Here is a 115343-nt window from a genome sequence, read left to right as displayed (position 1 = left end):
TTCACTGCGCTGAACTCACACAGCGTCAGCGTCTGCTCTGCACGCGTCATACCTACGTAGTACAACCGGCGCTCATCGTTAAGCCCCTCAGCCTGCACACTCCAGCCGCCATCAAGCACAACGACATGCCTGAATTCGAGGCCTTTCGCTGAATGAACCGTGCCTAGATACAGGCCACTCTTGGCCTGCTGCCGCATCTCTCGTGCGTAGTCATAGAGCCAGTCCACGATTGCAGCACTGTTGAGCTGGCACTCACCCAGCTCGACCTGTAATTGGGTAAAAGCCTCCTGGAAAAAGCTACGCCAGCTCTCACTCACCCCAGCAGACACCTGCTGCCACGCCATAGCAGCCGAAAGCGCCTCGTTGATTTCTCGAAGCCGATCAACAACAGCCACGAAATCACGCTGCCGAGTGATGGGCAGCGCACTGTCTTTATCCGAGGCCAGAAAGTACGGAACGCCGGCAAGCTCGCAAAGCGCCTGGACTGGCCACAGATACTGATGAGTGCGTGCAAGAATGGCGCATCCACTCCAGCTACCCTCTTCCAGCGCCAGCAGTCGCTTGAGTTCACCTATAGCAGCCTGCGCCTGAAGGTTGCCGACAGCTCTATCGCTGGGATCAATTGCCAATCGTGCAACCCGTCCAGAGCGACCTGGATCAAGCGCCTGCCACTGCCCCCCGAGAGGATCTGACTGGCGCTCCCGGTTGATTCGGATGGGATAGGACGCTTTCAGGCGCCCAGGGTTGTTGCCAACCAGGTGATTGGCCGCAGCAATGATGCGCTGAGTCGATCGATAGTTCTCAACGAGGTAGCTGGTAGCAGCGGAGTAATCCTCGCGAAAGCGCTCAATGTAGCGGTTGTTGGTATCGCGCCAGGCGTAGATGTTCTGATCATCATCACCTACCGCCAGAATGCACAAACGCCCTTCCTCACTGGATTGTCTACCGGCAAGCGCACTCACCAAACGGTATTGCAGGGCATCGATGTCTTGGTATTCATCAACCAGGATGTAGCGGTAGCCACGCAACAACTGCTCTCGCAGGTCGTCCTCTCCATCGGCTGTTCCCTTGCCCTCCAAAAGCTCAACAGCGTCCTCCAGAACCTGTTTAAGAGCCCCCTCGTCGACAACATCCCTACGCTCAAAACGAGTGCCGGTCAGTCGCATGGCCATGCTGTGGTAGGTCATGACGCTGACGCCGTAGGCATCAGCTCCGACAAGGCTCAAAAGTCGCCGCCGTATTTCATTGGCCGCATGCCGATTGAAGGTCAACGCCACAATTGCATTGGCAGGAACCCGTCGAACACGCAGCAGGTACGCAATACGGTGAACGATTACGCGAGTTTTGCCAGACCCTGGCCCTGCCAACACCAAGCGATTAACGTCGTCGTCATCGACCACAATGAGTCGCTGTTGAGTGCTCAGATCCTCAACGATGGATCTCCAGGACTCTTCACTGGTGGCATGCTTAAGCACCTCTTCGCGGCCAGAGAAATAGCGCTGCAAGAAGGCATCTTTTGAGTCCGTGAAATAGTGCAGCACCAGCTCCAGCGCACTCGCCATAGCGCCGAGCGCGACCTCGGCATATTCACGCATCACATGGACCTGGATACGCTTTTCGCTGTAATGCTCATCGAGACGCAGGTAATCGTCTTTGAGGTAGCTGCCCTTCTTGTCTGCGTTTACCTCAATGGTCATTGCTCGACGCATCACAGTCATCCCGTGGTTGAGCGTCAGCACCTCCTGCTTGTGCAGGTACAACAGCACATGCTCAATTGCTCGCTGACGCTGGTTGGGGGGGATGACCTGTGAGAGCTCCAGATCCGACTCGATCACACCCACTAGCTCACCGAAGGTGGACTGCACCATCAGATCTTTGCCCTTGGAGGCCGGAGCCAGCTTTCCGATCAAGAATTGAAGCAGCTTGCTGGCAATGACTCGGCGCTTTTCACCAAAACGTTCAATCTGCGACCAGCTGTACTTACCTTGAACTTTCAGCTTGATGTAGTCGTGATTGACCTGCTTTAGCTCAAAACTGCTGCGTGGCTGGCTGTTGCTTTCACGATCTTGAGAGAGGCTGCGGAGCAGGCGAAGCACTTGCAACGGGATGACATCGTCGTGCTCTAGTCTGGCTTTGAGCCCCGCCGTCAGTGCCGCGAGATTGAGATCCTGCCAACTACCATCCTCAGCATCTGGCGCCAGCTCGCTGAGTACCTCGAATAGCGTTCCCTCTAATGCCAGGGTCTGCTCCAGGCGCTGAATGGAGGCGTCCACCACGCCGTGACGTAGCAATACGGTCAGTTGGGTGTCGTTGACGAGTAGGCCCAGCTCCTCCATCTGCTTGAGGGTGCTAACAACTTCCTCAGAAGTCAGGCTGGTGAGCGACATCAGATTGTCCGTATTCACCCGCTCATCGGCGTCGGCCTGGTAGAGGTATTTTAGAATTGCGCCGAACTCTTCACGGCGCCGCTCCGACAGATTGGCCTTGAGCAAACGCTGCTCGGCGTCCGCTTCGCTCAGACTCAGGCGCGCCGGAAAAATCTGTGTACTGTTTTCCTCTCGCTTGAGGTATTGCCCCCGCTCCAGCCAGGCAACCGCGGTTACCACTTTGGTTTCAGCATCACTGTCGTCAGCGTCGAACGAGGTCTCGACGGTCTCATCCATGAGAATCTCGCCGGCGGTGATAACCAGCTCACCGCCCTTACGTCTGGCATACTCGAAACGCAGCTTGCGGAGAATTTGTTGGATGTCACGGAGGCTGAGCTTGGAGCGCTCGCACAATCCAAATTGGGTCTCAATATCCTGCGAGTCATAAAGCAGCACACAGCGTGCTGCATCCTGGTCACGCCCTGCCCTGCCTGCCTCTTGAAGGTAGTTCTCCAGCGAACCAGGAATGTCTGCGTGAACTACCAGGCGGATATCGGACTTGTCGACGCCCATGCCAAAGGCATTGGTGGCAACGATGATGCGGAGCCGCCCAGCCTTGAAGTCGTCCTGGATATCCTTCTTGTCATTGGGTTCAATCCCGGCGTGGAAATGGCGGCACGGCCATCCCTGCCCGACTAGAAACTCTGAAAGCTCTTCAGCGCCCTTGCGACTTGCAACGAAAACGACCGCACCACCGTCCTGGCCGCCGAGGTGATCCTCAAGCAATTGATGGGTTCTGGGCCATTTCTCGCCACGACTGCAGGGCAGCACTTCAAAGCTAAGATTCGTCCGCTCATGAGTCCCCAGGAACTGATCAAACTCAATTCCGAGGCCTTCCTTGAAATGATCACGGATATCAGCCAACACATCCGGCTTAGCCGTTGCAGTGAAGCAGCCAATTGGCGCTAGGGGTTGATCGCCTGTGTGCTCGCGAATGAAGCGCGAGGCGTACATGTAATCTGGACGGAAATCGTTGCCCCACTTCGACAAGCAGTGGGCCTCATCGAAAATCCAAGCGCCGATCTGGCGCTGGCGTATCGCACGCCGGAAAGCCTTGTTGCGGAACTGCTCAGGAGATACCAGCAGAATGCCGACATCGCCCATCTGGACCTTCTCCAGCACATCAGCACGCTCAGGCATGGTCAGCAGGCCATTGAGCGTCGCAGCACACTGCACATTTCGCTCAAGAAGCCCGTCAACCTGATCCTTCATCAGCGACTGCAGAGGCGAAATGATGATGGTCAGGCTGCCGTTGCGATGAAAACGATTCAGCGCCGGCAGTTGGTAACACAGCGATTTACCACCACCGGTTGCCAGGATAGCGAGCACATGTCTGCCCTGCATGCCTGCGAGAACCACATCGTGTTGCAGGCTTTGGCCGGGGCGTTCGTAGCGGAAATCAGCAAAGCCGAAGTAGCGCTTCAGCTCATGGCGCGGATCGTGGGTCGTGCAGCAGTAGCGGCAGTCTGAACGGCCGCAGGGAACATCCCGGAGCTCAGTAATCAATCGCCCAACAGCAGAGAACTGATGCCGCACCCAAGGCGCAAGAACAGAGTTGCCCCCCGACACCCTCAACCACGCAAGGGCATAAGCCAAGGGCAGATGCAAATCCGTCTGCTCAAGGTCCTCAGCCAGGAGAGCTTCCAGTCGAGCTCTACATACCTTGAGATCACGATCCAATGATGGATCGGTTTCCGCCAACAGACTGGGAATGAGCCGCTGCAGATCCGAAATCGGAACTGCAGTCTGCCCCGTTAGCGAAGCGAAAAAAGATCCCAGATCACTCTTTATGCTTGGAGCAAGCAATGCCTGGTAGCAGAGTAGCTCAGCACGATTGGTCTCATTCAACTGCGCAAATGCATCTCGCTGATCTCTGAACAAAACCAGCGTCGAACGACAGTCTGCAAGCGGCGAGTTGAGGCTGTCTCGGATGAGTTTGTAATCCTTGACCAGCCGGTGATAGGGGTTCTGCGGAAACGCCAGAGGGGAGAGTCTTAAGGTGTCGATGACTGGCAGAGAATGCAGAGCGAGCGCAGGTGCCTGCTGCTTGAGGATGGGCAAGTCATGTTCGATGACGTTATGCCCCAGAAGAAAGCCAGCACCATCGGACAGCGCATCGACTTCAGCAAGAATCTCGGGGAGATTTTTCGAGACCTTACGATCAAGCTCGACACCGAGATCAGGCCGCGCTGCCCCGATCTTAAAGATACGATCTGGATGCCCCTCCTTTCCGGGAGCGACCTCCAGATCGATGACCAAGCTCTTGGGTTGGGGAACTGATGACATCCCTGACGCGATCCCTGCTACTGCAAATGCCTGGTTGCACTCTACAACAAAAGCATGGCACGGCGTTCACAAAGCGCGGCAGTCACTGACAGCATAGAGCGGAGCATCAACACCACTACAAATTCCTGCCCAGATCAGCCAAGCCACCCAAGTACCTTGGCTTATTCTCAAAGCTGTACTCATCAAGAACAGACCTAACTAGCCCCTCAATACTCCTCACGCGAGATGGGTCTTCAGTAATAAATCCAAACGGAATTGGTACAGGGTAACGGTCAGGCACCACAAGATGATACATAACAACTGCAAAGCAGCCGCTCAGCATAAAAACCTCTAGAGGCGCCAAGATTTCAGACTCGACAAAGCCGTGCAAATACTCTTTCGCCTCTGCGCAATCATTATTTGCAGCCTTTTTCGACTGCCAATCCTTGCTAGACGACAAGGGAATCAGAATCTCTGCCTCAAAAGCATGCCGGTCGTTTCGTTTGTTTTTCAAACCCGCATACTCAACGAACTTACTTAATGCTTGACCATGGCGAGAGCTTTTACCCCACAATCCATGGGAGCACGGAGCGAGCCAGGTAAGTCTGGTAGCAACTTCACGCTCAGAATCAGAAATTTTCTCATGGTGCTTTTTCAATAACGAACACACCTGATCCCAATTTCTATTCAGCTGTAGGGATCCATAAATTCTTACGTCACCACGGCGATCATCTAAGCCAAACGACAAAGCACGTTGAGCAACTCCTCTGAAATCCATCACTCCGCTCGAAAGAGCATCAATCGTTTCTGGATCGCCTAACCTATCTGCCAGTCGAACAACATCATCGAAATTTTCGCGTCCATTTAGGCTATGCAGCATAGATGCACGACGACCAATATATTCCTCCTCCTCGGCTATTCCCTTTTTCACCTCGAAACTCAAATCGAGACTATCAACATCAAGGCACAACGCCTCCTCAACAAGAAAGCACACGTCTGAGCTTTTCCTCACGTCGCTTATTTTGTACAACTCCGGAACAGAGTCTTGCTGATCCTTCCCTGTCAAATCCCCACGACGAAATATCTCATGCAAATTATTCTGAAATGCACCGACCGCCCTTTGCTGTGAAACAGCCCTAACTTCAACACCGGCATCTAGAAGAACTGCTCGCCTTGTACTTGCCGATGGAATCTTCCCCCCAAGATAGGAGAACGTTAGCAAGTCAAAAGTGAATGATCGCCGATAGTCCTGTCTAGACCTGACACTGGGAGAGTCTTCATTTCCTGAGAAGAGTCGAAGTCCTTTTTCTGAAAGACTAATCCGCCCATCTGGCTGGACAGAAACCTCTCCCTTCTGGAAAAAGGGTGTCAGTGCCGCACTCAACTCTTTCGAAGTGAAACCGAAGTATCTAGCTATATCAGCCGACATCAAAGGGGAGACTTTCAACAAACGCAGCAAGAACTCAGAAACGAATGGAAGCCCCCCCTTCTCAATCAGAGAATACTCAATTCTGAACTGCTGCGCTGGCACACAGATATCAACTTCAAACAAAACCAAAGCTTCACCAGCCATCATGCAGCTCCTTTTGCATTTACTACCGACGTAATCCTGTAGCGCTCACCATCCTGACGCTCTTGAATATAAGTGGCAACTTTACCCAACGGCAGATCCGCGTTCCGCCCTGCCCACATACTCATGTCACCGACAATAACCAAACGATCCATGGCTCGGGACATTGCCACATTTATTCGATTCGGCAACCGCAAGAAGCCTGGAGAAAGGTCTGCAGAGGATCGCGTCAGAGAAACAATGACAATGCGGTTTTCTTTTCCTTGGTAACTATCAACAGTGTCAATCTTGACCAATTTCTTGAAATCTTCCGCCCATGTTTTCTCGGCAAACTTTTTACGAACCAACTTCTTCTGCTCAGAATACATGCAGATGATCCCAATAGGAGGCTCCATGGTTTCCGTCATTTCCTCAACTAATGCCGAGCTGAATTCCATGTCACTTTCAATATCTTTGAGCATCTTAATAATGGAGTTTGCCTCAGCATGGTTTACCAAGCTGGTACTACCTTGCTGCTCCGAGTGATTAGCTTGTTTCCCGAGAACGCCCGTATCCAACCAAGTTACAATTGAACCGATAACATCTGGAGCATTCGAAAAGCATTCCGGCACAGGCCGCGCACCAGTCATTAGTTCACCACCGTAGAAAACCTCCGAAACCAGATCTCCGATCGGTGGTTGCATACGGTACTGAACCTTAAGTGTGGCACTGACACCTCGGCCATAAGCAGACTCAAAAGCGCGCTCGAAATCGCTCCGCATGATCCGCCGAAACTCGTCTGACTGACTATGCAGTCCCAAATCACGGGCGATGGCCTTGAGATGCTCGTCTGCATAGGTTGGAGGAAGCTGCCGATGATCCCCTACCAACAGAATTCGGCTTCCCACCTGCATGGCAATCGCCAGCTCGCTAGGTGAAGAACGTGCAGCCTCATCGATAATGACCCAGTCAAACCGGTTTTCAGCAAGTTTCAAATGCGGTAGACCGACGCCTACACAGGTACCGCAGACCAGTGTTCTGGCGCGCATCAGAAACTCATCGTAATTAGCGCCATCAGTGGCAATACGTTGCAGCAACTCCTCAGACAGCTTGATCAGATCCATGCAACGCTTAAATTCATGCGGCCTGACACCGTGACTGGCGGTAACACTGGCATAGGCCTGCTCAAGCATATTCCGAGCAGTAGACTCTGGGGCTGCAGAGATACCATAGTCATTGGCAAGCGCCTCAAGCAGATCCTCTTGCATTCGACTCAGGCTTGCGGTCAATTGCTTAGACTCGAGAGTGCCCTCACCAGCATCTTGCAGATCCTTATCCAGGCGCTCAATGCTTTTGACCAGTCCATGAATCCTCGACTCAAGCTCAACCAGGCTCGCGATAAACCCGGCGCTAACCCCAAGCGAGGGAGCCATCAGAGACAAACGCCTTTTTAGTTCAGCGCTAAAGCTCGATTGTTGCTGGGTGACAATCGACTTGGAATAGACATCCTGCAACTCATCTGAGACTACCTGTTCGCGGTTGCTGAAACGCACAACATCGAGATCGGTATTCAATCTGCGGCAGTGGGCACGAATGCGCTCTGCCGCAGTATTTACAGCCTCATGCGACTGGCTAACAAGAAGGATATTCCTAGCACCCTCTTCACTTATCAGGTAGTGGCAGAATGCGGCAATAAACTCAGTCTTACCGGTACCGGGTGGCCCCTGCAAAAAACCCACTGGCCCATTTGTTATCAACTTTGAAAAAGCATCCTTCTGTGCATCGTTGAGGCCAATAGTCTGCCCGCTTGAAGTTTCTCGCTGGTAGACTGCGAAACCTTCCTCAGTTGGCGGCACAGAAAATCGCTCAGGAACTATACTGCAGCCTTCGTCAAAATAGTCAACCAGCCCTGTTACAACTGATTGACGACCTAATATACGCTCTATCGCGCGCTTTCGACGGGTCAACGAGGACCTGTTCTTATTGCTTTGAAGATAGAGCACATCATCAGCTTTAATAACAGCTCTGGTTTTTCCTGAGTACACCAAACACAGAGCAGACTTTGTACTCTTACGAAGATCTATCTCACCAAGATTGATTTGCTTTTCACCATCCTTCTTGATGAGATTAATTTTATCATCAGTCTCGAACGACTCTAAAACCTCACCACTGGCTGTATATGGAATCATGAGCCCAGTTTTTTCTTTATTAAAGACAGGCTCACCCGACACCTCTAGCGTTGGCAGCCCCTCGACTTCTGTATCCATTATAGCCTTCCAGACTTTACTTGTCTGAATAGACCTCGTTTTTATCTCCGGGACATGCTCTTCATTGATATCATTGTCAGCAGCCAAATCGGTGGAGTTATGCGCACCTCCGGCCTCCTGGTTTACTGAGGAAGCACAGGCAGCATCCATAATACTGGCAACAAGCTCGTCGAACGCCAGATTATTCCCCATAAAGTCTGACAGCTCTTTGAGGTTACTAATATTTGCAACAACAACATTAATTTCGACATCAATTTCAAAATCTGCATTACGCTCAACCCAGTGCGGAACAGCCTCCTGCTGACTAGGCTTGAATCCCCTCACAAAGGCTTTCGAGGACTTCTCATATGCAGCTGAAAAGCTTCCGCCCACACCGCTGAACGTAACGACAGCCTGATGGGCATCCTTTACATCTGGCTTGATGCTGACAAAAAGGCGTCCATTGTCAGGATAAATTGCGAAATCTAGAGAGTCATTTCCGCGCACGGTGACTGTAATAACTGTTCTAGCTTGCTTCGGACGAAATTCACGATTAAGAGCATCACTAAATCGGTCTAGCGCAACGAAGCCTGAATCGCTCTGTAATTCCTCATTAATTGCCTTACGCAGCTCAGGCAGATCATGTTCATCTGGCTGATCCCAGTCCATTCCGAGCAACTCTACAGCCATACGCATGACAGCAAAGTTATCACGCTCGAAAGGTGTGCAGCTTTCGGCTAGAGGGCTATATCGATTATTGAAAGGTTCGCTTCCTGAAACTGTAAGATCCGGAAGGTCTAGCAGGTAAAGCTGTGCGGACTGCCCGTCATCAACTGGCACTACGACTTTGATATTTCCAGGATGGAGATCTCCGTGAGTCAACTGCTGCTCATGCAGACACTCAACTGCAGAAATAAAATTACGAATCAGCTCTTCGGCTCGTCGCGAGCTCAGCTGTGATAATTCGCTCCAGTGTTGGCCATCGATAAATTGTTGAACTAAAAAAGGAGTACCGCTCTTGTCATACCCAAACTGATCAATCCTAGGCAAAAATTCATAGCCACTTTTATTCAGCAATTCTATTTTTTCAAAAAAGCTGAGCAACAACGGACCTTGCCCTGCCTGCGGAGCATCTGCATGGATCGTAGGCCATAGTTTTACAATGCAATCACCCGACCGATAGACCTCTTTCTCAGGGGTATCAATGATTTCCTCATCCACCGGGTAAATTTTGTAAATTCTAGCGCTTGAAGCGGAAAAACGTTCAAGTTGTGACTGATCGAAAGCAAACTGCGCTGTATCTTCTGGCGATACCTGGTTCAACTCGTCCAGCAACTCACCGGCGTTGGCGTAGCGAGAGCTTGGATTGTGCTCCACCGCCTTGGCGAGAACGCCTGAGTACCATGTATCCGAATCCAAGATGTCATCCCGAACGCTATCGATGTAATCGGCATTCAGCTTGAGAGGTAAAGACTTGGCTTGAGCCAAGTGCCAGCAAAGGAGTCCAAGCGCGAAAACGTCGCGGTGGAAAGGCGTACCGCCGTGCCCTTCATCAGTACGATCTTCTGGAAGAGCAATAGAGCCAATACTCAGTTGATCACGACGTGGGCCAACCGTACCTGCTGGCTGATGATAGGCTGCAATGAAGTTGGACAAAGCAATGGCGCTGGATGGCGAGAACCATACGCTATGGTCGCCCAAATCACGGTGAGCGACCTTAAATCCGTGCATGGTAGCGAACTGCGCGACCAAGATCTTGGCCAACTTTACCCGCTCACTCTCCTCATAGTTCTGCGCATATCGATTGATGAATTCGTTGAGCCGGTAGTGACTTGCCGGAAGCTCGCACAGCTCAGAAAATTCTTGAGTAACGGACTGCACGGAGGGGTTTCTGATAGGACGCAGACAACGTTTTGCCAACTCATGATCCCGCTGTCCCAGATAAACCAGAACATCCCGCTCCCTGGAAAGAATCTTGAAGCGCCCCTCTGGGGTTTTGGCATCTACATCATCGAGCTTATTGAAGTCCCACAAACGTAAAAGAGCACGATCGGCCTTGTTATTCTCGTTTGCAGCCTCATACTCAACATAAACCTCGCCGGGATGCTTGAAAATCGGCTCCCCCTGCGCTCGGAACCCATCAACCATGAGTTCCTTCGGTTTGACACTTCCCTGATTGAGCAGCTGATCAAACACATCAAAATACTGATTCAGACCTGCCGCCTCGGGATGCGGGCGAAACCTATTATTAAATTGACGCTCGTTGGCCAGCTTCAAGAAGTCATCGAGATGCATTACATGCTCGCGCTCATTGTCGGGTAGCTGATCAAACGTACACTTACCGCTCAAGACCACGCAAAATTTGATATTTGGCACAATGCCCTTCGGGAATTGCTGCCTAACTGCATTGAGCTTTTTCTTTAGTAGAAAGACTTTATTCTGAGTAACCGATATTGGTGAGCGATCACGCTCATCACCATTCTGGTACCACTTGCCACCATGACTGGTGATAACACCATTCCAATGCTTCAGCTCGACTATGATGACGTTCTTATGGGTTACAATGACAAGATCGAACTCGCCTTCTTTACCGCGCGAGTCTGCAAAACGGAACCCTGCATACCCCTTCCAAGGCCACATACCAGAAGGTTGATCTGCCCCCTTGCCTTTCAGAGACAGATTACTGAGCTGCTGAGCTAGAGACTTACCAGCCGTTGGCGAGGCTGCATCTGATTTTTCAGGTTGAGACACATCCTTGAAGGCCTTACGCATGCTCTCGATAGCTTCGACCTCATGCCGCAGCAGGCCTCCTTCCCAGTAACGTACTTCCATTTCTAATCTCCATAACTGCCCCACCGCAGCTCTTCTAGGCGGAGCAAAACTTCTATGTCGAGTGCAGCTCACGTTTATCAAAAGACGAGGCTCAGCTCAGGTAATAAAATCTATTGCAGGATCAGCGACTGACTGAAAGAAAACAGCGGAATGTAGCAGACCTCGCCGACATCAAGTTATCGGCGAAAGTTAAGATCTCGCGCTTCAATCCTGCCCTTAATCCACTCCTGGACCTCGCTCTCAAGCCAACCTACGCTCCGCCCTACTAATGGGACCGGCTTTGGAAAGTCGCCCGATCCAACAAATTTGTAAATTGTGGATCTAGCGAGCCCAGTCGACTCAATAACCGCGCTTAACCGCAGTATTTTCATGATTTACCCCTGCCCCACCTTAGCCACAGTAACGAATAAAAGCGCAACTTCCTTGTTGCGCTTAGCTCATCACTTAACTAATTCCATCAGTTTCCCAAAACTGTTCACCACGTCGTACTTGACGTTTTCAGGGGCGTACTTCCGGTTGATTTCATCAAAGAACTTGCGGGCGCATTCGATCTTAGTTTCCTCGATCTTCGTCAGTTGCATCGTTGACATAGACCCTTTGGTCTCCGCAACGAAATAGATATGCTTGACCGCGCCTTCTTTGAATGAAATTGCCCAGTCCGGGTTGTAGTCACCTACCGGCGTCGGGATAAGGAAGCCGCGAGGCAACTTGGCGTACACAACTACCTCAGTGCAAGTATCCAGCTCTTTCACAAACTCTCGTTCAATGCCGGAATCCGTGATCACGTAGTCGTAGATGTGCCGCTTGAGCTTGTCACCGGCCTTGCTGAAGTCCTGCTTGGTCTGACCTGCGGTGAAGATGTCGATATCGAACTTGTCCTCGACAGGGTCGTAGGCCAAGTGTTCGATGATCATCGTTGCCTTCTGCTCGTTGATCAGTCGCACGGCTTCGGCGATGAAGCTCTCAGGATTGGTGCGGAACTGTGCAAACACCGCGACGCTAATTCCTTTCAGGATGTCTGCCGTAGTGCGTCGCGTCAGTTGCGTGCCTTCAGCGATCTTGCCGATGAGGTCGTACTTCACTGCAGAATGAACTGACTGCTTGTTGTACTCGATCGTTGTTTTATCAACCTTGAAGCCGTCTCCACTTTTCAGTGCATCAGCCGTTACTTGCTCCACTTGTTCACCGGTTTGAATCGTGTACTGCAACGGCGTCACGCGAAGACTCTTGTCCAGTTCGGCAACGGCCTTCTTCACCAACTCCACTGAATCAAAGTCAACGCTGTAAGCCGCCTTGCGATTGATCCGGTTCCACAGCTCCTTGAACTCCTGTTTGTCGAAGTTGCTGTTGAGCGGATTCTTCTTCGGGCGACGGTCGTCGCTGATCTCAAACATCTGGCTGTCGCTGAAGACGCTGTCGATCAGTTGGTACACCTGTTCAGCATGAGCCTGCAGTTCCGGGGGCAGCGCTGCCAGGGTGCCTTCCTTCTTGGCCTCGTGGTAAGTGCCCGTGATCCGGTCGGTATCGTCGCTGTAGTCGTTCTTGAGCAGGTACTTGTAGATCTGCTTGGCCAATTGCGGCGTGACTTCGACATTGCCGGTGGGCGTCTTGAGCACCTTGCCGGTGAAGTAGGCCTCGTTGGCCACCTTGGGGCGGGCAGACAAGGAGTCGCTGATATCTTTCTGCAGCGCAGTGACGAACTCCTTGAAGCTTTCGCTTGCCACCACGGTCAGCACGTTGACGTCATGGACGATGGCCGGATGATCCACCCGGTCGCCGAGCTGATTGACCGACAAGCGCAGGCCACGACCGACCTCTTGTCGGCGCGTGACCTCGTTGTTGTAGTCGGGATGTTTCAGGAAGCAGATCACGAAGACGTTGGGGTTGTCCCAGCCTTCGCGCAGGGCAGAGTGCGAGAAGATGAAACGTACCGGCTCTTCGAATTTGAGGAGTTGCTCCTTCTTTCGCAGAATCAGGTCATAGGCATCCACATCGTCGGACAGGCCTTTGTTTTCACCTGTCTTCGCAATGCTCGGATCGACGTCACGCTTGGTCTTCTTGTCGATGGAAAAATACCCGCTGTGCGTCTTTTCCGCCGCAATGCCCTTCAGGTGCTTGATGTACGGCGTTTCATCCAGGTCCAATACCTCGTTCAGGTACTGGCTGTATTCCTCTTCAAAGATGCGCGCGTATTCGCCTTTCTCGTCCGCCGCCGAGTAGTCGCGGTACTTGACCACTTCATCGATGAAGAACAAGGTCAAGACCTTGATGCCTTGCTGGAACAGCGCCTGCTCCTTGTCGAAGTGCGCCTTGATCGCCTCCCGAATCTGAATGCGGCGTAACGCTGCTTCATTCACATCGCCATATGCGTCGCCAGCCTTCAACTCCACACCGTTGGTGAAGCTCAAGGTGTCGGTGTTGGCGTTGATGTCCGCGACCACATAGCCACGGTACTGATCCAGCTCGTTTGAAAAACCTTCGGAGAAGAGGTTGTCTCCTTTGGAGAGCTTGCGCACCACGCGCTTGATCTCGCCGCTTTTCAGCTTCTGCTCGAACTCAACACGGGCCACAGGTGCCTTGCTCGAAATCTCGATGGACTGCAGGTACAGATAGGCATTGGTTCCCGCCAGCCCCTTCACTGAGATGCCGCGCACGGCGATCTTTTTCACCAGCTTTTGGTTATAAGCATCCAGCGCGTCCAGCCGGTGGATCTTGTTGTGCGTGGTTTTGTGAGTGGCCGAGTAGCGCAGCACCATCAGTGCCTTGAATTCCTCCAAGGACTTCAGCGTGGCGGTGCCTTCCATCTTTTGCGGCTCGTCCAGGATCAGGATCGGGCGGTTGGCGCTGATGATGTCGATCGGCTTACGAGATTGGAAATCATCCAGTCCGACCATTTCTGTCTGGCCTTTAGCATTAACGCGTGGAGTGCCGTAGATACGGCGTGCATCCGCGCCCTTGGCATTAAATGCCTGCACGTTGATCACCATCACGTTGATGCCAGCATCCGACGAGAAGCTCTCCAGATGATGCAACTGCTTGGAGTTGTAGATGAAGAAGCGCGCCTTCTTGTGGTACGTCTCCAGAAAGTGCTCGGCGGTGATCTCCAGCGACTTGGCTACGCCTTCACGGATGGCAATGCTGGGCACCACAATGATGAACTTGCTCCAGCCGTACTGCTTGTTCAGCTCGAAGATGGTCTTGATGTAGCAATAGGTCTTGCCCGTGCCGGTTTCCATCTCGATATCGAGATTGACCCTGCTGACCTTGGTCTTCACCAGTTCGGACGACTGGGGTAAGTTCTGTTGATGCTGAACCTGGGTGATGTTCTCCAACAGCGCAATATCGGTCAGCTTCAGGTCGGCGTTCTTGAACCCGCTGTCGGCAAACAGATCTTCGACCCCTTTTTTGGCCTTGCCCGGATCGATGCGATAGCTGATGGCTTCCGCCGTTGCGGGCGGTTGCCCTTTGAAGCAGTCGACCACGGCTTGCACCGCCGCAGTCTGATAAGCCTGCGTTTTGAATTTGAGTTTCATCGCGCGCACCTCAGATGCATTTCACTTCGGTGGCGGGCGACAAGAGCTTGAAAATCTGCTCGACGTTGATCTTGACCGCGCTGTTCTTATAGCCCGCATCGCGGAACACCACGCGCAGCGGCTGATGCTTGGCCAGTTCCTTCACGAAGGCTTCGTCGATACTGCCGCTGGCGTCGAAGCAGGCGGCCAGCGCATTGCCATCGACAAAGAATACGTCCTTGCCTTGAATCGATTGCTTGGTAATGGGTAGGGCCAGATCAAGACCCCAATCCAGCATTACCTGGAACATCAGGTCTTCCGGCGTGCGGTCAGGCTTGATGTTGTCGACGAACAGATCGAACTTAGCCCTGTCGAGCGCATCGGGCGCGTAGTAAACGTCGGCCATGTTTGACGTATCAACCTGCATGGCACGAAAACCAACATCCTGGCGCCAGCCCTCTTTGCATGTTCCTTCTAGTACCTGCTTTCCTGCACGCCTCAATCTCTCTTTACTGATGTCTGAGATCTTGGAAAATTCCTCTTGATCACATTTTTCTGGCAACTGAATAAGAATGAAGCGGCGATTGCTGCCGTCTTCAGCGTTCTGCTGCATCACCGCATGTGCCGTGCTCCCACTCCCCGCAAAGAAATCGAGGATCAGATCATCGCCTGCGGTCGTAAGCGCAATAATTCGCTGGAGAAGTCTTATTGGCTTCTTGCCGTTAGGAAACTCAATATCACCTTCTTTTGTGAGATTATTGTATTCGATATCATCCCACAATGAACTTACTTTATCTAGATAGTAGTAAGAGCCATCAATTCTTTGTACAGCATCAGAGAGGAACATCATCATGCGCCTCTGCTCCCCCTTGTAGAGAACTTCGATTACTGAACCTTCATTTTTTCCTTTAATAGGCTTATATTCGCAACCGACCATTGGCACATCAATGTTAGCCGTTTCTCTCATGGCAGTTAGTCTGACGCTACTCTGCGCATTGGTTGTTTGAAATATTTTGTCCGCGAACTGATCGTAGACTGCATCCTCCGTGAGATTATTTTCTCTAGCGAAGGCTTGGATCGACATCGTTTCAAGAGTTTTGTAGCCGAAGAATCGCACGCCCCGAGCCACATCCTCTTTGATTAGGAATTTGTCGGCCAGCTTGGTAATGATGGAGGTGTACTTCCAACTTTTTCCGCCTTGCTCGTAGGCACGAATCCGATCCGATAGCTTCGTTTTTATATAGACAGGATTCAGCTGTAAATTTTCTTTATTCTTAGCGAATGCCCAGATAAACTCAGTGGTGTCTTTAAGACTTTTCCCCTCTGAACTTCCGGAAACTCCGCCAACCTTAGTCTTGACCGTAATAATATTTATAAAATTATCCTCACCGAACACTTCAGCGCACAACTTTCCGAGCGAATCCACTTCGTTGTCGTCAATATGTACGAACACAATGCCGTCGTCGCGCAATAATCTTGATGCCAGCTTAAGTCGCGGATACATCATTGAAAGCCAATCTGAATGAAATCGCCCATTGGACATGGTGTTGGCCACAAGACGGTTTCCTGATTCGTCCTTTTGATTGGATCGCTTTAGAAACTCATCGGCCGTCACCGAGAAGTCATCCTCGTAAATAAAATCATTTCCCGTGTTGTATGGCGGATCGATGTAGATCATCTTGACCTTGCCGAGATAGGTCTCCTGCAGCAACTTCAGTGCATCGAGGTTATCGCCCTCAATGAACAAGTTCTTCGTGGTATCGAAGTCCACGCTTTCGTCGCGGCATGGGCGCAGTGTCTTGGCAATCGGCGCATTAGCGGTGAGCAAGGCTTCGCGCTTACCCGGCCAGTTCAGCTGGTAACGTTCCTGCGGCCCCTCCACAATCGACTCGGCAAGCTCTTGCCGCAACTGGTCGAAATCAACCGCCAGCTTCACAGTGCCGTCCTCGCCCTTGGCTTCGGTGACGCAACCCGGAAACAGATCACGAATACGGGCGATGTTGTCCTGAGTGAGATTGGGTGAATGCATTTTTAGTTTTTCCATGTTCTTTTCCTCTGGACGCCAGTGGTTAGCGGCTCACAATTCAAGTTCGTATTGGTATGGTCAGTCGCCTTGTTGCCAGTCCTGGCAAAAGTGCGTGCGCAGACTTTCGATGGCGGATGGCAAGGTGCCCTGGCAGGTCACACCCAAGTAGGTGGCTGCGCGGGTGGTGCCGACGTATAGGTATTTATCGAACAGCGCCGGGTGTAACGTGGCGAGCTGGTCAATGCCGACAAAGAACACCGCCTCAAATTCCAGGCCTTTGATGTGTTGGATGTCGAATACGCGCACGTTGCTTTCCTGCCCCACAGCCTGGCCCTCGCGGCAGGCGATGACCTGGATGTTGTGCTCCGCCAGGGCGGCGTTCAGCGCGTCGGCCACCGGAGCAACGTCGTCCTCGGTGTTCACAAAAATGGCAGTGGATGGCAACTGGCCGACAAAGCGCTCAATCTCGCGAATGCGATCCGCCAGCCAACCGACAATGGCTTCTGAGTTGGTAGCGTGTTCCAGCAAGGCTGGCGCAACGCCCACACTGTCCATATGCGCAGGCAAGCTGGCGTCTTGCTCGGTACCACCGACGGCGCGGATCATGGCGCGGGCCAGATCGTTCAGCTGCTTGCTCTGCCGGTAGGAGACGGTGATCTCCTTGATATCGAAATCGGCGAAGACCCACTTCAAGTCGTCGGCGGAGCGTGCGCCCCAGGTGGTCAGGCGCTGATTGAAATCGCCACAGGCGAAGAATGAGCGCAGTCGCGGATGCGCCAGCGCCGCCATGCTCGCAAGCTGGATGGGCGAGAAGTCCGTCGCCTCATCCACCAGGATCTGGTTGCGGTAATGCCCGAGGATGGGCTGGAGCGATGACCACGCGGGACTATCGATGTCGCGCTGAACATTGGGCCGACTGATCAGGTCGCCTGCAGCGCGCAAGATCGCGAGCAAGACAATGTCCAACTCCAGCGGGTGGATGTCGCGCGCCTCAAAGCCTTCGTGGCGATACCAGGTGTTTGCCGGTTGGCGTTCGCGCCTGAATGCACGGTAGCGCTTCGGGATGCCGTCGAGGTAGCGCTTTACCGGATTGACGAAGCGGCGGGCGCTGGCCTGCACCAGAAGGCTTGCACCCACCTCGACGCGATCCGCTTCTGTCAGACCACGATCCCCCAACCACTCGATGATCTTGCCGTTGCGGGAGGCTTTGCTGACTGCGCGCTTGGATGCTGCCGCCCGGGCTTGGGCACGCACGGCTTGCATATAGGCATTGAGCGCGGCGGCACGGCCTGTGCGGGGTGCCGTGGCGTCTTCCTCCTCATCAGCGTCGGGGTCGTCCTGGTCGTCCGCATCAGTCGTTTGCGCTTGTTGCAGGCTGTCTATCACGCGGGCCAACTCATCCAGAAAGGCTCGGTTGCGGTTGAGCTGCAGGTTGAGCGCGGCCTTGATCTTGGCGTCGGAGCCTTCCTTCAGGCTGCTGACGAGTGCCTGTACTTTGGCAATCTCGACCGCCAGCGAGCCAAACATCGCAGCCAGTGCGCCATCGGCCGCCCGCGACAAGATGTCTTGCAGGCGTGCGCCGAGACTCAGGACTTCGGGAGTTTTGGCTTCGTGGAGCTGGGTCGCGGCATCGTGCAGCTCCTGCACATAGGCCTTGCGCTGCCATGTGTCGAAATCGTCAAACCACTGGATGGGACGCTCAAGTGCTGTCTCGCTCAGGCTGGCCAATCCGTCTTTCAGGACAAAGGTACCGCCGCCAGAAGCCGTTCTGAGGACGCCGAATGCGTTTCGGGCCAGCTCGCGTCGATAGTCTTGCCACGTTCTGATGCGCAGATCCGAGGCGGGAACACCTTCACGCGCAAATGCCTCCTTGAGGTACTGCTTGAGCAGTTCCGTGGGTGTGAACATCAGCCAGCTGTTGGCGTGCGCGATGCCTTGGACTGAGGCGACTGTTTCAACCAGACGCTGTTCGCCTTCTTCCAGGAAGGCGGTGTCGAGTTTTTGGCCGAGGCGGCGGATCAGGGTGGTTGTCTTGCCTGTACCAGGCGGGCCCAGGATCAACAGGCGCTTGTCGAGAGGGAGACGGAAAATCTCATCCTGGTATTGATCGAGGATGGGCTGATCCCGCAGTCCCATCTTGGTGATGACGCTGCGGCGAACGCCGTCGATGATGTTGGCCTTGACGGTCTCCTCGGCCAGCAATTGGCCAAGAATGTCTTCGGTGGCTTCTTCCCCCGCAACCTCGGTCAGCAGCGCACGCAACGACTCGATGGTGAACGGCCCAAAATGCTCGGCTTCAACAACGGTGTCGCGAGAGTCCCACCCATCGGCAAGCGCATTGGGCCGAAGCTGGGCTCGCTCAAGAACCTCAACGACAGTTCCATTGGGAAGCGTGAACTCTGCGCCAATTGCCAACGAGGCCAAGCGCCCAACTGGCGCGCGGTAGCTGGCTAAATTAGGAAAGCCCGATACCGGCGTCGTGCGGCAGATGTAGTAGGTTTTTTCTTCTCCCTCTTCATCGACCACCACAACGCGGGCGATGGCAGGCTCTGTCACCAGCACCTGATAGCTTTCGCGGTTCGCCTGACTGATCTGATCCAGCCTTTGGATGGCTGAACTGGACGTCATTGTGTTGATGCTTGCCAGCGCATCCGAGCCCAGTGTCCGCCCATCGTGCAGCTTGCTCTTGGCCGTTTCGGCGATGCTTTCGAGTTGCGCCAACGCTTCGCCAGCGACCTGCTCGATGTGTTTCCTCGATTCGTCATTCAGGCTCTGCGTCATGCACTCCCCCTCCCGGTCAATTCTTCAAGTTCGTTTTTAAGCTGCCGCAAGTGCGCGTTGATCTCTACCTTGCGGTTGAATTGCTTTTCTTTGGCAAGTCGGCTGGCGGCTTTCTCGACCTCACGCTGCTTGGCCGCAACCTGTTCAACGCGGGAGACCAAGTCAGCGAGGCTTTCTTGTGGGCGCGCGGGCGTGGGGATCAGGCGGTGAAGCGCCTGCTCATACAAGCCGCCCAAGTCGAGTGCCAAGGGCATGGCGGCGCGCTCACAGTCACTTGGCAACCAGGCCGTTGCAAAGTAGTCGCTCAAGACCCAACGGCTGGCGTCTGACTCGTTCGGGCGCTTGTACGCGGCAATCACCTGTGTTCGGCCATCAAAGCTCAGCTCGAAGATGATGGGAAACTGCACCGCGCCATCGATGCAACGCAAAACGTCCAGATTCAGCTCCGACGTCTTGAGCTGGATTGAGAAAATCTGAAGCTCTGGGACTCCCGGCTTGGCGGGCAGGCTGATCGTTTCCGGTGCCAACTTGTATTGCCAGACGATCTGCTCCACTTGCTCGACGAACAAGTCCTTCAGCCTCGTATTGGCACCGCTGTGTTCGTAGATCTTGTTCTTTGGCAGGGTGCGGCCAAAAGCGGCTTGCTTCGGGTAGTTGATGAACGCGGCATTCGACTCGAATCGGGTAGGCAGACTCATACGGTCTCCTGAATCACGAGGAAGGTGATCAGTTCGAAGTCGTCCAACCCGGCGATGGTATTGACCAGTGCGGTGGTCTTGCCGCCGCTGAACAGGCTGTCCAGATCCTTCTCTTCCTTCACCTCAATCATTGAGCGGATGGTCTTGCCAAGCAGGTCCGAATACACCTGCATCTTGCGGCCATCGGCCGTTTCCTTGTTGAACAGGCGGCAGGCATCCGGAATAGGCTGCGCTTGCCCCTTGCAGCAACTACGCACCAGATCCAGCAAACGCTTGACCTCGGTGTGGTCGTGAATGACTTCACCCTCGCGGTTGATGTAGACGAGGTAGTAAGGGTGCAGCCGGTTGTGCTGGCTGACATTGACGCTCGGATTGCGGTTGCGCAGCGTGAAGATCACGCCCGGGCGCAGGCCCATCTCCGGCTTGGCAGGCACTACGGCATGCATGCCGCTTGGCACGTTGCTCAATTCGCCATTGGCTTTCACATAGTTGAGCAGGTCCATGCGGAAGTCATTGAGCCCGAGGTCAGTGATCGACACGCCAGTCTTCAGGTCTTCCAGCTCGATCACTTCCTCTTGCAGACGACGCAGTTGTTCCTTGCGATAAGACACGTCGTTGGCTTGGGCGCTCAGCACGTTGTCGTCACCGGTGGCCGTGACGTCAGCAATCATCATCCGACTCTCAACTCGCTCCTTGAGGTTGATGTACTCATCAAGCGAGATGTCTGGCCAGTAGTTAACCAGCTGGATACTGCTGTTAGGCGAGCCGATGCGATCCACACGGCCAAAGCGCTGGATGATGCGCACGGGGTTCCAGTGGATGTCGTAGTTGATGAGGTAGTCGCAGTCCTGCAGGTTCTGGCCTTCAGAGATGCAATCAGTGCCGATCAGCAAATCAATCTCTGCCGGTTCGTTCGGCAGCACGATGGCTTTCTCCTTCGAACGCGGCGAGAAGAGGGTGAGCAGTTCCTGGAAGTCGTAGCTCTTCCTGAGCGTGCCGTCTCTCAAGGTCGATTGCGGCGCACCTTTGCCGGTGACTTTCGCGCTGTGCAGGGTCTGTGTGGCCAGCAACTCCGGAGCCAAATTGGCATACAGATAGTCAGCGGTGTCGGCGAAGGCGGTGAAGATCAGCACCTTCTTGTTGCCGGGATTCAGCGGTGCTGCGATCTTCTCCAGAACCAGTGCCTTCAGGTGCTGCAGCTTGGCGTCATCGGCAGGCGTGATCTTGCTCATCGACGCCAGCAAGGCATCAATGATTTCCAGATCGACCTTTAGCTCGTGCTCCCAAGAAGGCAAGTCCATATCGGCGAGGCTGATCTTAACCTTGCCGCCGATCTCGCTGCCCCCAATGGTGGGCAGGTCGTCGTCCTCCGCGTCGAGGTTTTCCAACTGGTCGGTCAGGTCATCAACGCTGGCGACGTTGCCGGTCTGATTGAACGTGCTGATCTTGGCCAGCGTATTCGTGTGGTTCGCACGCAGAGACTGGAGGGTCAATCGGAAGGACTCAATCGAGCTTTCTAGGCGCTTGAGCAGGTTGGTGGTCATCAACGCCTGCAGGCTCTTTTCGCGGTCGACTTGCTTGAGTTTGCCTTTGCCAGCGACCTGGGTGTCGTACATCTCCTCGTACTTCTTGAGCCTACTCGGCAGGATGTAGCTGATCGGGGCGTACACAGCGAGCTTAAGCAGGGAGAGTTGCTCGAAGATCTCGTTGAAGCTCATCACGTCCGTTCGCTGCGTGAGCGGGCTGTGGAACGACAAGGGTTTGCGGCGCTCTGGGAATTGGCCGATGTCCTTGGTGTCGTAGAAGGTCTGGATGTGCTTGCGCGAGCGTGCGATGGTGACGCTGTCGAGCAATTCAAAGAAGTCGAAGTCCAACGAGTCCAGGATGGCCCGCGCTGTGCGCTCTTCCGGTGGAAGCTTTGCCCATGCATTGAAGCTGGCCTGCGCACCTCGGAAAATGTCCTCTACCGACTTGCCGGTGCGCAGCTTCTTGCTGAGGTTCTCGGAGTCGCCCTCGTAGGCCAGTGCCAGTTGGTTGCGCAGGTCATTGAAGCGGTTGTTCACCGGGGTAGCTGAAAGCATCAGCACCTTGGTTTTCACGCCCTCCTTGATGACCTTGTTCATCAGCTTCTGGTAGCGGGTTTCCTTGTCCTTGTAGGCGTCGTTATTGCGGAAGTTGTGCGACTCGTCGATGACGACGAGGTCGTAATTGCCCCAGTTGATGCGGTTCAGCGGTGTGCCAAACGACTCGCCGCTGGTGCGGCTGAGGTCGGTATGACAAAGCACGTCGTAGTTGAACCGGTCGCGGGCAAAGATGTTGGTCTTGAGGTTGCGGTTGTAGTTCAGCCAGTTGTCCGCCAGCTTCTTGGGGCATAGCACCAGGACTGACTTGTTACGCAGCTCGTAGTACTTGACGACCGCCAGGGCCGTGAAGGTCTTGCCCAAGCCAACGCTGTCGGCCAGGATGCAGCCGCTGTAGGTTTCCAGCTTATTAATGATCCCAGTGGCCGCATCTTTCTGGTAGTTGAAGAGCTTGTTCCAGATGAGCGTGTCTTGGTAGCCCGTGCGGTCGTTCGGCAGGACATCCTCATTGATGTCGTCCAGGAACTCATTGAAGATGTTGTAGAGCATCAGGAAGTAGATGCTCTCGGGCGAGTTTTCCTGGTACACGGACGCAATATGGTCGCAGATCTGCGCCGTCACATCCTCCAGCTTCTCGGGGTCCTGCCAGATCTGGTTAAACAGACTGAGGTAGGTCGCCGTAAAGGTCGGCTCGTCCATCTTGTTAACGAGGTTGGAGACAGCGTTGCCCTGCTGGTAGCCGAGATCGACGGCGGTAAAGCCGTGCAATGGCATGTAGGCAGTTTCTGCGGCGGCAGCCTGAACACAGGCGAACTGCTGCATCGGTGCCTTGCTGCGATTGGACTTGAACGTTGCCTTACGCCGCATCCAGTCCGCGCACTCTTTTGCAATTGCGCGCTGGGTCAGTTTGTTGCGGAGCTGAATCTCGAACTCACTCCCGTACAGACTCCGTTCGCGGTCAGCCTTCGGGATGTGGAATTCTTTGCGTTCCTTGCGAATCTTGTCGGTGACCTCGTTGGCGGTGAACGTCGGCGAGGTAAAGATGAATTGGAGCTCGTCGATTTTTTCCAGCTCTGCTTTGAGCGCTTCAAACGCGTACATTGAAAAGCAGGAGGCCGCGATCTTCAGGCGAGCACCGGGTTTGAGCGTCTGCTTGAGGTCGTCGCCGAGCAGGCGGTTGATGTTGTCGATTAGTTCCATGATGCCGTCGCCCCTAATAAGCTAGTCAGAGCCGACATCCGCCCTCCCCCTAGGCTCGCGAATACCACTCCGTTGTCAGGGTTGATCCTAATCTCCCCAGGACTGAGAAGCCAATCTCAATTGGCAACCAATTGGCAACCAGAAAGCCATTATCTAGAAAGCGCCGAAAAATCTGCAGGCATAAAAAAATCCAGTCACCGCTAAGTGACTGGATTTTCTAGGGTTTTTTGGTCGGGACGGAGTGATTCGAACACTCGACCCCTTGCACCCCATGCAAGTGCGCTACCAGGCTGCGCTACGCCCCGACATTGCTACCAAATCACCTTGGAAGCGGATCGCACTATACCCCAAGCGGCACTGCTGGAGAAGTACTTTTTTCATTTTTTTCAGTTACTTGCGCAGGACGTGTAGAACATCCTCCAATTCGACGATCATCTGCCGAATCAGTTGCTTGTACTGAGTAGCGTCTTCGCGCGCCTCTTCACCCGTCAGGCGCTGACGGGCACCACCGATGGTGAAGCCCTGATCGTAGAGCAAGGCTCGAATCTGGCGAATCATGAGCACATCCTGGCGCTGGTAATAGCGTCGATTGCCCCTTCGCTTGACAGGGTTGAGTTGCGGAAATTCCTGTTCCCAATACCGCAGCACATGCGGTTTCACCGCGCAAAGATCACTCACTTCGCCAATGGTGAAGTAGCGTTTGCCCGGAATGGGGGGCAGCTCGTCGTTATGACTTGGTTCCAGCATAAGCCTCAACCCTGGCCTTCAGTTTCTGCCCTGGACGAAAGGTGACGACGCGCCGGGCTGTAATCGGGATTTCCTCTCCCGTTTTCGGGTTGCGTCCGGGACGCTGGCGCTTGTCACGTAGATCGAAGTTGCCGAAACCCGACAACTTCACCTGCTCGTTATGCTCCAGCGCCTGGCGGATCTCCTCAAAGAAGAGCTCCACCAGTTCCTTGGCTTCCCGCTTATTCAGGCCCAGCTCTTCGTACAGACGTTCAGCAATTTCAGCTTTCGTCAGAGCCCCCATACGCTACTTCCTTAACGTGGCGTTGAACCTTTGTTCCAGCGAGGCGACGATATTCTGCGTAGTCGCGTTCACCTCGTCATCGTTAAGAGTGCGTGATGGATGCTGCCAGGTCAAGCCAACGGCCAAGCTTTTTCTAAGCGGATCAATGCCTTTACCGTGGTAGACGTCAAAGAGCCTGAGATCTGTCAGCCATTCGCCCGCCGCTTCACGGATATTGGCCAGCACGAACTCGGCCGGAGTATCCAGATCAACGATCAGTGCCAGATCACGGCGCACTTCGGGGTAGCGCGACAGTTCGCTGAATTTCGGCAGGCGGCCCTTGGCTACTTCTGCCAGCACCAGCTCAAAGACAAAGACCGGACGATCCAGATCCAAAGCTCTGGCCAGTTCTGGATGCAAGGCCCCCAAGTAGCCGACCAATACACCATCGCGTTCGATCCTGGCGGTCTGCCCCGGGTGCAGCGCTGGGTGTTCCGCCGGAGAGAAGGTGAAAGCATCGATAGCACCGGCGTTACCCAGCAGCGCTTCGACGTCAGCTTTCACATCGAAGAAGTCGACACTTTCGCGACCGTTAGCCCAGCCTTCCGGCTGACGGGCACCGCAGACGACACCGGCGAGCATGTTTTCCTGCACCAGCCCTTCCAACTGCCCGACGAAGCGCAGGCCGCTTTCGAACAGACGCACACGAGTCTGCTGGCGGTTGAGGTTGTGCTGCAGGGACTTGACCAGGCCCGGCCAGAGCGAGGCGCGCATTGCGGCCATATCGGCGGAGATCGGGTTGGCAAGCATCAGCGGCTCGACGCCCGGGTGGAAAAGCTGGAACAGCTTGGGATCGATGAAGCTGTAGGTGATGGCTTCCTGGTAGTCACGGGCGACCAGCAGTCGACGCAGCGCAGGCAGTTCCGCTTGAGACTCGGATTTGGTGTTTGGAGCCAAGCGAGCCTGCGGATAACGGACCGGCAAACGGTTGTAGCCGTAAAGGCGTCCCAGCTCTTCTATCAGGTCGACTTCGATGGAAACATCAAAGCGGTGGCTCGGCACACCCACAGTCCAAGAGTCGACACCAGCCTTCTGGACATCGAACTCCAAGGCGGCTAGTAGGCGTTCAATCTCGGCGCTTTCCAAGGTCAGCCCCAGCATCTGGGTGATACGCTCAGCACGCAGAGTAACCGGAGCGACCTTCGGCAGGTCGGCCTCGCTGACTCGCTCCACGATCGGACCAGCCTCACCGCCGACAATCTGCAACAGCAGCTCGGTGGCACGCTCCATCGCGCGACGCGCCAACTGCGAGTCCACACCGCGTTCGAAGCGGTGCGAGGCATCGGTGTGCAGGCCATAGGACCGAGCCTTGCCAGCAACGGCGATGTTGTCGAAGAAGGCGCTTTCGAGGAACAAGTCCCGAGTCTTGGCGCTGACACCACTATGCTCGCCGCCCATCACACCCGCGATGGCCAGAGCGCGTTCGTGGTCGGCGATCACCAGAGTATCGCTACGCAGAGTAACTTCCTGGCCATCGAGCAGAACGAGCTTCTCGCCCTCCTCCGCCATGCGCACGCGCACGCCGCCCTTGATCTCGTCGAGGTCGAAGGCATGCATCGGCTGGCCCAGCTCGATCATCACGTAGTTGGTGATGTCGACTGCAGCATCAATGCTCCGGATGTCAGAACGACGCAGGCGCTCGACCATCCACAGTGGAGTCGGCTTGCTCAGGTCTACATTGCGAATGACTCGGCCGAGATAGCGCGGGCAGGCCTTGGGTGCCAGCAGTTCAATGCTGCGCACGTCATCGATCTGCGGGGCAACGGCGTTGATCACTACCGGCTTGACTTCGGCGCCGTACAGCGCACCGACCTCACGAGCAAGACCGGTCAGCGACAGGCAGTCGCCGCGGTTCGGGGTCAGACCAATCTCGATGGAGGCGTCATCCAGCTCAAGGTAATCACGGATGCTGGCCCCCACCGGCGCATCCGCGGCGAGCTCCATCAGGCCTGCGTTGTCTTCGCTGATTTCCAGCTCTTTGGCCGAACAGAGCATGCCGTTGGATTCGACACCACGCAACTTGGCCTGCTTGATCTTGAAGTCACCCGGCAGTTCGGCACCGATCATGGCGAAGGGAATCTTCAGGCCCGGACGCACATTGGGCGCACCGCAGACAACCTGGAAGGTCTCCGAACCATTGCTGACCTGGCAGACACGCAGTTTGTCGGCGTCCGGGTGTTGTTCGGTCGAAAGCACTTCACCCACAACCACGCCACTGAACTGGCCGGCAACGGGAATTACAGCATCGACCTCAAGACCCGCCATAGACAGACGAGCCACTAGCTCATCACGGGATACCTGCGGATTTACCCAGCTCCGCAGCCACTGTTCACTGAATTTCATCCTGTTCTCCTAAATGCGTTGACAGTCGTGCGGGCTAGCGGAACTGGCCGAGGAACCGCAGATCGTTGTCGAAGAACAGGCGCAAGTCGTTCACACCATAGCGCAGCATGGCGAGACGCTCGATGCCCATGCCGAAGGCGAAGCCCTGATACTTCTCGGGGTCAATGCCGGACATGCGCAGCACTTCGGGGTGGACCATGCCGCAACCCATGACTTCCAGCCAGCCGGTCTGCTTGCAGACACGGCAACCTTTGCCGCTGCAGAGCACGCACTGGATATCGACTTCCGCCGAAGGTTCGGTGAAAGGGAAGAAAGACGGACGGAAGCGGACGGAGAACTCCTTCTCGAAGAAGGCTCGGAGGAATTCTTCGATAGTACCCTTGAGGTCGGCGAAGCTGACGTCTTCATCGACCAGCAGACCTTCGACCTGGTGGAACATGGGCGAGTGGGTCAGATCAGAGTCGCAACGGTAGACGCGGCCCGGACATACAATGCGAATCGGCGGCTTCTGGCTCTCCATAGTGCGAACCTGTACCGGCGAGGTATGGGTTCGCAGAAGCATGTTCGCATTGAAGTAGAAAGTGTCGTGCATGGCACGAGCCGGGTGGTGACCCGGAATGTTGAGCGCTTCGAAGTTATGGTAGTCGTCTTCGACTTCCGGCCCTTCGGCTACTTCATAGCCGATACGGGTGAAGCATTGTTCAATGCGCTCCTTGGTACGAGTGACTGGATGCAGGCCACCAGAGGACTGGCCACGCCCCGGCAGCGTCACGTCGATGCGCTCGGAAGCCAGCTTGGTGGCGAGGGCGGCACCCTCAAGCTCGGCCTTGCGGGCATTCAGGGCATCCTGAACCTTTTCCTTGGCGACGTTGATCAGCGCACCGACCTTGGGGCGCTCTTCGGCCGGCAGATCGCCCAGGGTCTTCATGACCTGAGTGAGCTCGCCTTTCTTGCCGAGGTAGTGAACCCGGATCTGCTCCAGGGCGTTGACGTCTTCGGTGTTTCGCACGGCATCCAGGGCCTGCGAAACCAGCGCGTCCAGGTTTTCCATGTACCAACTCCAGATACAAAATAGGGGAAGAGCGGTAAGGCTCTTCCCCTATCGGTGACGTTACGTCCGGATCGAGATCCGGTAACTGTCGTGGGGCTTAAGCCAGGCTGGCCTTCGCTTTCTCGACAATTGCGGTAAACGCCGCTTTTTCGTTCACAGCCAGATCGGCCAGTACCTTACGGTCGATCTCGATGGCCGCCTTCTTCAGGCCAGCAATCAGACGGCTGTAGGACAGACCATTCTGACGGGCGCCAGCGTTGATACGGGCGATCCACAGGGCGCGGAACTGACGCTTGCGCTGACGACGGTCACGGTAGGCATACTGGCCAGCCTTGATTACCGCCTGCTTGGCAACGCGGAACACGCGCGAACGCGCGCCGTAGTAGCCTTTTGCGAGCTTCAGAATCTTCTTGTGACGACGACGGGCAATCACGCCACGCTTAACACGAGCCATTTATTTATCCTCTACCAGAAATCAACGCAGACGCAGGGAGCGTTCTACACGGCGAACGTCGGAAGCAGCGAGCAGCGAAGTGCCGCGCAGCTGACGCTTACGCTTGGTGGTCATTTTGGTCAGGATGTGGCTCTTGAAAGCGTGCTTGTGCTTGATGCCACCAGCAGTCACTTTGAAGCGCTTCTTGGCGCCACTTTTGGTTTTCATCTTTGGCATGTTTAGTACTCCGCATTCGTTAACAACTGATAACCATCAGGCCTGCCAGTGCCCGGGAGGTTATTTACGCTTCTTGGGAGCGATGACCATCATCAGCTGGCGTCCTTCCAGCTTGGGATGCTGTTCCACAGTGCCATATTCGGCGAGATCGGTTTCGACCCGCTTCAACAGCTCCATACCCAGCTCCTGGTGGGCCATCTCACGACCGCGGAATCGAAGCGATACCTTGGCCTTGTCCCCTTCATTAAGGAAACGTACCAGGTTGCGTAGTTTTACCTGGTAATCCCCTTCTTCCGTCCCTGGACGAAACTTGATTTCTTTGATCTGTTGCTGGTGCTGGTTTTTCTTCGCAGCAGCGGCTTGCTTCTTCTTCTCGAAGAGGTGCTTGCCGTAGTCCATGATGCGGCAGACAGGGGGCACCGCATCAGCAGAAATTTCCACCAGGTCCAGCTTGGCCTCGTCGGCTTGACGGAGGGCCTCGTCGATGGAGACCACACCAATCTGCTGACCGTCAGCACCAATCAGACGAACCTCACGGGCAGTGATGTTCTCGTTGATCGGCGGTTTCGGGAGAGCCCGCTTATCCTGTCTCATTTCACGCTTAATAATGATTACTCCGAGTCTTGGCGACCACGCCGGGAAACCGCCTGAGCCAGCAGCTCAGCAAACTGGGAAATCGGCATAGAGCCGAGATCTTCCCCTTCGCGCGTACGTACGGCGACGGCCTGCGATTCAACTTCCCGATCCCCAATAACCAGGAGATAGGGAACCTTGAGCAAAGTATGCTCGCGGATTTTAAAGCCGATTTTCTCGTTTCTCAAGTCGGACTTGGCACGGAATCCGCTTTGCTCGAGCTGGCGCACCACTTCCTCCGCCCATTCAGCCTGTTTGTCGGTGATATTCATCACCACAGCCTGGGTCGGTGCGAGCCAGGCCGGGAACAGGCCGGCGTAGTGCTCGATCAACATGCCGATGAAGCGCTCGAAGGATCCCAGGATCGCCCGATGCAGCATAACCGGCCGGATACGGCTGTTATCTTCAGCGATATAGCTGGCATCCAGACGCTCCGGGAGATTCGGGTCGTACTGCAGGGTGCCACACTGCCAGTTACGACCAAGGCAGTCCTTGAGAGTGAATTCGATTTTCGGGCCGTAGAACGCCCCTTCACCCGGCTGATACTCCCATTCCAGCCCGGATTCGTTCAGCGCATCGGCCAACGCACCCTCAGCACGGTCCCACAACTCCTCGGAGCCGACGCGCTTGGCCGGACGAGTGGACAGCTTCATGGAGATATCGCTGAAGCCGAAGTCCGAGTAGACCTGCAAGGTCAACTTGATAAAGTCGGCCGCTTCCTTCTTCACCTGTTCCTCGGTGCAGAAGATGTGAGCATCGTCCTGAGTGAAGCCACGCACACGCATGATGCCGTGCAGCGCACCGGACGGCTCGTTGCGGTGGCAAGCACCGAACTCTGCCAGACGCAATGGCAGATCGCGGTAGGACTTCAGCCCCTGGTTGAAGATCTGAACATGGCACGGGCAGTTCATCGGCTTGACTGCGAAATCACGACTTTCCGAGGAAGTCGTGAACATGTTCTCTGCGTAGTTCGACCAGTGGCCGGAACGTTCCCAGAGAATACGGTCAACGACCTGCGGGGTGCGCACCTCCACGTAACCGTGATCGCGCTGCACCTTGCGCATGTACTGTTCGAGCACCTGATAGACGGTCCAGCCATTCGGATGCCAGAAGACCATGCCCGGCGCCTCTTCCTGAAGATGGAAAAGATCGAGCTGCTTGCCGATGCGACGGTGGTCGCGCTTTTCGGCCTCTTCGATGCGCTGGATGTAGGCGGCCAATTGCTTCTTGTCCGCCCAGGCAGTGCCATAGACACGCTGGAGCTGCTCGTTCTTCGAGTCGCCGCGCCAGTAGGCACCGGAAATCTTGGTGAGCTTGAAGGCCTTCAGGAAGCGAGTGTTCGGCACATGCGGACCACGGCACATGTCCACGTACTCTTCATGAAAGTACAGGCCCATAGCCTTCTCGTCAGGCATGTCGTCGATGAGACGCAGCTTGTACTCCTCACCACGAGCCTTGAAGATCTCGATGACCTCCGCGCGCGGCGTCATCTTCTTGATGACGTCGTAGTCCTTGTCGATCAGCTCGGCCATGCGCTTTTCGATGGCAGCCATATCGTCAGGCGTGAAGGAGCGCTCGAAGGCGATATCGTAATAGAAGCCTTCGTCAATCACCGGGCCGATGACCATCTTGGCAGTCGGGTACAGTTGCTTGACTGCATGGCCCACGAGGTGAGCACAGGAGTGACGGATAATTTCCAGCCCATCCTCGTCCTTCGGGGTAATGATCTGCAGGGTTGCGTCGCTATCGATGACGTCACTTGCGTCGACCAGACGACCATTGACCTTGCCAGCCAAGGTCGCCTTGGCCAGGCCCGCACCAATGGATTGAGCAACCTCGGCCACACTGACCGGATGATCGAACGAACGCTGACTACCGTCGGGAAGAGTAATGATGGGCATGGCGCCTCCTCTCCTAGTGGTGACCCCTACGAAAGGCCACATGGGTTGGGATGTGCCAGTAAGCGTCGCCCGCCGGGCATGCCTGCCTCACAGTGGCAGGCGCCTTGTCGGCACCCTGCGCTTGCGCGCGCGGACGGTGATCACTGGAAGAAAACGAAACTGCGTGACCCCGAATGACATGCGGGGCAAGGCGGAGAATGTTACTGCAACTTTCGATCACTGACGAGCCAGCCAAATCAGCGAAACTCAGTACTGATCGACGAATTCCAGAACTGCACGATTGAAGGAAGCCGGACGAACCACATTCATACCGTGAGATGCCCCCGCAATAATCGAGGTTCGCGCATCCACCAGAACCGACTGCAGCGCCCGAACGATACGCGGGAATGGCTCCGGACTTGCCGCGCCGCCGATCAGCAACACAGGCAAATGCAGATTTGCAAGCGATGCTTCCTGCAACGGAGCAGGATGATCCGCCACCTGCCCAACCAGCGTCATCGCATTGTCAGACGCCATTTCACGGAACTGTCGCGAAGAGCGCTTCCACACACCTGCCCCACTTACCGTATCGACAAACAGCTCCAACCCCTCACCAATACATCCCTGCCGAATCATCGACAGAGCCTGCTCGCGAAACCGGTTACGCTCGACCGGAGAAACAGGCGGGTCAATTGCCGCGGCGCGAAAGACATCCGCAGAGAAATCTCCGCCTGGATCGGCCAGCGTCAAAGTACGCAGCTTCTCTGGCGCGGCCAGGGCCACCCGCAAGCACAGATTTCCACCCCGCGAATGCCCCACCAGATGGACAGGGCCCGGTAACAGATCAAGCAACGCAAGCAGATCATCGACATGCTGCCGAGTGGAGAATCCACCGCCCTCACCATTCCACTGCTCCGGATAATAATGTCGAAGACTGGGAACGAAGACGCGATATGCAGCCGAGAGCGCCACGAGCTGACTCTGCCAATAACGATAATCACAGAGCGAGCCGTGTACCAATACCACTGGCACGCCCGAGCCCCGAACCAGGCACACCAGTTCATAACCGTTGACCCGATAACGCTCTATCCCACTACCCATCCAGCACTCACATCAGACCGAAACAAACGCACCCAAATGAAACTCACAATGTTCAGAGGGATAATCCCCGACGAACAGCCCTCACCTTCAGCGTCGGATTATCCCGCATTAACCAGGCAAGCCCAAAGCCTAAAACATGCAGCCCCGGATATAAGATGCATCTTCCAGACCATAATAATTCGCCACCGGAGTTGACGCCGGTTACTATAAAACCAGAAAATCCGAACACAACTCACCCCGCCGACGGGAGCATACGATGTCCAAACTTGCGGAATTCCGCGAAGCCGAGCGCCAGCTCAAAGAGCAACTTGCCCTGCTTGAAAAACTCAAGAATGACAGCAGCCTTAAAAAGGAACTGGAGTTCAAGGATCAACTGCAAGTACTGATGGACCAGTACGGCATGAACCTGCGCAACGTCATTGAGATTCTTGACCCGCAGGGGCCCAGCGAACCTGCGCCCGCAGCTCAGCGCCGCAGCCGCCAGCTGAAGGTCTACAAGAACCCGCACAATGGTGAAACCATCGAAACCAAGGGCGGCAACCACAAGACCCTGAAAGCCTGGAAGCAGCAATACGGCGCCGCCACCGTCGAATCCTGGCTGCAGAAATAATACCGATATCTCGCGGGGCGCTCCCGCCCCGTGGGAATTCCTACTGAACTCGCAAGAATTCTGACCAGCGGCCAGAGCCAGACTGGCCATTACCGACAGATATCCGTACAATAGCAAACGCGAGTACCAAACCGACGGTCGCCCCTCCCAGCGCCATCCCATCCATACAGGGATCGAAGCTAGGTATCACAGGGCTACGGCCAGCGCATCCTCCGCATCGTTTCCAGAGCACGTCAGCCGCGCCAGGAAGTTTGCCCGAGCGATCAGCGCCCTCGTCAGTTCCACTGCTGCCACCCAACACAGCAAACTGACCCGAACCCAACGTTTCCAATCGCTGCCATATTCCGGTCACACGATTTCGGCATTCTCAAGTCGCACCCGGAGCTTTTTACGATTCAAGCGGTCATAAGGCCGTTACCTAATTGGAAATATCAAGACAATGAAAACCTCCATTCAAATCCAGGAGGCGATTCGCACCCTTACGGCGGCATTCGCCCCCCTCAATTGCGTCATCCAGGCCAAGCGCAAGCATGGCTTCAGCTTCACTCTGGTGAACGAGCACGGCATTGCCAGGCACACGGAACGCCTTTACCCGCAGCAATACCAGGGCTCCGAACCCCTGAATGCGGTAATCGAACGAGTCCAGGCCACTCTCGCCGCCTGAGCTAAAAAATAAAAAGCCCCGCAATGGCGGGGCTTTTGCATTTCAGCGAGTCAATTCAGACGCAATCCCGCCTTCACCGACTCGATCTCTTTCTTCAATTCGGGATATCGCTCCGCCGGCGCCGCATAGGTGAGCGAGTACGCCACACCCTCCCCAATCGCAACCTGCAAGGACTGCTTCAGCACCTCAGCGCCGTTCTGGCTGATGCCGCAGCGCACTTCCAGCCCATCCAGCCCACCCAGCATGGCAGCCTTTGGCTTGCTGCAGGCCGCCTCGAATCCCTGCCGTAGAAAGTCCTTCTGCAGCGCCTTGCGCATCTCCAGAATGACGCGCTCGACATTAATGGAAGCATCCACCGCCAGACGACTGCGCGTCACCTCCATGACCACAGCCTGCCCACCGCTCTCATCAAGACGTACGCCACGCTGCCGAACGATCGCCGCCCCCTCGGGCGAGCGAGTGACAGCCCAGCCCTCGGGCCAGTGCACCTCCATTTCCGCCAGCACAGGCCACGACACGAAGAGCACAGCAAGCAATAACCAGGACCGCGAACCGCTCATCGCCACCTCCAGGCACAACCAACGCACACCATAGCAGGCGCCCATCCATTAAAGTTCCATAGAAAAAGCCCGGCACACAGGCCGGGCTCCTTCGACGCAACTGTCGTTCGACGAATTGCGACAGCGCAACCCGTCCGCTACCCCCTAGCGGGCAGCTCGCGATAGATCCGCTGGATCAGCGCCTCGCCATACCGCCTCTCCAGTTTCCGCACGGCAAAATGACCGCGCGCCATATCCTGGAAGTGATCGATGAAGGCCAGGTTGATCAGCGCACCACCGGCAGCACCAATCGCCGGGACCAGTTGCGCCATAGCTTTCTCACCGACCTGCACACCGAATCGCTCTGCAATGACGACAACCAACTTCACCAGCGAACCATCCGACATTGCCTTGGACAGCGCCGCCCGAACGGCGTAATAGCCGGCATCTGAACCATCATCGCTCTCCGAAGGACCGCCCAGAGCGAAAACAGCCAGACAGGCCGCCTTGGCCTCGTCGGAATCGATCCTCTCCCCATGAGACCTGGCGATATCCGCGATCGAGCGCAGCATGATGGAAGTCGAAATCGGCAATTCCACCCCCAGCCCCGCGAAGCCGAAAAAGCCACCAACACCACCCGTCACAGCAACGCCAGCCTTGTGCCAGAGACTGGAGGACTCCTCCCCCGGCGCATCCTTCATCGTGAAGACAGCAGCATCCAGCGCCTTTTCCAGCGCAGACTGGGTGACGCTGCCAATACTACTGGCAACGCTCTCCGGCAAATGCTCCAGCGCATACTCGATCGGAGCACCGACCACATTGGTCAACTTGGCCGCGAAGCCGGGATTCTCAAGCAGACTCTTCGCAGTCTGCAACTCGCCCAAATCGCTTTCGGAGATAGTCATCGAACCCTCTCATCAGTGGGAGCAAGGGCTGACCGGCATACGAGCCGCCTCCCCCAACATCCTTGTATTGACCGAGACGTCAACGTGCCATCCATCCCCCACAAAGACAAGTCCGATGCAATCAGGCCGGCAATAGATAAATAAGGCATCTCGACCGGACCAGAAAGGAGAGAAAGGAGAGAAAACGACGAGCCACATTCATCTATACGAAGCAGCAAGCAGATAACGGCCAAAGCTACGCGCAGCGACCGACGACGCCCCAAAGCAGGGGCAATGGATGCAAAAATCAGCCAAAACAAAAAGGGCGACCCTTCCGGATCACCCTTTCTGAAATCGCAGAAGCGATTATGTTTGGTAGGCACAATTGGACTCGAACCAACGACCCCCACCATGTCAAGGTGGTGCTCTAACCAACTGAGCTATGTGCCTGTCGATGAGGGCGTATTCTACGCGATGAATTTCGAGCGTCAAGTACTTTTTTCAGCTAAGCCACTGAAAAAGTGAAATTTTTTATGTTCGACCATCCGTAAAATATTTTGCACGGGCACTAGCCGACCGATTTCGACTCGGGTAGCATCCACCTATCTCGTAAAAAATAACAAACACAGGTGCATTATGCCGCACACTCCCTACCCCTCCTCCTATTACGCAGCGTCGGCCAACCCGGTGCCGGCCCGCCCAGAACTGCAAGGCGAGGTGGAAACCGATGTTTGCGTGATCGGCGCTGGCTACACCGGCCTGTCCACCGCACTGTTCCTGCTGGAAAACGGTTTCAAGGTCACCGTACTGGAAGCCGCCAAGGTCGGCTTCGGCGCGTCGGGCCGTAACGGTGGCCAGATCGTCAACAGCTATAGCCGCGACATCGACGTCATCGAGCGCAGTGTTGGCGCCAAGCAGGCTCAACTGCTGGGCCAGATGGCCTTCGAAGGCGGCCGCATCATTCGCGACCGTATCGCCAAGTACAACATCCAGTGCGACCTGAAGGATGGCGGCGTATTCGCTGCCCTCAGCGCCAAGCAGATGGGCCACCTGGAGTCCCAGAAGAAACTCTGGGAGCGCTTCGGCCATACCCAACTGGAACTGATGGACGCCAAGCGCATCCGCGAAGTCGTCGATACCGATAGCTACGTAGGTGGCATGCTCGACATGAGCGGCGGCCACATCCATCCGCTGAACCTCGCCCTGGGCGAAGCCGCAGCCGTGGAGTCCCTCGGCGGCGTGATCCATGAGCAGTCCCCTGCCGTGCGTATCGACCGTGGCGCCAACCCGGTAGTGCACACGCCGCAAGGCCGCGTGAAAGCCAAGTTCATTGTGGTTGCCGGTAACGCTTACCTGGGCGGCCTGGTGCCGGAACTGGCTTCCAAGTCCATGCCGTGCGGCACTCAGGTGATCACCACCGAGCCGCTGAGCGCCGAGCTGGCCAAGTCCCTGCTGCCGCAGGACTACTGCGTCGAGGACTGCAACTACCTGCTCGACTACTACCGCCTGACCAGCGACAACCGACTGATCTTCGGCGGCGGCGTGGTCTACGGCGCGCGCGACCCGTCGAACATCGAGGCGATCATCCGTCCGAAAATGCTCAAGGTCTTCCCGCAACTCAAGAACGTGAAGATCGACTTCGCCTGGACCGGCAACTTCCTGCTGACCCTCTCGCGCCTGCCGCAGGTTGGCCGCATCGGCGACAATATCTACTATTCCCAGGGCTGCTCCGGTCACGGCGTCACGTACACCCACCTGGCAGGCAAGGTGCTGGCTGAGGCACTGCGCGGCCAGGCCGAGCGTTTCGACGCTTTCGCCACCCTGCCGCACTACCCCTTCCCGGGCGGTCGCCTGTTCCAGGTTCCGTTCTCCGCGATCGGCGCCTGGTACTACACCATGCGTGACAAACTGGGCATCTGACGCCCAGCTTCATACCGCAGGAAAAGGAAAACGGCGCCTCAGGGCGCCGTTTCTCCCTTGGAAGATCTTTCCGGGGCAGAGGTATCGCTACGCACCTGGGCATGGCTCATCAAGGCGAAGATCAGGCTTCCACCGACTATGTTGCCCGCCAGCGTCGGCAGCGCGAAGTCAATGACGAACGCTGCAGGGCCCACTTCGCCGGCAAACATCAGATAGCCCACTTCGCAGGTTCCCACCACGATATGGCTGAAGCTGCCCAACGCCATCAGGTAGGTGACCAGGAAGATGATCCAGACTTTGGCATGTTCCGCCGCCGGCACCAGCCAGACCATCGTGGCAATCATCCAGCCGGATACAATGCCCTTGGAAAACATTTGCCAGTGGTCGTTCTCCATCACCTCTCGACCGATATCGAGAAACGCCTGGCCGGCCTTCGCGTCGAAGATCGGCAGGTGCAGCATGCCATAGGCAAACAGCAGCGCACCGACCACATTACCCAGCAGCACTACCGACCACAGCCGCAGCAGTTGACCGAACTTCTCCAAGGTCGGCTCGCTCATGACCGGCAACACCGCTGTCAGCGTGTTTTCGGTGAACAATTGCTGACGAGCCAGGATGATCGCCAGGAATCCCACCGGATAGCCGAGGCTGGTGGTGATCACCGCCATGTCGTGATCCGGCAGGCGAGCGCGAAACAGCCCCATCGCCATCAGCGACAGGCCGATGGTCAGGCCAGCAGCCAGCGCCGACCACCATAGGGCCGCCAGGGTACGGTCCAATTCGTGATTGCCCTGCAGACGGATGACCTCGTGCAGTACCAGGGGACGAGGCGGCTGGCTCTTCTCGACCTTGCGGCGCTCCTCCGCAGACAGGTCGGCCGCCGTGTCGCCAGAAACCTTCGAGTCCCGTTCCTGCTTACGCGAAGCCGTCCTGGCACGCTCGCCCTTTTGCGCGCCACCGCGCGTCGATGGTTTATCCGTGGTCATGCCGGGCACCTTGCGGGAGCAATGCAGCGTTAGGCCGCCCCCATCGCGCGCGGGTTCAATAAAATTCCGTGAGAGTCAGGACAGCGGTTCGAACCGCAACTGGCGCCAGTCGGTGTCGAGGTGGCCGAGATAGATACAGGCCAGCTTACGAGGAAAGAGGATGTGCTCCGGGCCGATGCCGGGCGCTTCGAGGCGCAGCAGGCGTCCCCAGGGGTGATGACTGATGCGTCCGCGCACATCCTCCACCGTGCCGCCACGCCACCAGTGGATGGCATTCTCGGCATCCTCGATACCATCGGGCTGCTCGATGCGCACTGGCTCCGCTCGCCAGCCGATCACCCGCTGCGGGTCGAAGCCGCCCTGTCGCGCCAGCGGCAGCGGAGCGATCCAGATGGCCCCGTCACGTTTCTCCACGGACACGGCAAGCTCACACCAGAGCGGCTGCTCCAGCGCCCAGAGCAGGTCGCCGTCGATTTCCAGGGACGGCTCGGGCTGCGCCTGGATGCGGAAGCCGGCGCAAACCATCACTCCATCGCGCAGGACGATGCGAATCTCGCTCATGGCAGTTCCAGCCGCAGGAAGGGTCCGACCTTGCGCTCGAGCAGACACACCAGCTCAGGCTGGAGGTACTCGTAGTCGTCGGGGATATCCAGGCACACCAGGCGCTTGCCACGCATCGTCGCCGGGAAGCGGCGCATCAGTAACTGCCGTTGCCGTCGCTCCATGACGAAGACCAGATCGGCCCACTCCAGTTGTTCGGTGCTCAGCGGCACTTCAGCATCGGGCGCCAGCCCGGCGGAGTCAGTCTCGACCTCCGGCCAGTCGGCGAAGACGGTTTCGGCAGTGGGGCTGCGCAAGCGGTTGCGACTGCAGATGAACAAAGCGCGGCGCACTTCATCCTCCCTACGGCTGGCGCGCGAACGTCAGCGGCGATTCTAGGGAAGATGATGCCTTACGGCGACTTCTGTTTCGCTTTCTGCCGCTCGAGGAAGTCCACCTTCCACTGCTCGACGCCAAGATGTTCGGAATCCAGGTTCTCCTCGACGCCATACTTCGCCTTGAGCGCGGCAACCTCCCTGGCATTCTCGGCGAGGAAGCGGTCGAAGCGCTCGATCAGCTCGCCATGCTTGATTGTGGAGAGGTGGAACGCGCCCCGCGTGTGCGGCAGCGACGGGTCGAATACCAGCGCGCCGGGGCGAGCACGGATGTTGTCGAGGTAATAGGTAGCCACCACCACGTTAAAGTAGGCGCCGTCGGCCTGCTTCTTCAGCGCCGTGTGAATCATCTGCCGCAGATCCGAACTGGGCGCGACACTGACCTGCCCGCCCTGCAGCAGCCGCTCGTAACCCCGCGGAGTCCAGCCCTCCACCAGCGCCAGCCGCTTCAGGGAACCAGTACCCTGCCCCAGACGATCCGGCGCCACCAGCACACCGTCCACGTATTGGGTCACCGGCTGGCTGTAGCGCAGGGACTTGCCGGCCTTCCGCTCCGGCGACCAGCCCGGGTCATCCGGGTACTTGAGATCGACCTGGCCGGAAAGCAGCGCCGGCAGCAGCGCGTCCACCGACAGCGGGCGGTACTCCAGGGTTATGCCGCTGCTAGCGGCGAACAGGTCCAGCACGTCGCGGGCAAACCCCTGGTAATTGCCCTGCGCATCGACGCTGTAGTGCGGCGCGAAAGGAAGATTCTCGACACCGACCACATAAGTCTGCGCCAGGGCGCCGGTGGAAAGAATGCTGGCGAGCGCGCAGCAGAATGCCTTGAGCTTCAAAGTACCCTCCTGGTGACGTTGTTGTTGTTCTTGGCGACCGGGCGGCCACCGTGGCGGACTCAGCCGCCAGTCATGCTCATGAACCGCAGCACCTGCACCTGCTGATCGGCCTCGAAGTGGTGACGCTGGGGCTTCAACTGCAACGCCTCAGTCAGCGCGGCCCGCAGGCGTGCGGCATCGCCCGGATGCTCGCGTACCAGTTGGCGCAGATCCAGCGCGCCTTCGTGGCCAAGGCAGAGCACCAGCTTGCCCTCGGCGGTCACCCGGACACGATTGCAGTCGCCACAGAAGTTGTGGCTGTGCGGGGAAATGAAACCGATCCGGCTCTCATAGCCGTCGATGCGGTAGTAGCGCGACGGCCCGCCGCTGCGCTCGGGGGTCGGCAGCAACCGCCAATGCTCGGCGAGCTGCGCCCGCACCTCGTCGCTGCTGCACAGGGTCAGCTTGCGCTCGTGGCTGCTGATACTGCCCAGCGGCATCTCCTCGATGAAGCTGATATCCAGCCCCTTGCCGAGGGCGAACGCCACCAACTCGCAGACTTCATCGTCGTTACGCCCCTTCTGCACCACTGTATTGAGCTTGATGCGCGAAAAACCCGCCTCGCGAGCGGCATCGATGCCATCGAGCACCTGCTCCAGCCGGTCGGCGCGGGTGAAGGCGGCGAAACGCTCATGGCGCAATGAGTCGAGGCTGATATTCAGGCGATCCACCCCCGCCGCCCGCAGCTCGGCGGCGCGCTCGCGAAGTTGCGAACCGTTGGTGGTGATCGACAGGTCTTCCAGTTCCGGGCGGGCGCCGAGTCTTGCCAACAGGCCGGTCAAGCCCTTGCGCACCAGCGGCTCGCCACCGGTGATGCGGATACGCCGCACCCCCAGGCCGATAAAGGCATCGGCGACGGACTCCAGCTCCTCCAGACTCAACACCTGGTCGCGCGGCAGGAACTGCATGTCTTCACTCATGCAGTAGGTGCAGCGGAAGTCGCAGCGATCGGTGACCGACAGGCGCAGGTAAGTGATACGCCGACCGAAGGGGTCGACCAGTTGGGTATCAGGCATGGGCAGTCAATGTCCGGTTCTGGCGGGTGCCGGATTCAAGTTCGCTAGGAATACCGCAGTTGCACGGCGATGTACACAGTATTTAGACCCGAAAGTCAGGAAATTGCATGCAGGCCACTGCCTTGAGGGCTTTGCGAGGCCGGTGCTACCATGCTCGGCTACGTTGGGCAACAACAGCAGCACAAGAAGACCAGCAACCATGACCAGCATTCGCGAGCGTAACCGGCGCCAGATCCTGCGCGCAGCCAGCGAGGAGTTCGCCGAAAAGGGTTTCGCGGCGACCAAGACCAGCGACATCGCCGCTCGCGCCGGCCTGCCGAAACCCAACGTCTACTACTACTTCCAGACCAAGGAAAACCTCTACCGCTGCGTGCTGGAAAGCGTGGTTGAGCCGCTGCTGCAGGCATCCGCTCCGTTCCGCGAGGACGACGAGCCGGGCGAGGCGCTCAAGGCCTACATCCGCTCCAAGGTGAAAATCTCCCAGGAACTGCCGCATGCCTCCAAGGTATTCGCCAGCGAACTGATGCACGGTGCGCCGCACCTGCCGAAAGAGTACCTGGACGAACTGAACACCCAGGCCCAGCGCAACATCGCCTGCCTGCAAAGCTGGATCGACCGCGGCCTGCTGGCACCGGTGGATCCGCACCACCTGCTGTTCACCATCTGGGCGGCGACACAGACCTACGCCGATTTCGATTGGCAGATCTCGATGGTCACCGGCAAGACCAGCCTCAGCGACGCCGACTTCGAAGCGGCCACCGAAACCATCACCCGTCTGGTACTTCGCGGCACCGCGCCGGACAATGGGAGCGAACACAAGCCCCAGGGGCGCCTGCGGCCGCTGTCGATCTGACGTCTTCCACTACATACAGTATGGGTGTCGCCGCGCTCCACCCATCCTGCAATTGCCCCGGCAATGTGTAGGAAAAGCAAGGCGCGAGGCTGGTGCGCGCCCTCCCCGATCAGCCCGCGTCAGCTACCAGGCCCAGCGCCTGCACGCCACGAATCGCGCACTGCTCATCGATATCCGAAGCATCGCCACTGATGCCGATGGCGCCTATCACCTCATTGGCCGAATTACGGATCAACACCCCACCCGGCGCGGGTACCACGTTGCCTTGCGCCAGGGTATTCACCGCCGCGATGAACGACGGGCGCTGCTGAGCGTCCACCGCCAGAACCCGCGACGATTTGCCAAGCGCCACCGCACCCCAGGCCTTGCCGATGGCGATCTGCGGGCGAAGCATGCTCGCGCCATCTTCCCGCTGCAGGGTGATCAGGTGCCCACCGGCATCCAGCACGGCGATGGTCAGCGGCGCCGTCGACAGCTCGCGGCTGACGGCCAGGGCCTGGCGAGTGATGTCCAGCGCGGTTTCCAGACTGATAGTGCTCATGGAGCGTTCCTCTTCAAGGTTGATAAGCCGGAAGTCACGGGCAGCGCTTGCGCACACCCGCATCAATAATCTGTACGCAATCTAGTAGCCGAACGTCCCGACCAAAGCAACATAAAAGGACAATGAGCACCTATTTTTGTATACATTTTTTCAAACGACAGTTTGACCTGCGGATCAGAAACAAACTCAAACCATTGTTATTAAAGGCATTTAAAGAAAAATGACCGACTAGTCCAGCGTATACAACCCGTCTTGACCTTCTCGTCGGAGCTTGCATAGAATCGCCTCAACTTTTGTACACAATCAGTATAAGAACCGAGGAACAAAATATGGCCAGAATGAGAGCAATCGAGGCTGCCGTACTGGTGATGCGCCGCGAAGGTGTCGATACCGCCTTCGGCGTACCAGGCGCCGCCATCAACCCCATGTATGCGGCCATGAAGAAACTCGGTGGCATCGATCACGTCCTGGCCCGCCACGTCGAAGGCGCGTCGCACATGGCCGAGGGTTACACCCGCACCAACGCCGGCAACATCGGCGTGTGCATCGGCACCTCCGGTCCCGCCGGCACCGACATGGTTACCGGCCTGTACTCCGCTTCCGCAGACTCCATCCCGATCCTCTGCATCACCGGCCAGGCTCCCCGTGCGCGCATGCACAAGGAAGACTTCCAGGCCGTGGACATCACCAGCATCGTCAAGCCGGTGACCAAGTGGGCAACCACCGTTCTGGAGCCGGGCCAGGTGCCCTACGCCTTCCAGAAGGCGTTCTATGAAATGCGCAGCGGCCGCCCCGGCCCGGTACTGATCGACCTGCCGTTCGACGTACAGATGGCCGAGATCGAGTTCGATATCGACGCCTACGAACCGTTGCCGGTACAGAAGCCGAAAGCCACTCGCGCCCAGGCCGAAAAAGCCCTGGCCCTGCTGAATGACGCTGAACGCCCGCTGATCTGCGCCGGTGGCGGCATCATCAACGCCGACGCTTCCGCCAAACTGGTCGAGTTCGCCGAGCTGACCGGCGTTCCAGTGGTCCCGACCCTGATGGGCTGGGGCACCATCCCCGACGATCACCCGCTGATGGCCGGCATGTGCGGTCTGCAGACCTCGCACCGCTACGGCAACGCCACCGTCCTGGAATCGGACATGGTGTTCGGCATCGGCAACCGCTGGGCCAACCGTCACACCGGTTCGGTCGACGTCTATACCGCTGGCCGCAAGTTCGTCCACGTGGACATCGAGCCGACCCAGATCGGCCGCGTCTTCACCCCGGACCTGGGCATCGTTTCCGACGCCGGTTCCGCCCTGGATGCCTTCCTGGAAGTGGCCCGCGAGTGGAAAGCCGCCGGCAAGCTGAAGGACCGCAGCGCCTGGGTCGAATCCTGCCGCGAGCGCAAGCGCACCATGCAGCGCAAGACTCACTTCGACAACGTACCGGTCAAGCCGCAGCGTGTGTACGAAGAAATGAACGAGTTCTTCGGCAAGGACACCTGCTACGTCAGCACCATCGGCCTGTCGCAGATCGCTGGCGCACAGTTCCTGCACGTGTACAAGCCACGCCACTGGATCAACTGCGGCCAGGCAGGCCCGCTGGGCTGGACCATTCCGGCAGCGCTGGGCGTGGTCAAGGCCGACCCGAGCCGCCAGGTCGTCGCGCTGTCGGGCGACTATGACTTCCAGTTCATGATCGAAGAACTGGCCGCCGGTGCGCAGTTCAACCTGCCCTACATCCACGTACTGGTGAACAACTCCTACCTGGGCCTGATCCGCCAGGCGCAGCGTGGCTTCGACATCGACTACTGCGTGCAGCTCGCGTTCGACAACGTCAACGCGCCGGAACTCAACGGCTACGGCGTGGACCACGTCGCAGTGGTCGAGGGCCTGGGCTGCAAGGCGATCCGCGTGTTCGACCCGAACCAGATCGGCGCGGCGTTCGCCCAGGCTCGCGAGCTGATGCAACAGCACCGCGTACCGGTGGTGGTCGAGGTCATCCTGGAACGCGTCACCAACATCTCCATGGGTACCGAGATCAACGCAGTCAACGAGTTCGAAGAGCTGGCGCTCAAGGGCGTCGATGCCCCGACCGCCATCTCGCTGCTGGATTAAGACGTTCGCCGGCCCCGCCTCGCGCGGGGCCTCGCGGACCAAGCAAGAAGCCCACTAGGAGGCCCCGACATGCCCCGTTTCTGCGCCAACCTGTCCATGCTGTTCACCGAGGTGGACTTCCTCGACCGTTTCGAAGCCGCCGCGCGCGCCGGCTTCAGCGGTGTCGAGTATCTCTTCCCCTATGACGTCGAGGCCGAAGTGATCAAGGCCCGCCTGGACGCCAACAAGCTCGAACAGGTGCTGTTCAACCTGCCCGCCGGCGACTGGGCCAAGGGTGAGCGCGGCATCGCCTGCCACCCGGACCGCGTCGAGGAATTCCGCGCCGGCGTCGACAAGGCCATCGCCTACGCCAAGGTGCTGGGCAACAAGCAGGTCAACTGCCTGGCCGGCATCCGCCCGCAGGGCTACGACTGCGCGACTATCGAGAACACCTTCCTGAACAATCTGGAGTACGCGGCGGACAAGCTCGAAGCCGCGGGCATCAAGCTGGTCATGGAAATGATCAACACCATCGACATTCCCGGCTTCTACCTGCAGACCACGAAGCAGGCCCAGGACATCCGCGAAAAGGTCGGCAGCGCCAACCTGTTCCTGCAGTACGACATCTACCACATGCAGATCATGGAAGGTGACCTGGCGCGGACTCTTGAGAAGAACCTTGCCTCGATCAACCACGTGCAGTTGGCCGACAACCCCGGCCGCCACGAACCGGGCACGGGCGAGATCAACTACCGCTTCCTGTTCGACCATCTGGACCGCATCGGCTACCGCGGCTGGGTCGGCTGCGAATACAAGCCCAAGACCACCACCGAAGCCGGTCTCGGCTGGCTGAAGAGCCACAACGTCGTGTGACCCGGCTCACTTCGCAGGATGGCGCGGAGCCAAGCGATATCCATCCTGCGGCCTGCTCATCGACTCCCCGGGTACGCGGGGAGCCGGAAGCCCAACAAGAACAACCAGGAGAATTCCTCATGGCCAAAATCGGATTCATCGGCACCGGCATCATGGGCCTGCCCATGGCTCAGAACCTGCAGAAGGCAGGTCACCAGATCTTCGTTTCCACCCACCACGACGCCGCTCCGGCAGCCTTGGTGGAAGCCGGCGCCGTCGCGCTGGCCAACCCCAAGGAAGTGGCCCAGGAAGCCGAGTTCATCATCGTCATGGTGCCGGACACCCCGCAGGTAGAAGACGTACTGTTCCGCAAGGACGGCATCGCCGAGGGCGTAGGCCCGAACAAGGTCGTGATCGACATGAGCTCGATCTCCCCCACCGCCACCAAGACCTTCGCCGAGAAAATCAAGGCCACTGGTGCGCAGTACCTCGACGCCCCGGTTTCCGGCGGTGAAGTCGGCGCCAAGGCGGCGACCCTGAGCATCATGGTCGGCGGCTGCCCGAACACCTTCGAGCGCGCCCTGCCGCTGTTCCAGGCGATGGGCAAGAACATCACCCGTGTCGGCGGCAATGGCGATGGCCAGACCGCCAAGGTAGCCAACCAGATCATCGTCGCGCTGAACATCCAGGCCGTCGCCGAAGCCCTGCTGTTCGCCGCCAAGAACGGCGCCGACCCGGCCAAGGTGCGTGAAGCGCTGATGGGCGGCTTCGCCTCCTCGCGCATCCTCGAAGTGCACGGCGAGCGCATGGTCAAGGGTACCTTCGACCCGGGCTTCCGTATCAGCCTGCACCAGAAGGACCTCAACCTGGCCCTGGCCGGCGCGCGCGAACTGGGCCTGAACCTGCCCAACACCGCCAACGCCCAGCAAGTGTTCAGCACCTGTGCGGCCATCGGCGGCAGCAACTGGGACCACTCCGGCCTGATCAAGGGGCTGGAGCACATGGCCAACTTCTCGATCCGCAAGGATTGAGAATCGGCGGATGAAGCGTTCCGCCTCATGCGCCCTACGCGGGACTCCAACGTAGGGCGCATAACGCCAACGGCGTTATCCGCCAAAGAGCAAGGTGACGGGCCAGGTTATGGGAGTGGCCTTGCCCGCCACGCTGCAAAGCGATTCGAACACCCGGCCGCAGGGAGTCACGGCCTCACCGGCCGGGGCGTTCGAACCCATCGCTGAGTCTCCTGTCCGCAGGAGCCTGAGCAATGGGAAACCACTACAAGAATCACCGGAGCCTGTCATGAGCCTGGACCCACGCGCCTTCCTGCGCGAGCTGTTCGATACCGCCATCGCCGCCGCACATCCGGCCCAGGTGCTGGCCAAGCACCTGCCCACCGACAAGGGCGGGCGCACCATCGTCATCGGCGCAGGCAAAGCGGCGGGCGCGATGGCGGAAGTTGCCGAGAAGCACTGGGACGGCCAGGTCCAGGGCCTGGTAGTGGCGCCCTACGGCTATGGCGCCGACTGCCGCAGCATCGAAGTGGTGGAAGCCTCGCACCCGGTGCCGGACGATGCCGGCGAGCGCGTCGCTCGCCGCGTGCTGGAACTGATCGGCGGCCTGACCGAGAACGACCGGGTGATCTTCCTGCTCTCCGGCGGCGGTTCCGCCCTGCTCGCCCTGCCAGCCGAAGGTATCAGCCTCGACGACAAGCGCAGTGTGAACAAGGCGCTGCTGAAATCCGGCGCAGCCATCGGCGAAATGAACTGCGTGCGCAAGCACCTGTCCGCCATCAAGGGCGGCCGCCTGGCCCGCGCCTGCTGGCCGGCCAGCGTCTACACCTACGCGATTTCCGACGTGCCAGGCGACGAAGCCACGGTGATTGCGTCCGGCCCGACCGTGGGCGACCCGACCACCTCCGCCGACGCCCTGGCGATCCTCAAGCGCTACGGCATCGACGTCCCGGCGAATGTCCGCGCCTGGCTGGAAGACCCGCGCTCGGAAACCGTCAAGCCTGGAGACGAATGCCTGTCGCGCAGCCACTTCACGCTGATCGCCACTCCCCAGCATGCCCTCGACGCAGCGGCCGCCAAGGCCGAAGCGGCGGGCATCCCGACGCTGATCCTGGGCGACCTGGAGGGCGAGTCCCGAGAAGTGGCCAAAGTCCACGCCGGCATCGCCCGGCAGATCCGCAAGCATGGCCAGCCGCTGAAGGCGCCGTGCCTGATCCTCTCCGGTGGCGAGACCACCGTGACCGTACGCGGCAATGGCCGCGGCGGACGCAACGCCGAATTTCTCCTCAGCCTCACCGCCGACCTGAAAGGTGAACCGAACATCTGGGCCCTGGCGGGGGACACCGACGGCATCGACGGAATGGAAAGCAACGCCGGTGCCCTGATGAGCCCATGCAGCTATGGCCGCGCCATCGAGGCCGGCCTGAACCCGCTGCACGAGCTCGATAACAACAACGGCTACGGCTTCTTCGCCGAACTGGGCGATCTGGTGATCACCAGGCCGACCCGCACCAACGTCAACGACTTCCGCGCCATCCTGGTCCTCGAGAATGCAGGCTCGAGAAGGGAACGCCATTAGCTGCATTCCGCGCATAGCCTGGCGAACGCGGACCCAGCAACGCGGCCACGAAATCACCTGACTCGAGCCTGATCATGACTCCTGATAAGAAAGTAAAAATTCTCGCCACCCTGGGCCCGGCGATCAAAAGCCGTGATGACATCCGCGCCCTGGTGGAAGCCGGCGCCAACCTGTTCCGCCTGAACTTCAGCCACGGCGAATACAGCGACCACGCCCAGCGTTTCGCCTGGGTGCGCGAAGTGGAAGCCGAGCTGAACTACCCCATCGGCATCCTCATGGACCTGCAGGGGCCGAAGCTGCGCGTCGGTCGTTTCGCCGAGGGCGCGGTGCAGTTGCAGAAGGGCCAGACCTTCACCCTCGACCTGAACGATGCACCGGGCGACGACAAGCGCGTCACCCTGCCCCACCCGGAGATCATCCAGGCGCTGGAGCCGGGCATGAGCCTGCTGCTGGACGACGGCAAGATCCGCCTGCAAGTGGTGGGTGCCCACGCCGACTCCATCGAGACCCTCGTGATGAACAGCGGCGAGCTGTCCGACCGCAAGGGCGTCAACGTCCCGGAAGCCGTGCTCAAGCTCAGCCCGCTGACCGCCAAGGACCGCCGTGACCTGGAGTTCGGCCTGGAACTGGGCGTGGACTGGGTAGCGCTGTCCTTCGTGCAGCGCCCCGAAGACATCGAGGAAGCCCGCGCCCTGATCGGCGACAAGGCATTCCTCATGGCCAAGATCGAGAAACCCTCGGCGGTGCAGTCCATCGAAGCCATCGCCCGCCTGTCCGACGCCATCATGGTCGCCCGTGGCGATCTCGGCGTGGAAATGCCGGCGGAAAGCGTGCCGGGCATCCAGAAGCGCATCATCCAGGTCTGCCGCCAGCTCGGCCGTCCGGTGGTGGTGGCGACCCAGATGCTCGAATCCATGCGTTTCTCCCCCGCACCGACCCGCGCCGAAGTGACCGACGTGGCCAACGCTGTGAGCGAAGGCGCCGACTGCGTGATGCTCAGCGCCGAGAGCGCCTCCGGCCAGTACCCACGTGAAGCGGTGGAGATGATGGCAAAGATCATCCGCCAGGTCGAAGCCGAGCCGGATTACCAGGCACAGCTCGAAATCAATCGCCCGGAACCCGACGCCACCGTCTCCGACGCCATCAGCTGCGCGATCCGCCGGATCAGCCGCATCCTGCCGGTGGCGGTGCTGGTGAACTACACCGAGTCCGGCGCCTCGACCCTGCGCGCCTCCCGCGAGCGGCCCAAGGCACCGATCCTCAGCCTGACGCCGCAGCTCAAGTCCGCCCGCCGCCTGACCGTGGCCTGGGGCGTGCACTCGGTGGTCAATGCGCAACTGGCCCACGTCGACGAGATCTGCTCCACCGCGCTCGACATCGCCCTCGCCCAGCGCATGGCGCGCCGTGGCGACACCGTGGTGATCACCGCCGGCGTGCCCTTCGGCCAGCCGGGCAGCACCAACATGCTGCGCATCGAAACCGTGGCACCGGCGCTGGAGGCCTGAGCCGAGTAGAAGTGCTGCGCGGCGAATGAACCCCGCGCAGCGAAGAACCGCCACATCGCCACCGGGAGAGCCGGCGGCGATGGCGGGAAGAGGAGCAACACCGAGTTCAGGGGCTGCGCCAGCGCGCAGCTCCGCACCGAGTCACTCCCGGACGGACGGGGCCGGGAATACGGGGCCGCGTCCCCGTCCGTCCGGGTTTGACCTTGATCGACCGAATGCTTGTCGGTCCATAGCCCCCCACGAGCGACTCCCAAGCTGGCTATGGAATTTGGGGCTGCTGGCGGTGATCCCGCCGGCAGCCTCTTTTCTTTTTCCAACCACGTAGCGCGGCCCCGTATGCCGGCGTCACAGAATGCTCACGCTGCGCCCACCGAGGGAGCCTCGACGCTCCCCGCATGCCGAGGCCCAGCGGAGTCCCCCTGAACCTGCCCTGTAGTGACATGTCTCCCATCCAGTTCCTTCGTACCCGGCTGATCGGATTCGGTCAGATATACCTGCAGGCCGACGCCCGTTTCGGCCTGATCCTGCTGCTGGCCATCGTCTGGTCCGCGCCCCAGTTGCTGCCCGGCGCTCTCCTAGGGGCGCTGCTCGGCCCGCTCACCGCGCGTTTCGTGCGCGAGCCACAGGCCGACATCGACGCCGGACTGCATGACTACAACCCGATCCTCATCGGCCTGCTGCTGCCCTTCCAGTTCCAGTGGTCGCTGGGCCTGGCGATGCTTTGCATCGCCACCATTCTGACCAGCGTCGCGGTACAGGCCGTACTGCTGCGTCAGTCGCGCCGGCGCTTCGGCCTGCCGGCCTACACCCTGGCGTTCGTACTGCTGGGCTGGGTCTCGGTGACGCTGGGCACGGCCGTCGGACTCGCACCGGCCACGGCCCTGGGCTGCCTGTCCTGCGGCATCGCCAACCCTTACCTGGACTCCGCCGCGCTAGGCTTCGGCGAAGTGATCTTCCTCGGCGAGCCCCTGGCCGGCCTGACCATCGCCCTCGGCCTGCTGCTGGTGGATCGCCGCGCCGCCTTCTGGGCGCTGGCCGGTACGGCGGGCGCGCTGGCCGTCGCACCGCTGCTGGGCCTGCCGGCCGCGTCGGCGCAAGCCGGCCTGCTCGGCCTCAACGGCGCGCTGGCGGGCATCGCGCTGTCGCTGCGCTTCAGCCATCCGCTGGCGCCGCTGTGCGGCATCCTGCTCGCCGTGCTGCTGCACCCGGCTTTCGCGCTGGTCGGTCTGCCGGCGTTCACCGCGCCCTTCATCCTCGCCTGCTGGCTGGTGATCCTCGGCCAACGCCTGCTGCACACACTCGTACGTCCTCTTCGCAGGGCAGGTGGCAATCCCCGCGCATAGCGGGAGGTACGAGCATTCCGTCGATGCGCCGGGGGCGCATCGAATTCTCTCAGGCGCGCCGACGAACGCACTCGTCCTCGGCCCCTATGCCGTCGTGGATCAATACGCCCGCCGGCCCTGCCATGCAGACTGCCGACACGGCTCCGCCTGCACGGCAAATACCCGCCGAATCGACGAGCAACCGCGCAAATCCCCGCCGCAGACGGCATAATCCGCCCCCTTCCGCCCCCGGCGACGGGTGCGTCCCCATTCTCTTGCAGCGAAAGACGTCATGACTCTTCCAGCTCCCACCGTCCTGCAGCGACTCAAGCGCACCAGCCTGGTCATGCGGATCTTCATCGGTATGCTCCTGGGCATCGCCCTGGCTCTGGTATGGCCCGAGGCAGCACGTGCGGTCAGCCTGCTCGGCAATCTGTTCATTTCCGCACTGAAGGCCGTCGCGCCGGTGCTCGTGCTGGTGCTGGTGATGTCCTCCATCGCCAACCACAAGCAGGGCCAGCGCACCCATATCCGGCCGATCCTGGTGCTGTACCTGCTGGGCACTTTCGCCGCCGCGCTGGTCGCGGTAGCCGCGAGTTTCGCCTTCCCGTCCACCCTGGTGCTCAAGGCCGCGGCCGCTGCCGATAGCGCACCGCCCGGCGGCATCGGCGAAGTGCTGCACACCCTGCTCTTCAGCATCGCCACCAATCCGGTGAAAGCCCTGCTGGAAGCCAACTTCATCGGCATCCTCGCCTGGGCGGTCGGCCTGGGCATCGCCCTGCGCTATGCGCGCCAGGCCACCCGTGACATGGTCGACGACCTGGCCAACGGCGTTACGCTGATCGTCCGCGTGGTCATCGCCTTCGCCCCGGTCGGGATCTTCGGTCTGGTCGCCAGCACCCTGGCCGAGTCCGGCTTCGATGCGCTGCTGGGCTACCTGCGCCTGCTCGCCGTGCTGCTCGGCTGCATGCTGTTCGTGGCGTTGGTGGTGAACCCGCTGATCGTCTTCGTCAAGCTGCGCCGCAACCCGTACCCGCTGGTGCTCACCTGCTTGCGCGAAAGCGGCGTCACCGCGTTCTTCACCCGCAGCTCGGCGGCCAACATCCCGGTCAACCTGCAACTCTGCCAGCGCCTGGGCCTGCACGAAGACACCTACTCGGTCTCCATTCCGCTAGGCGCCACCATCAACATGGCCGGCGCGGCCATCACCATCAGCGTACTGAGCCTGGCCGCCGCGAATACCCTGGGCATCGCCGTCGACCTGCCCAGCGCCCTGCTGCTGTGCGTGGTCGCCTCGCTCTGTGCCTGCGGCGCCTCCGGCGTGGCTGGCGGCTCGCTACTGCTGATTCCCCTGGCCTGCGGACTGTTCGGCATCTCCAGCGAAATCGCCATGCAGGTGGTGGCGGTCGGCTTCGTCATCAGCATCCTGCAGGACTCGGCGGAAACGGCCCTGAACTCCTCCACCGACGTCCTGTTCACCGCCGCGGCCTGCCTGGCCGAAGACGACGCGGGCAACCCCGGGGCCGGCGAGCGCGCCTGACCCCACCCGCAATCGCGCGCGGGGCGGCACCGGCCGCCCCGCGGCATCTCGGCTAAGGTGTGTGAATCCTTTCTGCGGATTCTCCCATGAGCGCACCCGAGAGCTGGCGCCAGCGCCTCTACGTCATCATCTTCCAATCCGACACCATCGCTGGCCGACGCTTCGACAGTGCCCTCCTGGTCGTCATCCTGGCGAGCCTGCTGGCAGCCTTCCTCGACAGCGTCGAGCACATTCACCAGCAGTTCGGCACACTGCTCAGCGTCGTGGAATGGATCATCAGCGGCCTGTTCCTGATCGAATACATCCTGCGCCTGTATTGCTCGCCCAAACCCCTGCGCTACGCCGTGAGTTTCTATGGCCTGATCGACCTGCTGGCGGTGCTGCCGGGAGTGATCGCGCTGTTCTACCCCGACGCCCAGTACCTGCTGGTAGTGCGCGTGGTGCGGCTGCTGCGTATTTTCCGCATCCTCAAGCTGCGCCAGTACCTGCGCCAGGCCGACTTCCTGCTCACCGCGCTGCGCGGCAGCCGGCAGAAAATCACGGTGTTCTTCGTCTCGGTGATGAGCCTGGTCACCGTGTTCGGTTCGCTGATGTACGTTGTCGAGGGGCCGGCGCACGGATTCACCAGCATCCCGCGCAGCATCTATTGGGCCATCGTCACGCTCACCACCGTGGGCTTTGGCGACATCACGCCGAAGACGCCTCTCGGCCAAGCCATCGCCAGCCTGGTGATGCTGACCGGCTATTCGATCATCGCCGTTCCCACTGGCATTTTCAGCGCCGAATTGAATAACGCCATGCGCCAAGGCCGCGCTCAGGGAGCACTGGCAAAGCCTTGCCCGGCCTGCGCAAAGGGCCACCACGAAGCCGACGCGGCATTCTGTTCGCGCTGTGGCAACCCACTGTTCCCCCGCGCGCCCACCCGCTGAGCCAGCCAAACGCATGTATCTTCCGGCAATCGCCCAGCCAGGCCTAAACCCGTTTGCTCCGGCACCTTCGTCACAGGCATCAGGGACCGGCGCCATGCAGGCGCCCCGATTCATTTACCCCTCCATGCCTGAGGATGACTCCATGCACCATCGACCACTGCTGCTCGCCCTGGCGGCCACCAGCCTGCTCGGCAGCCCGCTCCTTCTCGCCGCCCCACGCGCTGTCGACAGCCGCATCAGCGCCGTCACGGTGTACACCGACCGCGCCATCGTCACCCGCACCGCACGCCTGGAGCTGCCCGCAGGCCAGCATGAAATCGCCCTGGAGCGCCTCCCCGAGCGGATCGACGAGGCCAGCCTGCAGGCATCGATCAGTGCCAATGCCGCCGCCACGCTGCTCGACGTCAGCAGCGCCGCACAGATAGCCGAACGCTCCGACGATGACCGCCTGCAGCGACTCGATGACCAATTGCGGGAGATTGCCCGCCAGCAGCGGGAGGTCAGCGACCGCAACAGCGTGCTGGAAAACCAGAAGCAGTACCTCGCCGACATCCAGGCCGGCACCAGCAAGCCACGCCAGGACCAGCCCATGCCGGGTATCGAAGAACTCAAGAGCCTGCTGCAACTGAGCGAAACCGGCCTGGAACGTATCCTCGCCGAGCAGCGCAAGCTGGAGGAGCAAACCCAGGCACTCGAGCGGCGCAAGGAAGCGCTGGAAAACCAGCGCGGCAGCCTCGCCGACGATGGCACCCACTACAAGCGCGCCGTGTTGCGCATTGCCACCGAGCAGCCGGCGCAGGTCCGGGTTCAACTGAGCTACACGCTCTACGACGCCTCCTGGCGGCCCGCCTACGACGCCCGCCTGCGCGACGGCGAGGAGCAGGTGGAGATGACCTACCAGGGCATCGTTCGGCAGAACAGCGGGGAGGACTGGAGCGATGTCGACCTGACACTTTCCACCGCGCGGCCGAGCCTGGGCAGCGCGGTGCCGGCGCTGACGCCGTGGTTCGTCGACACCGCCATCGAGCGCGTCGCATCGCTTGCCAGCCGCCCCGCTCCGGCACCAGCGGCGCCCAGGGCCACGGCGATGCTCGACATGGCGGCGCAAAGCAAGGTGCTCGCCGAACTTGCGGAGATGCCGCCGCCCGAAGCGGAAGTCAGCGCTGCCACCACCAGCGCCTCCTTCCATATCCCCGCTCGCGCCACGCTCAACAGCGGTGGCGGCGCACAGAAGGTCGCCATCGCCCGCTTCAAGCTGCCGGCGACCCTGCGCTACCTCGCCGCCCCGGCGCTGCGCGAAACCGCTTATCTCCAGGCCGTGACGCGCAACACCAGCGACTTCCCGCTGCTGCCGGGCACGCTCAACACCTTTCTCGGCAACACCTTCGTCGCCAGCGGCGAGATGCGCGCGGTGATGCCCGGCGAGCCCTTCGAACTGGCCCTTGGCGGCGACGACGCGATGTCGATCAAGCGCAAGCTGGTCAAGCGCTACACCGACTACACCGGTCTCACCGGCGGTCGCAAGCGGGTGACCTACGAATTCCGCATCGACGTGCAGAACAACCACGGCAGCGCCCAGCGCCTGCTGTTCAAGGACCAGTTGCCGGTATCGCGCAACGAGCAGATCCAGGTCACGCTACTGGAGCCAGCGGGCCAGGGCTTCAGCCGCGAAGACGACGGCCGGCTGCAGTGGGACTGGAACCTCGCGCCGGGGGAAAAACGCAGCGTGAAGCTGGCCTTCAGCGTCGAATACCCGAAAGACCTGCAGGTATCCGGGCTCGACTAGCGGCGGGCGCGCGGTTGGTTCTAAGCAAAGTCGAATTGGATATTGTTCCTTTATATAACCGGTCGTTATAGTCGCGCGACTGGAATTCTTCTCCGATAAGGACCTGCCATGAAACGTCTGTTCAGCGCCTCGCTGCTGGCCGCCGGCCTCGCCCTGGCCTCCGCCGCCCAGGCTGCCCAGCCCCTGCTCAACGTCTCCTACGACGTGATGCGCGACTTCTACAAGGACTACAACGCTGCCTTCCAGAAGCACTGGCAGGAAGAGAAAGGCGAGAAGATCACCATCCAGATGTCCCACGGCGGCTCCAGCAAGCAGGCGCGCGCGGTCATCGACGGTCTGCCCGCCGACGTCATCACCATGAACCAGGCCACCGACATCGACGCCCTGGCCGACAACGGTGGCCTGGTACCCAAGGACTGGGCCGCGCGACTGCCCAACAACAGCGCGCCGTTCACCTCCGCCACCGTGTTCATCGTGCGCAAGGGCAACCCGAAGGGCCTGAAGGACTGGGACGACCTGGTGAAGCCGGGCGTGCAGGTCGTGGTGCCCAACCCGAAGACCTCGGGCAACGGCCGCTACACCTACCTCTCCGCCTGGGGCTACGCGCAGAAGCACGGCGCCGATGAAGCCAAGGCCAAGGAATTCGTCGGCCAACTGTTCAAGAACGTCCCGGTGCTGGATACCGGCGGCCGCGCGGCGACCACTACCTTCATGCAGAACCAGATCGGTGACGTGCTGGTGACCTTCGAGAACGAAGCCGAGATGATCGCCCGCGAGTTCGGCCGTGGCGGCTTCGAGGTGGTCTACCCCAGCGTATCCGCCGAAGCCGAACCGCCAGTAACAGTGGTCGACAAAGTGGTCGACAAGAAAGGCACCCGCGAACAGGCCGAAGCCTACCTGAAGTACTTGTGGTCCGACGAAGGCCAGACTATCGCGGCCAACAACTACCTGCGCCCGCGCAACCCGGAAATCCTCGCCAAGTTCTCGGACCGTTTCCCGAAAGTGGACTTCTTCTCCGTGGAGAAGACCTTCGGCGACTGGCGTACCGTACAGAAGACCCACTTCATCGACGGCGGCGTCTTCGACCAGATCTACACCCCGAACTGATCCGGGCTCCCGCGCACAACCGCGCAACGCCCGCCAGCGACATAAAAAGCCGGAGACGCCCAGCGTCTCCGGCTTTTTCATTGCGTGTCCGAACTGCTCGCTCGCGGGCTGGTGGGACACCCGCCTGGCGCGCCCGGCCACTATCGCCGGAGGACTGCGGTTCTAGACTGAGGCTGTCGCATCCAACAATCACAAGAGCACAGCCTGATGAACGCACGCGCCAGCTTCACCCACATGGAAGACGGCACCGCCGAGGACTGGGCGATCATTGCCAAGGACTTCGGCCAGTACGCCGCCCAACTGCCCGACCGTATCCTCAGCCACCTGCGCCTGCTCGATGGCGACTTCGGTGGTTTCCCGGTGGACCGCCTGACCCACTCGCTGCAAACCGCCACCCTGGCCCATCGCGATGGCCGCGACGAGGAGTACGTGGTCTGCGCCCTGCTCCACGACATCGGCGACACGCTCGGCTCCTTCAACCACGCCGACATCGCCGCCGCCATCCTCAAGCCCTTCGTCAGCGAAGAGAACCTCTGGATGATCGAGAAACACGCGATCTTCCAGGGCTACTACTTCTTCCATCACCTGGGCCTGGACCGGCACCTGCGCGAGCAGTTCAAGGACCACCCGCAGTACGCCCGCACCATCGAGTTCTGCGCCCGCTACGACGCCGCCGCGTTCGATCCGGAGGGCGAAGTCCTGCCACTGGAGTTCTTCGAGCCGATGCTGCGCCGGGTTTTCGCCCAGCCGCGCCGATCGATCTACCAGAAACCGGACGGCAGCATGGCATAGGAACGGGGTGAACGACGGTGCGCGGCGAGTCGTCGCGTACCGCCGCTGGCCCAGCAGGTAGCGCATGGAATAAGATCCCGCAACCGCAATCGCGCGGCAGGCGCCTATCTGGATCGCGCCGACACTCACTAGGGATACTTCCTGCGCATGAAGCCTCACGTCACCGAGCGGTCGATCAGCCCGCTCACCGCCGCCCCCCTGCGCGAATACCATTCCCGCGTGCTGGCCTACATCGCCATCGCCGCAACCATCACCGCCGGCATCTTCGGCAAGTACTTCGGCTACGACATCCTCTGGATGGTGCCGTACGCCCTGCTCTACCCGCATCTCGCGCAGCAGTTGAGCCGGCGCTACAAGCATGACAACCCGCAGCGCACCCGCCTGGTCCTGCTGTTCATCGACGCGCTGCACGCCGGTGTCGCCACCTCGCTGATGGGTTTCTCGGAAGTGCCCAGCCTCATGCTGGTACTGGTGATGGCGTTCTCCGCACTGATCATCGGCGGCCTGCGCACCCTCGGCCTGGGGCTTCTGGTGATGCTCAGCGCCTCGGTGTTCGCCGCCGCGCTGGTCTCCCCGTCCTACAAGGGCGGCACGCCAACCCTGGTGGCGCTGGTCAGCGTACTGTTCTCCACCTTCTATATCTGTGTCACCGCCTTCTTCGTCCACCAGCAAGGCCTGCGCCTGGCCCAGGCCCGCGCGGAGATCACCGGCGAGCAGGAAAAGGCCGCGCGACTGGCCAGCAACCTCGCCAAGTACCTATCGCCGCAGGTCTGGGAATCGATCTTCAGCGGCAAGCGCAGCGTGCGCCTGGAAACCCAGCGCAAGAAACTCACCGTGTTCTTCTCCGATATAAAAGGCTTCACCGAGCTGTCCGAGGAACTGGAAGCCGAAGCGCTCACCGACATGCTCAACAACTACCTCAACGAGATGTCGAAGATCGCCCTCAAGTACGGCGGCACCATCGACAAGTTCGTCGGCGACTGCGTGATGGTGTTCTTCGGCGATCCCGCCACCCAGGGCGCCAAGAAGGATGCCGTGGCAGCGGTATCGATGGCCGTGGCCATGCGCAAGCACATGAAGGTCATGCGCCAGCAGTGGCGCGCCCAGGGCATCACCAAGCCGCTGGAAGTGCGCATGGGCCTGAACACCGGCTACTGCACGGTGGGCAACTTCGGCGCAGACACGCGCATGGACTACACCATCATCGGCCGCGAAGTGAACCTCGCCAGCCGCCTGGAAAGCGCCGCCGAAGCTGGTGAAATCCTCATCAGCCACGAGACCTACTCGCTGGTGAAGGATGTGCTGATGTGCCGCGACAAGGGCCAGATCGCCGTGAAGGGCTTCAGCAAGCCGGTGCAGATCTACCAGGTGGTCGACTTCCGCCGCGACCTGGGCTCCAACCCCAGCTTCATCGAACACGAAGTGCCGGGCTTCTCCATGTACCTGGACACCAACAACGTACAGAACTACGACAAGGAACGGGTCATCCAGGCGCTCCAGCAAGCCGCCGAGAAGCTCAAGGACAAGATCATCCTCTGATCCTTGCCGACGCCAGGCCACTCGCCTGGCGCCTCTCTCCTCCCCCCGGGATCGCGGACAAGGCGCTCCTGCGAATATGCCGCCTGCCGCAATCGCAGATAGCAGCTTGCGATACCCATCAACGCAGCTACTCAATCATCGATGGGTATCGCTTCGCTCCACCCATCCTACGAACCTGCCTGGAAAGTGGACCCGATGGAGCGGGCTTGGGCCAATCTCTACGCAGGATAGGGGGAGCTTGCGATACCCATCAACGCGGCCACGCAATCATCGATGGGTATCGCTTCGCTCCACCCATCCTACGAACCTGCCTGGAAAGTGGACCCGATGGAGCGGGCTTGCGCCGATCTCTACGCAGGATGGGTGGAGCATGCGATACCCATCAACGCAGCCACGCAATCATCGATGGGTATCGCCAACCGTTCGCCCATAAAAAAGCCCGCTCATGGGAGCGGGCTGGAAAGGCTCCGGTGCTTCACGTTCACCGGGCCGAATCTTTCATCGAATACTCAATGGGACGGCTGGACTTCCGCCGAGCCGCTCGGGCCTGCGGCCAGTTCGCTCGCCAGGGTCTTCTCGTCCAGTTGCTTGCACCATTTGGCGACCACGATGGTGGCCACGCCGTTGCCCACCAGGTTGGTCAGGGCGCGGGCTTCGGACATGAAGCGGTCGATACCCAGGATCAGCGCAAGGCCAGCAACCGGCAGGTGGCCGACGGCGGACAGAGTGGCAGCCAGCACGATGAAGCCCGAACCGGTAACGCCAGCGGCGCCCTTGGATGCGATCAGCAGCACCACCAGCAGGGTGAGTTGGTGGGTGATGTCCATCGGCGTGTCGGTGGCCTGGGCGATGAACACGGCGGCCATCGTCAGGTAGATCGAGGTACCGTCGAGGTTGAACGAGTAGCCGGTCGGAATGACCAGGCCCACCACGCTCTTCTCGGCACCCAGCTTCTCCATCTTGGCGATCATGCGCGGCAGGGCAGACTCGGAAGACGAGGTACCCAGCACGATCAGCAGCTCCTCACGAATGTAGGAGATGAAACGCAGGATGCTGAAGCCGTGGGCACGGGCGATACCGCCCAGGACGATCAGCACGAAGAGGATGCAGGTGATGTAGAAGCACAGCATCAACTGGCCGAGCTGCACCAGCGAACCCAGGCCGTAGGCACCGATGGTGAATGCCATCGCGCCGAAGGCACCGATGGGCGCAACCTTCATGATCACGTTGATGATGTTGAACATCACGTGGGTGATGCGATCGATGAACTGGAACACCGGCTGGCCGTAGTCGCCCATGCGGTGCAGCGCGTAGCCGAACAGCACGGAGAAGAACAGCACCTGCAGGATGTCGCCATTGGCGAACGCACCGACCACGGTGTTGGGGATCACGTTCATGAAGAAGTCGATGGTGCTCTGCTTCGCACCGGAAGCGATGTAGCCGGTGAGCGCCGCGTTCTTGTTCATCTCTGCGGTCAGCGTGGCGACGTCGGCGTGCATACCGGCGCCAGGCTGGACGACGTTGACCACGACCAGGCCGATGATCAGCGCGATGGTGGAAACGATTTCAAAGTACAGCAGCGCCATGCCGCCAGTCTTGCCCACCGCCTTCATGTTCTGCATGCCGGCGATGCCGGTGACCACGGTGCAGAAGATGATCGGCGCGATGGCCATCTTGATCAGTTTGACGAAGCCATCGCCCAGCGGCTTCATCAGCTTGGCGGTATCCGGGTAGAAGTGGCCCAGAGCGATACCGATGGCGATGGCGATCAGCACCTGTACGTACAGGCTCTTGTAGAAGGGTTGCTTGGTCATGGCAGCTTTGTCCTCACGGCATGCGCTCCCGAGGGGCGCATGACCGAACGCGTTATCTCCCTGCAATGGGAGAATTTGTTTTCAGGGCTTGCCCACGGGCAGGCCTTGAACGCTTATGGCAAGTGCTGTGCCAGACCTTTATAAAATCAATTAATCCTTTATTTTCAAATAGTTGCACGCAAATGAGCGGCACGGAACGGATAGAAAATGGCGGAAACCCGCCTTCGAGCTGGCGGATTTCCCGCCCTCTGGCGGGTATCCGCCACGCCTTTCGTACCGTAGATTGTAGACCCCGCTACCTCCGCTCCAGCGGCGGCCGGAGACACCGCGCGCACGAATGACGCACGGGCAGAACAACAAGGATTTCCCATGCGAGAACGCACCATTGCCAGTCATTTCGTCCGCGCCGCCGTGCAGGGTGCACGGCGCCAGGGGCTGGACGTGACGGCCCTGCTGCGCGATGCCGGAATCGCCCCGGCGGTCCTCGACGAGCCCCGCGCACGCATCGACCCCGACCAGTTCAGCCGGCTGATACAGCGCCTGTGGGAAGCGCTGGACGACGAGTACATGGGCTTTGGCGCGATGCCGAGCAAACGCGGAACCTTCGCCATGATGTGCAACGCGATCATTCACTGCCGCACGCTGGAAAAGGCCCTGGGCCGGGGCACGCTGTTCTATAACCTGTTCCCCTCTGCGCCGCGGATTCACCTGCAGCGCGAAGGCGAACTGGCGCGCCTGACGCTCGACGACCAGCACTTGCGCGACCCCGACCACTTTCTCGTGGAAAGCCTGCTGCTGATCTGGCATCGCCTGGCCAGTTGGCTGATCGGCCAGCGCATCCGCCTGGAACAGGCGACCTTCACCTACCCCGCGCCGGAGCACCAGGCCGAGTACGACCTGCTGTTCCCCTGCCCGCGCCGCTTCGCCGCCGACGCCACCAGCCTGCTGCTGCCGGCGCGCTACCTGGACATGCCGCTGCTGCAGGACGAACGCACGCTCAAGCACTTCCTCAAGGACTCTCCCGCCGACCTGCTAGCCCGCCCGGACGGTGGTGACAGCCTGACCAGCCAGATCCGCCGCCTGCTCGGCCGCGACTGTCGCAACTGGCCGGACCTAGAGCAGGTCGCCGCGCAACTGCACATCAGCCCGCAGACACTGCGCCGCCACCTGCGCGAGGAAGGCGCCAACTTTCAGGACCTCAAGGACCAACTGCGCCGCGACCTGGCAATCTACTACCTGGGCCGCGACGAGCTATCGATACAGGACATCGCCGACCAGCTCGGCTTCTCCGAACCCTCGGCCTTCCATCGCGCGTTCAAGAAGTGGACGGGGCTGACACCGGGGGCTTATCGCAACGGCGAACGACAATGACCAACTCGCAGGTGAAACCCTCCTCGCTGCAACGGGCGGCCCAACGCCTGGGTGTGGCAACGCAAACGATAGCGTTGAAGCCCGGAGCCGAACCTCGCACATGGCGCCTGCCCAGCGGTGAAGCGGTGCGGGTGGAGCGTGCGGCGATGGCGGCGTTCGAAGCCGAAGGCTGGCGCGGCTATGCCGGCGAGGGCGGCCTGCTGCTCAACCTGATCAAGGCGCTGTCCTTCGCATCGCTCGCTCCACGGCACGCTTCCATTTACGTAGAAGCCCTCTACGCCGGGAATGTCGCCTTCGACGAAGACCGCTTTCCCGTCGACGAACTGGTCGATCAGATCAGCCGGACCACGCCCGAGCAGCTTGGGGCCAACCTGGCACACTGGTTCGAGCGAAACCCGGCCAGCGGCCTCTACCAGCCACGCAGCGACGCCCTGATCCACAGCTATTTTCCCGGCTTGCAGCGCTGGATGTTCGTCGAGCTCTACCAGGTGCTGGGTGCGCAGCTCCTGACGGCCATCGCCCGCCGCTTCGGTGACGATCCGTACCAGTTCCGCCGCGGCTGGCCGGACCTCACGCTATGGAAGGAGGGAGAAGTGCGCTTCGTTGAGGTCAAGGCACCCGGCGACCGCCTGCAGGCCAGCCAGAAGACCATCATCGAACACTTCTTCCAGCCCCTGGGCCTGGACCTCACCCTGCTGGAAATCCTTCCGGCGGCAGATGGCGCGTAACCGGCGCTAACCCGGCAGGCGAACCCGGAAACACGCCCCGCCCAGCTCGGAGTCATCCAGCTCCAGCTCGCCGTCGTAGCTGTCGATGATGTCCTTCACCACCGCCGTGCCGATACCCTGGCCGGGGTGCTGGGTGTCCAGGCGCTCGCCGCGCTTGAGGATGCGTTCGCGCTGGCTGACCGGCACACCGGGGCCGTCGTCCTCGATGCACAGCTCGAACCATCGGCCACTCTTCCGCGCGCTGACCTTCACCGTGGTCAGACACAGGCGGTAGGCGTTCTCCAGCAGGTTGCCGAGCATCTCCAGCAGCGCGCCCTTCTCCAGCGGCAGAACGAAGCCCGGAGGAATGTCCCGCTGCAATTGCACGCGCTTGTCGCGGTAGACCTTGTCCAGCGCCCCGCTGATGGTATCGAGCAGCGGATCGAGCTGCGCACGATGGCGGACCAGGCCACTCTTGCGCAGGCTGGCACGCTGCAACTGGTAGCCGATCTGCTGGCTCATGCGCTCGATCTGGGTTTGCAGAACATGCACCTGCTCGCGGTTCTGCGGCTGCGCGGCGAGCTTCTCGCTGACGCCCTGCAACACCGCCAGCGGCGTCTTCAGACTGTGCGCGAGGTCGCCCAAGGAATTGCGGTAGCGCTCGCGCTGGGTACGTTCGCTGTCGAGCAGACGGTTCAGCGAGCCGGTCAGGCGCAGCATTTCGTCTGGGTGCTCGTCGCTCAGGCGTTCACGGTCGCCGGCCTCGATCTGGTCCAGCTCGGCCCGCAGCCCGCGCATCGAGCGAAAGCCCCAGCCCAGCCCGAGCCAGAGCATCCCCAACAGCAGTAGCAGGGCCCCGCCGAGCCAGAGATAGAGCTGGTCGCGGAAGCCGCTGACCAATTCACGGAACTCGCTTTCCGGCTGCATGGTGACAATGCTGTAGGCCGCCTGCTTGCCGCCGAGCAGGTCGATTTCAACGTCGTAGACGAAGAACTCCTGGCCGGAAGCGTCGCGGATGCGGGTGAACTCATCCATCATGCCGTCGTACTTGGGCGAGTATTCGACAGTCTCGTCCTGAGCCGAGGTGGAACGCCAGACAAGCTGGCCCGACTGATCGTAGATGAAGCCCAGCAGCTTGGATTCGGGAAGGTTGAAGTCTTCCACCGGCAGATGCTCGGGCATGCTCAGCCGATCACCCTCTATGCGCGCGGCCGACACCAGCGTCGCCACGTCCGCCGCCAGGCGCTGCTGGATGGCGTTCTCCAGGGCGATGCTGAACGCCCGCTGCAACGCCGGCAGGAGTGCCGCCATGAACAGGACGGCAAGGGTCGCCGCACCGATCATCAGACGAACGCGCAGCGAACGGATCACTTGCACAACTCGTTGAAGATGTAGCCCTGGCCGCGCACCGTATCGATGGGTTTGAAACCTTCGGCAGCCTCAAGCTTGCGGCGCAGGCGGCCGACCAGCACCTCGATCACGTTCGGGTCGCGCTCCTCGTCGTCCGGGTAGAGCTGCTCGATCAACCGCTCCTTGGCCACCACCTGCTGGTGATGTCGCATGAGGTATTCGAGGATGCGGTATTCGAACGCGGTCAGTTGCAGCGACTCGCCGTTGACCAGCGCCTGCTTGCGATTGGTGTCGAGCAGCAACGGCCCGGCTTCGATGGTCGACTGGGAGAAGCCGCTGGAGCGGCGCAGCAGCGCATTCAGGCGCGCTTCCAGCTCCTCGAACTGGAACGGTTTCACCACGTAGTCGTCGGCGCCGGCGGCCAGGCCCTCGACCTTGTCCTGCCAGTTACCGCGAGCGGTGAGGATGAGGATCGGGAAGGTCTTGCCCTGGCTGCGGAACTCGCGGATCAGGTCCAGGCCGCTCATGCCCGGCAGGCCGAGATCGATCATTGCCAGGTCATGGTGGTATTCGTTGGCGCGGTACAGCGCCTCTTCGGCATCGGCCACGGCATCGACCACGTGGCCTTGCTCGCCGAGCCGGGTATACAGGTGATGACGCAACAGCGCCTCGTCTTCCACCACCAGCAGTTTCATGCGCTTGCTCCCTTAATCAGGCAACCGGGCCTAGCGCGGCCCGGTTGCAGTATCGGTCAGAACTTGTAGTTGGCCCCCAGGTAGAACTGCGAGCTGCTGTGCAGGTCCAGCGATCCGACCTTGCCGCCGCCATGCGGACTCATCTCGGTACTGGCATTGGTACGCAGGTAACGGTAGCCGCCTTCCAGCGATGCGTTCTTGCCGACTTCCTGGAGGATACCGGCTTGGGCGCCGATGGCGTAACCGACGTCGCTGTCGCGGCTGTAGCCCTTGGAGTCCTGCTCCAGCTTGACCAGGCCGGCGGTACCGCCGCCGAACAGCTTGGTGCCGTTATCACCCAGCGGCAGGAAGGCGTCGTAGCTGCCGAGCAGGTTCTGCTGGCGCAGCTTGAGACCGTTCTCGGTATCGGACACGTTCTCGTAGGTCACGTAGTAGCGCCCCTGGTCCATCTGCTGGCCGGCGCGCACACCCCAGGTGCCGCTGTTGTTGATCACGCTGTCGAACTTGGGGTTGTTCAGGTTGCGGTTCAGCGCATCGGATTTCTGGATGTTGTTGCTGGTTTCGCCCCAGGTGATACCTACGAACGGCTCGGCGGCACTGGCTGCGGTTGCGGCGACGCTGGCACCGAGGATGGCACTGGCGAGGGCGATCTTCTTCATGGTTTTCATGGGATTCTCCCGTCAAGGAATGAGTAATTGGTTGACGGGAGCAGGTTAAGGGCCGGCCACTGAACGGAACCTGTCGGTTCACTGAACCAGTGCTGAACGAGCGGAAGGTTGCGTGCCTCGCCATTCGTCCGGCTGCATCGCGGGCTTTTGTCCACATGCGGCGCAGGGTCTAGTCTGAACTCCAATCGTTGGCGGGAGGCTGACCCCATGAACGAAGAGACCGGACCGAGCACGGAGAAAGGCAAAGAGACCCGGCTGTTCCTGTTCCTCGTGATCTGCCTGTTCCCTCTGCTGTCCGTGGCCATCGTCGGTGGCTATGGATTCATCGTCTGGATGTACCAACTGGTGGTGGGGCCGCCCGGCCCGCCATCGTAGGAGTGCCATCGTGCTCGCCCGTCGCACCTTGCTGCGGCGGCTCGGTGGGGCGCCTGACGTTCGCCGCCCGCCCTGGACCGCCAGCGATTTTCTCGAAGGCTGCAGCCGCTGCAACGCCTGCGTCGACGCCTGCCCGGAGCAGGTGTTGCGCATCGGCGACGGCGGCTTCCCGCAGCTCGACTTCAGCCATGCCGGATGCAGTCTGTGCGGCGAGTGCGCCAGCGTCTGCAAGGCCGGCGTGTTCGACCTCGCGCGGCAAGCCTTTGCCTGGCACGCGCACATCGACGAGCACTGCCTGGCACTGGCCGGTATCCATTGCCGCAGTTGCGACGACGCCTGCGAGCCACGCGCCATCCGCTTCCGTCCACAACTGGGCGGCGCGGCGCTTCCGACCCTCGATACCGACCTGTGCAACGGCTGCGGCGCGTGCCTCGCACCCTGCCCCGGCAACGCCATCCATCTGACCCGTGAGGCCATCCATGCCTGAATCCAAGATGCCCCAGAGCATCCAGATCGCCAGCCTGATCGTGCACACCCAACCCGAGCTGCTGGAGACGGTTAAGGCCAACCTGTTGCGACTGCCGCACCTGGAGGTCCACCAGCAAAGCCCGATGGGAAAGCTGGTGGTGGTGCTCGAAGCCGAACATGAGGCGAGCATCCTCGACAACCTGAACACCATCCAGAACCTGCCCGGCGTGCTCAACGCCGTGCTGGTCTATCACGAGATCGTCGAATCCCCCGAAGCCCCGCAGATCGAACCCGAACCCGCCCTCGCCCAGGTCGGAGGTGCCCGATGAACCTGACCCGACGCCAGTTCGCCAAGGCCAACGCCGCCGCCATCGCAGCGGCCGCCGCGGGGCTGCCGATCCTGAGCTCCGCCAGCAACCTGATCACCGACGCGGACATGACCCGCCTGGACTGGAACAAGGCCCCCTGCCGCTTCTGCGGCACCGGATGCAGCGTGATGGTCGCCACCCGCGACGGCAAGGTCGTCGCCACCCACGGTGACATCAAGGCCGAGGTGAACCGCGGCATCAACTGCGTGAAGGGCTACTTCCTGTCGAAGATCATGTACGGCAGCGACCGCCTGACCCGCCCGCTGCTGCGCATAAAGGACGGCAAGTTCGACAAGCAGGGCGAGTTCCAGGCGATCACCTGGGACCAGGCCTTCGACATCATGGCCGAGAAGTTCAAGGCCTCGCTCAAGGCCAAGGGGCCGGGCTCCATCGGTATGTTCGGCTCCGGGCAGTGGACGGTATGGGAAGGCTACGCAGCCAACAAACTGTTCAAGGCCGGGCTGCGCTCCAACAACATCGACCCCAACGCGCGCCACTGCATGGCCTCAGCGGTGATGGGCTTCATGCGCAGTTTCGGCATGGACGAACCGATGGGCTGCTATGACGACATCGAAGCCACCGACACCTTCGTACTGTGGGGCTCTAACATGGCGGAGATGCACCCGGTGCTGTGGTCACGGGTCACCGACCGCCGGCTCAGCGCGCCGCAGGTGAAGGTGGCGGTGCTGTCCACCTTCGAGCATCGCAGCTTCGACCTGGCCGACATCCCGATGGTGTTCCACCCGCAGACCGACCTCTACATCCTCAACTACATCGCCAACCACATCATCGAAAGCGGTGCGGTGAACCGCGACTTCGTCGACAAGCACACCCGCTTCGCCCACGGCGCGGAAGACATCGGCTACGGTCTGCGCCCCACCGCCCCGCTGGAGCAGAAGGCAAAGAACGCAGACAAGGCCAACACCTGGAGCGACATCGGCTTCGACGAATTCGCCGCCTTCGTCAAACCCTACACGCTGGAGCGCACGGCGAAGGAGTCCGGTGTACCGGCCGAGCGGCTCAAGGCCCTGGCCGAGCTGTATGCCGACCCCAAACGCAAGGTGGTGTCGTTCTGGACGATGGGCTTCAACCAGCACACCCGCGGGGTCTGGGCGAACAACCTGATCTACAACATCCACCTGCTCACCGGGAAGATCAGCGAGCCGGGCAACAGCCCCTTCTCCCTCACCGGCCAACCGTCCGCCTGCGGTACCGCACGCGAGGTCGGCACCTTCTCCCACCGCCTGCCGGCCGACCTGGTGGTGACCAACCCCAAGCACCGCGAGACCGCCGAGAAAATCTGGAAGGTGCCCGCCGGGACCATCCAGGAGAAAGTCGGCTTCCACGCCGTGCAGCAGAGCCGGATGCTCAAGGACGGCGTGCTCAACGTGTACTGGACCCAGGTATGCAACAACATGCAGGCCGGGCCGAACATCATGCAGGAAGTCCTGCCGGGCTGGCGCAACCCGGAGAACTTCGTGATCGTCTCCGACGTGTACCCCACCGTTTCGGCGCAGGCCGCCGACCTGATCCTGCCCAGCGCCATGTGGGTGGAAAAGGAAGGCGCATTCGGCAACGCCGAGCGCCGCACGCAGTTCTGGCACCAGTTGGTGAAGGCGCCGGGTGAGGCGAAATCCGACCTCTGGCAGCTCGTGGAATTCTCCAAGCGCTTCACCACCGACGAGGTCTGGCCCGCCGAACTGCTGGCCAAGGCGCCGCAACTCAAGGGCAAGACCCTCTTCGAGGTGCTCTACAAGAACGGCCAGGTCGACGCCTTCGGCAACGACGAGATCGCCAAGGGCTTCGAAAACGACGAGGCCAAGGACTTCGGCTTCTACCTGCAGAAGGGCCTGTTCGAGGAGTACGCCAGCTTCGGCCGCGGCCACGGCCATGATCTCGCGCCATTCGACGCCTACCACGAGGCGCGCGGCCTGCGCTGGCCGGTGGTCGACGGCAAGGAAACCCTCTGGCGCTACCGCGAAGGCTACGATCCCTACGTCACCGCCGGCAGCGGCGTGCAGTTCTACGGCTACCCGGACAAGAAGGCGATCATCTTCGCCCTGCCCTACGAGCCGGCGGCCGAGGCACCGGACCAGCAGTACCCGTTCTGGCTGTGCACCGGCCGCGTGCTCGAACACTGGCACACCGGCAGCATGACCGCCCGCGTGCCGGAGCTGTACAAGGCAGTGCCCGACGCGCTGGTCTACATGCACCCCGACGATGCCCGCCAGCTCAAGCTGCGGCGCGGCAGCGAGGTCAAGCTGATCAGCCGGCGCGGCGAGATGCGTGCGCGGGTGGAAACACGAGGCCGCAACAAGCCGCCCCAGGGCCTGGTGTTCGTGCCGTTCTTCGACGCCAACAAGCTGATCAACAAGGTCACCTTGGACGCCACCGACCCGATCTCCAAGCAGACCGACTTCAAGAAGTGCGCGGTGCGCATCGAACTGGTCAGCCTGGCCTGAGGAGCGCGTGATGAACAAGACGATCCCTACCCTGCTGCTGATGTTCCTCTCGTTCGCCGCGCTGGCCGCCGACGTCAGCTACCCGCTGGACGCCCCGGCGCCCGACGGTCGCCGCCCCGGCGGCAGCATCACCGAGGACCGCCCCGCGCCGCCGCTGGCAAGCGACGAGAACAAGGACGTGCGCCGCGAACGCAACTACCCCGAACAGCCGCCAACCATCCCGCACACCATCGCCGGCTACCGCATCGACAGCAACAGCAACAAGTGCCTGTCCTGTCACAGCCGGTCGAACAGCGCGCGGGTGCAGGCGCCGATGATCAGCATCACCCACTACATGGACCGCGACGGCCAGCCACTCGCCTCCGTCGCTCCACGCCGCTACTTCTGCGTGCAGTGCCACGTCCCGCAGAAGGATGTGAAGCCGCTGGTGGGCAATACCTTCGAGGACATCGACAAGATTCTCCAGCGCGACGCCGCCCGGGGCACCGCCACCGGCAAGGCCGACGGCACATCCACCGGAAATCCCTGAGGAGGCAGCATGAAAGCACTGTTCGCCTGGCTCAAGGGCTACTGGAGCATCCTGCGCAGGCCCAGCGTGCACTACAGCCTGGGCTTCCTGACGCTGGCCGGCTTCGTTGCCGGGATCATCTTCTGGGGCGGCTTCAACACCGCACTGGAGGCGACCAACACCGAGGCGTTCTGCATCTCGTGCCACGAGATGCGCGACAACGTCTACGTCGAGCTCAAGGACACCATCCACTACACCAACCGCTCCGGTGTGCGCGCCACCTGCCCGGACTGCCACGTGCCACACAAGTGGACCGACAAGATCGCGCGCAAGATGCAGGCGTCCAAGGAGGTCTGGGGCAAGATCTTCGGCACCATCAACACCCGCGAGAAATTCCTCGACCATCGTCGCGAACTCGCCGAGCACGAATGGGCAAGGCTGAAGGCCAACGACTCGCTGGAGTGCCGCAACTGCCACAACTTCGAGTTCATGGACTTCACCCGCCAGAGCCAGCGGGCGCGGCAGATGCACTCCACCGCCCTGGCATCGGGCGAGGCAACGTGCATCGACTGCCACAAGGGGATAGCCCACCACCTGCCAGACATGACGGGGGTAAAGGGCTGGGATTGAGCGCCGGGAGGCTTTCCGTCCACCACCACAACAACCGGCGCATCTCGGTCACGGTCCGCTCCGCCAAAAAGCAAAGGCCCCGTCGGGGCCTTTGTCGTTTTGGCGTGTCGTCTACCCGCCCTGCAACGCCTTGAGAATCTTCTGCCCGGCGCGACCATCGGCCGGCTCGATGCCGCGCTTGTGCTGTTCTTCCTGGATCGCCCGGCGCGTAACGTCGCCGATCATCCCGTCAGCCTTGCCGATGTCGTAACCGCGTTGCAGCAGCAACTCCTGCAACGTCTTGCGCTCGGCCCGGCTCAGCCCGGGATCGTCGGTCGGCCACGGCGTGCGCAGACCCGGCTCGCCGCGCAGGCGATCGGACAACAGAGCGATGGCCAGTGCATAACTTTCTGCCGCGTTGTACGAATAGATCGCGTCATAGTTGCGCAGCACCAGGAATGCCGGCCCCTGCTTGCCCGCCGGCATCAGGATGGCCGCCCTGGAGTCGATATCAGGGATCGGCTTGCCATCGACGCGCATCACACCGCGCGCCGTCCAGTCGGAGATCGCCCGACGCTTGGTGCGCCCCGCCAGCGCCGGGTCGAAACCCGCCGGCAGGCGTACCTCGTAGCCCCACGGCTGGCCCTCGCGCCAGCCCGCCTTGCGCAGGTAATTGGCGGTGGACGCCAGTGCGTCGGCGGTGCTGCCCACCAGGTCGCGGTGGCCGTCGCCATCGAAATCCTCGGCAATGCGCGCGTAGGTGGAGGGCATGAACTGCGTCTGGCCGAAGGCGCCCGCCCAAGAGCCGGTGATGCCGCTGTCGCGGATATCGCCCTGCTGCAACAGCTTGAGCGCGGCGAAGAACTCCCCACGGAAGAACGCCTGGCGACGGCCGTAGCACGACAGCGTGGACAGCGACACCAGCAACGGCCGCTTGCCGGTGATGCGCCCGTAATCGCTCTCGACGCCCCACACGGCGACCACCGCAGCCGGGTCGACCTGATAGCGCGCGGCAACCTTGCGCAGCAGGTCGGCGTGCTCGCTCATCCTCGCCTTGCCGTCGGCCACGCGCTGCTCGTCCACCAACCCGGCCAGGTAATCCCAGATCGGCGTGGTGAACTCCGGCTGCGCATCGAGCAATGGCAGCACGCTCATGTCCGCCTGCAGGCCCTGGGTGAAGCGCGCATAACTGGCCGCGCTGACGCCCGCGGACTGCGCCGCGCCCCGCAGGCGATCCAGGCAGTCGGCGAAATCGTCCCCCGGCGTCGCCTGCGCCAGGGCAGCCGGCAGCAGCAGGGAAAGAGCCAGGGATTTGCGCAACGGCATGGGGAACGTCCTCATTGGTGAAAGATGGTCAGGTTGCTGAAGGTGGCCCGCCCGCCTTCGGTCGCCGGGCCGCGATTGTCCTGCAGATAGAGCCCGGCCTTGAAGTACAGCCCCTGGTGGGCCCATTGCGGATCAAGTTGCTGGCGCAACTGGCCGTCGTTGACCTGGATGCTCAGGATGCCACTGCGCGACACACCCAATCGGTAGCTGAAAGCGGTGCCCAGCGGAATGCCGTCGTACACGGTGTAGGTGCGGGTGGCCGCGTCGTCGGGCCGGTCACGCACCAGCGCCTGCACGCGGCCCTGGTCCAGACGCTGCTGGTACACCAGCTTCACCAGCGGCAGGGCCTCGGCGCTGCTGCGCCCATCGCTGTGGATCTGCCCGATCACCATGCGCCGGCTGGATGGCACTGCATCCACGCGCAGGGTCGCCACCAAAAGATTGTCGGCATTCGGATAGCGCCAGGATAGCAGCGCGCCGCTGGGCGAAGTCTCGCGCAGCTCGGTACGCGGGAATTCGCTGCCGTGGGTATGCGCGCCGTTCACCGGCACCCAGAACTCCACGCCGCTGGCGCTGCGGTGGAAGTACGGGCTCTGGTAATCGCGGCGCAGCATTGCAGTGGAAACGGTCGCGGCCGGGCCGCGCTGGGGAGTGGTCAGGTTCCAGGTGCTCAGGTCCAGCATCGGCCTATCGCTTTCGGGGGCGGGACAGTGGGCGCAAGGGTAGTCGAGAGAGACTCACATTTCATCCGCAGCCGCGTGCTTGACGCCGGCGACGCGCCACCCAGCGCAGGAGCGGCTATCTTCTCTGGGTCACTCCCCCGGCCCCGTCACGGAGACTCCCGCCATGCGCCTGCTCACCGCCTTTCTGCTATTCGCCTTCGCCGCCAGTGCGTCAGCCGCGATCAAGACCCAGGAAATTCCCTACCAGTCCGCCGATGGCACCAGGATGATCGGCTATTTCGCCTACGACGACGCCAAGTCGGGCATCCGCCCCGGTGTGATCGTGGTGCACGAGTGGTGGGGGCTGAACGACTACGCCAAGCGCCGCGCCCGCGACCTTGCCGCACTGGGCTACAGCGCCCTGGCCATCGACATGTACGGTGACGGCAAGCACACCGAGCATCCGAACGATGCCAAGGCATTCATGACCGAAGCGCTGAAGAACGCCGACGCCTCAAGGGCGCGCTTCCAGGCCGGGCTCGAACTGCTGAAGAAGCAACCGCAGACCGACCCGAGCAAGATCGCCGCCATCGGCTATTGCTTCGGTGGCAAGGTGGTACTGGACATGGCCCGCGCCGGCCTGCCGCTGGCGGGCGTGGCAAGCTTCCACGGCGTGCTGGCCACAGACACCCCGGCGCAAACAGGCGCTGTGAAGGCGAAGATCCTCGTCGAGCACGGCGGCGCCGATACCCTGGTGCCGGCAGAAAGCGTCGCGGCCTTCAAGACCGAGATGGACAACGCCAAGGCCGACTACAAGCTGGTGATCCAGCCGGGTGCCAAGCACAGCTTCACCAACCCGGACGCCGACATGCACAAGGGCCACGGCCTGGACGTTGGCTACGACAAGACCGCCGACCAGAAGTCGTGGGCCGACTTGCAGGCGTTCTTCAAGGACATCTTCGCCGAGAAGTCCTGAGACTTTTTCCAGCACAAAAAAAACGGGAGCCCCTTGGGGCTCCCGCACTCAATCAAGTGTAAAGGTCAGAGCCCGCCTTGGCGGCACTCCAACAACAACCTCACCTGCGTCCCCGTGGGACGCGGCGTGCAGTTTGGCAAAGCTCGACGGACGAATCCGTACGCCTTTGGTGAAGGTTTGCAAAGGAATGTAATCGCAGCGTGACTGGTGAGCCACGTTCCGCAACGGCAGAATAGGCCCATGACCACCCTCCCCGCCTTCTGCACCCCGCTCAGCGCCGACTGGCCCCTGCCCACGCCCCTTGCCGGCTGCCAGATGCGCAGTACCCATTTCGATCGCCAGCGCCTGCTGCCCGACGACTTCTCCCTGAGCCAGGTAGCAGCCCCGGCGAACATCCAGCGCTCCGTCGCCAAGCGCCAGGCCGAATACCTCGCCGGCCGTCTCTGCGCCCGCGCGGCGCTCCAGGCCAGCGGCAGCGATGCAACCGTGCCCGGCACCGATGAAGAGCGGGCGCCAGTCTGGCCGGCGGGCTTCTGCGGCTCCATCACCCACGGCGACGGCTGGGCCGCCGCCGTCGTTGCCCACAGCCGCGACTGGCGTGGCCTCGGACTGGACGTGGAAACCCGCCTCGACAGCGCCCGCGCCCAGCGGCTGGCCGGGGAAATCCTCACGCCAGGCGAACTGTCGCGCCTCCACCCGGAGCAGGCCGCGCTACAGGTCACGCTCACCTTCTCGCTCAAGGAAAGCCTGTTCAAGGCGCTGTTCCCACTGGTGCGCCAGCGCTTCTATTTCGAGCACGCCGAGCTGATCCAGTGGTCGGCCGGCGGCCACGCGCGCCTAAGGCTGCTTACCGACCTGTCGCCGGAATGGCACCACGGCAAGGAAATCGACGGCCAGTTCAGCCTGATGGGCGAGCGACTGCTCAGCCTGGTAGCGATTCCCGCGGGCAACTGAGCAGCGCAAAGTATTGACTTAAAAGTCAGAATTTGGCGTCATGCACGCCGTCCAGACGCTTCCATACCTCTTTTGCCCCGCAGGCTCTGCCTTCCTGGGAATCGTCGGCACGCCCTCCGCTATATAAAATCCAATACAGCCAAGTCAAGCGCCTTGGCGATTGGGGTACCCACAAGAAAAAATGCACATCGGAGTAATCGGAATGACCAGAAACACCCTGGCCCTAGCCATCGCGGCCAGCTCGCTCGGCCTCGTCGCGCACTCGGCGGTCGCGGGCGGCTTCATCGAGGACAGCAAGGCCAGCCTCACCCTTCGCAACTTCTACATCAACACCGACAACCGTAATGGCAACGGTCCCAAAATGCCCAGCAAGCAGGATGAGTGGGGCCAAGGCTTCATGCTCAACTACGCATCGGGCTTCACCCAAGGCACCGTCGGCTTCGGCGTCGACGCCCTCGGCCTGCTCGGCGTACGCCTGGACGGCGGCGGCAAGGCCGGCAAGCCCAACATCGATCGCCAGCCCGGCACCATCTTCCCGCTGGAAAGCGATGGCAGCGCTGTCGACGAATTCAGCAGCCTGGGCCTGACCGCCAAGGCGAAAATCTCCAAGACCGAGTTCCGCTACGGCACCCTGCAGCCGAAGCTGCCGGTGGTGGTCTACAACGACGCGCGCCTGCTGCCGATGACCTACGAAGGTGGCCAGGTCACCTCCACCGACATCGACAACCTGACCATCACCGGCGGCCAGTTGACTCATACCAAGGGCCGCAACTCGACCGACTGGCGCAGCATGTCCATCTCCGGTGCCAACGGCAGCGGCCCGACCTCCCGCGACAGCAACAAGTTCTACTTCGCCGGCGGCGACTACAAGGCCAGCAAGAACCTGACCCTGTCGTACTACTACGGCGAGCTGGACAACTTCTACAAGCAGAACTACCTCGGCCTGGTACACAACTGGGCGATCGGCCCAGGCACCCTGAAGTCGGACCTGCGCGTATTCATCAGCGACTCCGACGGCAAGAACGGCAGCGCCTCCGGCCGGGCCGACGGCTACGTCAGCAGCGGCTACTACGGCGGCAACAGCCTTAAAGGCGAAGTGGACAACAACGTCTACAGCGGCATGTTCACCTATGCTCTGGGTGCCCATAGCATCGGCGCCGGCTACCAGGTCCTGACCGGCGACAGCGACTTCCCCTACCTGAATCGCGGCGATGGCGAAGGCACCAGCACCTACCTGATCTCCGACGCCCAATTGCTCAAGTTCAATCGCGCCGGCGAGCGCACCTGGATCGGCCGTTACGCCTACGACTTCGCCGATCTCGGCCTGCCGGGCCTGACCTTCAGCGTGCTCTACCTGAACGCCGACAACATCGACACCAGGCAGGGCGACCAGGGCGAATGGGAACGCGACATCGCACTGGGCTACGTCGTCCCGGAAGGCACCTTCAAGGGCCTTGGCCTGGCCTGGAAGAACGCCACCATGCGCAGCGGCCTGCCCGCCGCCAGCACCCCCGGCACTCCCAACCAGCGTGACCAGGACGAGAACCGCCTGATCGTCAGCTACACCATCCCGCTGCTGTAAGGCGTGGTGTGAAAGAAGAAGGGCGGCCAGTGACCGCCCTTCTTGTTTCTGATCCATCCGCAAAGTTGGACGTCACGAGGCACTCTCAGGATGGGGGCGCGCGGCGATACCCATGCTGAGGGCATGCCAGATCGATGGGTATCGCTGCGCTCCACGCCATCCTACGAAAAGCAGGTGCAGCCTCAGGCCAGCAACGCTACCGACTTGATCTGAGCCCAGACCACCTGTCCGGCATGCAGGCCGAGCTGGTCGTGGGAATAGCGCGTGATCCGCGCCAGCAGAGGAGTACCGGCCACCGCCAGCTTCACCAGCAGGTGCGCGGGATTGTCCGTCGGGACGATCTCCACCACCGTCGCCGGCAATGCGTTGAGGATGCTGCTGTGGGCCGCCGGCTCCAGGCTCAGGCTCACATCCCGCGCCTGTACCTTGATCCGCAACGCTTTGCCCAGCGCCATCGGCGCATGAGCCACGCGAATGCGCTCCTCGCATCCGGGCAATGCCAGGGTCAGCAGACCATAGGCTTCGTCATAGCCGGCGACGCGGCCATCGATCGCCACGCCGGCGTCGTCCAGGTGCGAGATCGGCAGGTCGGTCCGCGCAAGAGTCTGCATCACCGGGCCGCTGGCGATGCTCCGGCCCTGGTCGAGCAGCACCAGATGATCCGCCAGCCGTGCGACTTCGTCCGGCGAGTGGCTGACATAGAGGATCGGAATGTCCAGTTCGTCGTGCAGGCGCTCCAGGTAGGGCAGAATTTCCGCCTTGCGCTTGAGGTCCAGCGCCGCCAGTGGTTCATCCATCAACAGCAGGCGTGGGCTGGTCAGCAAGGCCCTGGCCATGCCGACGCGCTGCCGCTCGCCGCCGGACAGATGCCCCGGCATGCGCTCCAGCAGGTGGCTGATGCCGAGCAGCTCGGTCGCCTGCGCCAGCTCCACGCGATGCTGGTCGCGCGGCACGCGGCGCATGCCGTAGGTGAGATTGCGCTTCACCGACAGGTGCTCGAACAGGTTGGCATCCTGGAACACATAGCCCAGCGCACGCTTGTGCGGCGGCAGGAACACGCCGCTGGCGCTGTCCTGCCAGACGTCCCCGTTCACCACCAGGCGGCCGAGCGGCGCCCGCTCCAGCCCCGCCACGCAGCGCAGGCAAGTGGTCTTGCCCGAACCGGAATGGCCGAACAGCGCGGTCACGCCTCGCCCCGGCAAGCGCAGGTCGACATCCAGGCTGAAGCCCGAATAGGCGATCTGGAAACGCGCCTCGATGGAACGCTCGGTCACGGCTTCGTTCATGCCCACCTCAGACCCACGCCGAACGGCTGCGACGGCTCGCGTAAAGCGCCAGCAGAACGAAGAAGGAGAACACCACCATGCCACCGGCCAGCCAGTGAGCCTGGGCGTACTCCATCGCCTCGACGTGATCGAATATCTGCACCGACACCACACGGGTCTTGCCCGGAATGTTGCCGCCAATCATCAGCACCACACCGAACTCGCCCACCGTATGCGCGAAGCCGAGGATGCTGGCAGTGAGGAAGCCTGGCCGGGCCAGCGGCAACACCACGCTGAAGAAGGTATCCATGGGACTGGCCCGCAACGTTGCGGCAGCCTCCAGCGGTTTGTCGCCGATCGACTCGAAAGCGTTCTGCAGCGGCTGCACCACGAAGGGCAGCGAATAGAACACCGAGCCAACCACCAGGCCGGCAAAGGTGAACGGCAGTCGACCCAGGCCAAGGCTCTCGGTCAGTTGCCCGATGAAACCGCTGGGGCCGAGAGTGATCAGGAGGTAGAAGCCGATCACCGTCGGCGGCAACACCAGCGGCAGCGCGACCACCGCGCCAAGCGGGCCCTTCAGCCACGAGCGCGTGCGCGCCAACCACCAGGCTATGGGCGTGCCGATCAGCAGGAGAATCAGGGTGCTCAGGGACGCCAGCTCGATGGTGAGCCAGATTGCCTGGAAATCCTCCTGCGTCAGGGGCATCGCCGGTTCCTTGCCGATGGATTCGCGAGAATCAGAGTTCGTAGCCGTAAGACTTGATCACCGCAGCGGCTTTCGGGCCCTTCAGGTATTCGACCAGCGCCTTGGCGGCTGCGCTGTCCTTGCCCTTGTTGAGGATCACGGCGTCCTGGCGGATAGGATCATGCAGGTCGCCCGGCACGATCCACGCGGAACCGCCGCTCACCTTGCCATCCTTGTAGATCTGCGACAACGCCACGAAGCCCAGCTCGGCGTTGCCGGTGGAGACGAACTGGAAAGCCTGGGTGATGTTCTGCCCCTCGACGATCTTGCCGGCGAGCTTGTCCTTCAGGCCCATCTTCTCGATCACCTGGGTAGCGGCCAGACCGTACGGTGCGGTTTTCGGGTTGGCGATGGACAGGTGCCTGAACTCACTCTTCTGCAGTACCGCGCCCTTGTCATCGATGTAGCCTTCCTTCGGCGACCACAGCGCCAGCGTGCCTACAGCGTAGGTGAAGCGCGAACCGGGGACGATCTCCTTCTCCTCCTCCAGCTTCTTCGGCGTGCTGTCATCAGCCGAGAGGAACACCTCGAACGGCGCGCCATTCTTGATCTGCGTATAGAACTGGCCCGTGGCGCCGTAAGCCGCGACCAGCTTGTGGCCGGTGTCTTTCTCGAAGTCCCTGGCGATCGCCTGGATCGGCGCGGTGAAGTTGGCGGCGACCGCGACCTGCACCTCGTCGGCCAGTGCCGAATGCAGGGCGAAGCAGGAAGCGAGCAGCAGGGACAGGCTTGCGCAGCGGTGTTTCATCGTGAGGCTCCAGTGGATTGTTGTTTTCAAGCGTCCACCCGGTCGATGAAGGAGCACCTGAACGCAATCGCTATAACAAAAATTACATAACGATACCGCTAGCTATGCAATACCCCGCAAGGGATATCTCAGGAAATCTCGTTGAACAGACGGCGAAGGAACGCATCGGTGAGTGCCATCAGACGGCGATAGCACCGAAGCATTCTGCATTTTTTGACTTCAAGGTCAAACCCTGCAGATGCGACACCGAAAAGTCACTCGCCCCGCGGAGCCTGCCGACGCGGCCACACCAACGTGAAGCACGCCCCGCCCAGGGACTCGCTGTGCGCGATCTGTGCGCGACCGCCGTGCCAATGAATGATCCTCCGCACGATCGACAACCCCAGCCCGTGCCCACCCGTAACCCGCGCACGGCTGTCGTCGGCGCGGAAGAACGGCTGGAACAGGCGCGGCCACTGCACTTCCGGTACACCGGGGCCATCGTCCTCGACATCCACCTGGCACTGCTCAACGCTGAGCCGGAAGCTCACCCGGACACGGCTTTCAGCGTAGCGCAAGGCATTGGTCAGCAGGTTCTGCAGGGCGCGATGCAGGTAGCGCGGCTCCGCCTCCACCCAACTGCCCTGATCGAACGGAACCAGCGGTCCCGGCTCGATACTGACGGTAATCTCCCGCCGCAGCGGCGCAATCTCCGACACCACCTGGGTTACCAGCGCTGCCAGCTCCAGGCGCTGATACGTCAGAGCCGGCGAGCCCTGCTCCAGGCGGGCGTAGGTGAGCATCTCGTCCACCAACTGGTCGAGATCCTGAATGTCGCCATCCATGCCCTCCATGTACTTGCGCCGCGCCACGTCGGTTTCGGCGGACTCAATCATCTCCAGGCCGAAACGTAGCCGCGCCACCGGCGTGCGCAACTCGTGGGACACCGCACGCACCAGCTCGCGCTGCACCGTCAGCAACAGGTGCAACTGTTCGGCCATGTGGTTGAACGCCCCCGCGAGCCGCCCCACCGAGTCCGCGCCACGGGCCTCCACGCGGGTATCCAGGCTGCCCCGGGCAATGCGCGTGGCCGCCGACTCCAGGCTGCGCAGGCGCTGCTCCAGGCCACTGATGAGCAGATAGAGCGTAAGACCGATCAGACTCAGCGCCACCACCACAATGATCGACAGCAGTTGCGGCGGATAAGGGTTCATCTGATAAATCGGCCCCAGTTCCAACACCCAGGGCGTATCGAGAATGCCGGCCAGCACGCGGATCGAATCGCCGTCCTTGCCCAGCGCCAGCACCGTGTCGCCCTCCTCCACGCGACGACTCTGATCGTCGTCGAGGTCGATTTCCTTCAGGCGCAGCAGGTGCACATCGAAACCGAAGCGCTTGTCGCGGACGATGCGTGCCAGGTGATAAGGCTGCTCGCTGGCCGGATAGCGCTTGAGCTCGTCCATCAGCAGATAGATGGTGGCACGGGCCAACTGCTCGCTGACCTGCTCCACCTCGCCGGTGAGGATCAGGCTCTCCGCCGCGCTAACCTGAGTCAGCACCTTCACCATGTGCGGCGCGCTCGCCTGCACCAGCACCTGATCATTCATAAGGCGCGCCCGGCTGCGCCCTTCCATGCCCAGCGCATCCAGGCTGGTCAGCCTCAGCGGAATGCCCAGCAGGCGGCTCCACTGAGTCAGCGCGCGCTTGCGGTCCACCTCACTCATCGGCAGCAACTCATCGGCCATCAGGCGGAACGTGCCGCGCGCCAGATCCTCCCGATAACGCTCGCCACGCACCTCGTTGACCAGATGCAGAGCCAGCACACCAAGCGCAGCGACCAACACCAGGGTCAGCAACATGCCGCCATAGATGCGCAGAAAGATGGATTTCATGGTTGAGGCAAAGCCACCGGAGCGAGCAAGCCGAAGTCATCCAGGCTGACGAACGCGCCGTCTTTCACCTCACACTCACGGCGCCGCCCCTCATGGACGAAACCATGCCTGAGCAGCAGGCGGCTGCTGGCGGTGTTCTCTGTCTCCACCTCGGCCTCGATGCGATGCACATTCATTTCGAAGAACGCATACCGCAGGATCAACGGCAGACACTCACTCATCACCCCCTGCCCCCAATACTCCGGCATCAGCCAGTACCCCAGTTCCAGGCGGCGATGTTCCCGCTGCCAGTTATTGAAGCCGCAGCCACCGATAACCTCAGCGGGCGCCTCGGGCCGGCATATCGCCCACCAGATGCCGCTGCCTTCTGCATGAATACGCTCGAACCACTCCATCTGCTCGCGGGTCGCTTCGAACGTCGCGTAGGAAACGCCGTAGTGGCGGATCACCTGCGGGTGCGACAGCGCGCGAAACACCGCCGGCTGGTCCGCATCGGAGAACGCACGCAGCAAAAAGCGCTCAGCGTGCAACTCGGGAAACCCCTGGCCAGCCATCGCTCAAAGCTCCCCGACGAACAGGTAGCCCTTGCTGCGCACCGTCTTGATCAGCCGCGGGTGCATCGGGTCGTCGCCGATCTTGGGGCGGATGCGCGAAATGCGCACGTCAATGGAGCGGTCCTGGCCGTCGTACTCGATGCCGCGCAGGGAATTGAAGATTTCCTCGCGAGACAGAATGCGCCCCGCGTTCGAAGCCAGCAGCCAGAGCAGATCGAACTCGGCGCTGGTCAGCTCGATGGTCTGCCCGTCCAGCCACGCCTCACGCATCGCGTTGTCGATCACCAGCGTGCCGAAGACCAGGCGTTTACCGCCCTGCGGCAGTGCCGACTCCACCGGCTCGCTGCGCCGCAACAGTGCACGAATGCGCGCCAGCAATACACGAGGACGCACCGGCTTGCACACGTAGTCGTCCGCGCCCATCTCCAGGCCCTGCACCTGATCCATATCGTCGGTGCGCGCGGTGAGCATCAGGATCGGGCCGTCATAATCCGGGCGCAGGCGCTTGCAGATCGACAGGCCGTCTTCGCCGGGCAACATCAGATCGAGCACCACCAGATCCGGACGCTCCGCCAGTACCCGCGCCACCGCCGCCGCGCCATTGGACTCGATGGCGACCTCCAGGCCATTGCTCTCCAGATAATCCTGGGTCAGCTCGGCCAGACGCTGATCGTCCTCGACGATGAGAATGCGCGCTTCTTGCTCCACCTTGCCTCCTACCACACCGGTCGCGGGCCAACCCGCCGGAACGGCCGGCATTGTAGCCAATGTGACGCCCGCGCAGCACTCGAGCCAGGTAAGAAGCCATTGCAGCGAAAGGTCAAGAGGCTGGCGGGCGAAAACACTACATATTGTGGTAGTGTTTGCATCACCTCGAAGCCCGCGCAGCGTAGGAAAATTCTTTCTCCAGCCGCGACGAACGGCGAAAGGTAGGCACGATGCGGCCTTGCGCGACTTCCCTCGATCCACCCACATTTCACGCACATTTTATCCACAGCTTTTCCCACGCCTCTCGCCTTGCAAACCCCCCAATAGCGCATTATCTTGTATCCCCGTTACGGCATACCCCTACATCTTGGGGTTGCCACTATGAACCGGACACAAGAAGAAAGTCGAAGTCGCGAGCCTGTTCCACGGCTCCTCCGGTTCAGCCACAACGTATTCCAGACGTACTGATGTGCCAGGCGGCCCTGACCGCAAGGAGCGATTCATGTCGATGGAAATGCGGTACGGGTGTTGCAACGATACGTTCAACACCACTAGGTATTGTGGTCCCGGCCCGTAAGGCCGGCACCCGACTTGGGCCAGGGAGGCGCTTCGGGTCTCTTTCCCCCTGTTCCAACGAATTTTTCAGCTTGCGGCTCGCCGCGGGCTTTCGCTCTTTTCGCTCTTTATTTCGGGATGGCACCCCTGGTGCCAGTAACACACCAATTACGAGAACGTGGAGACAACCACCCATGCAAATCGACACCACTCGCGAGAACCCGCAGGCCGCAGCGCCCGTGGCCGCTGAATCCGCCCAGGATCTGGCCGCCACCGCTCCGGGCCAGCTGCGCGTGATCAAGCGCAACGGCACCGTAGTTCCCTACACCGATGACAAGATCACCGTAGCCATCACCAAGGCGTTCCTCGCCGTGGAAGGCGGCACCGCTGCCGCCTCGTCGCGCATCCATGAAACCGTGCGCCGCCTGACCGAACAGGTCACCGCTACCTTCAAGCGCCGCATGCCTTCCGGTGGCACCATCCACATCGAAGAAATCCAGGACCAGGTCGAACTGTCCCTGATGCGTGCCGGCGAGCAGAAAGTCGCCCGCGACTACGTGATCTACCGCGAAGCCCGTGCCAACGAACGCAAGAATGCTGGCGCCGCCAGCGACATCGCCCAGCCGCACCCGAGCATCCGCATTACCAAGGCCGACGGCAGCACCCAGCCGCTGGACATGGGCCGCCTGCAGACCATCATCCGCGAAGCCTGCGAAGGCCTGGCCGAAGTCGATGGCGACCTGATCGAACGCGAAACCCTGAAAAACCTGTACGACGGCGTTGCCGAGAAGGACGTCAACACCGCCCTGGTGATGACCGCCCGTACCCTGGTCGAGCGCGAGCCGAACTACTCCTACGTCACCGCCCGCCTGCTGATGGACACCCTGCGCGCCGAAGCCCTGGGCTTCCTGGGCGTGGCCGAGAGCGCCACTCACCACGAGATGGCCGACCTCTACACCAAGGCCCTGGCCGCCTACGTCGAGAAAGGCGCCGAATTCGAGCTGATCGACAGCAAACTCAAGGAATTCGACCTGGCCAAGCTGGGCGCCGCGCTGAACCACGAGCGCGACCAGCAGTTCACCTACCTCGGCCTGCAGACCCTGTACGACCGCTACTTCATCCACAAGGACGGCATCCGCTTCGAACTGCCGCAGGTCTTCTTCATGCGCGTGGCCATGGGCCTGGCCATCGAAGAGAAGGACCGTGAAGCGCGCGCCATTGAGTTCTACAACCTGCTCTCCTCGTTCGACTACATGTCGTCGACCCCGACCCTGTTCAACGCCGGCACCCTGCGTCCGCAGCTCTCCAGTTGCTACCTGACCACCGTTCCGGACGACCTGTCGGGCATCTACAACGCCATCCACGACAACGCCATGCTGTCCAAGTTCGCAGGCGGCCTGGGCAACGACTGGACGCCGGTCCGTGCATTGGGCTCCTACATCAAGGGCACCAACGGCAAGTCCCAGGGCGTGGTTCCGTTCCTCAAAGTCGTGAACGACACCGCCGTCGCCGTAAACCAGGGCGGCAAGCGCAAAGGCGCCGTCTGCGCCTACCTGGAAACCTGGCACCTGGACATCGAGGAGTTCCTCGAACTGCGCAAGAACACCGGTGACGACCGTCGCCGTACCCACGACATGAACACCGCGAACTGGATTCCGGACCTGTTCATGAAGCGCGTCTTCGACGACGGCAAGTGGACCCTGTTCTCCCCGTCCGAAGTACCGGACCTGCACGATCTGACCGGCAAGGCCTTCGAAGAGCGCTACGAGTATTACGAGGCCCTGACCGAGTACAACAAGATCAAGGTGTTCAAGGTCGTCCAGGCCAAAGACCTGTGGCGCAAGATGCTCTCCATGCTCTTCGAGACCGGCCACCCGTGGCTGACCTTCAAGGACCCGTGCAACCTGCGCAGCCCGCAGCAGCACGTGGGCGTGGTCCACAGCTCCAACCTGTGCACCGAGATCACCCTGAACACCAACAAGGACGAGATCGCGGTCTGCAACCTGGGCTCGATCAACCTGGTCAACCACATCGTCGACGGCAAGCTGGACACCGCCAAGCTCGAGAAAACCGTCAAGACCGCAGTACGCATGCTCGATAACGTCATCGACATCAACTACTACTCGGTCCCGCAGGCGCGCAACTCCAACCTCAAGCACCGCCCGGTTGGCCTCGGCATCATGGGCTTCCAGGACGCGCTATACCTGCAGCACATCCCGTACGGCTCGGACGCTGCCATCGAGTTCGCCGACAAGTCCATGGAAGCGGTGAGCTACTTCGCCATCCAGGCCTCCTGTGACCTGGCCGACGAGCGTGGCGCCTACGAGACCTTCGAAGGCTCCCTGTGGTCCAAGGGCATCCTGCCGCTGGACTCCCAGCAGATCCTCATCGAAGCCCGTGGTCAGAAGTACATCGACGTCGACCTCACCGAATCCCTCGACTGGGCTCCGGTACGTGCTCGCGTACAGAAAGGCATCCGTAACTCGAACATCATGGCCATCGCGCCGACCGCGACCATCGCCAACATCACCGGCGTATCGCAGTCCATCGAGCCGACCTACCAGAACCTGTACGTGAAATCGAACCTCTCCGGCGAATTCACCGTGATCAACCCCTACCTGGTACGCGACCTCAAGGCACGCGGCCTGTGGGACCCGGTCATGGTCAACGACCTGAAGTACTACGACGGCTCCGTACAGCAGATCGAGCGCATTCCGCAGGACCTCAAAGATCTCTACGCCACCGCGTTCGAAGTCGAGACCAAGTGGATCGTCGATGCCGCCAGCCGCCGCCAGAAGTGGATCGACCAGGCCCAGTCCCTGAACCTCTACATCGCCGGCGCCTCGGGCAAGAAGCTGGACGTCACCTACCGCATGGCCTGGTACCGTGGCCTGAAAACCACCTACTACCTCCGTGCCCTGGCCGCCACCAGCACCGAGAAGTCCACCATCAACACCGGCAAGCTCAACGCCGTGTCCGCTGGTGGCAACGATGGCCTGCAGGCCGCTGTGGCTGCCGAGCCTAAGCCGGCTCCGGTTCCGCAGGCCTGCTCCATCGACAACCCCGACTGCGAAGCCTGCCAGTAAGAGGTAAGCGGCCCTCGGAACGGTCTGCGCATCGTTGCCCGGCAGGTCGGCCCCCACCACGTACAGTCGTACGCCCAGGGGCTCCGACCTACCAGGCACCTAGCGCGGCCTCGCTCCGAGGTACCGCCAGAACTCCGCAGCGTTAAAGCCCCTCTGGGGCGCGTAGCCAGGGCTAGGGAGAGGGGCGCTTTCAGGCCCCTGCCCTCGCAGAACAACAGCCTCCTCCGTCGTGAACGGAAGACGCACAAGCTCTTAGCGTGCACACCACGCCATCAGACATCAGGCCGCCACAGAGCAGCCACCGAACCAGGAGAGGAAGCCCATGCTGAGCTGGGACGAATTCGACAAAGAAGACGCCACCGAAGCCAAGGCCGCCCCGGCCGTTGCCCAGGCCGCCGCGCAGAACGCTGACAAACTCGACGCCGACGCCGCAGGCTCCGTCGAAGAAGCGCGCGCCGTATCCGCCAACGACTCCGACGCCGTCGCTCGCGCCAAGCAGGCCCTCGACGCCCTGGACATCCAGGAAGGCCTGGACGATCTCGAAGGCTCCGCCGCCCGCGTACAAGTCGGCGACAAGCAGATGATCAACGCCCGCGCCGACCTCAACCAGCTCGTACCCTTCAAGTACGACTGGGCCTGGCAGAAGTATCTGGATGGTTGCGCCAACCACTGGATGCCCCAGGAAGTGAACATGAACGCCGACATTGCCCTGTGGAAGAGCAAGGACGGCCTCAGCGAAGACGAGCGCCGCATCGTCATGCGCAACCTCGGCTTCTTCTCCACCGCCGACTCCCTGGTCGCCAACAACCTGGTGCTGGCCGTCTACCGCCTCATCACCAACCCCGAGTGCCGCCAGTACATCCTGCGCCAGGCCTTCGAAGAAGCCATCCACACCCACGCCTACCAGTACTGCATCGAATCGCTGGGCATGGACGAGGGCGAAATCTTCAACATGTACCACGAGATTCCTTCGGTCGCGAAGAAAGCGTCCTGGGGCCTCAAGTACACCCGCTCGATCTCCGACCCGCAGTTCCAGACCGGCACCCCGGAGACCGACCGCCAGTTCTTGCGTAACCTGATCGCCTACTACTGCGTACTGGAAGGCATCTTCTTCTACTGCGGCTTCACCCAGATCCTCTCCATGGGCCGCCGCAACAAGATGACCGGCACCGCCGAGCAGTTCCAGTACATCCTGCGCGACGAATCCATGCACCTGAACTTCGGCATCGACGTGATCAACCAGATCAAGATCGAAAACCCGCACCTGTGGGATGCCCAGATGAAGGACGAGGCCACCCAGATGATCCTCCAGGGCACCCAACTGGAGATCGAATACGCTCGCGACACCATGCCGCGTGGCGTGCTGGGCATGAACGCCGCGATGATGGAGGACTACCTCAAGTTCATCGCCAACCGCCGCCTGACCCAGATCGGCCTCAAAGAGGAATACCCGGGCACCAGCAACCCGTTCCCGTGGATGAGCGAAATCATGGACCTCAAGAAGGAAAAGAACTTCTTCGAGACCCGCGTAATCGAGTACCAGACCGGCGGCGCGCTGAGCTGGGACTGACGGAAGTAGTAGCACCACCGCAAGTCAAGACCATTAGAAACGCTGTAGACCGAAATGGATTTTGGGGCAGTGATAGAAAGACAAAAGCCCCGCCTAGTGCGGGGCTTTTTCATGGAGAAACCGATGATTACAGTATCGTTTTTCAATAACAAAGGCGGCGTTGGAAAAACCACCATCCTTTGGAACACGGCCGTTTCCCTAGCAGAGAAAGATAACAAAGTCTTAATAATAGACTTCGACCCTCAATGCAACCTATCCATTGCATGCCTTGGTGACGAAGAATTCTCAAAGCTTCTCGAAACCAGTTCAACTCATCCATTCGGAAAAACAATCAAGGCCTTCACGCTTCCATACATCCAACAAAACCAACAGGGCAATGTATTTATATCCGAGCCCAAAAGCCCAATTAAAAACGGTACCCTTCACGTAATTCCCGGCGATTTCTGGCTAAACAATTTCTCCGACACACTGAATGTTGGTACCGATGTAATTGGTGGCGGCGGCCTCTATCGATTCCTGCTACCTCATCTGATTTCCACAAAAGCTGAAGAGACTAGCGGAGTAAAATACGACTATGTACTTATAGATCTCCCTCCTTCATTTAACACCCTTGTCCGCTCTGCCCTCTACTGTTCAGACTACTTCCTAGTCCCGTGCACAGCAGATCTTTTCTCCGCATACTGCGTTGGCCTAATCGGTCAGATGCTCCCCAGTTTCATCAAGGACTGGGAACAAGGAAAGGAGCGCTACCTTGCCAGCAACAGTTACGACACACTTATACCAGCCAAAGGTCAACCAAAATTTTCCGGCTGGATATTTAATGGATTCGATACCAAGCGATCCCTTGGAGTCAAACATCAAGTTGGCGCAGATAGAGCACACCATATCTCTATTAGCAAGGCAGTAGAAGAAAAGCTTTATCCCGCACTTTCTGGAATCTCAAGTTACTTCGCAACTCCTACCAAGGGAGAATTTGAGCCGGTAGCTTTAATTGAAGACCTTAACGTCATGGCACCGGATAGCATAATTCAGAACGTCCCTATAAAATACCTTCCCGAGCACAGACCGACACGACTTCTAACCAAAGGAAAGTGGGCACAAAACCAAGTCGATCTGATGCTCGAGATGGACAAAGAGTATGACAAGCTAGCTGACCATATCATATCAAACTGCATCTAAACCTCATAAGCACATGATCAATCATCATGTGCTTTACTATTAAAATTTCTATTTAAAACTTAGCAAGCAGCTCGGACCATCAGATCCCAAACTCCTACGCCGTAGCTGAAATTTGTGTAGGGCGAATAACGCCCCGCGTTATCCGCCGAATCCTTAGGGTACCCTTCAGTCTCCAACCGAACTCGGAGGGGCCCAATGCCAAACTACCGACGCGCCTGGGTGCAGGGTGGCACCTACTTCTTCACGGTCACGCTACGTGACCGCCGCTCCAGCCTCCTCACCCAGGAAGTCAATCTGCTGCGCCGCATCATCGCCCAGACCAAACGCAATCACCCTTTCCAGATCGATGCTTGGGTCGTGCTGCCCGAACACATGCACTGCCTGTGGACGCTGCCACCGGGCGACGCCGATTTCGCCACGCGGTGGAAGGTCATCAAATCCGGTTTCGCGCGGCGCATTCCTCATGGAGAGCCGCGGAGCATCGAGCAACAGATGCGCGGAGAGCGCGGCATCTGGCAGCCGCGCTATTGGGAACATCTGATCCGTGATGAAACGGACTACCAGCGGCACTTCGACTACATCCACATCAACCCGGTGAAACATGGATGGGTGACGGCGGTGAAGGATTGGCCGTATTCCACCTTTCGCCGGGCGGTTGCCGATGGCATTTACACCGAAGATTGGGCGGGTGATGTGTCGCTGGATGTGCGGGCGGCGGAGCGGCGGTGAGGTCGATGGCGGATAACTGCTGCGCAGTTATGCGCCCTACGCCAATGCAAACTCCGAGGCTCGGCCCACCCGTAGGGCGAATAACGCGAAGCGTTATCCGCCGAAGTGCTTATGCACACCTCAGCTACAGCGCGACGGCAAGCAGATTGGCGCATAACTGCTTCGCAGTTATGCGCCCTACGGTTGACCGCGCGCCCAGCCGTCAATAGCGTTGCGGCCAGCGCCTAAGAAACGCTTCACATAGCGGCAATACTGCTCCCGAAAGCAGCGGTGTACCCATTGAGGTAATGGATATGCCTTTCACCCCCAGCCTTCGCCCCAAAGGCGCTTCGCTGTACCCGCCCTCTTCCCCCTCCAACCCGGAGGTGCGCCATGTCTGAAGAGGTCCTGATCCCCACCACCTTCACCCGCCACCGGCGCCAGCTACGCGCCGTGCTGCTGGAAGACCAATGCTGGTTCTGCGCCCACGACCTGGGCAAGCTGATCGGCTTTCCCGTGCTGGAAGACCGCGTGGCGCGCAACCTGGATGACGACCAGCACCGCCGGGCCTGGGTGCGCGACGGCAATGGCGAGTACGTGGATGAACTGCTGATCAGCGAGTCCGGCCTGTACGCCACGCTGATCCACTTCTTCCACCCGGAAAACCGCTGCATCCGCCAGTGGATCACCCAACACGTCATCCCCACCCTGCGTGACCAACAGCGCCACGACCACCACCAACCCCGCCGCGAAACCCTGAAGGGCCCAACTCAGGCGCTGACCGTATTGCGCTGGCAAGGCGTGCTCTGGGTACCGTACCGCCAATGGCCGGAGCTGATCGCCGAAGGTTGAACCGCAGGAGGCATCGGGCGGCGATCCGCGAGCGCAGCAATACCCATCACTCCCGCGTACCGGGAGCATGGATTTCGCTGCGCTCCACCCTTCGGGCCCAGGGCCGAGCCGGTATTCGCGCCTTCACCTGAGGATGTACCTTTCCCGGATAAACGAGCGCCTGTCGGTGGCGGCCTCCAGCCATCGAATCGACAGTGGATTTGATGGTATCCCTGGCATCGAATGCGCTACTTCGCCGCTTGCTTACTGTTCACCCTGCAGGTCGCTCACACACGTCAACTCCGCTCCAGGAAGTCTTTCAGCAGCACGCGGCAATTATCCTGGTTGGCCCGCTCGCGCTCGGCAATCTGGGCGCGGATGCGCTCCGGCAGGTCGCCCGCCTCGGCCATGAAGCGTCGCCCCTCTTCGCTACGCTGCCAGTAGGCGATCCAGGTATCGAACATCGCCGTGTCGATTTCCGGGTGGAACTGCACGCCCAGGCTGCGGCCATGACGATAGGCCTGCGCGGCCAGGTCGGTGCTGCCCAGCAGAGTGGAGCCCGGCGGTGGAGTGAAGGCATCGAAGTGGAAGTTCAGCCAGGGGCCTTTCAGCGACCAGTCGGCGTGCGGGGTGTCGAGGGTGGTCCAGCCGATTTCCGCCTCACGATTACGGTACACCTCGCCACCCAGCGCGCGAGCCAGCAGTTGGCTGCCAAAGCAGATACCCAGAGTCGGCACGCCGCGCAGTTGCACGGCCTTCAGCCAGGCCAGTTCGCCGGCCAACCAGGGCACCCGATGATCGTAGGCCGACTCCGGGCTGCCCAGCACCAGCAATAACTCCAGGCTTGCCGGATCCGGCAGGCCGGCGTCCACGCAGCGCAATTCCAGGTCAATACCCTGCTCGGCGAACAACGGCGGCAGACAACCGGCAACGTCGCCGACGTCGTGCACCACGGCGATGGCGCGGGATGCTTTCATGCTTTTCCTCCAAAAAAGATTTTGAAACAGGCTATTTATTCGACCTGCTGATGCCTTCGAAAACCGCGTGGGTGCTGGGTTTGCCCCTCCTGTTCCCGACAGCCCACACCCCCTGAAAGGTACCCAGGGACGAAAAAAGCCTGTTGAAAACTATAAGATCATATTTTAAATTTAAATCCATCCCCCGCTGCCCACCAACGGCGGACGGCGGCATCGCCCGGTGTCGCTCACAACAACAATGAACGCACCGCCCCAAGAGGCGGCAGCGCAAGACCGGAGGTGTTCGAATGACTACTAGTGCTCCCACCCGTCTCGACGATGCGCCCTACCTGGACGTAACCGACCCGAACTTCTCTATCCGTTCCGCCGCGGTGCGCGAAGCGCGCGAGCGCAGCTGGTTCGCCCGGACGCCCTATGGCATCGCCGTGCTGCGTTACGACGAGGTGAACAAGCTGTTGCGCGATCAGCGTCTGCGGCAGGGCAGCTATGCCTGGCCGGCGCACAACAATGCCAGCGGCAGCTTCGCCGACTGGTGGATGCGCATGCTGCTGAGCAAGGAAGGCGCCGACCATTCGCGCCTGCGCCGCCTGGCCAACCCGGCCTTCTCGCCCAAGCTGGTGAAGCAGATGATGCCGGACTTCCAGCGCCTGGCCGGCGATCTGATCGCGCAGTTCGCCGCACGCGGTGAGTGCGAGTTCGTCAGCGAATTCGCTGAACCCTACGCCACCCAGGTGATCTGCCTGCTGCTCGGCCTGCCGATCAGCGAATGGAAGGGCCTGGCCGATCTCGCGGTGGAAATGGGCCTGGCTCTGGGCGTGACCTTCAAGCGCGACGAGGCACGGATCAACGCCGCCACTGACAAGCTGTTCGAATACGCCCGCCAGGCAGTGGAAGCACTCAAGCGCAATGGCCTGGGCGAGGACTTCCTCAGCAGCCTGGTACGCGCCAACGAGGAAGACAAGCAGGCCCTCAGCGACCAGGAGCTGTACGACATGATCGTCCTGGCGATCTTCGGCGGCATCGACACTACGCGAAACCAGTTGAGCCTGGCCATGGATACCTTCCTCCAGCACCCTGAGCAGTGGCGCCTGCTGGGCGACGACCCGGAGCTGGCGCGCGCCGCCGTCGAGGAGGTGATGCGCGTGCGGCCCACCGTGACCTGGGTGACCCGCGAAGCGCTGGAGGATTTCGAGTATCAGGGCCTGGCAATCGCCAAGGGCACCACTCTGCATCTGTTCAGCCAGTCCGCCGGTAGCGACCCGCGCGCCTTCGACGACAGCAGTTTCGACATCACCGCCAAGCGCCTGCCGCACTTTGGTTTCGGTGCCGGCGCGCACCATTGCATCGGGCACTTCATCGCCCGCGGCGACATGACCGCGGCCCTGGCGCTGCTCGCCGAACGGCTGAAAAACCCGGTCACCAACGGTGAGTCGCAGTGGCTGCCGGACAGCGGCAACACCGGCGCCATTCGCCTGCCGATCCGTTTCGACGCGGTGCGTGACGAATGAACGCGCCCAGTGTCGCCATCGTCGGCAGTGGGCCATCGGCCTGCTATCTGGCCCAGGCCCTGCGCAAGCAGTGGGCGGACGCGCCGATCGTGATGATCGAGCGTCTGCCCGCCCCCTTTGGCCTGGTGCGCTATGGCGTGGCCCCTGACCACCAGGGCACCAAGGCGGTGTGCCGGCAGTTCGAGCGGCTGTTCGAACGCGAGCGCGTGGACTTTCTCGGCAATCTCGAGATAGGCCGCGACCTGTCGCTGGAGCAACTGCGCGAGGCCTTCGACCTGGTGGTGCTCGCCACCGGTCTGTATGGCGATCGCCGCCTGGATATTCCGGGCGAGACGCTGGAAGGCGTCTACGGTGCCGGCCAACTGACCCGGCTGCTCAACGGCCATCCCGACGAACAGGGTTTCACCCCGCGCCTTGGCCGCCGCGTGGCGGTCATCGGCAACGGCAATGTCGCTATCGATGTGCTGCGCCTGCTGGCCAAGTCCGCCAGTGACTTCGAGGGTTCGGACATCGCCGACGACGCCCTGCGCGCACTGCTTGCCGAAGGCGTGGAGCGCATCGACATCATTGGTCGCTCGCCCGCCGCCCAGGCCCGTTTCGACCCGGTGATGCTGCGCGAGCTGGGCAAGCTGGCCGGTGTGCGCCTGCGGGTCGAGGACTTGCCGCCTGCGCACTACCAGTCCACCGACGCCACCGAGCTGGCGCGCCTGGAGGTGCTGCGCGGCCTCGCCAGCCAGGAACAACCGGCAACAGGCCGCGAACTGGTGTTCCGCTTCGGCTGGACGCCGCAGGCCATCCTTGGCAAGGACCGGGTCGAGGCGCTGCAGTTGCGCCGGGTGGATGGCCATGAACTGCGCCTGGAACTGGACAGCCTGGTCAGCGCCATTGGTTTCGAGGAAGCCGCCAACGCTGCGCTGCGCCGTGATGCCCTGCGTGGTGCAGGCGTTGACCTGGATGCGGGCCGCCTGGACGCCGGTCTCTACTGCGTCGGCTGGTTGCGCCGCGGACCACGCGGAACCATCCCGGAGAACCGGCAGGATGCACGCCTGGTGGCCGAGACCATGATCGTCGACCAGCAGACCGCACCACGCAGCGGCCGCGCAGGGCTGGCCGCCCTGCCCGGCGGACTGCTGGCCGACGCCGTGAGCTACGCCGACTGGAAGCGCATCGACCACGCCGAGACCCAGGCCGCCGCCCCCGGGCGCGTACGCCGCAAGATTACCGACCGCGCCGGCATGCTCGCCATCGCCCGCAGCCCTCTGGAGAACCCCGCATGAACATTCTCATCCTCTTCGGCACCGAGACCGGCAACGCCGAGATGGTCGCCGACGACCTCGCCGATGCCTTCGGCACCGACTACGCCACGCAGGTCCGCGACATGGCCGACTTCGACCCGACGGAACTGAACGCCAGCGACTTCCACGTCATCGTCTGCTCCACTTACGGTGACGGTGAGTTGCCCAATAGCGCCCAGCCGTTCCACGCCGCGCTGCTCGGCCAGCGACCGGACCTCGCAGGTCTGCGCTTTGCCACCTTCGGCCTGGGCGACAGCTTCTACGAGACCTTCAACCGTGGCAGCCAGATCATCGCCGAGGCCCTGGTGGAACTGGGCGCGGTGGCGGTCGGGGAACACGGCCAACACGATGCCTCCAGCGGCGAGTTACCCGGCGACGCGGCACTGGCCTGGGCCAAGACCCTGCTCGGGCAGATCTGAAGGAGAGCGCCATGCGCCTGTGCATCATCGAGAATGGCCTGGTCCCCGAACCACTGCAGGAGCGCTTCGGCAGCTACCCGGCAATGATCGAACGCTGGCTGGCCCCGGCCCTGCCCGAGGCGCGCTTCACCTATGTCTCGGCGGTGAACGGAGAAACCCTGCCCGACGCCGAAGCCTTCGATGGCTACCTGCTCACCGGCTCGCGCCACAGCTGCTATGAGCACAGCCCCTGGATGCTGCGCCAGATTACCTTCCTGCGTCGGCTGCGGAGCCTGCGCAAGCCTGTGTTCGGCATCTGCTTCGGTCACCAGATCATGGCTGATGCCTATGGCGGCCGCACGACCCGCGCCGAGGCGGGCTGGGGCGTCGGCGCACAAGCCTACCATTATGCCGCCCAAGGCCTGGAGGATGCCCCGACCCTGGTGTTTCACCAGGACCAGGTCAGCAGCCTGCCGCCCGAGGCACGGGTGGTCGGCGGCTCCGCCCACTGCCCGCACGGCGTGCTGGAGTACGCCTTCCCGGCGCGCTCGGTACAGTTCCACCCGGAGTTCACCCACGACTACGTGGCCGCGCTGCTGGATCGCTACGGCAACGGCCTGTTACCCGCCGACGTAACCGCCCGCGCTGGCGAATCGCTGCAGCGGCTGACCCCGGACAACACCCAGGTCGCCCACTGGGCGGCGGGCTTCTTCCGCGAACACAGCCATCCGGCCTGAACTTTCCAAGCCGCCTGGGACTTGTAGGGGAGATCTGTTTTTCGAATAAAAACATATAAAAACATAGCTTATATCTATAATCATCCCACCCTACCGCAGCGCGCCTTGCCTGCCGCTGCCCGAGGAGTACCACAACATGACAGCGCTCGATCTACACAAGGAATACAACACCAGCTCCGCCGTCGCCCAGGAACTCGCCGCGCGCATCCGCGATTCCGGCGTGGAATACCTGTACTACCAGGTGGTCACCCTCAGCGGCCGCGTGCTGGCCAAGGTGGTCCCGGCCAAGCACCTGCTGCGCAACCTGGAGAAGGGTGTGCAGTTCCACCGCACCGCGCTCTCCGACCTGCAGAGCACCCGCGCCGGCGTACTGCTCGGTGGCGGCGCCCAGGCCGCCGAGTTCACCGCCATTCCTGACGTGAGCAGCTTCAACGTGCTGCCGTGGGACAAATCCATCGGCAGTTTCTTCTGCCGCCTGTACGAACCCGATCATCGCCCGGAAGTCGCCGGCCAGGTTCTCGCCACCGACGCCCGCGGCCTGCTGATCGACAGCCACAAGGCATTCCACGCCGATACCGGGCTGAGCCTGAAGACCGGCTGCGAGCCGGAGATGACCTGGTTCGGGGACAAGCTGGAGGTCAAGGTGCGTCCCGGCGCCAGCCCGGCCTATCACCTGGGCAACCTGGAGACCATGCGGCCGATCTTCCAGCGCGTGATGCAGTACGCCGGCGCCATGGGTCTGGACATGATCGAGGGCGACTACGAAGACCCAGGCCAGTTGGAGCTGAACTGGATGTTCGACGACTGCCATCTCACCGCCGACCGCTTGGTGACCTACCGTCTGATCTGCCGTCAGGTCGCCAACGAATTCGGTGTACGCGCCAGCTTCATGCCCAAGCCCACCACCGGCAGCATGGGCAGCGGCTGCCACCACAACTTCAGCCTCTGGCGCGGCGAGCAGAACGTGCTGTCCGAACCCGGCCGCCGCGAACTGCACCTGACCGAGACCGGCCGCCATGCCCTGGGTGGCCTGCTGGCCCACGCCCCCGGCTCGATGCTGGTGATGGCTTCCACGGTGAACTCCTACAAGCGCTTCTGGGACGCCGGCCTGTTCGCCCCCAACCGCCTGAACTGGGGTATGGACAACAAGACCTGCACCGTGCGCCTGTCGGCCAACGGCCGTCTGGAATACAAGCTGCCCGATGCCAGCGTGAACCCCTACCTGTCGCACACCCTGCTGCTGGCCGGCATCCGCGACGGCCTGGTCAACCGCACCGATCCGGGCGCGCCGGACAACAGCGACAGCATCCCTGCCGCCCGCGAGAACGTGCGCATGCCGATGACTCTGGGCGAGGCCGTGCAGGCCTTCGACCAAGACGCTGTAGTACGTGGTGCGCTGCCGCCGACGATGGCTGAGCTGTACCGCGACCTCAAGGCCGACGAATGGGCGCGCTATTGCTCCGTCGTCACCGAATGGGAAAGCAAAATGTACATGGACTACCTGCCATGAGCCGCGTATTGCGCGTTATCTGCGCCGACCTGCCGGCCCCGCCGCTGTTCCACAAGGACGCCGATGGCTACCGCCACGGCTACGAGTCCGATGTTGCGCGCGCCCTGGCGGCGCACCTGGGCCGCGAGGTGGAGTTCGTCTACCGCAACTGGGCGGACTTCTACCCCGCGCTGGAGGCCGGCGACGGCGACCTGCTGCTCTGCGGTCAGGGTATCTCCAACTACCGTCTGACCCTCGCCGATTTCACCGCGCCCTACGCGGTGTTCGACGAAGCGGTGATGGTGCTGCGCGGCAGCCTGGTGCGCAGCCCGACGGACCTGATCGGGAAAAAGGTCGGGGCGATCGCCAACAGCCTCAACATGGCCCTGGCGGAGACCTTCGAGGGCTGTATCACCGTGCCCTTCGGCGGTGACACCGACGACGTGCTCGGAGACATGGTCCAGGCCCTGCGCGACGGCCGCATCGACGCTCTGGTGGATGACGATGTCGCGCTGGTACCGCTCGCCGAGGAGCCTGACCTGGCCATTGGCTTCACCGTTCCCACGGGCAACCGCTGGGGCATCGCAGTCAAGCTCCGCAACCGTTCCTGGCTCGACGAAGTGGACAGTGCCCTGGCCGCAATGAAGGCCAACGGCGAGCTGGAGCGCATCTGGCAGCGGTGGATGCCGAGCCTGGCCTACCCGTTCTGAGCACGCCTGCGACATCTGGACCGCCCCACGGGGCGGTCCATTTCGACATTAAAATCTAAGGATGAGGTTATACTGCGTCAGCCCCCAACCTACGGCCCCTAAAAGGAGTTCGGCCACCGGCGCCAGCCCCACGCCGAGGCCCCACCGCAACATGAATGGATCCTCACCCACCGCACCCGGCCCGTTCATTCGCCTCCGTCAGGAGGGGCGTACCGAAGAAGTCGTGCGTCGGCTGATGGACGCTATCGACCTCGGCCTGTTCGCCGAAGGCCAGCAGCTACCCAGCGAGACAGAACTGGCCATGCAGTTCGGCGTCGCCACTGTGACTCTGCGCGAAGCCCTGGCCTACCTGCGCCAGCGCGGCGTCATCGAGACCCGCCGCGGACGCAACGGCGGCAGCTTCATCCGTACCATCGAAGAAATTCCCTCGGAGATCGTCCTCAGTCGCCTCGACGAGCTGAGCACCATCGACCTGCGCGACCTCTGCGACGAGCACATCGCCATTTCCGGCACCGCCGCTCGACTGGCCGCCAAGCGCGCTTCGCGCGAACACCACCAGCACCTGGCGCAATATATCGAAGCCCTGGGCAAGGCCAGTAGCCGCCACGAGCGCCGCCGCGCCGACGCGCGCTTCCACATCGAGATCGCCGTGGCCTCGCAGTCGGTCCGACTGACCCGCGCGGAAATTCGTCTGCAGGCCGAGATCGGCGAACTACTCTGGCTGCCGGTGCCCGGCGCACCCAGCGTGGAAAGCATTCAGCAGGAACACATGGCGATCCGTGAAGCCATAGTCGCCGGCGATCCGAACCTGGCCGGAGCTATGGTCGAGGCCCAAGTGAGCCGCGGCATCAAGCGACTGATCGACATGAAGCTGGAACTCCTTGCAGAAGAAAAGGCCTAGTTGGCACAGCACTTGCCCGCTTTTTTGGACAACAAACCTCTGCTTTAGAATTTTTATCTAACAGAGGCGCTGCCCCGCAGTACCAGCCCGTAGAATAAGAGAGTCCAAACCATGGCAAGCGCACAATGCATCGACGAACTGAACGAGTGCGCCCAGCGCATCGATGTTTCAATCAGTAACATTTTTGCCCAGATCGGGACCCTTGCCGAGGCCATTGATCGCACCTGGCGCAAGACCGACGGCAAGCCGGTCTCGTCGGCGGATCTGGCAAGCCTGAGACCGCTCATCGAAACCTGCCTGACCCAGCGCGACTCTTGCCTGCAGGGATGCGGCGTGGTCCTGCAACCGGGCGTGCTGCAGGACCGCGAGATGTACCTGGAGTGGCGCCAGCTCGGCAGCGGCGGAAGAGCCGTGCCGCTGAGCCTGAACTTCAACCGGCGCTGCGAGAATTTCTACGACTACCGAGACATGCCCTGGTTCGCCACCCCGCGAGACAGCGGGCGCAGCAGCGTGGTCGGCCCCTATGTCGACCTCTACGGCCAGGACATGTACATCCTGACCTTTTCCAGCCCGATCCTGGTGGATGGCCATTTCATCGGCATGGCTGCCGCCGATATCGCCCTCAATCGCTTCGAACGGGTAGTCACCGCCAAACTCATGCACCTGCAGCACGAGGCGCTGATCCTTAGCGGCGAAGGCCGCGTGGTGGCGGCCAATACTGCCAACTTCATCGCCGGCGAAATGGCCAGCGCCGGCTTCGCCGCCGACGCCCGCTGCCAGCATGCTCCGCTGGCCGAGCAATCCGCCCACTGGACCCTGGTGCAGTTGCCGGACAAACGCCGCCGCGCAGCCTGAATGCGCCCGGCTGCTCCCTATGGGAGCAGCCGGGCGTTACCCTGCCCCAGTTTTGGTCGCCTCTCGAAGCACCGCGTCACTTGCCGGTGCGCTTGACCAGCAACTGCTGCCGCCAATGCAACCGCTCTAGCTCGCGCTCGTCCCTGCAGAGGCAATGGCAGCTCCCCGGCTACGCCTTAAACATTTTAAATCATATTTAATATGGCATGAGCTGTGCTTGCTCTCTTCCGGCGGCCAAAGCTGTTACCCCTGAACTGGCCGCCACGGTCTCCACCGCTATCGCCATACCCCGTGCGCAGCGGCCCGCCAAGTCCAGATCCATCTGTTCGATGCCACGTGCATAGCCAAACAGGAACAATAAAGATGAACAGTCCGATCCAACCCGGCCTCCTCCCGGTCGACCGCGACGCGGAACAGCTCCGCGCGCTGGGCTACACCTCCAACTTCGAGCGCAGCATGAGTCTGTGGCAGAACTTCGCCCTGGGCTTCACCTATCTTTCGCCGGTCGTAGGCGTGTACAGCATCTTTGGTCTGTGCCTGGCCGCTGGTGGCCCACCGATGTTCTGGTCTTACCTGCTGGTCGGCCTGGGACAGATGCTGGTGTGTCTGATTTTCTGCGAAGTGGTCTCGCAGTTCCCGATTTCCGGTGGTGTCTATCCATGGGCACGACGCCTGGTAGGCAAGCGCTGGGCGTGGATGGTCGGCTGGATCTGCTCGGTCTCGCTGTGCGTGACCATTGCCGCGGTGGCCCTGGGCGCCGGCCCGTACGTAGCTACGCTGCTCGGGTTCGAGGCAAACCCGGTGACCAATACCGTGATAGGCCTGTCACTGACCCTGATTGCCACCCTACTCAACCTCAGCGGCACCAAGCTGCTGGCAAGGGTTGCGATGTTCGGCTTCCTCTGCGAGTTGATCGGCGCCATCGTGATCGGTGGCTACCTGCTGATCTTCGAACGCCACCAACCGCTTTCAGTGCTGTTCAATACCTTCGATATCCGCATCGATGGCGCCTACTGGCCGGCGTTCCTCACCGCCTCCCTGGCCGGCATGTTCCTGTACTACGGCTTCGAGGCCTGCGGTGACGTCGCGGAGGAAACTCCAAACCCGAGCAAGCGCATTCCCAAGGCCATGCGCATGACCATCTGGATCGGCGGTGGCGCATCGATGTTTGCCGCGCTGGCGCTGATCCTCGCCGTGCCGGACATGCAGGCGGTGATTTCCGGTACCGACAAGGATCCGATGAGCACTATCCTCGGCAGCGCCTTCGGCCCGACTGGCGCTCGCCTGGTGATGCTGGTGATCCTGGTCTCCTTTGTTTCCTGCGTGCTCAGTCTGCAAGCCGCCGCCAGCCGCCTGCTGTACTCCTATGCCCGCGACGAGATGGTGATGGGCAGCCGCCTGCTGCAACGCCTGTCGCCCAACACCCACGTACCAACCGCCGCGTTGGTGACTTGCGGCGTGATTCCGAGCGCCATCGTCTGCCTCGGCCTCTATATGCAGAACGCCATCGGCACCGTGGTCAGCTTCGCCGCCATCGGCATCTACCTCGCCTTCCAGATGATCGTCGGTGCCGCACTGTTCGCCCGGCTGCGCGGCTGGAAGCCCAGCGGCTCCTTCACCCTCGGCAAGTGGGGTTGGCCGGTGAACATCGCTGCACAAATCTACGGCGTGCTGGCGATCGTCAACATGTCCTGGCCTCGTACCCCGGATGCTCCGTGGTACATCAATTACGGGATTATCCTGGTGGGCACCATCGTCATCGTCGTGGGGCTGCTCTACATGACCCTCTTCCGCCCCTACGACAAGGGCAACGCGCCGGCGGGCGACGCCTGGAAGCTCCATCGCCGCTGAGTGGCAGCTTGAAATGAAGACGCCCGGCAGATGCCGGGCGTTTTCGTTTTTGCACCGTTACTACTGGCTCGTCTGTGATCCTGGAAGGGATGATGAAACGGTCCGGCCGCCCGGTAAGCCGCTGATGATGCGTGTAACGGACAAAAGGACGCGGCTGGCCCGGATTCCTTCTCGCCACGTGAAAGCAGTCATTCCCATGCCCGGCTGAATCGACACCCGTGCCCAACCGGCATGGGTTTCGCTGCGCCCCATCCACCCTGCGAGACATTGGCAAAACCCAGGATGGCGCCCCCCAACTCGAACAACCTCATGGCGTACTGGTGCGGGCGGTATTGGCGATGGCGTTACAGTCAGTGGGGTTCAGGCAATAAGTGATGTAGGTCGCCTGCCTGTTACAGCCACGCACGCCGATGGTGTATTCGGTGCGCTGCATGGCCCGCCGCACGCTGGTGACTTTGCTCGACAGCACGCTGCTGGTCACCGCCTCGCAGTTCAGCTCGAACTTGGCCCGCGACTCGGTGGCGTTGATAGCGGCCTGCTGGTTGGAGGCGAGGAATTCCTGGTCGCTCATGCAGCCAGACAGCATGGCAATCGCCGCCAGCACCGGCAGGGTCTTCGGTAGATGATTCATGGTGGCGCGCTCCGTGGTGGTTGGTCGGCAGGTGGAGTCTAGATGGCGGCGGGAGAGTCGGCGCAACGCCGGTCCTGGCGGGCAAGCCTCCGCTCCGCCCTCCTGCAAGGTCCCTTGGCATCCTCCACGCGCCGATTGCCCGCTCGGGGTCGAGCTGCTACAACCGCTATCACCATTCAGAATCCCGATTCCGCCATGAGCGATAGTGAAAAACCAAATACACGCCTCTTCGACCTCGACCTGTTGCGGGCCATCGTCACAGTGGCCGATTGCGGCAGCTTCACCACCGCGGCGGCGCGGCTGCATTCCACGCAGTCGACGGTGAGCCAGAAGATCCGCCGACTGGAGGATATGGCCGGGCATCGGCTGCTGGAGCGCGGCAACCGCGATGTGTTGCCCACCGATGCCGGGGAGACGCTGCTGGGCTATGCACGGCGCCTGCTGGCACTGAACGATGAGATGGTGGAGGCGCTTTCCGGCGCCACTGTGGCGTTGACGGTGCGCATCGGGGTACCGGACGACTTCGCCAGCGGGCGCACCACGGCGCAATTGGCGGCGTTCAACCGGCGCTATCCGCAAGTGAAGCTGGAGGTCACCAGCGGCATGAGCCGCGACCTTTCCGCCAGCTACGACCGCGGCGAGCTGGACCTGGTGCTGCTCAAGCAGCGGCAGAACGCCCGCGAGGCGGTGGCCTGCTGGCCGGAGAAGACGCGCTGGGTGGACAGTGCGAAGAACCCCTGCCTCGAACTGGATCCGCTGCCCATCGTGACCTTCCCGCCGCGCGGGGTTTACCGCGACGAGATGATCGCAGCGCTGGAAACCATCGGCCGGCGCTGGCACATCAGTTTCACCAGTTCGAGCCTCTCGGGTATCCAGTCGGCCATCGCCGATGGCATGGGCATCGGCCTGCTGCCGCAGCGGGCGGTAACGGCAGAGCACGCGGTACTGCCGAAGAACACCGGATTGCCTTCGGTGGATGTGTTCGAGGTGGCGCTGCTGCACCGTCCGGCGGCGGACCCTATGGTGAAGGAGCTGGCCCGCGTACTTTCGAAGGTTCTGGCCCAGGACACGCGTGCCTGAGAGGCGCAGCCACGCATTCGAAATATGAATACGGTGGATTCCAACATTTAATTTGTGCATGAACCTGCCGCTGGATATCGTGGCTCCCAGCGACGGCAAGTGCCCACGGCGCGCCGCTCTGCACGAATTGCTCGGTCCGGCGCCATACGCCGGGCAGCAAGATAACGATGAGGAAACGCCCCAATGGCCAAATCCACTTATTACGCGCCGCACGGCGGGCACCCGGCACAGACCGAGCTGCTCACCGACCGCGCCATGTTCACCGAAGCCTATGCCGTGATCCCCAAGGGTGTGATGCGTGACATCGTCACCAGCCACCTGCCCTTCTGGGACAACATGCGCATGTGGGTCATCGCCCGCCCGTTGTCGGGCTTCGCCGAGACCTTCTCGCAGTACATCGTCGAGCTGGCGCCCAACGGCGGCAGCGACAAGCCGGAGCAGGACATCAACGCCGAAGCGGTGCTGTTCATCGTCGAAGGCGAAGTGAGCCTGACCCTGCAAGGCCAGGTGCACAACATGCAGCCGGGCGGCTACGCGTTCATTCCTCCGGGTGCCGACTGGAAGATTCGCAACACCAGCGGCCAGCACGCGCGTTTCCACTGGATCCGCAAGCACTACCAGAAGGTCGACGGCGTACCGCTGCCCGAAGCCTTCGTCACCAACGAGCAGGACATCGAGCCGAAGGTGATGCCGGATACCGAAGGCCGCTGGAGCACCACCCGCTTCGTGGACATGAGCGACATGCGCCACGACATGCACGTGAACATCGTGAATTTCGAGCCGGGCGGCGTGATTCCGTTCGCCGAAACCCACGTGATGGAACACGGCCTGTATGTGCTGGAAGGCAAGGCGGTGTATCGCCTGAACCAGGACTGGGTCGAGGTGGAAGCCGGTGACTTCATGTGGCTGCGCGCCTTCTGCCCGCAGGCTTGCTACTCGGGCGGTCCGGGTCGCTTCCGCTACCTGCTGTACAAGGATGTGAACCGTCATATGCGCCTGACCCTGAACCAGCCGCACTAAGCGGCGGGTTCTGCCGGGAGTTCGACAGAGCTCCTGCAGCACGCATGAAAACCGGCGCCCAGGCGCCGGTTTTTTCTTTTGCGGCCCTTGAGGCCGTAGCTGTGACCTGCCTCGCACAGGGGTTGCGCTTCAGTCTGCTACAAACCTCGGCTGAGCGGCGTTCGCAGTTACAGACGAGGAGAGGTCGTATGGATGTTCGTTTGCTGTCCCGGGCAGAGTTCGACAATGTGCATTTCTACCGAGCCTTCACGCTGCTCATCCTGCTGGCATTGGTGGTCTTCGCGCTGATCAAGCTGGCCGCCGGCGCCATCACCCTCTTCTCTCCCGTACCGCTCATCCTGCTGGTGATGGTGGGGCGCTTCGCCGTGGAATGGCTGCGGGTCGCCAAGTGCGAGCCCGCCTTCATCGACAAGGGCGAACTGGTCCTGTGCAACGAAAGCGGCTTTCGCCGCATTCCCCTGACCTCGATCAGAGCGGTTCGCTCGCGGCACAGCCTGTTCATGGTGAGGCGCTATCGCTCCTGGTCGGAGCATCTGGCATTCCTGGACTTCACCCTGAATAACGGTGAGCGCGTACACACGCTGACCGAGAGCGGTGTGTTCGAGTTTCCGGCGGGCACTGGCACGCTGCGGGCGGTCGAGGCGGCCATCCTGGAGGCGAAGACGCAAAGCCTCGCCAGGCGCCAGCAGGAGGCCACCGGCAACGATGGCGCCGGCAGCCTGCGCTGAGTATCAGGGCGAGCCGAACAGGGCGGTCCAGTAGATGCCCGCGTCGCTCTTCGGATCGGCGGCATAGGCGGCGCCCAGTTCGCTGAACTGAGGGTTCATCAGGTTGGCGCAGTGGCCGGGGCTGGCCAGCCAGCTATCCACCACCTTGCGTGCATTGCCCTGGCCGGCCGCGATGTTCTCGCCGATCTGCCGGAAACTGTACCCACCCAGTTCGGCGCGATCGCCTGGGGTGCGGCCGTCGCGATCCTTGTGGTCAAAATAGTTGTTGTTGGCCATGTCGCGGCTATGCGCCTCGGCGACGCTGCCGAGGGTGGCGTTCCAGTTCAGCGCGGGGGCGTTGCCGAAGTTCTGCCCGCCACACTGGCGCGCCTGGCCGCGCGCGGCATTGATGGCCTGCAGCAGTTGCTGGCCCTCGGCCTCCCAGGTGCCGAGCTTGCCTTGCAGCAGCGGACGGCCAAGGAGGATGCGCCAGTCGTCGCCCTCGCGGTTGACCCCCACGTCGACGAATTGCGGGTCGAGCAGCACCTGGCAGAAACTTTCCTGCAGCGCCTTCATCGCGGCCCCCGCATCACGCGGACCGGTGAGGCTGAGCATGCGCACGCTGCTCATGGGGTACCCCGTCCGGGTCAGTGCGGATTTCCAGTCGACGATACTGGCCGGTATGGCCAGGCGCTGCTCCACGGCCAGCGGAGGCAGCGCTTGCGAGGCACCGCCGCCACAGGACTGCACGTCCCCACGATAGGCGTTGATGGCTTCGACCAGTTGCTCCTGGTCAGCGGCGACGGCGAAGGTGGCGGACAGCAGGCCCAGCGACAACAGCAGGCTGCGTGTGATGAAGGTCGTTGCACCCATGCGGGGTTCCCCTTGGCGAAATGACCTACATGATGCGCGATTCTTCAGCGTTTGGCTGCCGCGAGCACGAGCAAACCGGCTCACTGGCGGCAAGCGTGAATACTGGTCCTGCTGGCAGCCCGGAAACGTCCTGAAATCCTCGAAGCCCTCACTCGCCGGCATTTACAGAGCCTCCCTGACATACGCAAAGGCTTGCCGGAACTGCGATTGAACGCCTCCGGGCATTTCGAAAAATCCACCAAACCGACGACTTTCCGAACATCGCCCGAAGGCTGCCTGGTGCCGAAACCCGCTCACGGCCATGCAAGCGGGGCGCAACCGGGTCAGGGCCCGGGGCTCAGGCCGCTGGCTGCATGACCTCGACCTGCCGGATATCGAAGTCGCGGCGCAGATAGTCCATGCGCCGCTGGTGGAACTCGCGCATGTGCGGCAGCGCGCTGTGCACGGCAAGGTGCTCGCGGCTCTGCCAGACCTCGAAGAAGGTAAATAGCGTAGGGTCGGTGACGTCGCGCAGCATGTGGTACTGGACGCAGCCATCCTCCGTGCGGCTGGGAGCCAAGTATGCGCGGAAGAGTCTTTCGAAATCAGCGGCTTTTTCCGGGCGGGTATGCGCCTGGAGGATAAAGGCGTACATGACAGGAGCTCCTGGGAGGGTGGAAAGATTGCCCTATCCTGACGCAAATCAATCATTCCCATTATTGAATCTTACGCACGGATCATTTGTCCGGAAGCAGGTTTTTCTACTCCCGCCCGCTCGATATCCTGCCGCCATCGAAACTTCTCACCCGACGAGATTCCTTTCTGGAGCCCCTCATGAAAAAGATCCTGCTGATCAACGGCGGCAAGCAGTTCGCCCACTCCAACGGCCAGTACAACGCGACTCTGCACGAGGCTGCCATCGCCTTCCTCGACCATGCCGGCCATGACGTGAAGGAAACCTTCATCGATGGCGGCTACGACATCCAGGAAGAAGTGCAGAAGATGCTCTGGGCCGATGTCATCGTGTACCAGATGCCCGGCTGGTGGATGGGCGCGCCCTGGACCGTGAAGCAGTACATTGACGAGGTGTTCACCGCAGGCCACGGCAGCCTCTACGCCAATGACGGCCGCACCCGCTCCGATGCCTCGCAGAAGTACGGCAGCGGCGGCCTGCTGCACGGCAAGCAATACATGATCTCGGCCACCTGGAACGCGCCGCAGCAAGCCTTCGACGACCCGAGCGACTTCTTCGAAGGCAAGGGCGTGGACGCGGTGTACTTCCCCTTCCACAAGGCCAATCAGTTCCTGGGCATGAGCCCGCTGCCGACCTTCCTCTGCGTGGACGTGATGAAGCGCCCGAGCATCGAGAACGACGTGGAGCGCTACAAGCAGCACCTGGCCGAGGTGTTCGGCGCCCAGGCGTAATAGCGGGTGCGGGACGGGATCGATGGCGCCCGGCATTGGGTTCGTCACGCGAATCAGCTAGGCTTCGCCCTTCCCTACTGCCTGTTCAGGAGTTTTCCAATGGCCCGTGCATCCGCCCGCCACATCCTGGTTTCCAGCGAAGCCAAGTGCAATGAACTCAAAGCCGCCATCGAAGGTGGCGCCGATTTCGCCCAGGTGGCTCGCGACAACTCCACCTGCCCGTCCGGCCGCAGTGGCGGCGACCTTGGCAGCTTCCGCCCGGGCCAGATGGTCCGCGAGTTCGACCAGGTCGTATTCAGCGCCCCGCTGAACGTCGTGCAGGGTCCGGTAAAGACCCAGTTCGGCTACCACCTGGTGGAAGTGACCAGCCGCGAAGACTGATCGCCCCGAGCGTCCCGGCCTTTCACGGGCCGGGCTCGCTTCAGCATTGCACGTAGGCTGCGACGTGCATCCGGCAACATTCCAGCAGCCCCCTCCGCTTCGTCCTGTATTGCCGCCCACGCAGGATGCTCGTCAAGGCACGCCTACACCGGTCCGCCACGCGCCACCAGCAACACACCCAGCCCCACCAGAATCGAGCCGCACAGACGCGGCATCAGACGCTGGCCGCGCCCCTCGCCCAGCATGTCGAGCAGCAGCGAGGCGAACAGCACCGCGAGCACGTCGGCGGCGGAGAACACCAGGTTGACGATCATGCCGAGGATGAAGAACTGCAGGCCCACCGGCAGGCCGGCGCCGGCATCGACGAACTGCGGCAGGAAGGTCAGGAAGAACAGCGCGGTCTTGGGGTTGAGCACTTCGACGATGATGCTGTCGCGCAATACCTTGGGCCGCGCTTCGACGGACTGGCCGGGACCGTCGCCCAGCCGCCGGCGACCGAAGATCATCGAGCCGCCCAGCCAGATCAAGTAAGCTGCCCCCGCCAGTTTCAGTGCGAGATACAGGTTTGGCGCGTGATGCAGCAATGCGGCCAGCCCGGCACTGGCAGCCAGGATATGCACAAAGCAGCCCAGGTGGATGCCCAGCGCGGCCTGCAACCCCGCTCGACGGCCGTGGGCCAGGGTCTGCGAGGTCATGTAGAGGATGGCGGGGCCGGGCATGCAGGCAAAGGCCAGCGTCGCCAAGGCGAAAGTGGCCCAATGGGCAGACATCGTCATGATGTGATCCTTCCCTTGATCGAGGGTGTCGTCCGACGCGCCTCGCAAGGGGCCGCGGGCCGGTAGAGGGAAGGTTAGGGACGCACGCCACCCGCGCACATACGGCAGTTGCCGTATTTTTTCAGCTCCGCGACGAAGCTAGGCTTCGATACGACAGGTTCGAAGGAGTCGGCGACATGCCTTCCCCCATGCACGCAAAGCCTCGGCCCGGTTCAGGCGCTGGGCACGCCCAGGCGCACGGCATAGGCCGCCAGTTCGGCGGTGCTGTGCAGGTCGAGCTTGCGCATCAGGTTCTCCCTGTGTTTACGCACGGTAAGCGGGCTGATGCTGAAGTGTTCGGCGATCTCCCGCGCGCTGCGGCCCTGGGCTGCGAGAGTAAGAATCTGCCGCTCGCGCCGGGTCAGCTCTACAGCCGCCAGCAGGTCCGCCTCGCCGCTCGGGCGTACGTGCGGGCCGTCGAGTACGAAGCGCAGGCTGCGCGCGAGGTAGGTGTGCCCATTGCGCAGGGCTTCCAGCGCCTCGAGCAATTCGCCGGTATCCTCCCCCTTGCTCAGGTAGCCATGCACGCCCGCATCGAGTACCGAGCGCACCGTCGCCAATTCGGTGTTGGCGGTGAGCACCAGGATTTTCAGGCGGGGATGGCGCTGGCGCAGTTCGTGGATGAACTGCAGGCGGTTGAGCCCCGGCATGTTCAGATCCAGCAGCAACAGGTCAGCCGGGCACTGCGTCAGCAACGCCTGCAGACGAATGCCGTCGCCAGCCTCGCCGACCACTTCCACCTGTTCCTGGGTGGACAGCAGCAGACGCAGCCCATCACGCACGATACCGTGATCGTCGGCGATCAGTACTCGTACGCCCTTTCTTTCCATCGTTCCTCTCCCGAGGCTATCGGTAATGCTTAGCAGACTCCAGCAGCGCGAGCTGGTCGACCTGTTGTTTCGCCAGTCCTATGCAGTCCTGTTCGCCAACCTGGTGATACCCCTGCCGGTGCTGTACATCTTCCGGGGCGTTCTGTCGCCGACGGAGATGCTGGTGTGGCTGGCAGTGATCTACGTGCTCACGCTGGGGCGGATTGTCCTGGCGCGGGCGTACTTCCGGCAAGCCCCGGCGGGCACGCCCGGCAAAGGTTGGCTGTGGAGCGCCACAGTGCTGTCCTGGGCCAGCAGCCTGCTATGGGGCTGGCTCGGCTGGATCGGTTTCGCGCATGGCGACTCGCAACTGCTCGCCTTCACCTGCATCGTGCTCACCGGCCTTGTATGCGGCGCGGTGCCGTCGCTATCGGCTTCTCCACCAGCATATATCGGTTCGCTCGCCGCCATGCTGCTGCCACTGCTGGTCCTGTGCCTGACCCGTAGCGGCGAGGAATTCACCACCTACAGCTTCTTCATCCTGTGCCTGGCGGCGGCGAATCTCTACTACAGTCGGGTGAGCTACCGGAATCTCTGCGAAACCATCCGCCTGCGCCAGGAGAACTCAGAGCTGGTGCAGGATCTCAAGGAGCAGCGCGACCGCGCCCAGGCCGCCGACCGCGCCAAGACACGCTTCCTCGCCGCGGCAAGCCACGACCTGCGCCAGCCGATCCATGCGCTCGGCCTGTTCGTTGGCGCCCTGGCCTCCCTGGCCGAGCGCGGCCCGGTGAACGCCACCCAGGCACGGGACATCGCCACGCGCCTGCGCGCGATGCTCGGCAATCTGGGCGATCTGCTCAACGGCCTGCTGGACATCTCGCGCCTGGACGCAGGCGTAGTGCCGCTGGCGCGCGAACCCATCGCGCTGCAACGCCTGTTCGCCGACCTGCAACTGGAGCTCGCCGGCACCGCCGCCGAACGCAACCTGAGCTGGCGGGTATGCAGCAGCCGGCTTTGGGTGGACAGCGACCCAGTGCTGCTCAAGCGTCTGCTGGACAACCTTTTGTCCAACGCCTTCCGCTACACCCACAGCGGCGGCGTGTTGCTGGGCTGCCGTCGCCGGGGCCGCAGCGTGGAAATCCAGGTGCTGGATACAGGCATTGGCATCCATCCGAGCCAGCAGGAGATCGTGTTCGACGAGTTCGTCCAGTTGCACAACGCCGAGCGCGACCGCAAGCGGGGGCTCGGGCTGGGCCTGGCCATCGTCCGCCACACTGCCCGCCTGCTCGGCCACGGCCTGCGCCTGGAGTCCCAGCCAGGGCGCGGCTCGCTGTTCGCCGTGCGGGTACCGCTGGCACAGGCGCCCTCCCAGGCGCCCCGTCAAGGCCGGGCACCCGACGAGCTTTGCAGCGGCCTGGGCATCATGGTGGTGGAAGACGAGCAGGACGTGCTCGATGCCCTGACCAATCTGCTGGAGGTCTGGGGCCACCGTGTCTATCCGGGCGCCAGCGCGCTGCTTGCCTGCCAGCGGCACATCGAGGCCAGCCACAGCGGCTCCGCGCCGATCGACCTGATCCTCAGCGACTATCGCCTCGGCTCCGGGCAGACCGGTGCCGACGCTATCCGCCGCATCCGCAGCTACCTGTCGCGCCAGGTACCGGCGCTGATCATAACCGGCGACACCTCCCCCGAGCGCATCCGAGAGGCGGCCGCCAGCGGTGCCCACCTGCTGTACAAGCCACTGGACACCGAGCTGCTGCGCGAGGCGATCAATGCCAGCCAACGGCGCTCGGAAAGCGCCTGAAAACTGGCGCCAAGCCTTCTGGCACGGGCCTCTCACTATCGATCTGGAGCTAAAGTCGCGCCGCTTGGTGCCGATGAATGAGGTAGAGAACACCGCCCCTCATTCCCCGAGTACTCCCAATGTTCAATACGCGCCTGAAGCAGGAAGTGGCCAGCCTGCGCGAAGAGCTCTCTTCCGTCGAACAGATCCGAGCGAGCCTCGACGAGGAGATGCTCGCCCTGTACCTCGACCCACGTGGCCGCATCGAGCAGGTCAACGCCAACTTCGAGAAGGAGATGCGCTACCGCGCCGCTCAATTGCAGGGCCGCGCGCTGCTGGAACTGATCCCAGACCATGTCCGCGGCCTGGATTTCCACCTGCGGGTCAAGCATGCGCTGGAGCGTGGCGAGCACCTGGCCGGAGTCATTCGTCTGCTCCGCGGCGATGGCGAGGAAGCCTGGCTGCGCTCGATCCTGCAACCGATCCGCGACAGCAACGGGGTGATCCAACGCTTCTCCATCTACGCCAGCGACCTGACCCGCACCATCGAGAACTCCCGCGAGCACGAGAACCTGATTCAAGCGCTGCAACGCTCCACCGCGGTCATCGAGTTCAACCTCCAGGGCGAGATACTCACCGCCAATGAGCGCTTCCTCGACGCGATGGGCTACAGCCTGGCGCAGATACAGGGCAAGCATCACCGCATATTCTGCGAGCCCGCCGAAGCCAGCTCGGCGCAATACCAGGCCTTCTGGGAAAAGCTGCGCTGCGGCGAATTCATCGCCGACCGCTTCAAGCGCGTCGACAGCTACGGCCGCACGGTCTGGCTGGAGGCTTCATACAACCCGATCATCGATGCTCACGACCGCCTCTACAAAGTGGTGAAGTTCGCCACTGTGATCACCGACCAGGTAAACCGCGAGACCGCCGTGGCGGAGGCGGCGACGATCGCCTTCGATACCTCGCGCAACACCGACGACAGCGCCCGCAAAGGCGCCGCAGTGGTCCAGCAGACAGTCGAGGTAATGCGCGAGCTGGCTACCCGCATGCAGGACGCCGCGCAAGGCATCGAGGCGCTGGACAAGCAGTCGCAGATCATCGGCTCGATCGTGCAGAGCATCCGCAGCATCGCCGACCAGACCAACCTGCTGGCGCTGAACGCAGCCATCGAGGCTGCACGCGCGGGCGACCAGGGGCGCGGCTTCGCGGTGGTCGCCGACGAGGTGCGCCAGCTCGCCTCGCGCACCAGCGCGGCCACCGAGGAAATCACCCGGGTGGTGGAGCAGAACCAGCAACTCGCCGAGCAGGCAGTGGCAATGATCGACCGCGGCAAGCAGCAGGCCGAACTGGGGCTGGAACTCTCCGGCCAGGCCGGCAGCGTGATCGTCGAGATCCAGGACGGCGCCCAGCGCGTGGTCAACGCGGTCGGCCAGTTCGCCAACCAACTGTCGAACTGAGCCACGTCGACGGGGCGCCTCCGGGCGCCCCGCATGCGATACGTCAACGCTGGCCGAACGCACCTCCCCTACGCTCACCTCCTGCGCGCCGGCAACCCGCTAGGCTGAATGCAGATGCGCCCTCTGCCAGGGACTCACCGCGGACCACAGGATGTTCCCCATGAGCGATACTCCACTGCCCGACGTGCTCACCTACTTGAGCCACCTGCCGCAACAGGCCGGTTCCGACATGTTCTTCAGCGTCGGCGCGCCGCCGCATCTCAAGGTCGAAGGCCACAGCCGTCCGGTGGGCGAGCGCGTGCTGGGCAACGGCGAGGTGAAGACGCTGGCCTGGCAACTGATGACGCCCGAACAAGCCGGAGAATTCGAGCGCGACCTGGAGATGAACCTGGCGGTCAGCGTGCCCGACGTCGGCCGTTTCCGCGCCAATATCTACTACCAGCGCGGCGAGGTGGCGATGGTGGTGCGGCTGATCAAGCAGGTGATTCCCGACGTCACGGCCCTCGGCCTGCCGCCGATCCTCGACAAGCTGGCGATGCAGGATCGCGGCCTGATCCTGGTGATCGGTGCGGCGGGGTCGGGCAAGTCCACGACCCTGGCGAGCATGCTCGACTTCCGCAACCGCCACCGTTCGGGGCACATCGTCTGTATCGAGGACCCCATCGAGTTCCTCCACGCACACCACAAGTCGATCATCGACCAGCGCGAGGTCGGCCTGGATACCCGTAGTTTCGAAGACGCCCTGCGCAACGTGCTGCGCGAGGCGCCAGACGTCATCATGCTGGGCGAGATCCGCGACGCGGCGACCATGCAGCACGCGCTGCACTACGCCGAAACCGGCCATCTGTGCGTCGCCACCCTGCACGGCACCAGTTGCCGCCACGCAATCGAACGCATCGCCCGCTTCTTCCCCGACGAGGCGCGGGCCCAAGTACTGGCCGACCTCTCGCAGAACCTCCTGGCGCTGGTCGGCCAGCGCCTGGTTCCGGGCGTCCGCCAGCGCCGGGTGGTGGCCGTAGAACTGGTGCTCGGCACGCCGCACATTCGCGGGCTGATTCAGCGCGACGAGTTGCCGGAGCTCAAGGGCGCGGTTGAACGCGCGCTGGAAAGCGGCATGCAGAGCTTCGACCAGAGCCTCTACCGGCTGCTCGAAGAAGGCCGCATCACGCTGGCCGATGCCCTCAAGTTCGCCGACTCGCGCACCGACCTGGCGCTGAAGGTCAAGCTGGAACGCGGCATGGACGACGACGGCGGCGGCTCGCTGTTCGGCGCGTAGGCCGCCTTCTGCGGCCTCCGGCTTCGAATCTCGCCGAAGGTGCGACAGGCTATGCTTCTGCCAATCGACCAGACGACGGCACCTACGCCGAGGGACATGAATGGGCAAGCATCACCTGCATTCCTTTGCGGCCATTCTGGCGCTGCCCCTGTTGATAGCCGGCTGCGCAGGCTCCGCCACGGCGCCTTGTGACGAGCCCATGAGCGGCGAGCGTTGCCGCGACGAACGCCTGCTCTACCAGAACGACATGCTGCAGGCGAAACTGCTGATCGCCTCGGGCGACCTGGGCAACTACGAGTTGGCCGAAGCCCTGCTGGATCGCGCCCAGGCCAGCGACGTACGCGGCGAGGCGAGCTTCTACAAGGCGCTGTTGAAGATCAAGGAAGGCCCGCAGGTGGACGAAGTGCTGGAGCTGCTGCAACGCGCCGCCGACGAGGGCCAGCCCTACGCCGTGGCGCTGCTCTACAAGATCTGGTCGGAGCCGTATCTGGTACCCAGGACCGACCCGGAGAAAGCACGCCAGTACCACGACGCCTACGCCAGGCTGGACGTGGCCAGGAGCGGCTATCCTTCCTTCGAGAAGGCCCTGGCGCTGGTCAACGGCCTGCTCGCCGAGCAGCCCGCCGTGGCCACTCAGCCGCTGCCGTGATGCTCGTCCGGCGGTGCCTGTGCGTCGTCGAAGGTCCGCTCGCCAGGGTTCTTGCCGTGAGGCAGGTGATGTTCGATCACCGCGTTCAGCTCCGCCCCCAGCAACAGCACTGCCGATGAAATGTAGAAGTACAGCAGCAGCACGATGATGGCGCCGACGCTGCCGTACATGGCGTTGTAGTCGGCGAAGTTCTTCACGTAGTAGCCGAACCCCAGCGAGGCGGCGATCCACAACACCACCGCCAGCATCGAGCCGGGCGTGATGAAACGGAATTTCTGCGTGACGTTGGGCGCCGCGTAATAAATGACCGCCACCGCCATCATCATCAGCAGCACGATCACCGGCCAGCGCAGGACGCTCCAGAGGATCACCACATAATCCTCCAGCCCCACCTGCCCCGCGATCCAGCCCATCACCTGCGGCCCGAGCACCATCAGCGAGGCGATCAGCAGCAGCATGCCGACGATGCCGAAGGTGTAGAGCACCGACAGCGGAATGCGCTTCCACGCCGGGCGCGCCTCGCGCACGTCGTAGGCGGCGTTCAGCGCGGTCATCAGCGAGCGCACCGCCGCCGACGACGACCATAGTGCGACGATGATACCGATCGACAGCAGGCCACCCTGGCGCTGCTGCAACTGGTCGATAACCGGGTTGACCTGCTCCAGCGCCTGCGCCGGGAGTACATAGTCGGCCTGGCCGCGCAGCCAGTCGAAGAACTCCGGCAGATGCAGGAAGCCCAGCAGCGCGATGAGGAAGAGCAGGAACGGGAACAGCGAGAACAGCCCCTGGTATGCCAGCGCGGCGGCGTAGGTAGGCATCTCGTCGTCGACGAAATCCTTCACCGTCAGCCTGATCAGCTTCCAGGGCCCTATGCTGAGCCCTCGCATGTCCATGAATCGCATCCCGGAAATCCTTCGTGAAGGCCGCCCCGGTGGCGGCTTGCCGCTGATTGAACCCGCGCCCGGCGGGCAGCGTTGTGTCGAATGCGTGCGGCGCCAGGCCGTACTCCAGTACAGACCATAACCGCTCGACCGCCGACCGTGCCAGGCGCAAGGGCATGGCACGGAGCTCCGGCTGCGGCGAGGCGTCAGTCGGCGGGGCGATAGACCTTGGCGAAACGCTCGGCCTTCACCACGCCGTAATCGCCAGGCGCGTACTGCATGACCCAGTCGCCGGCCACGCCGGTGAGGCGGTCGCCGCCGGCCGAACGCACGATGCTGAATGGTTCGTCCATGCGCCTGGCGAGCACGACCGTGGGGCGATTGCGGTAGGCGCCGGGTTCACCGTGGGCAAGCGATGCCTCGGCGGGCAAGTACTTCGGATCGAAGCGCTCGCGGGAAACGACCCAGCGCTCGCCCGTCGAGCCGCTGATGATCGCGTCACCCGGTGCGTAGCGGTTCGGCCCTTCGAGACTCATCAGCTCACCCGGCGCCTGGGCGAATTCGACGGTGACGATTTCGTCCTTGATCACGCGCTGCGCGGCGCAATCGGTGGAGAGGTCGAGTTGTCTCAATTCGATCATGGCAACGGCAGCGAGCCTGCCTCCAGAAGACGAGTAACGGTAGAAAGACGGGCCAACGCCCACTTGGCGCGGTGCGCAAGACTAGCCGGAAAAACACCGTTGTGCGAGCGCTGGCCACACCGCATCCGGGCGCAACCGCGCGGCATGGCCTATAAACTCCCTGGCGCTGTCGCGCTCCCTTTCCGCCGTACAGGACAATCGCATGCCACCCCGCACGTTCGCCAGAATCGCCCTGCCCTTCCTGCTGCTATGCACCCTTGCCGCTCACGCCGACGACGCCGCCGACGAGGCCAGGTTCCTCAAGGAGTCAGTGGACTTCTTCGACCAGGTCACCCGCGCCAACCTGCCGCGCCAGGTGGACAAGGTCACCACGCTCAACAGTGTGCAGCTCGACCCGGCGAAGAAGATGCTGTATTACCGCTACGCGATTTCCACCCTGCGGCTGGACCAGATGGATCTGGGCGCCCGCGCCAAGTTCGAGAGCGGCCTGAAGAGCCAGTTGGAAAGCTCCACCTGCCAGCAGCCCGACCTGCTGGAGCGCTTCCGCCAGCACCATCTGAGCGTCACTCACGAATACACCGGCAGCGACGGCAAACCGCTGGCCAGCGTCACCGTAGACCCGCAATCACTGGACTGCACCAGGACCTGATACCGCCCATGAGCCGCGCCGACTACCACCAGCAGCACGCCGAACGCGCCGTGGCCGAGGCCCGGCGCCTGCTGGCCGAGCGTGAAGCGATGGGTGCCCGCTGGCTGCCCTGGGTGGCCACCGAGCTGTACCGGCTGAGCTCCTCGCACTATGCGGCGATGGTTCGGCGCGAGCTGGAACGCCTCGCTGGCGGCTGAACGGCCACGCGGCCTGGCATACCGAGACTATGCTGAAACTGTCCGCCCTCGGCTCGAGGGCGTCCGTCGGAGGACAGCCTGATGAAAGGTCTCGACGCGAAGAAGCAAACCAAGAAGAAGCCACTGAAGACTGCGCACGAAAAGCGCATGGCCAAGCGGCAGAAGAAAGCCGGCAAGTCACTGCTGGGCACACCGCAGCAACCGTCCTGAACGCTAGCGGACGGCCTCGGGCGAGGCTGTCCGCTCACTCACAGGTCAATCGTCCGCCTGCGGATCAAGCCCCGGGAACAGCACCTCGGTGAAGCCGAACTTGCTGAAATCGGTGATTCGCGACGGGTACAGCCGGCCAATCAGGTGATCGCACTCATGCTGCACCACGCGCGCATGAAAGCCTTCGACGCTGCGGTCGATCGGCAGCCC

The 115343-nt window shown here is 61.4% G+C and carries 100 protein-coding genes, 2 tRNA genes and 1 pseudogene (2 of these 103 only partly in view); 54 read left to right on the top strand and 49 right to left on the bottom strand.

The genetic code is table 11. The features are described from left to right. The 19 genes from OU419_RS10715 to OU419_RS10625 all read right to left on the bottom strand — a co-directional run. Nucleotides 1-4712, bottom strand: the 5' portion of a protein-coding gene (locus tag OU419_RS10715) for a RecQ family ATP-dependent DNA helicase (RefSeq protein WP_254472140.1). It extends 412 nt beyond the left edge of the window; only the first 4712 of its 5124 coding nucleotides appear in the window; its start codon is at nucleotides 4710-4712; its stop codon lies beyond the left edge, outside the window. Nucleotides 4713-4827: 115 nt separating this feature from the next. Further along, nucleotides 4828-6267 carry a hypothetical protein gene (locus OU419_RS10710; protein WP_268173344.1) on the bottom strand — a complete coding sequence of 480 codons (1440 nt, stop codon included), beginning with the start codon at nucleotides 6265-6267 and terminating at the stop codon, nucleotides 4828-4830. Then, a complete protein-coding gene (locus OU419_RS10705; protein WP_254472138.1) occupies nucleotides 6264-11318 on the bottom strand; it encodes an AAA domain-containing protein in 5055 nt (1684 codons plus the stop codon). The genes OU419_RS10710 and OU419_RS10705 overlap by 4 nt, the downstream gene beginning before the upstream one ends. A 176-nt stretch (nucleotides 11319-11494) precedes the next feature. Then, the gene (locus tag OU419_RS10700) at nucleotides 11495-11689 is read right to left on the bottom strand and encodes an AlpA family transcriptional regulator (RefSeq protein WP_074916663.1); all 195 of its coding nucleotides are present in this window, start codon (nucleotides 11687-11689) and stop codon (nucleotides 11495-11497) included. Between the two features lie 69 nt (nucleotides 11690-11758). Further along, complete coding sequence (locus tag OU419_RS10695; protein ID WP_254472137.1) at nucleotides 11759-14851, bottom strand: type III restriction-modification system endonuclease; 3093 nt, start codon at nucleotides 14849-14851, stop codon at nucleotides 11759-11761. Between the two features lie 10 nt (nucleotides 14852-14861). Next, entirely contained in the window at nucleotides 14862-16874 is a 2013-nt protein-coding gene (locus OU419_RS10690) for a site-specific DNA-methyltransferase (RefSeq protein ID WP_254472136.1), read from the bottom strand. A 60-nt stretch (nucleotides 16875-16934) separates the two neighbouring features. Further along, complete coding sequence (locus OU419_RS10685; protein ID WP_254472135.1) at nucleotides 16935-19637, bottom strand: ATP-binding domain-containing protein; 2703 nt, start codon at nucleotides 19635-19637, stop codon at nucleotides 16935-16937. Further along, nucleotides 19634-20335, bottom strand: a complete 702-nt coding sequence (locus OU419_RS10680; RefSeq protein WP_254472134.1) for a DUF4391 domain-containing protein — start codon at nucleotides 20333-20335, stop codon at nucleotides 19634-19636. The genes OU419_RS10685 and OU419_RS10680 overlap by 4 nt, the downstream gene beginning before the upstream one ends. After that, on the bottom strand, nucleotides 20332-23616 hold the full coding sequence (locus OU419_RS10675; RefSeq protein WP_254472133.1) for a helicase-related protein: 3285 nt from the start codon (nucleotides 23614-23616) through the stop codon (nucleotides 20332-20334). The genes OU419_RS10680 and OU419_RS10675 overlap by 4 nt, the downstream gene beginning before the upstream one ends. A 228-nt stretch (nucleotides 23617-23844) precedes the next feature. Then, a tRNA-Pro gene (locus OU419_RS10670) sits at nucleotides 23845-23921 on the bottom strand. A gap of 85 nt (nucleotides 23922-24006) precedes the next feature. Next, a complete protein-coding gene (locus OU419_RS10665; RefSeq protein WP_254472132.1) occupies nucleotides 24007-24363 on the bottom strand; it encodes a MerR family transcriptional regulator in 357 nt (118 codons plus the stop codon). After that, entirely contained in the window at nucleotides 24344-24646 is a 303-nt protein-coding gene (gene ihfA / locus OU419_RS10660; RefSeq protein ID WP_003090661.1) for an integration host factor subunit alpha, read from the bottom strand. Before ihfA ends, OU419_RS10665 begins: the two co-directional genes overlap by 20 nt. Before the next feature lie 3 nt (nucleotides 24647-24649). After that, on the bottom strand, nucleotides 24650-27028 hold the full coding sequence (pheT, locus tag OU419_RS10655) for a phenylalanine--tRNA ligase subunit beta (protein WP_254472131.1): 2379 nt from the start codon (nucleotides 27026-27028) through the stop codon (nucleotides 24650-24652). A 34-nt stretch (nucleotides 27029-27062) separates the two neighbouring features. Beyond that, entirely contained in the window at nucleotides 27063-28079 is a 1017-nt protein-coding gene (gene pheS / locus OU419_RS10650) for a phenylalanine--tRNA ligase subunit alpha (protein ID WP_254472130.1), read from the bottom strand. A gap of 97 nt (nucleotides 28080-28176) precedes the next feature. Further along, the gene (gene rplT / locus OU419_RS10645) at nucleotides 28177-28533 is read right to left on the bottom strand and encodes a 50S ribosomal protein L20 (RefSeq protein ID WP_003099086.1); all 357 of its coding nucleotides are present in this window, start codon (nucleotides 28531-28533) and stop codon (nucleotides 28177-28179) included. A 21-nt stretch (nucleotides 28534-28554) separates the two neighbouring features. After that, complete coding sequence (gene rpmI, locus OU419_RS10640; protein ID WP_205334978.1) at nucleotides 28555-28749, bottom strand: 50S ribosomal protein L35; 195 nt, start codon at nucleotides 28747-28749, stop codon at nucleotides 28555-28557. A gap of 60 nt (nucleotides 28750-28809) precedes the next feature. Beyond that, on the bottom strand, nucleotides 28810-29361 hold the full coding sequence (infC, locus tag OU419_RS10635; RefSeq protein ID WP_254472209.1) for a translation initiation factor IF-3: 552 nt from the start codon (nucleotides 29359-29361) through the stop codon (nucleotides 28810-28812). Beyond that, nucleotides 29361-31283: a threonine--tRNA ligase gene (gene thrS / locus OU419_RS10630; protein WP_254472129.1), complete on the bottom strand. Its 1923-nt coding sequence runs from the start codon at nucleotides 31281-31283 to the stop codon at nucleotides 29361-29363. The genes infC and thrS overlap by 1 nt, the downstream gene beginning before the upstream one ends. A 246-nt stretch (nucleotides 31284-31529) precedes the next feature. Beyond that, complete coding sequence (locus tag OU419_RS10625; RefSeq protein WP_254472128.1) at nucleotides 31530-32363, bottom strand: alpha/beta fold hydrolase; 834 nt, start codon at nucleotides 32361-32363, stop codon at nucleotides 31530-31532. 256 nt (nucleotides 32364-32619) lie between these two features. Here OU419_RS10625 and OU419_RS10620 point away from each other — a divergent pair, with 256 nt between their 5' ends. Next, nucleotides 32620-32973: a histone-like nucleoid-structuring protein, MvaT/MvaU family gene (locus tag OU419_RS10620; RefSeq protein WP_254472127.1), complete on the top strand. Its 354-nt coding sequence runs from the start codon at nucleotides 32620-32622 to the stop codon at nucleotides 32971-32973. Between the two features lie 439 nt (nucleotides 32974-33412). Next, nucleotides 33413-33637 (top strand): hypothetical protein, encoded by a 225-nt coding sequence (locus OU419_RS10615; protein WP_254472126.1) that lies wholly within the window; start codon nucleotides 33413-33415, stop codon nucleotides 33635-33637. Nucleotides 33638-33687: 50 nt separating this feature from the next. Here OU419_RS10615 and OU419_RS10610 read toward each other — a convergent pair whose 3' ends face one another. From OU419_RS10610 to OU419_RS10600, 3 genes are all read right to left on the bottom strand, one after another. Next, nucleotides 33688-34242, bottom strand: a complete 555-nt coding sequence (locus OU419_RS10610; protein WP_254472125.1) for a DUF4946 domain-containing protein — start codon at nucleotides 34240-34242, stop codon at nucleotides 33688-33690. Nucleotides 34243-34334: 92 nt separating this feature from the next. Then, nucleotides 34335-35081, bottom strand: a complete 747-nt coding sequence (locus OU419_RS10605) for an EcsC family protein (protein ID WP_254472124.1) — start codon at nucleotides 35079-35081, stop codon at nucleotides 34335-34337. Nucleotides 35082-35433: 352 nt separating this feature from the next. Then, a tRNA-Val gene (locus OU419_RS10600) sits at nucleotides 35434-35510 on the bottom strand. 186 nt (nucleotides 35511-35696) lie between these two features. Here OU419_RS10600 and OU419_RS10595 point away from each other — a divergent pair. Next, on the top strand, nucleotides 35697-36980 hold the full coding sequence (locus OU419_RS10595; RefSeq protein WP_254472123.1) for an NAD(P)/FAD-dependent oxidoreductase: 1284 nt from the start codon (nucleotides 35697-35699) through the stop codon (nucleotides 36978-36980). Between the two features lie 38 nt (nucleotides 36981-37018). On the opposite strand, the gene OU419_RS10590 is transcribed toward OU419_RS10595, so the two are convergent. The 5 genes from OU419_RS10590 to moaA all read right to left on the bottom strand — a co-directional run bounded on the left by OU419_RS10590 (nucleotide 37019) and on the right by moaA (nucleotide 40792). Continuing rightward, nucleotides 37019-37966: a formate/nitrite transporter family protein gene (locus tag OU419_RS10590; RefSeq protein ID WP_254472208.1), complete on the bottom strand. Its 948-nt coding sequence runs from the start codon at nucleotides 37964-37966 to the stop codon at nucleotides 37019-37021. A gap of 75 nt (nucleotides 37967-38041) precedes the next feature. After that, a complete protein-coding gene (locus tag OU419_RS10585; RefSeq protein ID WP_254472122.1) occupies nucleotides 38042-38527 on the bottom strand; it encodes a hypothetical protein in 486 nt (161 codons plus the stop codon). After that, entirely contained in the window at nucleotides 38524-38859 is a 336-nt protein-coding gene (locus OU419_RS10580) for a low molecular weight protein tyrosine phosphatase family protein (RefSeq protein WP_254472121.1), read from the bottom strand. The genes OU419_RS10585 and OU419_RS10580 overlap by 4 nt, the downstream gene beginning before the upstream one ends. A 59-nt stretch (nucleotides 38860-38918) precedes the next feature. Further along, nucleotides 38919-39737, bottom strand: coding sequence for a substrate-binding periplasmic protein (locus OU419_RS10575; protein ID WP_254472120.1), 819 nt, complete (start codon nucleotides 39735-39737; stop codon nucleotides 38919-38921). Between the two features lie 59 nt (nucleotides 39738-39796). Continuing rightward, the gene (moaA, locus tag OU419_RS10570; protein WP_254472119.1) at nucleotides 39797-40792 is read right to left on the bottom strand and encodes a GTP 3',8-cyclase MoaA; all 996 of its coding nucleotides are present in this window, start codon (nucleotides 40790-40792) and stop codon (nucleotides 39797-39799) included. Between the two features lie 199 nt (nucleotides 40793-40991). On the opposite strand from moaA, the gene OU419_RS10565 reads away from it, so the two are divergent. Beyond that, nucleotides 40992-41645 (top strand): TetR/AcrR family transcriptional regulator, encoded by a 654-nt coding sequence (locus OU419_RS10565; RefSeq protein WP_254472118.1) that lies wholly within the window; start codon nucleotides 40992-40994, stop codon nucleotides 41643-41645. Between the two features lie 109 nt (nucleotides 41646-41754). Here OU419_RS10565 and OU419_RS10560 read toward each other — a convergent pair whose 3' ends face one another. Next, on the bottom strand, nucleotides 41755-42186 hold the full coding sequence (locus tag OU419_RS10560) for a GlcG/HbpS family heme-binding protein (RefSeq protein ID WP_254472117.1): 432 nt from the start codon (nucleotides 42184-42186) through the stop codon (nucleotides 41755-41757). Nucleotides 42187-42515: 329 nt separating this feature from the next. Between OU419_RS10560 and gcl the strand changes: the two genes are divergently transcribed. The 12 genes from gcl to OU419_RS10500 all read left to right on the top strand — a co-directional run bounded on the left by gcl (nucleotide 42516) and on the right by OU419_RS10500 (nucleotide 58231). Beyond that, complete coding sequence (gene gcl / locus OU419_RS10555; protein ID WP_254472116.1) at nucleotides 42516-44291, top strand: glyoxylate carboligase; 1776 nt, start codon at nucleotides 42516-42518, stop codon at nucleotides 44289-44291. 69 nt (nucleotides 44292-44360) lie between these two features. Next, nucleotides 44361-45143 (top strand): hydroxypyruvate isomerase, encoded by a 783-nt coding sequence (gene hyi, locus OU419_RS10550; protein WP_254472115.1) that lies wholly within the window; start codon nucleotides 44361-44363, stop codon nucleotides 45141-45143. A 119-nt stretch (nucleotides 45144-45262) separates the two neighbouring features. Beyond that, on the top strand, nucleotides 45263-46153 hold the full coding sequence (locus tag OU419_RS10545; RefSeq protein WP_254472114.1) for a 2-hydroxy-3-oxopropionate reductase: 891 nt from the start codon (nucleotides 45263-45265) through the stop codon (nucleotides 46151-46153). Nucleotides 46154-46421: 268 nt separating this feature from the next. Beyond that, the gene (locus OU419_RS10540; protein WP_254472113.1) at nucleotides 46422-47711 is read left to right on the top strand and encodes a glycerate kinase type-2 family protein; all 1290 of its coding nucleotides are present in this window, start codon (nucleotides 46422-46424) and stop codon (nucleotides 47709-47711) included. Between the two features lie 74 nt (nucleotides 47712-47785). Further along, complete coding sequence (gene pyk, locus OU419_RS10535; protein WP_254472112.1) at nucleotides 47786-49216, top strand: pyruvate kinase; 1431 nt, start codon at nucleotides 47786-47788, stop codon at nucleotides 49214-49216. A 440-nt stretch (nucleotides 49217-49656) separates the two neighbouring features. Further along, nucleotides 49657-50559, top strand: coding sequence for an urea transporter (locus OU419_RS10530; RefSeq protein WP_254472111.1), 903 nt, complete (start codon nucleotides 49657-49659; stop codon nucleotides 50557-50559). Nucleotides 50560-50830: 271 nt separating this feature from the next. Next, complete coding sequence (sstT, locus tag OU419_RS10525) at nucleotides 50831-52078, top strand: serine/threonine transporter SstT (protein ID WP_254472110.1); 1248 nt, start codon at nucleotides 50831-50833, stop codon at nucleotides 52076-52078. Between the two features lie 86 nt (nucleotides 52079-52164). Beyond that, the gene (locus tag OU419_RS10520) at nucleotides 52165-53007 is read left to right on the top strand and encodes an ion transporter (protein WP_254472109.1); all 843 of its coding nucleotides are present in this window, start codon (nucleotides 52165-52167) and stop codon (nucleotides 53005-53007) included. A gap of 142 nt (nucleotides 53008-53149) precedes the next feature. Next, entirely contained in the window at nucleotides 53150-54793 is a 1644-nt protein-coding gene (locus tag OU419_RS10515; protein WP_254472108.1) for a mucoidy inhibitor MuiA family protein, read from the top strand. 108 nt (nucleotides 54794-54901) lie between these two features. After that, entirely contained in the window at nucleotides 54902-55900 is a 999-nt protein-coding gene (locus OU419_RS10510; RefSeq protein ID WP_254472107.1) for a sulfate ABC transporter substrate-binding protein, read from the top strand. Between the two features lie 207 nt (nucleotides 55901-56107). Continuing rightward, entirely contained in the window at nucleotides 56108-56692 is a 585-nt protein-coding gene (locus tag OU419_RS10505; RefSeq protein WP_254472106.1) for an HD domain-containing protein, read from the top strand. A 147-nt stretch (nucleotides 56693-56839) separates the two neighbouring features. Then, the gene (locus OU419_RS10500; RefSeq protein WP_254472105.1) at nucleotides 56840-58231 is read left to right on the top strand and encodes an adenylate/guanylate cyclase domain-containing protein; all 1392 of its coding nucleotides are present in this window, start codon (nucleotides 56840-56842) and stop codon (nucleotides 58229-58231) included. A 509-nt stretch (nucleotides 58232-58740) separates the two neighbouring features. On the opposite strand, the gene OU419_RS10495 is transcribed toward OU419_RS10500, so the two are convergent. Beyond that, on the bottom strand, nucleotides 58741-60045 hold the full coding sequence (locus tag OU419_RS10495) for a dicarboxylate/amino acid:cation symporter (protein ID WP_254472104.1): 1305 nt from the start codon (nucleotides 60043-60045) through the stop codon (nucleotides 58741-58743). Nucleotides 60046-60414: 369 nt separating this feature from the next. Here OU419_RS10495 and OU419_RS10490 point away from each other — a divergent pair, with 369 nt between their 5' ends. Both OU419_RS10490 and OU419_RS10485 read left to right on the top strand, forming a co-directional pair. Further along, entirely contained in the window at nucleotides 60415-61416 is a 1002-nt protein-coding gene (locus OU419_RS10490; protein ID WP_254472103.1) for an AraC family transcriptional regulator, read from the top strand. After that, entirely contained in the window at nucleotides 61413-62144 is a 732-nt protein-coding gene (locus OU419_RS10485) for a VRR-NUC domain-containing protein (RefSeq protein WP_254472102.1), read from the top strand. The genes OU419_RS10490 and OU419_RS10485 overlap by 4 nt, the downstream gene beginning before the upstream one ends. 6 nt (nucleotides 62145-62150) lie before the next feature. Here OU419_RS10485 and OU419_RS10480 read toward each other — a convergent pair whose 3' ends face one another. From OU419_RS10480 to OU419_RS10470, 3 genes are read right to left on the bottom strand one after another with little or no spacing between them, the layout of a single operon-like run. Continuing rightward, the gene (locus OU419_RS10480; protein ID WP_254472101.1) at nucleotides 62151-63494 is read right to left on the bottom strand and encodes an ATP-binding protein; all 1344 of its coding nucleotides are present in this window, start codon (nucleotides 63492-63494) and stop codon (nucleotides 62151-62153) included. Continuing rightward, on the bottom strand, nucleotides 63491-64168 hold the full coding sequence (locus tag OU419_RS10475; RefSeq protein ID WP_254472100.1) for a response regulator: 678 nt from the start codon (nucleotides 64166-64168) through the stop codon (nucleotides 63491-63493). The genes OU419_RS10480 and OU419_RS10475 overlap by 4 nt, the downstream gene beginning before the upstream one ends. A gap of 56 nt (nucleotides 64169-64224) precedes the next feature. After that, nucleotides 64225-64836: a hypothetical protein gene (locus OU419_RS10470; RefSeq protein ID WP_254472099.1), complete on the bottom strand. Its 612-nt coding sequence runs from the start codon at nucleotides 64834-64836 to the stop codon at nucleotides 64225-64227. A gap of 207 nt (nucleotides 64837-65043) precedes the next feature. Here OU419_RS10470 and napE point away from each other — a divergent pair, with 207 nt between their 5' ends. From napE to OU419_RS10440, 6 genes are read left to right on the top strand one after another with little or no spacing between them, the layout of a single operon-like run. Then, on the top strand, nucleotides 65044-65211 hold the full coding sequence (napE, locus tag OU419_RS10465) for a periplasmic nitrate reductase, NapE protein (protein ID WP_254472098.1): 168 nt from the start codon (nucleotides 65044-65046) through the stop codon (nucleotides 65209-65211). 10 nt (nucleotides 65212-65221) lie between these two features. After that, the gene (napF, locus tag OU419_RS10460; protein WP_254472097.1) at nucleotides 65222-65698 is read left to right on the top strand and encodes a ferredoxin-type protein NapF; all 477 of its coding nucleotides are present in this window, start codon (nucleotides 65222-65224) and stop codon (nucleotides 65696-65698) included. Nucleotides 65699-65705: 7 nt separating this feature from the next. Beyond that, nucleotides 65706-66008, top strand: coding sequence for a chaperone NapD (locus OU419_RS10455; RefSeq protein WP_326494077.1), 303 nt, complete (start codon nucleotides 65706-65708; stop codon nucleotides 66006-66008). Beyond that, nucleotides 66005-68509, top strand: coding sequence for a nitrate reductase catalytic subunit NapA (napA, locus tag OU419_RS10450; RefSeq protein ID WP_254472095.1), 2505 nt, complete (start codon nucleotides 66005-66007; stop codon nucleotides 68507-68509). Before OU419_RS10455 ends, napA begins: the two co-directional genes overlap by 4 nt. Before the next feature lie 10 nt (nucleotides 68510-68519). Further along, a complete protein-coding gene (locus OU419_RS10445; RefSeq protein ID WP_254472094.1) occupies nucleotides 68520-69038 on the top strand; it encodes a nitrate reductase cytochrome c-type subunit in 519 nt (172 codons plus the stop codon). A gap of 9 nt (nucleotides 69039-69047) precedes the next feature. Further along, nucleotides 69048-69647 carry a cytochrome c3 family protein gene (locus tag OU419_RS10440; protein WP_254472093.1) on the top strand — a complete coding sequence of 200 codons (600 nt, stop codon included), beginning with the start codon at nucleotides 69048-69050 and terminating at the stop codon, nucleotides 69645-69647. Between the two features lie 111 nt (nucleotides 69648-69758). Here OU419_RS10440 and OU419_RS10435 read toward each other — a convergent pair whose 3' ends face one another. Both OU419_RS10435 and OU419_RS10430 read right to left on the bottom strand, forming a co-directional pair. Then, complete coding sequence (locus OU419_RS10435) at nucleotides 69759-70946, bottom strand: lytic murein transglycosylase (protein WP_408004952.1); 1188 nt, start codon at nucleotides 70944-70946, stop codon at nucleotides 69759-69761. A 17-nt stretch (nucleotides 70947-70963) separates the two neighbouring features. Continuing rightward, nucleotides 70964-71635, bottom strand: a complete 672-nt coding sequence (locus OU419_RS10430) for a polysaccharide lyase family 7 protein (RefSeq protein WP_254472091.1) — start codon at nucleotides 71633-71635, stop codon at nucleotides 70964-70966. A 163-nt stretch (nucleotides 71636-71798) separates the two neighbouring features. Between OU419_RS10430 and OU419_RS10425 the strand changes: the two genes are divergently transcribed. From OU419_RS10425 to OU419_RS10415, 3 genes are all read left to right on the top strand, one after another. After that, nucleotides 71799-72590: a dienelactone hydrolase family protein gene (locus tag OU419_RS10425; RefSeq protein ID WP_254472090.1), complete on the top strand. Its 792-nt coding sequence runs from the start codon at nucleotides 71799-71801 to the stop codon at nucleotides 72588-72590. 240 nt (nucleotides 72591-72830) lie between these two features. Further along, complete coding sequence (locus tag OU419_RS10420) at nucleotides 72831-73544, top strand: 4'-phosphopantetheinyl transferase family protein (protein WP_254472089.1); 714 nt, start codon at nucleotides 72831-72833, stop codon at nucleotides 73542-73544. 202 nt (nucleotides 73545-73746) lie between these two features. Continuing rightward, nucleotides 73747-75126 carry an OprD family porin gene (locus OU419_RS10415; RefSeq protein WP_254472088.1) on the top strand — a complete coding sequence of 460 codons (1380 nt, stop codon included), beginning with the start codon at nucleotides 73747-73749 and terminating at the stop codon, nucleotides 75124-75126. Between the two features lie 182 nt (nucleotides 75127-75308). On the opposite strand, the gene modC is transcribed toward OU419_RS10415, so the two are convergent. The 6 genes from modC to OU419_RS10385 all read right to left on the bottom strand — a co-directional run bounded on the left by modC (nucleotide 75309) and on the right by OU419_RS10385 (nucleotide 81020). Further along, on the bottom strand, nucleotides 75309-76412 hold the full coding sequence (gene modC / locus OU419_RS10410; RefSeq protein WP_254472087.1) for a molybdenum ABC transporter ATP-binding protein: 1104 nt from the start codon (nucleotides 76410-76412) through the stop codon (nucleotides 75309-75311). 7 nt (nucleotides 76413-76419) lie between these two features. Continuing rightward, entirely contained in the window at nucleotides 76420-77100 is a 681-nt protein-coding gene (gene modB / locus OU419_RS10405) for a molybdate ABC transporter permease subunit (protein WP_254472086.1), read from the bottom strand. Nucleotides 77101-77131: 31 nt separating this feature from the next. Continuing rightward, nucleotides 77132-77887: a molybdate ABC transporter substrate-binding protein gene (modA, locus tag OU419_RS10400; RefSeq protein ID WP_254472085.1), complete on the bottom strand. Its 756-nt coding sequence runs from the start codon at nucleotides 77885-77887 to the stop codon at nucleotides 77132-77134. A gap of 254 nt (nucleotides 77888-78141) precedes the next feature. After that, a complete protein-coding gene (locus OU419_RS10395; RefSeq protein ID WP_254472084.1) occupies nucleotides 78142-79758 on the bottom strand; it encodes an ATP-binding protein in 1617 nt (538 codons plus the stop codon). Next, nucleotides 79755-80312, bottom strand: coding sequence for a GNAT family N-acetyltransferase (locus OU419_RS10390; protein ID WP_254472083.1), 558 nt, complete (start codon nucleotides 80310-80312; stop codon nucleotides 79755-79757). Before OU419_RS10390 ends, OU419_RS10395 begins: the two co-directional genes overlap by 4 nt. A 3-nt stretch (nucleotides 80313-80315) precedes the next feature. Beyond that, nucleotides 80316-81020, bottom strand: coding sequence for a response regulator (locus OU419_RS10385; RefSeq protein WP_254472082.1), 705 nt, complete (start codon nucleotides 81018-81020; stop codon nucleotides 80316-80318). Between the two features lie 749 nt (nucleotides 81021-81769). Between OU419_RS10385 and OU419_RS10380 the strand changes: the two genes are divergently transcribed. The 5 genes from OU419_RS10380 to OU419_RS10360 all read left to right on the top strand — a co-directional run bounded on the left by OU419_RS10380 (nucleotide 81770) and on the right by OU419_RS10360 (nucleotide 88970). After that, nucleotides 81770-84661: a ribonucleoside-diphosphate reductase subunit alpha gene (locus tag OU419_RS10380; RefSeq protein ID WP_254472081.1), complete on the top strand. Its 2892-nt coding sequence runs from the start codon at nucleotides 81770-81772 to the stop codon at nucleotides 84659-84661. A gap of 322 nt (nucleotides 84662-84983) precedes the next feature. Beyond that, a complete protein-coding gene (locus OU419_RS10375; protein ID WP_024763120.1) occupies nucleotides 84984-86231 on the top strand; it encodes a ribonucleotide-diphosphate reductase subunit beta in 1248 nt (415 codons plus the stop codon). Between the two features lie 123 nt (nucleotides 86232-86354). Then, entirely contained in the window at nucleotides 86355-87410 is a 1056-nt protein-coding gene (locus OU419_RS10370) for a ParA family protein (protein WP_254472080.1), read from the top strand. A 195-nt stretch (nucleotides 87411-87605) separates the two neighbouring features. Then, complete coding sequence (locus OU419_RS10365; protein ID WP_254472079.1) at nucleotides 87606-88139, top strand: REP-associated tyrosine transposase; 534 nt, start codon at nucleotides 87606-87608, stop codon at nucleotides 88137-88139. A 372-nt stretch (nucleotides 88140-88511) separates the two neighbouring features. Beyond that, a complete protein-coding gene (locus tag OU419_RS10360; protein WP_254472078.1) occupies nucleotides 88512-88970 on the top strand; it encodes a BRO-N domain-containing protein in 459 nt (152 codons plus the stop codon). A 275-nt stretch (nucleotides 88971-89245) separates the two neighbouring features. Here OU419_RS10360 and OU419_RS10355 read toward each other — a convergent pair whose 3' ends face one another. Further along, entirely contained in the window at nucleotides 89246-89926 is a 681-nt protein-coding gene (locus tag OU419_RS10355; RefSeq protein WP_254472077.1) for a type 1 glutamine amidotransferase, read from the bottom strand. A gap of 287 nt (nucleotides 89927-90213) precedes the next feature. Here OU419_RS10355 and OU419_RS10350 point away from each other — a divergent pair, with 287 nt between their 5' ends. The 9 genes from OU419_RS10350 (at nucleotide 90214) to OU419_RS10310 (ending at nucleotide 99670) form a co-directional block, all read left to right on the top strand. After that, nucleotides 90214-91434, top strand: coding sequence for a cytochrome P450 (locus OU419_RS10350; protein ID WP_254472076.1), 1221 nt, complete (start codon nucleotides 90214-90216; stop codon nucleotides 91432-91434). Next, entirely contained in the window at nucleotides 91431-92711 is a 1281-nt protein-coding gene (locus OU419_RS10345) for an FAD-dependent oxidoreductase (RefSeq protein WP_254472075.1), read from the top strand. Before OU419_RS10350 ends, OU419_RS10345 begins: the two co-directional genes overlap by 4 nt. Next, a complete protein-coding gene (locus OU419_RS10340; RefSeq protein WP_254472074.1) occupies nucleotides 92708-93148 on the top strand; it encodes a flavodoxin domain-containing protein in 441 nt (146 codons plus the stop codon). The genes OU419_RS10345 and OU419_RS10340 overlap by 4 nt, the downstream gene beginning before the upstream one ends. Nucleotides 93149-93159: 11 nt before the next feature. Further along, nucleotides 93160-93864 carry a type 1 glutamine amidotransferase gene (locus OU419_RS10335; protein ID WP_254472073.1) on the top strand — a complete coding sequence of 235 codons (705 nt, stop codon included), beginning with the start codon at nucleotides 93160-93162 and terminating at the stop codon, nucleotides 93862-93864. Between the two features lie 136 nt (nucleotides 93865-94000). Beyond that, nucleotides 94001-95374, top strand: a complete 1374-nt coding sequence (locus OU419_RS10330) for a glutamine synthetase family protein (RefSeq protein WP_254472072.1) — start codon at nucleotides 94001-94003, stop codon at nucleotides 95372-95374. Further along, nucleotides 95371-96063, top strand: a complete 693-nt coding sequence (locus OU419_RS10325; RefSeq protein ID WP_254472071.1) for a substrate-binding periplasmic protein — start codon at nucleotides 95371-95373, stop codon at nucleotides 96061-96063. The genes OU419_RS10330 and OU419_RS10325 overlap by 4 nt, the downstream gene beginning before the upstream one ends. A 151-nt stretch (nucleotides 96064-96214) precedes the next feature. Further along, nucleotides 96215-96964, top strand: a complete 750-nt coding sequence (locus OU419_RS10320) for a FadR/GntR family transcriptional regulator (protein ID WP_254472070.1) — start codon at nucleotides 96215-96217, stop codon at nucleotides 96962-96964. 111 nt (nucleotides 96965-97075) lie between these two features. Continuing rightward, the gene (locus OU419_RS10315) at nucleotides 97076-97819 is read left to right on the top strand and encodes a cache domain-containing protein (protein ID WP_254472069.1); all 744 of its coding nucleotides are present in this window, start codon (nucleotides 97076-97078) and stop codon (nucleotides 97817-97819) included. A gap of 363 nt (nucleotides 97820-98182) precedes the next feature. After that, on the top strand, nucleotides 98183-99670 hold the full coding sequence (locus OU419_RS10310) for an APC family permease (RefSeq protein WP_254472068.1): 1488 nt from the start codon (nucleotides 98183-98185) through the stop codon (nucleotides 99668-99670). Nucleotides 99671-99977: 307 nt separating this feature from the next. Here the strand turns inward: OU419_RS10310 and OU419_RS10305 are convergent, their stop codons facing one another. Beyond that, a complete protein-coding gene (locus OU419_RS10305) occupies nucleotides 99978-100301 on the bottom strand; it encodes a hypothetical protein (RefSeq protein WP_254472067.1) in 324 nt (107 codons plus the stop codon). Between the two features lie 195 nt (nucleotides 100302-100496). On the opposite strand from OU419_RS10305, the gene OU419_RS10300 reads away from it, so the two are divergent. The 3 genes from OU419_RS10300 to OU419_RS10290 all read left to right on the top strand — a co-directional run bounded on the left by OU419_RS10300 (nucleotide 100497) and on the right by OU419_RS10290 (nucleotide 103129). Further along, the gene (locus OU419_RS10300; RefSeq protein WP_254472066.1) at nucleotides 100497-101381 is read left to right on the top strand and encodes a LysR family transcriptional regulator; all 885 of its coding nucleotides are present in this window, start codon (nucleotides 100497-100499) and stop codon (nucleotides 101379-101381) included. A 183-nt stretch (nucleotides 101382-101564) separates the two neighbouring features. Next, the gene (locus tag OU419_RS10295) at nucleotides 101565-102401 is read left to right on the top strand and encodes a bifunctional allantoicase/(S)-ureidoglycine aminohydrolase (RefSeq protein WP_254472065.1); all 837 of its coding nucleotides are present in this window, start codon (nucleotides 101565-101567) and stop codon (nucleotides 102399-102401) included. 188 nt (nucleotides 102402-102589) lie between these two features. Then, a complete protein-coding gene (locus OU419_RS10290; RefSeq protein ID WP_254472064.1) occupies nucleotides 102590-103129 on the top strand; it encodes a hypothetical protein in 540 nt (179 codons plus the stop codon). A gap of 3 nt (nucleotides 103130-103132) precedes the next feature. Here the strand turns inward: OU419_RS10290 and OU419_RS10285 are convergent, their stop codons facing one another. Together OU419_RS10285 and OU419_RS10280 are read right to left on the bottom strand one after the other, a co-directional pair. After that, nucleotides 103133-103981: a CAP domain-containing protein gene (locus OU419_RS10285; protein ID WP_254472063.1), complete on the bottom strand. Its 849-nt coding sequence runs from the start codon at nucleotides 103979-103981 to the stop codon at nucleotides 103133-103135. A gap of 337 nt (nucleotides 103982-104318) precedes the next feature. Then, complete coding sequence (locus OU419_RS10280; protein ID WP_254472062.1) at nucleotides 104319-104615, bottom strand: putative quinol monooxygenase; 297 nt, start codon at nucleotides 104613-104615, stop codon at nucleotides 104319-104321. Between the two features lie 179 nt (nucleotides 104616-104794). On the opposite strand from OU419_RS10280, the gene OU419_RS10275 reads away from it, so the two are divergent. Together OU419_RS10275 and OU419_RS10270 are read left to right on the top strand one after the other, a co-directional pair. After that, nucleotides 104795-105385, top strand: a complete 591-nt coding sequence (locus OU419_RS10275; RefSeq protein WP_254472061.1) for an NAD(P)H-dependent oxidoreductase — start codon at nucleotides 104795-104797, stop codon at nucleotides 105383-105385. 99 nt (nucleotides 105386-105484) lie between these two features. After that, entirely contained in the window at nucleotides 105485-105766 is a 282-nt protein-coding gene (locus OU419_RS10270; protein WP_152222096.1) for a peptidylprolyl isomerase, read from the top strand. Between the two features lie 143 nt (nucleotides 105767-105909). On the opposite strand, the gene OU419_RS10265 is transcribed toward OU419_RS10270, so the two are convergent. Together OU419_RS10265 and OU419_RS10260 are read right to left on the bottom strand one after the other, a co-directional pair. After that, on the bottom strand, nucleotides 105910-106542 hold the full coding sequence (locus OU419_RS10265) for a LysE family translocator (protein WP_254472060.1): 633 nt from the start codon (nucleotides 106540-106542) through the stop codon (nucleotides 105910-105912). Between the two features lie 212 nt (nucleotides 106543-106754). Further along, nucleotides 106755-107411 carry a response regulator gene (locus OU419_RS10260; protein ID WP_254472059.1) on the bottom strand — a complete coding sequence of 219 codons (657 nt, stop codon included), beginning with the start codon at nucleotides 107409-107411 and terminating at the stop codon, nucleotides 106755-106757. 25 nt (nucleotides 107412-107436) lie between these two features. Here OU419_RS10260 and OU419_RS10255 point away from each other — a divergent pair, with 25 nt between their 5' ends. From OU419_RS10255 to OU419_RS10240, 5 genes and pseudogenes are all read left to right on the top strand, one after another. Beyond that, complete coding sequence (locus OU419_RS10255) at nucleotides 107437-109194, top strand: hybrid sensor histidine kinase/response regulator (protein ID WP_254472058.1); 1758 nt, start codon at nucleotides 107437-107439, stop codon at nucleotides 109192-109194. 119 nt (nucleotides 109195-109313) lie between these two features. After that, a pseudogene (locus OU419_RS29000) lies at nucleotides 109314-110039 on the top strand (PAS domain-containing protein); the annotation flags it as partial. A 12-nt stretch (nucleotides 110040-110051) separates the two neighbouring features. Next, entirely contained in the window at nucleotides 110052-110630 is a 579-nt protein-coding gene (locus OU419_RS28995) for a methyl-accepting chemotaxis protein (protein WP_408004951.1), read from the top strand. A 160-nt stretch (nucleotides 110631-110790) separates the two neighbouring features. Next, complete coding sequence (locus OU419_RS10245) at nucleotides 110791-111906, top strand: PilT/PilU family type 4a pilus ATPase (protein WP_254472056.1); 1116 nt, start codon at nucleotides 110791-110793, stop codon at nucleotides 111904-111906. Between the two features lie 100 nt (nucleotides 111907-112006). Continuing rightward, a complete protein-coding gene (locus OU419_RS10240) occupies nucleotides 112007-112555 on the top strand; it encodes a hypothetical protein (protein ID WP_254472055.1) in 549 nt (182 codons plus the stop codon). Here the strand turns inward: OU419_RS10240 and OU419_RS10235 are convergent. Together OU419_RS10235 and OU419_RS10230 are read right to left on the bottom strand one after the other, a co-directional pair. Further along, nucleotides 112540-113457 (bottom strand): YihY/virulence factor BrkB family protein, encoded by a 918-nt coding sequence (locus OU419_RS10235; protein ID WP_254472054.1) that lies wholly within the window; start codon nucleotides 113455-113457, stop codon nucleotides 112540-112542. The two genes, OU419_RS10240 and OU419_RS10235, sit on opposite strands and share 16 nt — an antisense overlap. A 185-nt stretch (nucleotides 113458-113642) precedes the next feature. Beyond that, nucleotides 113643-114077 (bottom strand): PGDYG domain-containing protein, encoded by a 435-nt coding sequence (locus OU419_RS10230; RefSeq protein ID WP_254472053.1) that lies wholly within the window; start codon nucleotides 114075-114077, stop codon nucleotides 113643-113645. A gap of 202 nt (nucleotides 114078-114279) precedes the next feature. On the opposite strand from OU419_RS10230, the gene OU419_RS10225 reads away from it, so the two are divergent. From OU419_RS10225 to OU419_RS10215, 3 genes are all read left to right on the top strand, one after another. After that, nucleotides 114280-114726 carry a hypothetical protein gene (locus OU419_RS10225; protein ID WP_254472052.1) on the top strand — a complete coding sequence of 149 codons (447 nt, stop codon included), beginning with the start codon at nucleotides 114280-114282 and terminating at the stop codon, nucleotides 114724-114726. A gap of 8 nt (nucleotides 114727-114734) precedes the next feature. Then, nucleotides 114735-114923: a hypothetical protein gene (locus tag OU419_RS10220; RefSeq protein ID WP_254472051.1), complete on the top strand. Its 189-nt coding sequence runs from the start codon at nucleotides 114735-114737 to the stop codon at nucleotides 114921-114923. An 81-nt stretch (nucleotides 114924-115004) separates the two neighbouring features. Then, nucleotides 115005-115133, top strand: a complete 129-nt coding sequence (locus OU419_RS10215; protein ID WP_268173336.1) for a hypothetical protein — start codon at nucleotides 115005-115007, stop codon at nucleotides 115131-115133. A 45-nt stretch (nucleotides 115134-115178) separates the two neighbouring features. Here OU419_RS10215 and def read toward each other — a convergent pair whose 3' ends face one another. Continuing rightward, nucleotides 115179-115343, bottom strand: the 3' portion of a protein-coding gene (def, locus tag OU419_RS10210; protein WP_254472050.1) for a peptide deformylase. The gene runs 375 nt beyond the window's last position; only the last 165 of its 540 coding nucleotides appear in the window; the start codon falls outside the window, past its right edge; it ends in the stop codon at nucleotides 115179-115181.

Source organism: Pseudomonas triclosanedens (genome assembly GCF_026686735.1).
GTDB lineage: Bacteria > Pseudomonadota > Gammaproteobacteria > Pseudomonadales > Pseudomonadaceae > Pseudomonas > Pseudomonas triclosanedens.
This window is presented reverse-complemented; position numbering and strand designations above follow the sequence as displayed.

What these genes read in the sequence shown, in the direction of transcription:
- OU419_RS10710 (WP_268173344.1), bottom strand. Translation starts at nt 6,267, where the DNA reads ATGATGGCTGGTGAAGCTTTGGTTTTGTTTGAAGTTGATATCTGTGTG.
- OU419_RS10705 (WP_254472138.1), bottom strand. Translation starts at nt 11,318, where the DNA reads ATGGAAGTACGTTACTGGGAAGGAGGCCTGCTGCGGCATGAGGTCGAA.
- OU419_RS10700 (WP_074916663.1), bottom strand. Translation starts at nt 11,689, where the DNA reads ATGAAAATACTGCGGTTAAGCGCGGTTATTGAGTCGACTGGGCTCGCT.
- OU419_RS10695 (WP_254472137.1), bottom strand. Translation starts at nt 14,851, where the DNA reads ATGAAACTCAAATTCAAAACGCAGGCTTATCAGACTGCGGCGGTGCAA.
- OU419_RS10690 (WP_254472136.1), bottom strand. Translation starts at nt 16,874, where the DNA reads ATGGAAAAACTAAAAATGCATTCACCCAATCTCACTCAGGACAACATC.
- OU419_RS10685 (WP_254472135.1), bottom strand. Translation starts at nt 19,637, where the DNA reads ATGACGCAGAGCCTGAATGACGAATCGAGGAAACACATCGAGCAGGTC.
- OU419_RS10680 (WP_254472134.1), bottom strand. Translation starts at nt 20,335, where the DNA reads ATGAGTCTGCCTACCCGATTCGAGTCGAATGCCGCGTTCATCAACTAC.
- OU419_RS10675 (WP_254472133.1), bottom strand. Translation starts at nt 23,616, where the DNA reads ATGGAACTAATCGACAACATCAACCGCCTGCTCGGCGACGACCTCAAG.
- OU419_RS10665 (WP_254472132.1), bottom strand. Translation starts at nt 24,363, where the DNA reads ATGCTGGAACCAAGTCATAACGACGAGCTGCCCCCCATTCCGGGCAAA.
- ihfA (WP_003090661.1), bottom strand. Translation starts at nt 24,646, where the DNA reads ATGGGGGCTCTGACGAAAGCTGAAATTGCTGAACGTCTGTACGAAGAG.
- pheT (WP_254472131.1), bottom strand. Translation starts at nt 27,028, where the DNA reads ATGAAATTCAGTGAACAGTGGCTGCGGAGCTGGGTAAATCCGCAGGTA.
- pheS (WP_254472130.1), bottom strand. Translation starts at nt 28,079, where the DNA reads ATGGAAAACCTGGACGCGCTGGTTTCGCAGGCCCTGGATGCCGTGCGA.
- rplT (WP_003099086.1), bottom strand. Translation starts at nt 28,533, where the DNA reads ATGGCTCGTGTTAAGCGTGGCGTGATTGCCCGTCGTCGTCACAAGAAG.
- rpmI (WP_205334978.1), bottom strand. Translation starts at nt 28,749, where the DNA reads ATGCCAAAGATGAAAACCAAAAGTGGCGCCAAGAAGCGCTTCAAAGTG.
- thrS (WP_254472129.1), bottom strand. Translation starts at nt 31,283, where the DNA reads ATGCCCATCATTACTCTTCCCGACGGTAGTCAGCGTTCGTTCGATCAT.
- OU419_RS10625 (WP_254472128.1), bottom strand. Translation starts at nt 32,363, where the DNA reads ATGGGTAGTGGGATAGAGCGTTATCGGGTCAACGGTTATGAACTGGTG.
- OU419_RS10620 (WP_254472127.1), top strand. Translation starts at nt 32,620, where the DNA reads ATGTCCAAACTTGCGGAATTCCGCGAAGCCGAGCGCCAGCTCAAAGAG.
- OU419_RS10615 (WP_254472126.1), top strand. Translation starts at nt 33,413, where the DNA reads ATGAAAACCTCCATTCAAATCCAGGAGGCGATTCGCACCCTTACGGCG.
- OU419_RS10610 (WP_254472125.1), bottom strand. Translation starts at nt 34,242, where the DNA reads ATGGGCGCCTGCTATGGTGTGCGTTGGTTGTGCCTGGAGGTGGCGATG.
- OU419_RS10605 (WP_254472124.1), bottom strand. Translation starts at nt 35,081, where the DNA reads ATGACTATCTCCGAAAGCGATTTGGGCGAGTTGCAGACTGCGAAGAGT.
- OU419_RS10595 (WP_254472123.1), top strand. Translation starts at nt 35,697, where the DNA reads ATGCCGCACACTCCCTACCCCTCCTCCTATTACGCAGCGTCGGCCAAC.
- OU419_RS10590 (WP_254472208.1), bottom strand. Translation starts at nt 37,966, where the DNA reads ATGACCACGGATAAACCATCGACGCGCGGTGGCGCGCAAAAGGGCGAG.
- OU419_RS10585 (WP_254472122.1), bottom strand. Translation starts at nt 38,527, where the DNA reads ATGAGCGAGATTCGCATCGTCCTGCGCGATGGAGTGATGGTTTGCGCC.
- moaA (WP_254472119.1), bottom strand. Translation starts at nt 40,792, where the DNA reads ATGCCTGATACCCAACTGGTCGACCCCTTCGGTCGGCGTATCACTTAC.
- OU419_RS10565 (WP_254472118.1), top strand. Translation starts at nt 40,992, where the DNA reads ATGACCAGCATTCGCGAGCGTAACCGGCGCCAGATCCTGCGCGCAGCC.
- OU419_RS10560 (WP_254472117.1), bottom strand. Translation starts at nt 42,186, where the DNA reads ATGAGCACTATCAGTCTGGAAACCGCGCTGGACATCACTCGCCAGGCC.
- gcl (WP_254472116.1), top strand. Translation starts at nt 42,516, where the DNA reads ATGGCCAGAATGAGAGCAATCGAGGCTGCCGTACTGGTGATGCGCCGC.
- hyi (WP_254472115.1), top strand. Translation starts at nt 44,361, where the DNA reads ATGCCCCGTTTCTGCGCCAACCTGTCCATGCTGTTCACCGAGGTGGAC.
- OU419_RS10545 (WP_254472114.1), top strand. Translation starts at nt 45,263, where the DNA reads ATGGCCAAAATCGGATTCATCGGCACCGGCATCATGGGCCTGCCCATG.
- OU419_RS10540 (WP_254472113.1), top strand. Translation starts at nt 46,422, where the DNA reads ATGAGCCTGGACCCACGCGCCTTCCTGCGCGAGCTGTTCGATACCGCC.
- pyk (WP_254472112.1), top strand. Translation starts at nt 47,786, where the DNA reads ATGACTCCTGATAAGAAAGTAAAAATTCTCGCCACCCTGGGCCCGGCG.
- OU419_RS10530 (WP_254472111.1), top strand. Translation starts at nt 49,657, where the DNA reads ATGTCTCCCATCCAGTTCCTTCGTACCCGGCTGATCGGATTCGGTCAG.
- sstT (WP_254472110.1), top strand. Translation starts at nt 50,831, where the DNA reads ATGACTCTTCCAGCTCCCACCGTCCTGCAGCGACTCAAGCGCACCAGC.
- OU419_RS10520 (WP_254472109.1), top strand. Translation starts at nt 52,165, where the DNA reads ATGAGCGCACCCGAGAGCTGGCGCCAGCGCCTCTACGTCATCATCTTC.
- OU419_RS10515 (WP_254472108.1), top strand. Translation starts at nt 53,150, where the DNA reads ATGCACCATCGACCACTGCTGCTCGCCCTGGCGGCCACCAGCCTGCTC.
- OU419_RS10510 (WP_254472107.1), top strand. Translation starts at nt 54,902, where the DNA reads ATGAAACGTCTGTTCAGCGCCTCGCTGCTGGCCGCCGGCCTCGCCCTG.
- OU419_RS10505 (WP_254472106.1), top strand. Translation starts at nt 56,108, where the DNA reads ATGAACGCACGCGCCAGCTTCACCCACATGGAAGACGGCACCGCCGAG.
- OU419_RS10500 (WP_254472105.1), top strand. Translation starts at nt 56,840, where the DNA reads ATGAAGCCTCACGTCACCGAGCGGTCGATCAGCCCGCTCACCGCCGCC.
- OU419_RS10495 (WP_254472104.1), bottom strand. Translation starts at nt 60,045, where the DNA reads ATGACCAAGCAACCCTTCTACAAGAGCCTGTACGTACAGGTGCTGATC.
- OU419_RS10490 (WP_254472103.1), top strand. Translation starts at nt 60,415, where the DNA reads ATGCGAGAACGCACCATTGCCAGTCATTTCGTCCGCGCCGCCGTGCAG.
- OU419_RS10485 (WP_254472102.1), top strand. Translation starts at nt 61,413, where the DNA reads ATGACCAACTCGCAGGTGAAACCCTCCTCGCTGCAACGGGCGGCCCAA.
- OU419_RS10475 (WP_254472100.1), bottom strand. Translation starts at nt 64,168, where the DNA reads ATGAAACTGCTGGTGGTGGAAGACGAGGCGCTGTTGCGTCATCACCTG.
- OU419_RS10470 (WP_254472099.1), bottom strand. Translation starts at nt 64,836, where the DNA reads ATGAAAACCATGAAGAAGATCGCCCTCGCCAGTGCCATCCTCGGTGCC.
- napE (WP_254472098.1), top strand. Translation starts at nt 65,044, where the DNA reads ATGAACGAAGAGACCGGACCGAGCACGGAGAAAGGCAAAGAGACCCGG.
- OU419_RS10455 (WP_326494077.1), top strand. Translation starts at nt 65,706, where the DNA reads ATGCCCCAGAGCATCCAGATCGCCAGCCTGATCGTGCACACCCAACCC.
- napA (WP_254472095.1), top strand. Translation starts at nt 66,005, where the DNA reads ATGAACCTGACCCGACGCCAGTTCGCCAAGGCCAACGCCGCCGCCATC.
- OU419_RS10445 (WP_254472094.1), top strand. Translation starts at nt 68,520, where the DNA reads ATGAACAAGACGATCCCTACCCTGCTGCTGATGTTCCTCTCGTTCGCC.
- OU419_RS10440 (WP_254472093.1), top strand. Translation starts at nt 69,048, where the DNA reads ATGAAAGCACTGTTCGCCTGGCTCAAGGGCTACTGGAGCATCCTGCGC.
- OU419_RS10430 (WP_254472091.1), bottom strand. Translation starts at nt 71,635, where the DNA reads ATGCTGGACCTGAGCACCTGGAACCTGACCACTCCCCAGCGCGGCCCG.
- OU419_RS10425 (WP_254472090.1), top strand. Translation starts at nt 71,799, where the DNA reads ATGCGCCTGCTCACCGCCTTTCTGCTATTCGCCTTCGCCGCCAGTGCG.
- OU419_RS10420 (WP_254472089.1), top strand. Translation starts at nt 72,831, where the DNA reads ATGACCACCCTCCCCGCCTTCTGCACCCCGCTCAGCGCCGACTGGCCC.
- OU419_RS10415 (WP_254472088.1), top strand. Translation starts at nt 73,747, where the DNA reads ATGACCAGAAACACCCTGGCCCTAGCCATCGCGGCCAGCTCGCTCGGC.
- modC (WP_254472087.1), bottom strand. Translation starts at nt 76,412, where the DNA reads ATGAACGAAGCCGTGACCGAGCGTTCCATCGAGGCGCGTTTCCAGATC.
- modB (WP_254472086.1), bottom strand. Translation starts at nt 77,100, where the DNA reads ATGCCCCTGACGCAGGAGGATTTCCAGGCAATCTGGCTCACCATCGAG.
- modA (WP_254472085.1), bottom strand. Translation starts at nt 77,887, where the DNA reads ATGAAACACCGCTGCGCAAGCCTGTCCCTGCTGCTCGCTTCCTGCTTC.
- OU419_RS10395 (WP_254472084.1), bottom strand. Translation starts at nt 79,758, where the DNA reads ATGAAATCCATCTTTCTGCGCATCTATGGCGGCATGTTGCTGACCCTG.
- OU419_RS10390 (WP_254472083.1), bottom strand. Translation starts at nt 80,312, where the DNA reads ATGGCTGGCCAGGGGTTTCCCGAGTTGCACGCTGAGCGCTTTTTGCTG.
- OU419_RS10380 (WP_254472081.1), top strand. Translation starts at nt 81,770, where the DNA reads ATGCAAATCGACACCACTCGCGAGAACCCGCAGGCCGCAGCGCCCGTG.
- OU419_RS10375 (WP_024763120.1), top strand. Translation starts at nt 84,984, where the DNA reads ATGCTGAGCTGGGACGAATTCGACAAAGAAGACGCCACCGAAGCCAAG.
- OU419_RS10370 (WP_254472080.1), top strand. Translation starts at nt 86,355, where the DNA reads ATGATTACAGTATCGTTTTTCAATAACAAAGGCGGCGTTGGAAAAACC.
- OU419_RS10365 (WP_254472079.1), top strand. Translation starts at nt 87,606, where the DNA reads ATGCCAAACTACCGACGCGCCTGGGTGCAGGGTGGCACCTACTTCTTC.
- OU419_RS10360 (WP_254472078.1), top strand. Translation starts at nt 88,512, where the DNA reads ATGTCTGAAGAGGTCCTGATCCCCACCACCTTCACCCGCCACCGGCGC.
- OU419_RS10355 (WP_254472077.1), bottom strand. Translation starts at nt 89,926, where the DNA reads ATGAAAGCATCCCGCGCCATCGCCGTGGTGCACGACGTCGGCGACGTT.
- OU419_RS10350 (WP_254472076.1), top strand. Translation starts at nt 90,214, where the DNA reads ATGACTACTAGTGCTCCCACCCGTCTCGACGATGCGCCCTACCTGGAC.
- OU419_RS10345 (WP_254472075.1), top strand. Translation starts at nt 91,431, where the DNA reads ATGAACGCGCCCAGTGTCGCCATCGTCGGCAGTGGGCCATCGGCCTGC.
- OU419_RS10340 (WP_254472074.1), top strand. Translation starts at nt 92,708, where the DNA reads ATGAACATTCTCATCCTCTTCGGCACCGAGACCGGCAACGCCGAGATG.
- OU419_RS10335 (WP_254472073.1), top strand. Translation starts at nt 93,160, where the DNA reads ATGCGCCTGTGCATCATCGAGAATGGCCTGGTCCCCGAACCACTGCAG.
- OU419_RS10330 (WP_254472072.1), top strand. Translation starts at nt 94,001, where the DNA reads ATGACAGCGCTCGATCTACACAAGGAATACAACACCAGCTCCGCCGTC.
- OU419_RS10325 (WP_254472071.1), top strand. Translation starts at nt 95,371, where the DNA reads ATGAGCCGCGTATTGCGCGTTATCTGCGCCGACCTGCCGGCCCCGCCG.
- OU419_RS10320 (WP_254472070.1), top strand. Translation starts at nt 96,215, where the DNA reads ATGAATGGATCCTCACCCACCGCACCCGGCCCGTTCATTCGCCTCCGT.
- OU419_RS10315 (WP_254472069.1), top strand. Translation starts at nt 97,076, where the DNA reads ATGGCAAGCGCACAATGCATCGACGAACTGAACGAGTGCGCCCAGCGC.
- OU419_RS10310 (WP_254472068.1), top strand. Translation starts at nt 98,183, where the DNA reads ATGAACAGTCCGATCCAACCCGGCCTCCTCCCGGTCGACCGCGACGCG.
- OU419_RS10305 (WP_254472067.1), bottom strand. Translation starts at nt 100,301, where the DNA reads ATGAATCATCTACCGAAGACCCTGCCGGTGCTGGCGGCGATTGCCATG.
- OU419_RS10300 (WP_254472066.1), top strand. Translation starts at nt 100,497, where the DNA reads ATGAGCGATAGTGAAAAACCAAATACACGCCTCTTCGACCTCGACCTG.
- OU419_RS10295 (WP_254472065.1), top strand. Translation starts at nt 101,565, where the DNA reads ATGGCCAAATCCACTTATTACGCGCCGCACGGCGGGCACCCGGCACAG.
- OU419_RS10290 (WP_254472064.1), top strand. Translation starts at nt 102,590, where the DNA reads ATGGATGTTCGTTTGCTGTCCCGGGCAGAGTTCGACAATGTGCATTTC.
- OU419_RS10285 (WP_254472063.1), bottom strand. Translation starts at nt 103,981, where the DNA reads ATGGGTGCAACGACCTTCATCACACGCAGCCTGCTGTTGTCGCTGGGC.
- OU419_RS10280 (WP_254472062.1), bottom strand. Translation starts at nt 104,615, where the DNA reads ATGTACGCCTTTATCCTCCAGGCGCATACCCGCCCGGAAAAAGCCGCT.
- OU419_RS10275 (WP_254472061.1), top strand. Translation starts at nt 104,795, where the DNA reads ATGAAAAAGATCCTGCTGATCAACGGCGGCAAGCAGTTCGCCCACTCC.
- OU419_RS10270 (WP_152222096.1), top strand. Translation starts at nt 105,485, where the DNA reads ATGGCCCGTGCATCCGCCCGCCACATCCTGGTTTCCAGCGAAGCCAAG.
- OU419_RS10265 (WP_254472060.1), bottom strand. Translation starts at nt 106,542, where the DNA reads ATGACGATGTCTGCCCATTGGGCCACTTTCGCCTTGGCGACGCTGGCC.
- OU419_RS10260 (WP_254472059.1), bottom strand. Translation starts at nt 107,411, where the DNA reads ATGGAAAGAAAGGGCGTACGAGTACTGATCGCCGACGATCACGGTATC.
- OU419_RS10255 (WP_254472058.1), top strand. Translation starts at nt 107,437, where the DNA reads ATGCTTAGCAGACTCCAGCAGCGCGAGCTGGTCGACCTGTTGTTTCGC.
- OU419_RS10245 (WP_254472056.1), top strand. Translation starts at nt 110,791, where the DNA reads ATGAGCGATACTCCACTGCCCGACGTGCTCACCTACTTGAGCCACCTG.
- OU419_RS10240 (WP_254472055.1), top strand. Translation starts at nt 112,007, where the DNA reads ATGGGCAAGCATCACCTGCATTCCTTTGCGGCCATTCTGGCGCTGCCC.
- OU419_RS10235 (WP_254472054.1), bottom strand. Translation starts at nt 113,457, where the DNA reads ATGCGATTCATGGACATGCGAGGGCTCAGCATAGGGCCCTGGAAGCTG.
- OU419_RS10230 (WP_254472053.1), bottom strand. Translation starts at nt 114,077, where the DNA reads ATGATCGAATTGAGACAACTCGACCTCTCCACCGATTGCGCCGCGCAG.
- OU419_RS10225 (WP_254472052.1), top strand. Translation starts at nt 114,280, where the DNA reads ATGCCACCCCGCACGTTCGCCAGAATCGCCCTGCCCTTCCTGCTGCTA.
- OU419_RS10220 (WP_254472051.1), top strand. Translation starts at nt 114,735, where the DNA reads ATGAGCCGCGCCGACTACCACCAGCAGCACGCCGAACGCGCCGTGGCC.
- OU419_RS10215 (WP_268173336.1), top strand. Translation starts at nt 115,005, where the DNA reads ATGAAAGGTCTCGACGCGAAGAAGCAAACCAAGAAGAAGCCACTGAAG.